Raw genomic sequence first — 115,343 nt, forward strand, 5'->3', positions numbered from 1 at the left:
GCGCTAAAATTTATTTTCCTGAATTAATTTAAAAAGGGGAATTTATTTATCAAAACAGCGAACTTTCTTTACTAGTGTAAGATTATAGGAGCGTGGTTTACAAATTTTCTTTCTTTCACCTTCCTCTCCCCCTGCGGGAGAGGGTCAGGGTGAGGGGTGTCTTTAACTACCACCCCCACCTTTATCCTCCCCCATCAAGGGAGAGGAAACAAAAGATGTTAAGGTGAGGGATGATGTTAACTTTTTTCCTCTATCTCCCTCTGCGGGAGAGGGTCAGGGTGAGGGGTGTTGTTAATCTTTTGATCACCCGAAAGTTTTTGCCATCATTTTTAAAATTAACAACAACCGCCAACCTCTTTTATACCCTCATAAAAACTCGCATCTTCAAGCGCCTCTTTTATCATCTCCTTCGTCGGAGCACCATAAAATTTATCACCTATCCTGTAAACCCTGCACATAAGCCCATAATCACCGTTGTCAATATAGCTTGGATCAACATCAACACCGTTGACTCTAATAGTTGGCGAGCCAGGGAAACGATACCTCAAAGCGTCCTCTTCACTTTTTATCTCTATCTCCTCAATCTCATAATGTTTTATCCTCGCCTCGGATATAGCTTCCATCAAGTTTTTCCTGGCTGTCTCGTGATTTGGACAATCGGAAAAATAAAGAAATTGAATTTTCATGACTTTTCTTTTTTCTTTAATCTCCAAAAATTTTTTAAATTTTTCAAAAAAATCCCATCAAAAACAAATGAAATCCCTTGGCTCAGTTCTGTTTTCTATCCTGATAATTTTCGGTTGCGCAACTCAAATCCCACCCTCTGGAGGACCACCTGACACAACACCACCTCAAATAATAAAAACATTCCCAGCAAATGGAAGCCTCAACTTCAAAGAAAACTTCGTTGAAGTGGAATTTAGCGAGTATGTTGATAAACGCTCCGTTCAAGATGCGATATTTATCTCGCCATATATTGAAGGTGAGATCAAATACAAATGGTCCGGAAGAAAGCTTAAAATCATTTTCCCTCAAAAACTGAAAGAAAACACAACTTATGTCATAACATTTGGAGCAGAGATAAGAGATATAAACGCTGGGAATAAAATGAAAGAATCATTCACCATCGCATTTTCAACCGGTCAAAAAATTGACACTGGCTCAATTGATGGGAAAATTTTCACGGAAAAAGAAAACTTCATGGTCTTTGCTTATTTAATTGATGGAATGAACCCCGATACACTTTCACCGATTCATACAAAACCAGATTATGTGACGCAAGCAGGAAAGGATGGAAGCTTTAAATTTCAATTTATAAAGTTTGGCAAATACAGATTGTTCGCCATAAACGATAAGACAAAGAATTTCCTCTATGATCCAACCATTGACGATTATGGGGTTTATTGGAACGATATCGTCATTGATTCGCTTAATCCATCGGTTTCAAATATAATTTTTAAAACGACGCTTGAAGACACAAGTAAACCATTCGTTTCCTCTATAACCCCAATTGACAACTCACACATAATTGTCAGATTTTCAGAAAAAGTAACTTTAAAAGATAAATCCATAAAAATTGAAAGTTCAAAAGGGGAGACGCCTTTTATCATTCAACAATTTCAAGACAGCACAAGGTTTATGCTCATAACAGAAAAGCTTGAACAAGGTGAGAAATACATTTTAAAAATTTCAAAATTAACAGACATATCGGGAAACGAAATCAATCCCGTCGCCCTTGAAATTTCCGGGAATTTTTCCCCTGACACAACAGCTCCTTCTCTTATCCTTTCAATGCCATCTGAAAACGAAGAAGATGTAAGTTTAACACCGACGATAAAACTTTACTTTGACGATATTTTAAAAGGCGATTTCATTGTAAATCTCCTTGACTCAACCGGTAAGGAGATAAAATCAAAAATCATGCAAAGTCAGAACATAATCACAGTCCAACCTGAAAGTGAACTTAAACCAGGTGAAATTTACACAATCAAAGTTTTCAATTTAAGCGACATCAACTCAAACAAACTCAAAGATACGCTGAAGTTAACCTTCAAAACAATTGATCCTTCAAATTTCGGGGCGATTGAAGGTAGGATAGCTTGCGAAGACACAACAAGTGATGTCATAATTTCTGCCTTTGACCCGGAGAAAAAGAAGGTCTTTCACACAACTTCAAAATGTAATTCAAAATTTGCATTTGAGCAGATACCACAGGGCAAATATATAATCTCCGCTTTCATTGACTCAAACAGGAATGGTAAGTACGATTATGGCAAGGTTTTTCCATTTGTTCCGTCCGAGAGATTCACATTTTATCCCGATACTGTTAAGGTCAGGGCGAGGTGGACAACGGAAAATGTTGATATAAAATTTTAATCAAATGTAATCACGCATTTAAGCGAATCGCCTGCTTTCGCAGTTATATCAAAAGCTTTTTTTGTATCTTCAATTTTAAATCTATGTGTGACGAATTTTTCCGCTTTTATAATCCCATTGCTTATCAATTTTAACGCTTCAATTGTGTCATCTGGACCAGCCGAGTAGCTTGGTATGATTGATATTTCGTTGAAGTAAATTTCGTATGGTTTGATTTCCAATCTTGCGTCTTCAGGTGTCGGCGTAAAAAGGATAAGTTTTCCACCTTTTGCGACAAGTTCCAAACCAGAGTTTATCGCTTCAATTGTCCCTGGACCGACGATGACGATGTCAGCCATGTATTTATTTGTCAATTCACTTACTTTCTCCTTCACATTTTCTTTTGAGAAATCAATTACAAAATCGGCGCCGTTTTCAATTGCTTTATCAAGTCGGTATTTAACTTTATCAACTCCGATGACGATTTCAGCACCATAAAATTTCGCAAGTTTAACATTTACCTGTCCCATAAAACCGAGTCCCAAGACGACCACATAATCCCCTTGCTTTATCCCCGCCTTTTTAAACGCCTTTACAGAACACGCCACTGGTTCAATCAAAGCCCCGTCCTCAAAAGAGACATCATCTGGAAGTTTAAACATATCATTTTGTAAATTCACATTTGGGACTTTAACGAATTCAGCTATTCCACCTGGTATTATCTTTGAATTTTTCCAGGTTTCGCACATTGTGAAATTCCCGCGTTCACAATATCTACACTTCATGCAAGGTGCGTGATGATGTATGAAGACCCTATCACCGACTTTAAATTTACCCACATTTTCACCAACTTTAACGACGACGCCCGAAAGCTCGTGTCCGATGACAAGTGGAACTTTCTTCTTAACATACCATTTCATCGTGTCGCTTGAACAAACCCCGCAAGCTTTAACTTTAACGAGAACCTCATCTGAATTTATATCCGGGATTTCCATTTCCTCTATCTTTATATCGCCGAAGTCATATAATTTTGCAACTTTCACAGGTATGAAATTTTTAGTTTAAAAAAAATCCCACCCATTGTAGGGAAATTTTCCAACCCTGACAAGATATTTACAACCCCGGGTTAGTCCTCAAAGTTCTTTGAAAATCTTTTTTCTTCAAATTCACCGCCGAAAACATACGGTACCGCGTAGCCGTACCAATCAAGTTTTGACTTTTTAATCAACGAGAGGACATGTCTTTTTGTTTTCTTGCGGAAGTCAAGTATCCCTTCAGCTTTCTCAAAAGCTGTGGGTAGAGGTTCACCCGGGAAAAGGAACTTCAACATTGCGACGAGCATTTTTTCATCTTGACCTAACATAAGCGCTCACATCTTTTAATTTTCTCTGATGTAATTTACTAACAAGCCGAGAATTAGTCAAGTTTAATAATTTGTTTTTTTGAGCCGTTTTTTTTATCATTACTTTGACAAAAAATTTTAACAAGAAAATATGACAAGGAAAAACAAGGTTCAGATCTTCACCCCTGAACTTGTATTTGAGGGAAACAACAAAAAGTTTTACACCTCGGAGGAAGAAAATTGTCTAATAATGAAGTTTAAAGACACGATCACCCTAAGAGATGGAACGGTTTTCAAGATGAAGGGACACGGTGAACTTAGGAATAAAATTTCAACAATTTTATTTGAGTATCTTCACAACTTCAACATACTTACGCACTATATAAAGCCAGTTGATGAAAGTTCAATGCTCGTTCGCAAACTCAATATGATTCCAATCAAAGTTGTCGTGAGAAATATAGCAGCTGGAAATTTTTGCGATAGGTTCGGGATTGAGAAAGGCAGAGTCCTTGATCAGCCAGTCATTGAACTTTATTACAAGAACAACACATCGCATTATCCGTTTGTTAATGAATATCATGTATATGCTTTGCACATCTCCACTCCGGAGGAAATTGCAATGATTACGAGGATGGCTTCAAAGATAAACGCCATATTGAGGTCATTTTTTGAGCGGAGGGATTTGAAATTTGTTGATGCGAGGTTTGAATTTGGAGTGCTTGGGGATGATATAGTGCTTGGGGATGAGATATCTCCGAGGACATGCAGAATTTGGGATAAGGAGACGAATGAACCGCTTGATTTTGAAAGGGTTCGCTTCAACATGGGCAATGTAAAGGAAAGCTATAGTGAAATTTTAAGGCGCATATCAATTTAAATGGGGAAAGTCAGATTGATAGCAAAGTATGGAGTTTCCACTGTTGCATGGATAATTGCAATTTCCATCGTCTTAATCTTTATCTCCTTTGCGATAAAATTAACACCGATTAGAATTCTACTCCTCATCTTGGCAATTTCCTTAACTTCGTTTACACTTTTCTTTTTCAGGGACCCGGAACGAAAAATTCCAAATGGAGATGGCATAATAGTTTCGCCAGCGGATGGGAAAGTTTTTTTGATAAGGGAGTTTTTTGAAAACGAATTCATCTTTGACGAGGCAGTTCAGGTAAGTATATTTATGTCGCCTTTAAATGTCCATGTGAATAGAATCCCAATAGGTGGTGAAGTAAAATTTTTGAAATATGTCCCCGGCAAGTATATTGTTGCATTTGATGAAAAATCTTCCGAAAATAATGAGAGAAGGATCATAGGAATTGAAACAGAAGACGGCTTTAAAATTTTGGTCAAGCAAATTGCTGGCTTTATCGCAAGAAGAATTGTCTGCGATGTAAGAAAAGGAGATAAGGTGAATACGGGTCAAAGATTCGGGATGATAAAGTTCGGTTCAAGGGTTGATGTGATAATGCCGAAGGGTAAAGTTGAATTACTTGTTAATTTGGGTCAAAGTGTAAAAGCAGGCGAAACAATAATTGCAAAAGTTAAGAGGTGAGGTTATAATGAAGAGAAACAAGTTTATCTTCGTCCCGAGTTTGTTCACGGTCTTGAACATGTTTTCGGGGTTTCTTGCAATTCTGTATGCGATGAGCGATTTATATATTCAGTCAGCTTGGTTTATAATTCTGGCTGCGATATTTGATTCGCTTGATGGGGCTATGGCTCGGCTGACAAAGAGCGCGACTGAGTTTGGAGTTGAACTTGATTCGCTGGCGGATGTGATTTCGTTTGGGGTTGCGCCATCAGTTCTTGTCTATAAATTTTACTTTCACGAGTTCGGAGAAATAGGTGTATTTTTGAGCTCGCTTTTGATGATATTCGGGGCTATGCGACTTGCGAGGTTCAATGTTGAACTTGTCGGCTTTGATAAGGAATTTTTCAAGGGACTACCTATACCATCTTCAGCGTCAACTGTGGCGTCCTATATAATTTTGTTCTATAACGAAGAAACGGGAATGCCGAACTTTGAAAAATATGCCCTTATCCCAATGGTCGTAGCTCTATCCTTACTTATGGTAAGCTCAATTAAATACGACACGATACCTAAATTTTCGCTTAAAACATTAAAAACATCGCCTGTAAAGTTTCTCTATTTTTACCTTGGCATAGTCCTCGCCATAATAACTCGCGGGAAGATAATTTTCCCTTGGTTTGTTCTCTTTATAATTTTCGGCGCACTGAGATCGCTGTTTAACACATTTAAACCAGTCCTTGGGCTTGCTGGAACGAAATCAACTGAAGAAGAAGATGAATTCAATGATTTTGACATCTAATTGGAATTAAAATCTATGAAAGCGAAAGTCATAATCAAGCTAAAGGACTCAATCCTTGACCCACAGGGTTTGACGATACATCATGCACTTGAGACGCTCGGTTACAAAAACATTGAAAGTTTAAGGTCGGGGAAATTTTTTGAGATTGAGTTAAATGTTGAGGATAAAGAGAAAGCAAGTGAAATCGTTGATGAGATTTGTAAAAAGTTACTTGCAAACCCGGTGACAGAAGAGTATCAGTTTACGATTGAGTAGCCATAAATTCAAATCACTTCAATCTTTCCGCCTGAAATTTTGCGATAGATATAAAGCAAAATCATCACGAATGAACTTAACACGAAAGCGAGCGCCGAGCCAAAGGGTTTATCCCTTGCAACCATAAATTGATTTTGGATGAGATTACCGATAAGCATACTTTTTGCCCCACCAAGGAGGTCAGAGACGATAAAAGAACCAAGCGTTGGGATGAAGACGATAACAACTCCAACGATTATCCCTGGCAATGTCAAAGGTAAAATCACGCGCTTTAAGGTGGAAAATTCATCAGCGCCGAGGTCTTTTGACGCTTCAATTAAAGTTATGTCAATTTTCTCAAGCGATGCATAAATTGGCAAAATCATGAACGGCAACTCGCCATAGACAAGACCAAGCAAAACGGAAAATTCGTTGTATAACAAAGGAAGTGGCTTGTCAATCAAGCCCATCTTCATCAAAAATAAATTCAACAAGCCCTCATCTCTCAAAATTAAAATCCAAGCGTATGTCCTTATCAAAAAGCTTGTCCAGAGCGGAACGATTATGAAAAAAAGATAGAGAATTTTTCTCTCCGGCTTGACGAAAAATGCGATGTAATACGCAACTGGATAACCGATAAGTAGGCAAATTAAAGTTGTCAATGTGGCTATATAAAGCGAGCGAATGTAAATCGGGATGTAAAGTTCATCAAAGGCTCTCGCATAATTTTCAAGCCAGCGGAGTGAGATGATATATTCCTTTAAATTTTCAATTGGTTCAAACCCCCCATAAACTCCGCGTTGCAAGAAACTGTAATAAAACATTATCAAAAGCGGAAAAAGGAAAAAGATCACCAAAACGATCAAAGATGGAACAAGAAGCAGTTGATAAATTTTCCCCTTCACGCCGGTTCAAGGAAAACTATGTTTCTTTTCTCCCAAACTGCGTAAACTCTATCTCCGGGGTAGAACTCATCTTTAAATTTGACATCGCGATTTTGTTCTTCAACAAAGATAGAAAACCCATCTACCTTCAAAATCCAGCTGGTTGAAGCACCATAATATATCTTCGTCTCAACTATAGCTGGGACGCAAACGAAAGATGAATTTTTCAATGGCGTTTTCCTTATGAAAATTTTTTCGGGTCTTACGATGAATTTAAATTCACTTGCGGATATATTGAATCCGTTGTTTATTGAGATTTTAAATTTGAGGTTTTCCAAAAGCTCAACTTCAAATAAGCGTCCGTTCAATTTTCTAACGAAACAAGTGAAAAGATTTCTCGCTCCCATAAAGTTCGCAACGAATTCGGTCCTTGGTCTTTCAAAAATTTCATACCCTGTGCCAACCTGTTCAATTTTCCCGGAGTTCATGACGGCGATCCTGTCGGAAATTGAAAGTGCTTCTTCTTGGTCGTGGGTCACGAAGATAAATGTTATTCCAACTTCGTGTTGGAGCTTTTTCAATTCAACTTGCATTTCTTTTCTCAACTTAGGGTCAAGTGCATTAAGAGGTTCATCAAGGAGTAAAACCTTTGGTTTAAGGACGAGCGCTCTTGCGAGTGCAACTCTTTGTTTTTGCCCACCGCTAAGTTCGGATGGCTTCCTGTTCTCAAGTCCATTTAAGCGAACCATTTCAAGCGCTTCAAAAACTCTTCTTTTGACATCTGACTTACTGATGTTAAGATATTTAAGCCCAAACGCAACATTTTCAAAAACATTTAAATGAGGAAACAAAGCATAATTTTGGAAGACCATATTGATAGGTCGTTTATACGGTGGTATATTAGTATAGTCAACCCCATCAATTATAACTTTTCCAATGTCGGGATTTTCAAAGCCAGCTATTATTCTAAGAAGTGTCGTCTTACCGCAACCGGAGGGTCCAAGCAGCGAGAAAAACTCGCCTTTATTTATGGTGAGATTGATATTGTTAAGAACCCTAACATCCCCGAAAGATTTACTTATGCCCTGGATTTCAACCAGGGCTTGCTCATTGGATGAGGCAACCTTCTCCATTTCTGCTAAGTTCCCTCCAATTTTAGTGGTTTTATTATTCCGACTTTGACAAGCTCAAAGATATTTCTTCTGTCTTTAGTCATGGCGCTCCTTTGAATTTTTTTCGGAATAAAAATATAAAATCTTTTCAGAAAAAATCAAGTTTTTATCCCCTTGATTAACATACGGTCATTATCATAGCATTTTCCTCTCACGCTATTTTTCGTTTAGTTGAGCGTATATCGTCAATTTACATCTTGCCACAATTTTTAATTTCTCAAACTCTTGACTGCTTCCAGAGCGATTTCAGGATTTATCTCGTAGCCAATTCCATTACGCTTTAAATCAACTGCTGCTAAAAGAGTTGTCCCTGAACCAACGAATGGGTCAAGCACTGTTTCCCCGACATAGCTAAATGCTTTGATTAATCTATAAGGTAGTTCATAGGGAAATGGTGCCACGTGGGTTCTTCTGTCTCCGCTTCCTTGTGGTTTCATCAGCCAAACATCGCTTTTTTTAATTGATACCCAAAATTCCCTATCTAATTTTGACATCTCCTTTTGCTCCTTCGTTAAGTGAGCGTATTTATCAAAACCTTTCCTTTCAGGTTTTTCAAATTCTAAAATAAACTCATGCATATTGTTTATTAAAATTCCCCCGGGATAAGGATACGTCCCAAAGTGCGCCCTTACGCCATTGGTCTTGTGCCATATAATATCTCTTTTGAAAATAAACCCAATTTTTTCAAATATATCTATGGTTCTACCAACCAAATTCAAAGTTCTAAAGCCACTTTTCCCCAATCTCACTGGGACATTCATTATGTTTATAAATGCTTTTCTACCAGGTTGTAAAACCCTATAAACCTCCTTCCACACCTCGCTTATTTTCTCAAACCATTCATCAACATCGTGTATATTCCCAAGGTCACCTTCTATTGGCTCTCGTGAATACATCTTCACATTAAAATACGGAGGCGATGTAATGACTAAATGAACGCTTTCATCAGGCAAATCGTCCATCTTCATTGAGTTTTTAACAAAAATCTTTTGAATCGTCCCGGCTATTTCAATGACATTTATTTTATCAATATCCAGCCCATCATTTTGAACCCTGTGTTTAAAATTGTTTTCAACTTTCTTTAATTCGTTCAGCTCAAATCGCATTTGACCGCTTGGAGCAATTTTAGCTCTAATGATTTTATCCTTAACAAGTTTATGAAGTGTTCTAACAGTGATTCCCAAATATTTAGCAGCTTCAATTGCTGAAAGATAAGTTCTGTTTTTGTAATCTTTTAGTTCCATTTTTATTCGTTCCCGTTGTAATTTTGCTATTGAGCAGATTCAACCTTCAGCTGAAAAGTATAAAGACATTTTTGAAAAATCAAGTTTTTACGACAAGGGTAAAAATTGAATTTGACATATTCGGTTAAATTTGATATTTTTCAAAACAAAAATTGAAGGACAAACTGAAGATGAAAAAGATGTTTTCCCTTGTTTTCTCGTTACTTTTAATTTCAGTTTCATTTGCACAGATAGAGGTCGTTGATGATTTAAATAGAAAAATTCAATTTTCAAATCCACCCAAAAGAATTGTTTCGCTTGCACCAAGTATAACTGAGACATTATTTTTCCTTGGTCTTGGAGATAGAATCGTCGGTGTGACAAGATATTGCAACTATCCGCCAGAGGCAAGGGAAAAACAAATCATCGGCGGAGTTATTGATCCAAATTATGAATTGATAGTTTCACTTAAACCCGACTTGATAATAATGACGGTTGAGGGAAACACAAAGGAAAGCTTTGAACGACTCTCGGGGCTTGGGTTTAAAATTTTTGTGACAAATCCAAGAAATTTTGACGGGATTTTCAAAACGGTGCTTGACATAGGTAAAATTTGTGCAGTTGAAGAAAGAGCTAAATTTTTAGTTGATAGCTTAAAAAGTGATCTTGAAAGGATTGAGAAACCTAAGAATAAACCCAAAATTTTCGTTTTGCTCTCTTTGAATCCACTAATGACAGCTGGGAAAAACACATTTATAAACGAGATAATTGAAAGGGCTGGCGGAGTTAATATCGGAAGGCGTTCAAATCAAAATTATCCGATTTTCAACAGGGAGGAAATTCTGAGAGAAAATCCCGACATTTTGATTCTGACCGACCCAAATATTGATAGAGAAGAACTTTTGAGAAATTTTCCCGAGTGGAAACATTTGAAAGCGATAAATGAAAATAGAATTTTTAAAGTTGACCCTGATATACTCTTACGACCCTCGCCAAGGGTTGTGCTTGCAGTTAAGATAATTTCTCAACTCATAAAAAAATTTTAAAAACAAAACCAAATCACGGATGAAAAAGGAAAAGGTATTTGTCGCTGTAGCTGGAAATATCGGCTCTGGGAAATCCTCCTTGACCAAACTTTTAAGCGAACACTTCGGATGGAAAGCATATTATGAATCGGTTGATGATAACCCTTACCTTGATGATTTTTATAAAGATATGAAGCGCTGGTCCTTCAATTTGCAGATTTATTTCCTCTCAAAAAGGTTTAAAGACCACATGGAGATTGTGAATTCGCCTTATTCAATAATTCAGGACAGGTCAATTTATGAAGATGCTGAAATTTTCGCGCGCAATCTTTATGAAATGGGAAACATGGATGAAAGGGATTATAAAAACTATGTTGAGCTTTTTAACATAATGACGAGTTTTTTAAAACCACCCGATCTGATAATTTACCTTCGGGCAAATGTTGATACACTATTGCACCAGATAAAACTCCGTGGGAGAAGTTTTGAACAAAACATCCCGAGGGAATATCTTGAACGATTAAATAAGCACTATGAAGATTGGGTTGCAAGATATAATCTTGGGAAAATTTTGATTCTTGAAACCGATGATTTAGATTTTGTAAATGACAGGGATGATTTCAAAAAGGTTATTGAAATTGTAAGCGAAGAGCTTGAGAAGATCGGGTATGAAGTAAAAACAAAAAGGACACAAGTTTAAATGAAATATCTTGTGATTGATGTTGAATCAACTGGGCTTGAGCCCGGTTATCACGAGATAATTCAACTTGGTGCTTGTTTATTTGATGAGAATTGGAATCAACTTGGGACATTTCTCACAAATGTTTATCCGATCCACGAGGATAGGTTTTCGCTTCCAGCGATGGGAATTCATCAACTTTCACTTCACGATTTGAAGGATGCGCCTATGATTTACGATGTCATCCCAAAGTTTGAGTCGTGGATTCTAAGGACGCTTAAAAAACCTGAAACAGCAAGAGGCGTTCTCAAAGAGTTAACGCTTTGCGGTCAAAGCGTCACATTTGATATAAACTTTCTACACTTTGCTTATCGTGAAGCAAAATATGATTGGCCGTTTTCAAGCAAGGTGATTGACTTACATATACTTGCGTTTTATTACTTCACAATTTTAAAGAACAACAATCTCCCAATCCCGAAGTCGTTGAGTTTGGATTCAATTGCTGAATACTTCGGCTTAAAACGCACTGGTGAAGCCCACAACGCACTTGAAGATGCCCTGATAACAGCAAAATGTATCGCCTTGATAATGAACGAGTCAAAAAAATTTAAGATACAACCTTGATAAGGGTTCACGATATAAAATTAAAAGGCGAGAAAACTTTGCTTCGCCCTTTCACCCCTGATGACCTTGAAATGGCTTTCAAATGGAACAATGATCCCCTTGTCCTTGAAGCTGAGGGCGAAGCAGAACACAGCTGGGAAGAGGTTCTTGAGGCTTACGAGTATCTCTCAAACAATGGACTTTTATTTATAATTGAAGCGATTGATATACCAAAACCAGAACCGATTGGTGAGATTTGTCTATTGCATGATAACGATTATGAACGACTAGGGGTTGAGGATAAAAATGAGTTAATTTATTGCATCCCGATACTTATAGGAAAGCCAAATTATTGGGGCAAGGGTTATGGGAAAGATGCGGTAAAGGCGATTTTAAAATTTGCTTTTGAAGAGATGGGTGCTGACAGAATTTTCGCAACGGATGTTTTCTCGTTCAGTGAAAGGTCAATAAATCTTTTCAAGTCCCTTGGCTTTGATGAGATGAGAAGGGACAGGAACAGGATTTATTACAGGGGCAGACACTACGACATAATTGACTTTTGTATCACACGAGGGAAATATTTTGCCTTACATTCAAAATTTTCCACGCGGGAAAATAAATGAAGATCGCCTTCTTAATTGATCCCCAGCCAACGGTTGAACAAGTTTTAGCTTTCAAATGGGCGAGGGCGAGATTTGGCTGTGTCTTCAAAGTTGAGATTGAAAAATTGTATCTTGAAAAGCTTGAAGAGTTCAACATAATTTGGTGGCATTACGATAAGGACTTGAAACTGCCTGATGTCGTCAGGGATGAAAAGTTCAAAACATGGATGAAAAACTTTTTAAAGAGGGGGAATGGCTTACTTTTAACTTTATCGGCGCTGAAACTTTTAAACGAACTTGAAATTGAACCGATTGAGCCAGATCTTGAAGAAATGGGGGTTTGGGATTTTGAAGGTTATGTCTCTTATGGGTTTGCTTCTTTTTTCGGACATCCCATCTTTAAAAAACTTAACAATGCTGTCTGGTTGGACTACCTCTCGCCCGGTGAAAAATTTTTGAGGGTTGCTTATCATAAGCGAACGCCAGAAAAATTGAAGGTTGTTGCAGTTGAACGAACAAAAGCCGGGATTGAAACGGACAAAAAAATTTTACTTGAATATGAAGGCGAGGGGAAAGCTATATGCATCGGTGGGGGTGTTTTCTTTTCAAGAAAGGAAAATAAGTTCTATCCCGAGCTTGACCGTTTGATTTTAAACTCAATTCTATATCTTAACAATCCATCAAAGCTAAGCGGAACGAAAACATACTGGGATCTATCAAAGGGGATTCAACAGGTCAATCTTAACATTGAAAATAAATCGTTAAGAGGGGGACAGAAGAAGATCGGAAGAAAAGGTTTTGAGTTTTCAACTGAAACTGAATCTTGCTATATCCAAGGGGAAAGCATTTTCGCAGAGGTTTCAAAAGAAAAAATAAGCAACGTAAAAATTTTGCCTTTCAAGCTTATTGACGAGATAAAATTTTTTATTGAGGGTGGCGATAAAATTTTAAAACCAGAGAGAGTTTCAATGTGCTTTAAGGTAGAGGGCGTAAATAGACATTTTGGATTTGAAGACGCACAACTTAACGAGGTGACCTTTGCTCATCCTCAAAAGCCAATTTTGATCCTTCATTATCTGTCAACATCCAACGAGGATATAAAAATTTGCTTCAAGATCAAGGTATCACCTGAAATTTTAAGTCAAACGCCGATCAAGATAGAAAAATTTTCTTTTGGGTTTGAAGAAAAGTTGAAGGCGTTTTTCGTTCATAACGATGAACTTTTTTCAATTTTCATCGGCAGCGTCAAAAGACCGGATGAATTTAACTTTGAGATTGAAAACGGTTTGGTTATAAATGTAAAGTATAAAATTCCGGCGGGGTTTGAAAAGGCATTTAACATCGCGATAACTGGTGAAGTGAGACCGCAACATTCAAGCGAACAGACAATTTTTATAGCGAAAGAGCTATACAAGCTTGCATTAAAATCAACACACAAGGTTTTTAAAGAAAATTTTAAAGCCATAAGAAACACATTGCGAAGGCAACTTCAAATTTCAACATCGGATGATAAACTTGGAAGAAATTTTAACTTTTGTGTCGCTTTGCTCAACAAGTTTGAAAAGAGGATCAAAAATCTCGGTTACTGCTTCATCCCACACCCTGGAGATAGTCTCGTCAAGGTTGATGAAATTTTAAAATCCCTTTCAGCGCTTTTGAAGGTTGGCGCATATGAAATAGTTAGGGATACGCTTGAATTTATCGGAAGATTTTTAAGTGTAAGAGGGGAATTGCCATCAATGTTTTATTTCGCTGGAATTTTTGATTACAACGATGATGTCAAGAGCAGATATGTTGAAATCGCAGGGGATTATGTTAGAGCATCAAAAGATAAAATTTTTGCAAAATTCACCTGGCGCAGGATAAAGAAATTTTTTGACTTTGAAAGGGACATTGAAAAGATGAGCAACAGAGCAGTGAATTCGTTGCTGCTGTTGGCTATTGTAAACTCGGATGAGGTGGTAATTGAGAAATTAAAGGGGTTGAAACAAATTCAAGAAAATAAGTTAAAGGCAGGGATTTCACCTGATTTAAATGTTAACTCTGGTTTAGAAATTGCTGGATTCGTTGAGCATGTTATATCCGAGTATTTTGACTTTGAAGTTGATGCTTTTAATAAAGAATTGTTTTTCTCACCGAAGATTGACGCTTGGGATTTCTTTAAGGTGAAAAACTTACGGCTTAAGAATATGAGGATTAACATTTCAATGAGCAGAGATGACGGCATACTTTCATTTTGCTTTGAAAAAATTGACATGCCGGAGGTCAAAGTTATCTTTGAGCCGAGGTTTGATAGCGGGGTTAAAATTGACAAAGTTTTGATAAACGGAAAAACTCTGAATGATTTCGTCTTTGAAGATGGAAGATTGAAAATTGAATTTGCTTTTAGATTTAAATCTGAAATTGAAATTCACTTTGAGAAGTTATGATTCAAAAATCGGGATGGTAGAACGAACGGATTTTTATGAAGCGCAAGACCAAATATTTGACCACATCTATTCGCAAGTATATCTCTTTCATCTTTGACCAAGTTTAAACCAAGCTTTTCTCCTTCTTCAATCAGAAGCCCTATTTTATCGGCTGTTTTTGACCCGCCGTTCAAATAAGAAAGATATGCGGAGAAGAAAAAATGTTGGAGTTTATCCTTATCGTTCAATGTATCGCTGAATAGATAAGCTGGCAGATTTTCAACTCTTTTCCTAAAAATTTTCTCGTTTTCCGAAGTTAGGAAAATCGGTATTTTTAAACCTAAAAGTGGAATTTTAAAATTTATTTTCCTGTGGTCAAGCGTTGCAAGCCCTGAGATGAGTAGAGCGTCTGCTATGTTGTAATTGGACAGGACAAGCGCTTTTTTATATATCAAATCAACGGATGCCTTGTCGCCGAATTTCTCTCTAAATTTCTTGAATTCATCGCTTCTTATGAATTCCCTCAACTTGTGCGTTTGAAAAAACTTATTGTCAAGGAAAATGTCGCTTATCGTTTGGGAGTTAAGCATAGGGACGAAGAAAAGAAGAATAACTTTAAGTTTGAATAACGCCGACATTAAACTTTGGCAAATACGGGTTATTGTTTGCGATTTCAATTCCGCGAGAAATCATTTTTCTTGTTTCAACTGGGTCAATTATACCGTCAACCCAAAGTCGCGCAGCTGCGAAGATAGGTTCCATTTCCTTTTCATATCTTTCTTGGATCTCTTTTAAAAGTTTTTCCTGCTCCTCTGGCGTAATCACTTTGCCTTCTCTTTCCATTTGCGAAAGTTTTATGCTCAGCAGTGTTTCGCTTGCTTGTTTTCCACCCATGACAGCAATTTGAGCTGTTGGCCAGGCAAAAATCAACCTTGGGTCATACGCCTTTCCACACATTGCGTAATTTCCAGCGCCGAAGCTATTACCAATTATAAATGTAAACTTTGGGACAACGCTATTTGCAACGGCATTCACCATCTTTGCACCATCTTTTATTATTCCACCCCATTCAGCTCTTCTTCCGACCATAAATCCAGTCACATCTTGAAAGAAAACAATCGGTATCTTCTTTTGGTTGCAATTCATTATGAATCTTGCTGCTTTATCTGCGCTATCAGAGTATATGACACCGCCGACTTGCATCTCTCCAAGTTTTGTCTTCACAATTGACCTTTGATTTGCCACTATGCCGACAGCCCAGCCATCAATTCTTGCGTAAGCACAAATCAATGTCTTCCCATATCCAGCTTTGTATTCGTCAATTTCACTGTCATCAACTATTCTTGCGAGGACCTCATACATATCATAAGGTCTTGATAAATCCTTTGGGATTATCCCATAGATTTCGTATGGGTCATACTTTGGGGGGCGTGGTTCAGTTCTATTAAACCCAGCTTTTGGGGCATCGCCAAGTTTTGAGATTATGCTTCTTATCGTTTCAATCGCTTCTTCATCATTTTTACACTTGTAATCGGTCACGCCACTTATTTCACTATGGACTGAAGCACCACCAAGTGTTTCAATATCAATTTCCTCACCTATAGCTGCCTTAACAAGGTGAGGTCCTGCTAAAAAGACGCTCCCTGTTCCTTCAACTATCAAAGCTTCATCGCTCATAATTGGAAGATATGCACCACCTGCAACGCAAGGTCCCATTATAGCAGCGATCTGTGGTATGCCCATTGCAGACATGACAGCATTGTTCCTGAAAATCCTCCCGAAGTGCTCTTTATCGGGGAAAATTTCACTTTGAAGCGGTAGGAAAACGCCAGCGGAATCAACAAGGTAAACAATTGGGATTCTATTTTCCATTGCTATTTCTTGCGCGCGGAGGTTCTTTTTACAGGTTATAGGAAACCAAGCCCCTGCTTTAACAGTTGCATCATTTGCAACTATCACAACATCACGACCGTGTATCTTTCCTATTCCGACGACAACTCCAGCCGACGGGGCTCCACCGTATTCTTCATACATTCCATATCCAGCATAAAGCCCAATTTCAAGAAATTCACTTCCCGGGTCTATAAGCTTTTCAATCCTTTCCCTTGCTGTCAATTTTCCCCTTTTGTGATGTTTTTCTATCGCTTCCCTTCCACCGCCGAGTTTGATTTGCTCAGCTTTTGCGCTTAAAATCCGCAGAAGATTTTTCATATTGTCCTCGTTCTCATAAAAAGTCCGATCCTTTTTGATCGGACTCCCTATCTGTTTTGGCATATCACTTTGGCTTTGAAAATTTTAGTTCTATTTCAAAAATTTTGTTCAATCTTTGTAAGTGTCTTCCTCCACCAAAATTTGTCTCAAGGAAAATTTTGACAATTTCCTTTGCAAGTTCATTGCCTATGACTCGTGCACCAAGCGTTAATACATTTGCGTCGTTATGTTCCCTGCTGATACGTGCAGTAAATTCATTGTGGCAACAAGCTGCTCTTATCCCGGGGACTTTATTTGCGACAATTGAAGATGCGATGCCCGTTCCGTCAATCATCACACCACGCCAAGCTTTACCAGAAACAACTGCATAAGCAACAGCATAAGCAAAATCGGGATAATCAACCTGTGATTCTGAATTTGTCCCGAGGTCAAGGGTTGAATATCCAAGCTCAGCGATAAATTTTTTAATCTCTTCTTTCAATTTAAATCCGGCATGGTCGCTTGCAATTGCGACGATTTTCTTACCACCAACCTTTGGCTCTGGTGTAAGAGGATAATTAAATTTTTGTTGGGATTCCCGCCGTTCAACGAATTTAACCTTCAACTGTAAAGCTTTATCCCGAGCCGATGGAGTGACTATGGTATTTTTATCAATCTCAATCTCGGTTTTACCTTGATTGAAAAGATCAACGATTGTTTTTTCAGTGATAAGTTTTTTTGGCATTAGCGGAATTTATTTTTTTGAAAAGGGGAGGAAAATCAACCTCCCCAAATTTTTCAACTTATTCCAAGCTCATTTAGAACACCAACAACTTTTTCAGCTGCGTCTTTAAAACCGTTTGCGACTATGAAATTAAGCCCGGATTCTTTCAGTATCCTTGCTCCTTCTTCTGCGTTTGTTCCCTCAAGCCGAACCACAACTGGGACATTGACGCCAACTTTTTTAGCAGCTTCAACAACACCCATGGCGACGCGATCGCACCTGACGATGCCACCGAAAATGTTTATAAGAATTGCTTTGACATTCGGATCAGATAAGATAATTCTAAATCCTTGTTCAACAGTTTCAGTTTTTGCTCCCTCCCCCGACATCAAGGAAATTCGCCGGCTCACCACCAGCAAGTTTAATTAAATCCATCGTCGCCATAGCAAGACCTGCACCATTGACCATACAACCGACATTACCATTCAAACGGATATAATTCAGGTTATACTTTGATGCCTCAACTTCAAGTGGGTCTTCCTCGTCAATATCCCTCATTTCAACTATTTCAGGATGCCTGAAAAGAGCGTTATCATCAAAATTCATCTTTGCATCAAGCGCTAAAACTTGTCCATCTGTTGTCAAGACGAGCGGATTAATTTCGGCAAGGGATGCATCTGTTTCGTCATATGCCTTGTAAAGTGCCAGTAAAAATTTCACAGCGTTTTTAAATGCTTCCCCTTCAAGTGCAAGCCCAAATGCAAGTCGCCTCGCTTGATAAGGCATAAAACCAACCTTTGGATCAACATACTCCTTCAAAATTTTTTCCGGGCTTTCCATAGCAATCTGTTCAATCTCAACCCCACCCTCGCTTGAGACCATAACGACATTTCTTGAAGTTGAACGATCAAGCGTGATGCCAACATAAAGTTCTTTTTGAATATCAAGTGCTTCCTCAACGAGAACCTTTTTCACGATTTTTCCCTCAGGTCCAGTTTGGTAAGTGACAAGTTTTGAACCAAGCATATTTTTTGCGTGTTCGTAGACCTCATCATAACTTTTAGCGAGCTTAATTCCACCGGCTTTACCTCTTCCACCTGCGTGAATTTGTGCTTTCACAACCCATGCGAATCCACCTATTTGCTTTGCAACCTCAACTGCTTCCTCAGGCGTGAAAGCAACACGCCCCTTTGGAACAGCAACCCCAAACTTTTTCAAAATCTCCTTTGCTTGATATTCGTGAATCTTCATTTATTATGTGCATTTTGTTTTTATTATATACCAAACCATTTCTTCAGCAACTCCGCAACAACGGGATTCATAACAGTCAAAACTATCACAACGAGAAGTATCAAAAGATTCAATTTCAAATCCAAACGATCTATTCTGCTTTCAAGTTTAATTCTTACATTTTCAATCCTTGCCTCAAGCTCAGTTCTCACATTTTCAATTCTCGCTTCAAGTTCACCCCTTACATTTTCAATCCTTGCCTCAAGCTCAGTTCTCACATTTTCAATTCTCGCTTCAAGATTAGCTCTGACATTTTTAATCTCGCCTTCGAGTTCTAACCTTGCAGTGATAAGGTCGGCTTTTGTAGCAAGTTCCTTCGTAAGCTCATCCTTCAATTCAAGTTTTTTCTGTAATGCTATCTCCCCCGCCTTCTTATTCATCTCATCAAAAAAATCCTCTATCATCCTCGCTATCTCTAACGCCTCGTCCCTACCAAACTTGCGCTCTAACTTCTCGTATAAACTAACTGGTATACTCATCACAAAACCAATTTTATTTAACTTTTTCAGATATCGCCTTGCCCTGCAGGAAAAGCAAAAGATAATCCGGTCCGCCAGCTTTTGAATCAGTTCCGCTCATATTAAATCCACCGAAGGGATGAACTCCAACTATCGCACCAGTGCATTTTCTATTGATATAAAGATTGCCGACATGGAAAAGCTTCTTTGCCTTTTCAATTTTCTTTCTGTTCTTCGTATAAACAGAGCCAGTCAATCCATATTCAGTATCATTTGCAATTTCAATTGCATGGTCAAAATCTTTTGCTTTTATAACAGCAAGGACAGGACCGAAAATTTCCTCTTGTGCAATTCTTGCCTTCGGGTCAACATCGGCAAAAATCGTTGGCTTTATATAGTAACCCTCATCTTGTCTGACTGCTTCACCACCTGTTAAAAGTCGCCCTTCGGATTTACCAATTTCAATGTAGGACAAAATCTTTTGTTGTGCCCCTGCATTTATCACTGGACCAACAGGATAATTATCCCTTGCTGGACCAATTTCAAGTTTTTCCGTTTCAGCGACGAGCTTTTCAATAAACTTTTCATAAACGCTTTCAACCACGATCGCCCTTGAACAAGCCGAGCATTTTTGACCTTGATAGCCGAAAGCAGAAACAACAACTCCCTTCACCGCTGAATCAATATCAGCTTCATCATCAACTATGATCGCGTCTTTCCCACCCATCTCAGCTATAACACGCTTTAACCATATCTGCCCAGGTTGAACTTTTGAAGCAAGTTCATAGATATGAATTCCAACTTCTTTTGAACCGGTGAAAGCGACAAATCTTGTCTTTGGATGAGAAACAAGCGTATCCCCAACTGTTGACCCAGGACCTGTCACAAAGTTCAAGACGCCATCGGGAAGTCCTGCCTCTTTCATCAGCTCATAAAACTTTGCACCTATCACTGGGGAATCGCTTGAGGGTTTCAAAACGACTGTATTACCGGTTACGAGAGCACCGACTGTCATACCAAGCAAAATCGCAAGCGGGAAATTCCACGGTGGTATCACAGCCCCAGCCCCAAGCGGGATATAAACCATTTCATTTTTTTCTCCTGGATATTTCACCACTGGAGCGCCTTCTGCATAATGAAGCATCCATCTGCTGTAATATTCAAGATAATCAATCGCCTCAGCAACATCTGCATCAGCTTCAGCCCAATTTTTACCAACTTCAAAAACCTGCCAAGCAGCAAATTCAAATTTCCTCTTCCTTAAAATTTGCGCAGCTTTTAACATTATCTTTACCCTATATTCTGGCTTGGTCATTCCCCAATCCTTGAAAGCTTCATTTGCGACTTCAATCGCCTTCTTTGCAAGTTCAGCATCCCCTTTCTGCAAAACCCCAACAACTTGATCTTTCTTTGATGGATTATAAGAGTAAAATTTCTCCTGCGTTTTGATCCTCTCACCTCCAATCACAATGTCATATTCACGACCAAGCTCGCTCTCAACTTTTAAGAGCGCCTTTTCCATCTTTTTCCGATTCTCAGGTTTTGAGAAATCGGTGAACGGTTCATTTTTAAATCTCGGAAGTTTCATTTCAATCCTCCATTTGTTTTACACTTTTTAAAATTTAAAAATTTTCCTCAGCAAAATTCAACTAAATCTGTTTTTCAATACCCAAAACAAATTCCCAACGACGATCGTAGTGGAAGCACCGATAAAAGTGTGCCAAGTCCAGGCTATCTTCGTATTCAAAATAACATAAATCATCACAACAACCCCAGAAACAAAACCGACTAAGGCGCTTCCCTCATCAATCTTTTTAAACAAAACTCCCAAAAGAAAAGACCCAAGCAAACCACCATAAGTAAAAGAAGCGATGCTTAAAGCGAGTTCAACGACAGTTCTTTCCGTGCGCATAAAAAACACAGCAGACCCAACTAAAAGAACCGCCCAAATCGCAGTTATAACCCTTGAAACAAAAAGCTCTTTTCTCTCATCGTTATCCTTGCCAAAATACGGCTTATAAATATCAACCATAGCGGAAGAAGCAAGCGAGCTCATTGAGCCAGCAAGCGTTGACATAGCAGCTGCGAATAATCCCGCTATTATTAAACCAGAAACACCGCTTGGCATATACTTGACGATAAAGTCGGCGAAAACTTCATTTGGATTCATCTCTATCCCATTATGAAAAGTGTAAAGCATCAAACCTATGAAAAGGAAAACGAAGAATTGAATGGAAACGATAAATCCAGTTGTTATCAATGCTCTTTGACTGTTTTTAAGGGAATCCGTTGTCAAAAGGCGTTGAACGATGAGCTGATCTGCGCCATGTGAAGCCATAGAAAGAAAAGCACCACCAATTAAACTTGCAAATAAAGTATACGGCTGTTTGAAATAATCCTTCAAAGGGACATCAAAACCAAGGTTTATTATTTTAAATTTATCCGCCGTAAACTCAAGCACGCGCGAAATCCCACCATCAATTTTCATCCCAAGGATAATTATCCCAGCTATAGCCCCACCGATATAGATAAACATCTGTACTACATCCATCCAAATAACAGCTCTTACACCGCCAACGAATGTGTAAAGGAAAGTAACGAAAGAGATAATAGCAATAGAAATCACATAAATTTGTGTTTCCGACCAGTTTGAAAATTCAGCGGAACTTTTCAAAATTATCGCAAGCGGTATAGCTGTTGTGAAAAGCCGAACACCATCAGCTGCGAGTCGCGTCAGCATAAAAACAATTGATGCAAAGTTTCTCATTTTTCTACCGAACCTAACCCCAAGAAATTGATAAGCCGTGACAAGCTCTCCTTTATAATAAGCAGGCAAAAGCAAAAAACTTACAACTATTCTGCCGAGGATGTAACCAAATGTCAATTGAAGAAAATTTAAATTTGTCGCATACGCAACGCCAGGGATACTAAGGAAAGTTAATGCGCTTGTTTCGGTTGCAACAACCGCAAAACAAACCGCAAGCCAAGGAACTTGTCTTGCCCCAAGGAAATAATCGGAGGTGTTCCTTTGTTTCCCCCCTGAAATTATGCCAAAGATGGCAACCCCGATAAGATAAAGAACAACTATCAACCAATCAATCAAGCCAAATTTCATCAGCGATTAACCCTTTATTTTTGATAACGCCTCCTCAACCGAACCAGAAAAATTAAAAATGGAGTCAATCCTTGCAATTCTCATCAAATTTAAAATTTTATCCCTCACTCCAACAAGCATAACCTCACCTTTATTTTCATTCATCCTTCTTCTGCAAAACAGAAGAGCGCTTAAACCAGAACTATCACAATACTCAACTTGTGACAAATCAACGATTAAAAACTTAACCCCTGACTGACACAAAGCGAGGAATTCTGCCTTCAACTCCGGTGAGTTCAAAGCGTCAATTTTCTTCTCACCGATCTTAAAAACGATAACGCTCTTTTTGGGTCTTGAAACTTCAAAATTCATCAAAAAATCAATATTTGTTAAAAAATGCTCAATGAACCGATCATTCCAATGTAAGCGGATTTCATATCGGTCTCCTCTCCTATGGCGAGTTGGAAGTTATAAAACAAATCAGCGTTTTCCTTTTTGAAACCAATTTTTATCCCAGAGTTGATCTTCTGGCAAAGCCAAGCATTGAAAATGTCAAAGTCAAAACTCATATCAATTGCAATATCATATCTGAAAAGGGCAATTTTTTTAATGAAATTTTTCTTTGGCAACCCGAAAATTGAAATATCATCCTCGCCTACTTCCACATACCGATATTTTTTCACTGTGAAATAGTCCCTGTACTCAGCCATCGCAATCACTGTGATATTAAACTTGCCGGGTATATTTTTAAGCATCTCGTAAGCGATGAGAAACTGTTCTTTCTTTCTCGGCATAATCACCACGATATATCTCGCCCTCTGAAACGCCTGCGTGAAATTGACTATTTTACCTCCCCTTATCCCGTATCTGAATTTCGCATAGGTTAAAAGGATTAACTTAATTGCTTTCATCAACATTTTCCCGAAAGTTATTTTGATCTTCTACCCCTTATAAATGCTTCCCTGATGTACTCCTTGTCGTAGAAATAGTAGGAAAGCCCAAGTTTAAGTGTGAAAAATCCATCTTTATCTTTTGTATTTAGATTTCCGTCAAGGTCACCACGAGTTGTCAAATTATACGATGATGAAAAATCAACCGAGAGGAAATGTCTAACAAACATGTTTAAGCCAAGCCCAAAACCAACCGTCGGTGTGTTCTTCCCCATATAGTTGGAAACATTTGGCTGATAATGAATCAAACCGCTGGAGATGAAAAAATACGCATCGGATTTGCTCAGCGGGATTATGTGAAACTCACCTTGTAGTTCGCCAGATATGATAGTCGTCCAATTTCTTAAATTTGTATTCTTATCCTTGAATCCAACCCATCCACCGGAAAATTTACCAGCGATTGAGAAAAAGTTTAACACGCCTAATCTAACATAAGCGCTTCCTATTGGTTGAACATCTGGTTTTGATTGACCGACAAAAATTGATGTACCAAGGTCAGCTCCAAAACCAAACTTCCCTGGCAAAGTTTGAGAGAACAAAAAAGAAGCCGAAACAAAAAACAAGAACAAAAAGAAAGGTATTCTCATCTTCCCCTCCAAATTTTTATTTAATGAGTTCAAGAAACTCCTCCTCTGTTATTATTCTGACCCCGAGTTGTCTAGCTTTATCATACTTTGAACCTGGGTTTTCCCCAACAACGACATAATCCGTCTTCCGGCTGACGCTATTACTTACCTTTCCACCGAGTTCCTCAACTTTTTCTTTTGCTTCCTCACGCGTAAAATTTTTCAAAGTTCCCGTGAACACAAATGTCTTCCCCGCTAATTTCTTTTTTGCCTTTTCCTCCGGCTTGACCTCAAAATTAAGCCCCGCCTCTTTTAATCTTCTTATCAGCTCAAGATTTCTTTCATCGTGGAAAAACTTATAAACGCTTTCAGCAATTCTTGGACCAATCCCGTAAACCGAAGAAATCTGCTCAACACTTGCGTTCATCAAATTGTCAATTGAACCGAACGCATCAGCAAGAAGTTTTGCAATTTCAGAGCCGACATATCTTATTCCGATGGCATAAAGGACACGATGAAATGGTTGTTTCTTACTGTTTTCAATTGAGTTTAAAAGATTTTGAACGCTTTTCTCACCGAACCCCTCAATCCTTACAAGTTTCGCTTTGTGCCTGTGAAGTTCGTATATATCAGCATAATTTTTCAAGAAACCAAGCGTCACAAGTTTATCAACGATTGCCTCCCCAAGCCCTTCAATATCCATAGCACCTCTTGATGCGAAATGTTCAATTCTAGCTCTAACTTGAGCTGGACATTCTGGATTTTCACAATAATAGTTTGCCTCACCAGCTGGTCTTTCAATTGGACCACCGCAAGCTGGGCAATTCTTCGGGAATACAAACGGCACCGCATCAGGCGGTCTTTTCTCAAGGACAACACCAACTATCTTCGGTATGACTTCACCGCTTCTCTCAACGATGACTGTATCACCAACCCTTATATCTTTTTCTTTTATATAGTCCTCATTGTGAAGTGTTGCCCTTGTTATTATCACACCACCAAGTGGAACCGGTTGAAGTTCAGCTACAGGAGTTATCGTTCCAACTCTACCGACTTGTAGCGTTATCCCGAGAAGTTTCGTTTGCGCTTGTCTTGGCGTGAACTTAAAGGCAATAGCCCACCTTGGGCTTTTCGCAATTGCACCCAAAACTTCCTGCTGACGAATTGAATCAACTTTGACAACGACACCATCAATCTCATAAGGCAAATCATCCCTTCGCTCCTCCCAGTATCTCCAAAACTCAATCACCTCATCTATATTATTACACAACTTCACATGCTCACAAACTGGGAAGCCAAGCCGTTTCAAAATTTGAAGGTTCTCGTAATGACTTTCAAGCTCAACCCCTTCAGCCATCAAGTAATAAGCGAAAAATCTCAAAGGTCGCTGAGCCACGAGTTTCGGGTCTTGCAGTTTCAATGTCCCAGCAGTTGCATTTCTTGGGTTGGCAAAAAGCTTTTCCCCAAGTCGTTCCCGCTCCTCATTCAATCTTTCAAAATCAACCTTGTTCATATAAACCTCGCCACGCACCTCAATGTTCAAAAATTTCTCGTCTGGATTCATCAACCTAAGCGGGATTGAACGAATCGTTTTTATATTGTTGGTTATGTCATCCCCTTGAACACCATCACCACGAGTTGCCCCAAGAACGAGAATCCCATTTTCATATTTCAACCTCACTGCTACACCATCAAACTTCAGTTCGGCAACATATCTATACTTTTCCCCTTCAAGAAGCTCTGCAACTCTCCTATCAAACTCCCTTATCTCTTCAATTGTAAAAGCATTGTTTAAACTTAACATCGGAACTGGGTGTGTCACAGTTGGAAACTCCTTCGTAGGAGCTCCACCAACCCTCTGCGTCGGAGAGTCAGGCGTCACAAGCTCTGGATATTGACGCTCAAGCTCAATAAGCTCCCTCATCAACATATCATATTCAAAGTCAGAAATTATCGGCTCAGCAAGGACATAATATCTATAATCGTGTTCCCTTATCTGTTTTCTTAACTCCTCAACCCTCTCAATTATTTTCGGGTCAATCTGCCTCATGGCGCAGGGGTGGAATTTATTTTTTCTAATTTCTCTCGGCTGATGATGTAATTTCGCAAAACAACACCTTTCCTACCAGGTGACCCGAGATCACGACCATTCAAAATGAACTTAACACCACCGGCATTCCCAAGAATGAAATTAAAATTATCCCTCGCTTTCAAAGTCAAACTTATATTCGGTGGCATCAAAAATTCCTTAACAGTAGAACTATCAATCATAACGCTTATCCAAACAGAATCAGTTGATATAACTTTCAATTCAAGGCTATCTTTAACGCTTTTCTCTTCGGCTTTAATTTCAGTTTTAACCTCTTTTTTCACACCTTTTGAAACTTCCTCAACCGCTGATTCAAAACTCTTCTTTTGAACCACTTTTTTCTCCCCCTCACCTAAACCGACAAAAGCGATTATCACAATGAAAAGAACAACAACTGCCCCAATGATCCAAATTACATTTTCAGAAACGAAAGTGCCGATGTCAAACTCTATCTTTTTAACCGCTGGTTTTTCCTCTTTTTTAACTTTAAGAGCGGAAACCTCCGCGTCATATTGTTTTATGACCTCATCGGGGTTCAAGCCCACCACCCTCGCATAACTTCTAATAAAAGCCCTAACATACGGCTCGGGAGCGAAATCAAAAACCCCACTTTCTATATTCTCAAGAAACTTCTCACTTATCCTCGTCTTGTTTGAAATGTCCCTCAAGGTTAAATTTCGTTCCATACGTGCGTCCCTTAATCTCTCTCCAACGCCCATGTCATGCCTTTTTAATTGTCCTTTTCAAAACATAATCTAACAAAATTAATTTTTTTATTCAAACTTGCCTTTGGGGATTTTTCAAGTGAATTTGATTTTAAAACACCCGAATTTTATATTTTTCAAAAAAAGGAAAAATGAAAACCCTTGGAAAAGACAAAAACTTCCTCTCAATCCCAGAGGAATTCTCAAACCTTGAAAAATCAAAAATAGTCATAATTCCTGCACCATACGAACATACAACAAGCTACATAAAAGGGACAATTCTCGGACCTGAAAAACTGATTGAAGCATCCCATCAAGTTGAACTCTACGACGAAGAATTTGACATTGAACTTTATAAAACAATTGGAATTGCAACACTTGAACCGCTTGACTTTACTGAACTCAGGGATGAAAAGGCAGTTGAACTTGCTTATAAAATCGCACTTGAACTATTAAAACAAGATAAATTCCTTGTAACGATTGGAGGTGAACACACAATTGCTATCGGTCCGATAAAAGCATATTCAGAGGTTTATAAAAATCTCACAATTCTTCACTTTGACGCTCACTCGGATTTAAGGGATGAATACGAGGGGAATAAATACAGTCACGCATCAGCTATCGCCCGTGCGTTTGAGTTCAATAAAAATATCGTCCAGGTTGGAATAAGAGCCCAAGATATATCTGAAGCAAGGTTCATAAAAGAAAACGGGATAAAAACTTTTTATGCCTGGGAGATAAAGTCCGGAAAATACAACAAAGATGGAAAAACTTGGCAGGATGCGGTCGTTGACGAATTAAGCGAAAATGTCTATATAACATTTGATCTTGACTATTTTGACCCATCGGTCATGCCAGCCGTTGGAACACCCGTCCCAAATGGTCTCTATTGGGACGAAACAATTGAACTTTTGAAAAAAGTCGCCGACTCAAAAAACATCGTCGGTTTTGACATCGTTGAACTTTGCCCTTTGCCAGGGCTTGAATATCCAAATTTCATATCAGCATTTTTCACGAACAAACTTCTCAACATAATTTTCGCCAATAAAATTAAAAACTCAAATTGAGCAACAAAACATACATAATTGACGGTTATAATCTAATTCATAAATCCAAAAAGTTGAGCAAGGTTTTCGCCTCAAACATAGAGCGTGCCCGTGAAGAGCTCGTTTCAATGTTATCTGATTTCTTCTCAAAGAGAAAAGAAGAATGTATCCTTGTTTTTGACGGGAAATTGAACATCACAAACGATCTCTCAACTCCCTCCGTGCGAGTTATATTCTCGCACCCGCCAGATAAAGCTGATGACCTGATAAAGAAAATCATAATGAACCAAGACCCGAAAAGAAGAAAAAATTTTATCGTCGTTTCCTCCGACAACGAAATAATAAACTGTGCGAAAGCGTGCGGAGCTGAGAGAATTTCATCGGAAGAATTTCTAAAAAATTTATCTTCAAGGGAAAGGACAAATGAAGAGGAAGAGAAGCCGTTCGTGAAACTCACTGAGGAAGAAATAAAAAGAATGCTTCAAAGATGAAGGCACTTATAGTTGAGGACAACGATGAAGCGAGGAAATTGTTAGCAGAACTCCTAAGAGGATCGGGATTTGAAATAGTTGAAGCTGAAAACGGAAAAATAGCGCTTGAAATTTTAAAACAGAAAAAAGATTTTGACATCATAATCTCCGATATTTTGATGCCTGTAATGGATGGATTTAAATTCTGTTACGAGGTTAAATCAAACCCGGAATTGAACTTCATCCCTTTTGTCTTCTACACCGGGAGTTATATATCAGCCGAAGATAAAATGTTCGGTTTAAAACTTGGCGCGGATGACTACATAACAAAGCCGATAAAATTTGAATCCCTTCTTGATAGGATAAATAAAGTGATTGAGAGAAAAGCAATCAGAAAGCCAGTTGCGGAATTTGAGGAAGCAACCTATCTGAAAGAATACAACGAACGCTTAATACATAAGCTTGAGGAGAAACTAATTGAACTAAACCAAGCATATGAACAGATAAAAGAGAAGAACAAGGAACTTGAAACGATCAACTTAATCCTCACAGCAATAAATTCCACAAAGAATATCAAACATCTTTTAAAGCAAATTTCAAAACCGTTCTCGGAAATTTTTGATGCAGATGCCGTAAACTTTTTCGTTTTTGATAGAACGAAAATTTCTCTCAAACTCGTTTTTTCATTCACAAAGTTACCCGATGAGAACATCTTTGAGAAACACCCGGAGCTTCCAATTGGCGATGACTTCGCCACTGAAATAATGAACCAAAAACTGATAATCTACCATAACATCGGCAAGGGGAGCACAAAGGTGAGAGGGGAAATTTTTAAGAGCGATTTTAACTCCTTCGTTGAGGTCGCTTTAAGGGTAAGGGATAAATTCATCGGTTCAATTGAACTTGCATTCAAAAGGGATGATGCCTCACTTGATGAGTCAAAAATTTCAATCCTTGAAATGTTGGCGCAACAGATCGCAATTGGAATTGATAATTTGACGCTGTTTTCTGAGTTAAAGGAATCGGAGGAAAAATACAGAACTTTTATCCATCTTACCCCCGCTGGTTTGATAGTAATTGACGACAAAATGAACATATTATTTTCAAGTCAAAAAGCGAACGAAATTTTCAAATGTGAGCTTGAAGGTAAAAATTTGAAGGAGTTTTTAAGATCTTCAACAATTGAAGAGTTTTGTAAATATGATTTTGAGCAAGTTGAAAAGACCTTTGAAGCAACATACAACGGAAAGTTTTTACTAATCTCAGCCACGAAAAAACTTGACGACCCAAAACTTGGAAAGTGCATACTCGTTGTAAATGATATAAGCGATTTCAAAAGATTGCAAGAGGAGAAAAGAAAAGTTGAAGCAAAGCTTTGGCAGGAATATCGCCTTGCTTCAATTGGACGTCTTGCGGGAGGAATCGCCCACAATCTTAAAAACCCGCTTGCGGTTTTAAACCTCGGTCTTCAATCTTTAAAAAGAAAGGGAATTGAAACGGAACAAGTTGAAAGATTGCTGAAACAAGTTGATAGGATAAACCAGATAATTGAGAACCTATCGTTAAAAACAAAGGAAGAAATTGAAAAGAACAAAAAAAGATTTGATTTAAATCAGCTTTTACAAAGGGAACTTGAAACGCTTGAATTTGACCCGTTTTATAAACATCATGTTGAAAAAGTTTTCCAATTCTCTGAAAAACCAATCATAATTGAAGCTGTATATTCAGACTTTTCAAGCGCATTTTCCCATATTTTAAGAAATGCCATTGACGCTATGCTTGAAACAGAACGGAAAGTTCTAACTGTTAAAACTTGGGAGGATGAGCAAAATATCTATGTTGAAATAATTGACACAGGAATTGGAATGACGGATGAAATTAAAGAAAAAATTTTTGAGCCATTTTTCACTACGAAAACATCTGACAATTTCACTGAAATTAAAGGAGTTGGACTCGGTCTGACGATAACATATCAAAATTTGAAAAGATACGGCGCTGATTTTGAGATAGAGTCAGAGATAGGCAAAGGGACGAACTTCAAAGTTATAATCCCAAAAAGAAATGTCGGTGCATTTTGAAATGATTTTATACAGATACATACTTCGCTTGCATATTGGTCCATTTTTATTTTCATTTTTCACATTGATTCTCATCTTCCTTCTGCAATTCCTTATGAAATACATTGATCAACTCATCGGGAAAGGGCTTGACGTTTGGGTTATAATTGAGCTAATCGTTTTAAATCTTGCTTGGATAGTCGTCCTTGCTGTTCCGATGTCGGTTTTGATTGCTGTTTTGATGGCTTTCGGTGGGCTTTCCGCAAATAACGAAGTAACCGTAATGAAATCAAGCGGTGTGAGCCTTTATAAAATGATGTTGCCCGTTTTAATTGTATCATTTTTGATAACTTGGCTACTTATAATCTTCAATAACGAGGTTCTCCCGGATGCAAATCACAGGTTAAAGGTTCTTATGATAGATATACACCGAAAGAAACCAACGCTTACGCTTAACCCTGGGATATTTTCAACCGATGTGACTGGTTATGCGATACTTGTAAGAAAAACACATGAACATACGAACGAATTTGAAGATGCGACGATTTACAATTATTCCGACCCGATGAAGCAGATCGTGATTACAGCCAAGAAGGGAAGAATTTCGTTTACGCCCGATTACAAGAAATTGATAATGGACCTTGAAAATGGCGAAATACACGAACAAGATGCGGAGAATAAAAACATCTACAGAATTGTGAAATATGAAAAATATAGAGTTGTCATGGAAGTTCAGGGTTTTGGGTTTGAGCGTTCCTCGGGTAATGCATTTCAGCGTGGCGACAGAGAATTGAGCGCAAAAGATATGTTAAGGATAGTTGACAGCTTGAGGAACATACAGAGAAAAATTTACGAGAGTTTGAATTCAATAGCATTGACAAATTTCAAAAACCCGTTTGAAGGTAAAACGATTCTTCCTACTTCATTTTATCAACGACCGAGGGTTGATTCTGTAAGTGATTACGAGGCAATGGTATCAGCGTCGCAAAAGCTAATAAGTTTGAACGCCATCTTAAAAAACTATATCACTCAAATTGAATACTATGATCGTTCAATTGACGCTTATATGGTTGAGGTTCACAAGAAATATGCTATACCATTTGCTTGTGTTGTCTTTGTTTTAGTTGGTGCACCTCTTGGGATGATGGCAAGACGAGGGAATTTTGGAGTTGCTGCAAGCTTAAGCCTTGCTTTCTTTCTTTTCTACTGGGCTTGCTTGATCGGTGGCGAAAAACTTGCCGACAGAGATATATTATCGCCTTTCTTGAGCATGTGGATAGCAAATTTCGTCGTAGGGACTTTGGGAATCTATCTGACGATACGCATGGGAAAAGAATCCATGATCATTGATTGGTATAGCATAAAGGAAATAATACCACCAAGGATAAAGACATGGCTTGGAATCCCAGAAGAAGAAATTTTAACCGACAGATATGCAAGATAAAATCAAAATAATTGACATATACACGACAAAGCAATTCTTACAGATGATAATTTTCGGGCTCATCGCCTTCATATTAATTTTCATCTTAGTTGACCTTATGGAAAACCTTGATGATTTCATAGACCAAATGGTGCCCACCTCAATAATTTTGAAATATTATCTCTACTTCACGCCTGAGATAATAAAGCTTACACTTCCTGTTGCAGTTTTACTTTCTTGTCTTTTCACGACTGGAAGAATGTCAAATTTGAATGAACTCACAGCGATAAAGGTTGCGGGTGTAAGTTTATATAGGTTTATGCTTCCATTTCTTGTGATCTCTTTTATTTTAAGTGTGATTTCAGTTTATTTCAACGCTTGGGTCGTGCCAAAAACGAACAAGAAAAAGTTGAACCTTGAAAGGGTCTATATGCGAAAACATCTTGAATCGTGGGGGAAATATAACATCTACATTCAAGACACATACACGCGGTTACTTTCCATCGGATACTTTGACGATGAATCAAACACAGCTCATAGGGTTGACATTCAGGACTTTGACTCTCTTGATGTCACTAAGATAGTAGCAAGATATACTGCCCCTGCTATGAAATGGGACAGCACACGGGATAACTGGTTGCTTATAAATTGCACATATCGTAAATTTGTAGACGGAAGGGAATTCTTAAATAAACTTGACACTTTAAATATCGGCAAATTAAATTTTAAACCGGTGGACATCAAACGCAAACAGATGAAACCGGATGAGATGAACGCAGATGAAATGTCGGAGTTTATCAAGGATCAAATAAGAAGCGGAAATGACCCATCAAGATGGTTAACTGATTATCACTCAAAGTTTGCTTTCCCGTTCTCAAACTTTATCGTTGTTCTCTTTGGCGTAGCGCTTGCCTCACAGAAGAAAAGAGCTGGTCTGGCGATGGAATTCGGACTGAGTTTATTAATAGCGTTCATCTATTTCATCTTTATGAAAATAAGCACATCCTTTGGTTATGCTGGACTTTTGAATCCATTCGCATCGGCATGGCTTGCAAACTTTGTCTTCCTTATTTGTGGAATAATCGTCATTCTAAAGGTTAGAAAATAAAAAAGAGAGATAAAAATGGGACAACAACAACTTCTTCTTCTGGTTTTGGGAGCAATTGTCGTAACCATATCTATAGCAGTGGCGATAAATGTTTTCATTTCAAGGTCCGGAGCAATAGCTGAACAATATCTCAACGATACGATAAACGACTGCTTAAGAATTGGTCAGCTTGCACAGGCTTGGGCGAGAAAACCAGTTGAACTTGGAGGCGGTGGATGGTCGTTTGAAAACTTCCAGCTCTCATATGTAAGCTTTCCTGAATCTACTAACTATGCAAAATATGAAATTAACCTTGCTACAAGAGATAGTATGATTATAGTTGGTCTTGTTACAACTGGTCAAAAAGTAGCTGTCACAGTTACGCACCACGAAATAAGCAAACCGAGAATATCAAGGTAAATTAAAACGATTCGCTCTGATAGATTATTTTCCCACCGAGAACGGTCATTAAAACACTTACATCTTTTATCCTTTCGGGTGAGATTTTGAATATATCCTCTGATAAAACTACAAAATCAGCAAGCTTTCCAACCGAGATTGAACCTTTTTCATTCTCAGCAAATTCAGCATAAGCATTGTTTATAGTATAGCACTCAACAGCTTCTTCAACCGTGATTTTTTGTTCAGGAAACCAACCCTCTGGATGTTTTCCATCAAGCGTTTGCCTTGTAACAGCTGCATAGATCCCAAGAATTGGGCTCAACGGTGCGACATTCCAGTCACTCCCAAAACAAAGCTTAACCCCACTGTCAAGAAATGTTCTGAATGCATAACTTGTTCTGCATCTTTCCTTACCAATTCTTTTCTCAGCCCATCTTCCATCATCAATTGCATGATATGGTTGCATTGATGCTATGACATTTAACTTCTTAAATCTTTGAAAGTCCTTCGGATGAATATGCTGAGCGTGTTCAATTCTAAATCTCCTATCCCATGTTGGATTTTTCTCAACGATTTTTTCAAAAATTGATAAAACCAAGCTATTTGCGCTATCACCGATCGCGTGGATTGAAAGTTGAAGTTTTGCCTTATCAGCTTCGGTAGCCCATTTTTCAAGACGACCATCCTGAACTATATCCGTTGCAAGACCTCGCGTATTTGGGTCTTCATTATACGGGTCAAAGAAAAGCGCTGTCATTGAACCCAATGAACCATCAGCGAATGCTTTTAAAGAGCCAATCCTTATAAACTCATTTCCAAACGGAACCTGAATTCCTAACTTTGCAAGGTCTTCCCATTGTGAAATAGGTAACCGTAAATAAACCCTTATTGTAAGCTCTCCCCTTTTGTAAAGCTCTTGATAAGCCCTTAAATCATCGCTCGTCCCGATGTCATGGATCCCTGTAAGTCCAAGTTTTTTTGCCTCCTCAAGTGCAAGCTTTATCGCATTGATTCTCTCCTCAAGTGTCGGCTCAGGTATGACCCTATAAACAAGCGACATTGCCTCATCCTTAAGAATTCCTGTTGGTTCACCATTTTCATCCCTTACGATCAAGCCCCCAGGTGGGTCTGGGGTTTCACGCGTTATCCCAGCAAGTTTCAAAGCAGCCGAATTTGCAAGCCCCATATGCCCATCATATCTTGTCACAAAGACAGGATTTTGCTGAGTAAACTGATCAATCCATTCCTTTCTTGGAAGTTCCCCTCCCCAAAGTTCATGGTCCCAGTCGCCACCTGTAATCCAGCGCCCGGGGTTTTTCTCAGCGTATTCCTTTATTCTTTTGGCAAATTCATCAGGCGTTTTAGCATCTCTTAAATCAACACTCATCAATTGAAATCCACCACTGACAAAATGAGTATGGTCATCAATGAAACCAGGCAACATAAGACGACCCTTCAAATCAACAACTTTAGTATTTTTACCTGCGTATTTTTTAATCTCCGTGTTTGTCCCAACACCGATAATTTTATCACCGAGGACTGCAACCGCCTGTGCGATCGGCTTTGATTTGTCAACTGTCCAAATTTTCCCGTTGATGAAAATTATGTCTGCTTTTGGCATTTGAGAGATGAGAATTTGTTGTGAAATGAAAAAGGCAAGGATAAAAATTTTAAATCTCATAAAGCCATTTTCCTTAATTTTTACAAATAATTTATCAACCTTTTGCTTCTTATTTTCTCCAGAATTACCCTCGCAATATCAAAACTAGCGGTGTGCGATAATTTAATTTTGCTTCGTATCTCTTCTATGTCCAACGTAAGGGCATCTCCTCTCTTCTCATTTGTTTTGAAATCGCTAAACCATCTTCTATGTTCTTCAAATTCCTTGCTCATTCAAGGCTCTTTTGAGTTAAGGAGGTTCATCTCCATGTTTTTTAACCTTTCACAGATAAAATCACAATATTCTGGAACAATTTCAAACCCCAAGAAATGCCTTTTCAAAGCTTTTGCAACTACGACAACCTGTCCCGAACCCAAAAAAGGGTCAAAAACGATATCACCTTCGTCAGACGCATAAAGAATTATCTTACGAACAAGGGCGGTAGGTAACTTCGTCGGCGTCTTTATCTTTCCCGTCCAATACTCCCTATTTATTATCCAGACATCCTCAGGATAGTGTTCTATCTTGTTGAACTTATATCTTTCCTCATCCTTGGCAACGAAAAGTATGTGGTAATGACTTGTGACGAACTTTCGCTTCGTGAAAACACCGAATTGATACTTCCAGATGATATGATTTATCGTTATAAAGCCGACCTCATCAAGCGCATTTAAAATGTCTTTTAAATTCGTCCAACCAGAGAAAACAAACATTGATCCAGTGTTCTTTAATACTCTATAAGCTTGTGAAATCCAATTAATTGAAAATTCATAGTATCTCTCCTTTGGAATTTCATTGTAACCTTCAAGAACCCTTGTTTTATCCCTATTATAGTTTGATCGCTTGGCTTTGAAATCAATTGCAAAAGGTGGATCAGTTATAATAAGATCAATGCACCCATCGGGCAATTTTTTCATAAGTTCAAGCGCATCACCGCAATAAATGTTGTCTATTTCAAATTCACCAAGTTTCACATCAAATCATCTATTTATTTCAAGTATCTTATATCTGACAATCCCAGCTGGGACCTTTACTTCAACTATTTCACCGACGCTTCTGCCAAGCAAACTTTTACCTATCGGGGATTGAATAGAGATTTTTCTCTCCGCTGAATTCGCCTCTTGAGAGGAGACAATAGTATATTCTATCTCTTGATTAGTGTTGAGATTCAGAACCTTAACTTTGGAATAAAGATAAACTTTATCCGTTGGCAAATCTTTTGTGTCTATTATCCTTGCTCTGGCAAGTGTTTCCTCCATCTTTTGAATTTTCATCTCAAGCAATTCCTGCTCATACTTTGCTGTTTCATATTCTGAATTCTCGGATATATCGCCATGAGCCCTTGCCTCAGCTATTTTTCTTGCTACCTCAGCTCTTCCCTTCGTTTTAAGCTCCCGAAGTTCACGCTGTAATTCTTCATATTTTTCACGCGTCAGATAAATTATATCTTTTTTTTCTTTCGCCATTTTTATCCGCTCTTTTATTTTTATTTAAACTCTAACTTTTAACCAGTGTTTCTTTATCACTTCAATTGATGGTTTACCATATGGAGAAAAATCCTTTTTAAGCGAATCACTTTCCAAATTCGCATTCCAGTTCCAAATGAAAACACCATCAACAAAATTCAGCTTGGAAATCATTTCAAGCGCTACATCATAACATAAGCTTTGTTCATCAAGGTCAAGGGCTTCTCCGATCTTCCATGGTTTCATACTCGCGCCATCCGTCGCAGGATAGCCGATCTCCGTGAAAATCAATTTTTTATCAATGTTTGACTCAACAAACCAACTCTTTAAATCATTCAAATAAGGTTGCCAACCCAGAACAATTTCATCATAAACTGGATCAGGTTTATTTGAAACTGGAGCAAAAAAATCTATCCCAACGAAATCTACCTTATCCCAAAATGAAACATTCCTATATTCATCAAAATTTGAAGCATAGATAATTTTACCGCTGTACACATTTCTTACGCTTTCAATCAAATCGGACCAATGCTTTTTCTCACCGCTTAATCCTGAAAGTTCCGTGCCTATGCAAAGCAACTCAACGCCAAGCATTTCGCTAACCCTAGCATAGTTTAAAACATACTTTGAATAATTCCTAAACCAAGCGGAAACATCAAATGGTTTTATCTTTGTCCTTGAAACATCATCGTTAGAATCAACATGAATTTTAAGCATCACACCAAAACCTTTCGTATGGGCATACTGAACGATTTGAGAAATAGAATAAATGCTCGGGCTCTTATTAATATCTTCAAACACTGCTGTATCAGAGAAATTTTTCTGATAAAGCGTAACGACAATTGAAACCCAGTTTGCACCGGATGTGCTCATTGTGTCAAACGAGGCCCTTGCGTAATCACTTCCATATTCAGTCCTTTTCCAAGAGACGAAGTTAAAACCTCTTTTGTAAATTTGAATTTTTTCAGTTTTCTCGCCTTTGACCGTTACGATAAAATCACATCCATTTAAAATGAACAGGATGAAAATTAAAGCTTTTCTCAATCTGTAGTTGATCAAACCTGTGTCCCACCAACTGTCATTTCACTTACAAGAATTGTTGGTTGTCCAACCCCAACTGGCACATATTGACCATCTTTGCCACAAGTTCCGGTCCCCTTCTCTATTTCAAGGTCATTTCCAACGCCGATAACTTTTCTCATAACCTCTGGACCATTTCCAATTAAATTAGCACCGCGAATTTGATGTGTTATCTCTCCATTTTCAATTAAATATCCCTCGTTTATCTCAAAGACAAAATTTCCACTGACTATATCAACCTGTCCACCGCCAAGCGACTTGGCATATATTCCGAACTTAATACTTTTAATGAGGTCGGATGGGTCATCTTTTCCAGCGTCAATAAATGTATTTCTCATCCTTGGAAGAGGATAATGTCTATATGATTCCCTGCGACCGTTTCCTGTGGATTCAAGATTCAAAAGTTTCGCGTTCAATTTATCAAGCATGTAATTTTTGAGAACTCCGTTTTCAATTAAAACCGTTCTCTGCGTTGGCGTTCCTTCGTCATCAATTGCAACCGAACCTCTTGAATTCGGCACAGTCCCATCATCAATTATTGTTACAAGCTCTGAACAAACCTTTTGTCCCAATTTACCGGAATAAACCGAGATACCTTTCCTATTGAAATCGCCCTCAAGACCATGTCCAACAGCTTCGTGAACGAGAACACCACCCCAACCCGATTTGATTAAAACCGGGAAATTTCCCGCAGGCGCTGGTTTAGCATAAAGCTTTGAAACAGCTTGTTTTGCTGAGTCAACGCCAAATTTCTCTGGCGGGTTTTCAAGCAAGAAATCGTATCCATATCTTCCACCAAGATAACTCACCCCCATTTCCCTCAAGCCATCGGAGATAGCAACCGAGGTTATAAAAATTCTAAACAAAGAATCATCGCTTTCAACACACACCCCTTCGGAATTTGCAATCCAGAAATATCTCGCACTTTCAAAATAATTTATATCAACTTGTTTTATTCTACCGTCATAACTTCGCGCTGAGTCGTTCGCACGCCAAAGCCATTCAATTTTTTTATCAATGTCAAGAAGATAAATCGGTCTTTCAACTTGAAAATTTTGCTCAACTCTCTTTCTCGCCTCAAGATTTACTGCTTTGTTTCCAATCCCTGAATCAGCCACATAAGATGCGACATCTGCAACTTCAAGAATCTTTTCAAACCTAAAGTCATCGGTGTAAGCATATCCCGTCTTAGACCCTGAAATCACCCTGATACCAAGTCCAGGGGATATACCGTAGTTTAGGGATTTAATTTTGTTTTCCGATAAATTTATCGCGAGTTCAATTCTATACTCAAAATATATCTCTGCAAAATCACCACCCTTTGAAAGCGCCCTTTCTATCACTTTTTTCATTTGGGATGGCTCAAGTATTTCGGGATAGGAAAACATCATTTCTTCTCGTTATCGTTTTTTTCGTTCATCAGGATCAAGTGACCGAGTTTATCTCGCTTTGTCCTCAGATAATTTATGTTTACCTGATTGGGTTCAATCTCAATCGGAACTCTCTCAACGACTTCAAGACCATAACCAGCCAGTCCGACAATTTTTTTGGGATTGTTCGTCAAAAGGCGCATTTTTCTCACTCCAAGATCAACGAGTATTTGCGCGCCAATTCCATAGTCTCTCAGGTCGGGCTTAAAACCAAGCATTTCGTTTGCTTCAACAGTGTCTTTCCCTTCATCTTGCAATCTATAAGCTTTAATTTTATTGACAAGCCCAATTCCCCTTCCTTCTTGTCGCATATAAAGCAACACTCCTCTTCCTTCCCGTTCAATCATCTTCATAGCTGAATGGAGCTGTTCTCCACAGTCACATCTAAAAGAGCCAAAGACATCACCAGTGAGGCACTCCGAGTGAACACGGACAAGGACTGGATCGCCATCGTCAATTTTCCCTTTAACAAGAGCGACATGGACTTTCCCATCGGTTAAACTTTCATAAAGGTGGAGATCAAAGAATCCATATCTTGTTGGAAGTTTTGTTGTTGTTATTTTTCTTACGAGTTTTTCTCTTTTAAGCCGATAGCTTATGAGGTCTTTTATGGTTATAATTTTCAAGCCGAATTTTTTTGCGATTTTAAATAGGTCTGGGACGCGAGCCATCGTTCCGTCGTCATTCATAATCTCACAAAGCACGCCCGCTGGATAAAGCCCAGCAAGGCGCGCAAGGTCAACTGCTGCTTCAGTATGCCCAGCTCTTCTCAAAACCCCACCTTCAACAGCTTGAAGTGGGAAAATATGCCCAGGTTTGGCAAAATCGCTTGGCTTTGAATTTGGATCAACAATCGCTTTTATTGTCGCTGCTCTATCAAAAGCGGAAATGCCAGTTGTAGTTCCTTTCAGATAATCAACGCTCACAAGAAAAGCCGTCCCGTGCCTTGCCGTGTTAAACTCAACCATCGGTTCAAACTCAAGCTCGCGAGCCCTATTTTCAGTTATCGCAACACAAATTAAACCGCGACCATACTTAGCCATAAAATTAACGCTTTCTGGCGTCACCTTTTCAGCTGCCATTATAAAGTCACCCTCATTCTCCCTGTCCTCATCGTCAACAACTATCACAATTTTCCCAGCGCGTATGTCTTCAATCGCTTCATCTATCGTGTTGAATTTCTCCATTGGCATCATGTCTTCACCTCCATTATCGTTGATTAAAAAATTTTAGGGACAGATAAATCTGTCCCTTAAAGAAAAAGCAACAAAAAAGAAATTTTAATTTTAACCCTCACGAGTCACAACAGCGATTGCTGTCTTCTCAAATTTTATCTTAACCCCATCATCAACCTCAAGCAAAACCGTCCTATCATCAAGCCCGACAACTTTCCCATGGATACCGCTTGAGGTTATTACCTTGTCTCCCTTTTTGAGGGATTCAATTAGTTTCTGATGTTCCCGTGCTCTCTTTTGCTGGGGTCTAATTATGAGAAAGTAGAAAATCAAAAATATCGCAAGAAACATTATAATCGTACTGATCAAACTGCTCGTCGCATCTGGCTGAGCTTGAATTAAAAAAAGCATAACGCTTATCCTCCGACATTAATTTGCACACCAATTTGGTTTTAAGATAAAAAAACGAAACGAGATTTCAAAATTTTTTTCTTGCAAAATGCATATCAAATTTGTATATTTTAATAAACTCATTGGCAAAGAAAGGTTTCGGAAATGGACGATCTTGGCAAGCAAATAAGTTTGATTCAACCATCGTTCGTTTCTTACTTTGTTTCCTTCCAAGTTTACTTTTACGCTTACTACTTCGCCCAGTGGTGGCGCAACCACTGGGCATAAACACCCCTCACAACAATATCGCCTACTTTTAAATTCATATCAAATCAAAAACAAAATTAAAGGAGGTAAAAACAAATGATCGTTGTTATGGAACCTGATGCAACCGAAGAGCAAATCCATAATGTGATAAAAGTTCTAAATGACTACGGCTTTGATGTCCACAGGTCAACTGGCGTTTCAAGGACAGTGCTTGGGGCCATAGGTGTAAAACCAGAATTTGATCACAGAAACATTCAGCTTTTACCAGGGGTTGCAGAGGTTTACAGAGTAACCGAACCTTATAAACTTGCGAATCGTGCTTTTAAACACGAAGGCACACTCATTGAATTAAAAGGCGTCAGGATAGGAAGTAATATTGAAGAGGTCGTTGTAATGGCTGGACCTTGTGCGGTTGAAAGCGAAGAGCAAATTTTCACAATCGCTAAATTCGTTGCCGAACAAGGAGTTAAAATTTTAAGAGGTGGTGCATTTAAGCCCAGAACTTCACCTTACTCATTTCAAGGGCTTGGCGAACAAGGGCTTAAACTTCTAAGAAGTGCCGCTGATGAATACGGACTTCTCGTCATAACCGAGGTGCTTGATACAAAAGATATCCAACTTGTGGCAAAATATGCCGATATACTCCAAGTAGGTGCGCGAAATATGCAAAACTTCGCCCTTTTAAAAGAACTTGGAAAAATTGATAAACCAGTTATGTTAAAACGTGGGATGTCCGCAACAATTGAAGAGTGGTTGATGGCTGCTGAATACATTCTCTCAGGTGGTAATCACAAAGTTATCTTATGTGAAAGAGGAATAAGAACATTTGAAACATCAACAAGGAATACGCTTGACATAAACGCCATACCTGTGGTCCACAAAAAAAGTCACCTCCCAATAGTTGTTGATCCATCTCATGCAACAGGGCTAAGGGATAAAGTTATACCAGTTGCAAGAGCAGCTGTTGCTGCTGGAGCGGATGGTTTAATAATTGAAGTTCATCATCAACCAGAAAAAGCAAAATCGGACGGACCTCAATCACTTTACTTTGAACAATTCGTCCAACTGATGAAAGAGGTCAGGAAAATAGCCGAAGCAATAGGAAGAAAAATAGCATAAATTTACTATGTTTAGAAAAATTTCAATTATCGGAACAGGCTTAATTGGCGGTTCGCTCGGTTTGGCATTTAAACAAATGAGAAATTTAAAAGTAGTCGGTTTTGACACTAATACGCAAGCGCTTGAAAAGGCAATTGAAATAGGCGCAATTGATGAAGGGATAAGTTCAATAGAAAACGCTGTGAATGATTCTGATGTGATTTTCTTGTGTACCCCACTTAACGAAATTATAAAGTTGCTTCCGTTGGTTTCAAAATTTGCCAAACTTGGGACAATAATAACAGATGTTGGTAGCGTAAAAAAAGCAGTGCTTGACGCGGCAAAAAATATAAAAAACGATGTCTATTTCATCGGCGGACACCCAATGGCTGGCTCAGAAAAAAAAGGCATTTCATACGCTGATCCTTTTCTCTTTCAAAATGCCGTCTACGCACTTTGCCCAGGTCCAGATGTGCCGATAAAAGTCATAAACGATTTAACAATTTTGATAAAATTAACCGGAGCCAATGTCGTATTAATTGACCCAGAAATTCACGATAAAATAGCTGGATACATAAGCCACTTGCCACAATTGCTCGCTGTCTTGCTAGTTAACACCGCTGGCGATTTGGGAACTGAATACCTAACACTCGCTGGCGGTGGCTTTAGAGACCTTACAAGAATAGCATCAAGCCAATTTGAAATATGGAACGATATAATTTCACTAAACAGAGAAAAACTCCTTGAGGCAATTGATGCCTTTATAGTTGGACTTAACAAATACAAGTCATATCTTTTGAACAACGAAATTGAAAAATTTAGAGATGAATTTGACAGGGCTTTCAAACTTAGAAACGAGATACCTTTAACCGCGAAAGGTTTTATACACAAACTATATGATGTTTTTATCGTGGTTGAGGATAGACCCGGGGTTTTGAGCAAAATTTCCACTGCACTTTATGAGGGCGGGCTAAATATAAGAGACATTGAACTCCTGCGCGTCAGAGAAGGCATTGGTGGAACTTTCAGAATTTCATTTGAAAGCGAAAGGGACGCAAACAAGGCGATTGAAATAATAAAATCACTCGGTTACAAGGTCTTCACGAGATGATTGAAAAATTTTTGAACATATTCAAGAAAAGAAAAGAAGAGGAAACGCTTGAAATAAAATTAACACCACGAACACTCATTGTCCTATGTGGCGTTGCCGGTAGCGGTAAATCAACCTTTGCCAAAAAATTCTTCAAAAAAACACAAATCGTCTCGTCCGACCATTGCAGAGCAATGATATCAGATAACCCAGCAAACCAGGCGGTTTCAAAACATGCCTTTGATTTGTTTTATTTCATCATTGAAAAAAGATTGCTCGTGGGTCGGCTCACCGTAGCGGATGCAACATCTCTCTCCAAAGAAACAAGGCAAAAACTGATTGAAATCGCAAGAAAATACGGCTTTAAAGTCGCAATAATCGTCTTTGACATACCCATAGAAATCTGCATAGAAAGAGACCAAAAAAGAAAACGGAAAGTAGGTGAGGAAGTGATCAAATATCAATATGCAAACTTCATTGAAGCAAAGAAATCAATACCGACGGAAGGATTTGACGAAATTTTCATCCTTAACGAAAAAACGCTTGACACTGCAATAATTAAAATCATCCCTACTCAAGCAAGTCCAAATAACTCAGCAAGTTTTTGATTACGTTTTAAAACCGTCATCAAGAAATTTTGCATTGAATAAACCTCAACAGCAAAGGCAAGGAAACCAAGGTATCCGAGAAGTGGCATTTCAAAAATTTTCGGTCCCGCAAATGGGATCGGCACAGTATAAATCCACCTTCCTATAGCCCAATAATTCCAAAACTCCCAAAGGATTCCACAAATTAGACCAGCTAAAAAAAGTGATAAAAGCGTTGTCATCTTCCCAGATTCAAACTCTCGGAATAAGCTCTCACCACCAAGTTTATAACTTATCGGCTCAAGCAGAAACGCAAACCCAACCCAAACAAGCGCAAAAAGATAAGAAGCAACTTCAGATGGTAAAACCAATGGAATTACAAGGCATAAAACTCCAACGATAAAGTAAATGGTTAGCTTTGTGTCCGTTGTTTTAGAGGGTTTCTTGTTCAAATTTTTAAACAAAGGATTTACAAGTTGGTTCGTCTCAAGTATCGCTGGGAAAATAGTCGCAAAAGACCAAACATAACCAAATGTCCTCGCAAGAGCGCTATCAGGTAAACCGACATAAAACCAATTTTTAAGGTGAAAATTATATGCCTCAAAAATCAACCAACAAAGCACAGACCAAGGCAACATCAAGATGAATTCATTTCTACGATTTTTTATGAGTGAGTTTCCGTAAAGCTTGAAATTCAACGCATCAACAAAGAGAATGTAACCAGTCCAAACTATCGGCGTGAAATAAATTCCAACAATTTTAACCCCCATAAAAAGCAAAATTTCAGCAAGTATGATTATAAAAATGCCGATGTATCCATAAAATGGCATATCCTGCTTTCAAATTTTTTTTAACTTATTTCAATATCATTGGGAAGTTCGTTAATATCGTCTGGTTTTATCGGAAAATGCGCGGAAAGAATTTTACCAATCTCATCCAAACCGAAAAGAAGTCCATCAAGATATTTACCTTCTTTAAATTTCTCAACCATCTTGTCGGCGATTTTCTGCCATGTTTCATTCTCAACCTTTGAGTTTATACCTTCATCTGCAATTATTTGTAGTTTCCTTTCAGATAATAAAAGAAAAATTAAGACGCCTGTCTTGTCCCTTGTTTTATCCATTCCGAGCCGATAAAACTCCCTCAATGCGATGTCAAAGATAGAAAGTTTTCTTTCAATCAAACTTCTTTTTTCACGGATTGAGACGCGAACCTCACCGCTTGTACTTTTCTCTATCTGTGCGATTTTTTCCGAAATTTTTTTCAAATCATCATTTGTGAAAATTTCTCTAACCTTAAGCATACGGGATTTGTGTTAATTTTATTTACCAGCTACTACTTGCTCCTCCGCCTCCGAAGCTTCCGCCACCGCCTGACCATCCACCACCTCCGAAACCGCCGGATGAAAACCCACCCCATCCTCCTCCTCTTCTTCTTTCACTCATTGAACCAAGCAACCACATCCAAAATAAAGCTGAGTCATACCCAGACGAATGAACGCTATAATGCCTAACGCCACGGATAAGCGACAAAATAAAGGTCAAAAAAATGAAAGCAATAATGATCAAGACGAGAATCGCTCCGAAACTTGTCTCAGGGCGTTTGCGAGGATCAGCTTTAAACTCACCTTTTGTAGCGGAAATTACCGCATCAATTCCTTCATTTATGCCGTTGAAATAATCACCCCGCCTAAATTTAGGGCGAACTATATTTCTCAAGATTTGATCGCAAAGCGCATCTGGCAATGCACCTTCAAGACCATAACCAACTTCAAGACGCATCTTCCTATCTTGAATCGCTATCAAAAAAAGAACGCCGTTGTCTCTTCCCTTTTGACCGAGTTTATTCTCTTCAACAACTTTCATTGAGAAGTCCTCAAGATCTTCCCCTTCAAGAGAAGGTATAATCAAGACAGCAATTTGATTCGTAGTCTCCTCTTCAAATTTTCGTAACTTTTCTTCAAGGAAATTAACCTGTTCCGGTGTTAAGACACCGACAAGGTCGGTCACGCGCTGTCTTAACTTTGGGATTTCAATCGCAAAGGAAAACGATACAAGCAATAAAAGAACCAAAAAAGCGGAATTTAATCTTCTCACATCGCAAATGTTTTTGTTGTAGAGCAAAATTTTATCCTCGTCCGTCAACTCTTTCCTTTTCAATCGCCTCCACAACAGCAATAGCTGCCATGTTGACTATCTCACTGACCTCGGCACCCGTTTGAAGCACATGAACTGGTTTCTTCATCCCCATAAGTATAGGACCAATTACATCAGCGCCACCAATTCTATAGACAAGTTTATAAGCGATGTTAGCTGAGTTCAGGTCTGGGAATATCAGAACATTGGCTGGACCTTTGCCTTTAAGAGTTGAGAACGGATACATTTCATCAATTATCTCTGGAACGACAGCGGTATCTGCCTGCATTTCCCCATCAACGATTAAGTCAGGGGCTTTTTGCCGTATGATTTCAACCGCCTTTTTAACCTTAAGCGAATACGGGTTCTCGGTGCTTCCGAAGTTACTAAACGAAAGCAAAGCCACAACCGGCTCAATATTAAATCTCCTTGCCGTCTCAGCCGAAGCTATCGCAATTTCGGCGAGTTCCTCCGGTGTTGGATCAATATTTACGGTCGTATCAGCAAAGAAAAATGTCCCCTTCTTTGTAATCATTATGTAAAGACCCGAAACCCGTGTAAATCTCTCATCCATTCGTATTATTTGAAGCGCTGGGCGAATTGTGTCCGGATAGTGAGATGTCAAACCAGATATCAAACCATCCGCATCACCCATTCTAACCATCATTGAGCCGAAATAATTTGGCAAAGTCATAATTTTATACGCTTCTTTCAATGTTACACCCTTGCGCTGACGCAAACGATAATACTCTTGAACATATTCTTCAAATCTCGGATACTTCATCGGTTCAACGATTTGAATCTCTTTCAAACTTAATTTATTTTCCTCTATCCTTTGCCTTATCACATTTTCAGAACCAATCAAAATTGGCTTCGCTATTCCCTCATCAATGAGGATTTGACTTGCTTTCAAGATTTTCACCTCTTCTCCTTCAGGGAAAACGATTCTCTTTGGATTTCTCTTAGCTATAGCAAATATCGGTCTCATTATTTCCCTTGAGATACCAAGACGAACCTCAAGTTGATGTTTATATTCCTCCCAATCTTTTATTTCAACTCTTGCGACACCGCTTTCAATTGCTGCCTTAGCCACGGCTGGCGCAACCCAAGTTAAAACTCTTGGATCAAACGGCTTAGGGATTATGTAATTTCTTCCAAATTCAATTTTCTCTCCACCATAAGCCCTTATCACGGAATCCGGAACATCTTGCTTCGCAAGTTGTGCCAGTGCACGAGCAGCAGCAAGTTTCATCTCCTCGTTTATAGACCTTGCCCTAACATCAAGCGCCCCTCTAAATATAAATGGAAAACCAAGGACATTGTTAACTTGATTCGGATAATCTGACCTTCCAGTTGCCATTATGATATCGTCTCTTGCCTCAATTGCATCTTCATAGGAAATTTCTGGATCCGGGTTCGCCATTGCGAAAACAATCGGATTGTCAGCCATCGTTTTAAGCATTTCCTTCGTAACGACATTTCCAACTGAAAGTCCAACGAAAACATCCGCCCCAACAAGCGCATCTTTAAGCGTTGCTCCATCGGAAAATTTATCTGTCGCAAATTCTTCCTTGTAAGGATTCATATCCTCTTTTCTTCCCTTGTAAATAACACCCTTCCTATCGCACATAACTATATTTTCCTTTTTAACCCCGAGCAATACATAAAACCTGGCACAAGCAATCGCAGATGCGCCCGCGCCGTTAAAGACGACCTTAACTTCATCAATTTTTTTACCAGCAAGCTCAAGTGCATTCAAAAGCGCAGCTCCACTTATTATCGCAGTCCCATGCTGGTCATCGTGAAAAACGGGGATATTCATCCTTTTTTTCAACTCTTCCTCAATGTAAAAGCATTCCGGCGCCTTGATATCTTCAAGGTTTATCCCCCCAAATGTCGGTTCAAGCGAAGCAATTATCTCAATCAACTTATCAGGGTCTTTCTCGTTTATTTCAATATCAATCGCATCAATATCAGCAAATCTCTTGAAAAGGACCGCTTTCCCCTCCATCACTGGCTTTCCAGCAAGAGCCCCGATGTCCCCAAGCCCCAAAACCGCTGTCCCGTTTGAAATAACCGCAACAAAATTCCCCTTCATTGTATACTCATACGCAAGGTCAGGATTCTTATAAATCTCCCTGCACGGCTCCGCAACCCCAGGTGTATAAGCAAGCGAAAGGTCCCTTTGCGTCAAACACGGTTTTGAAGGAATAACTTCAAGTTTACCTTTCCTCCCTTTACTGTGATACTCAAGAGCTTCCTCACGACGAACTTTGACTCCCATAGTAAGGTCCTCCCCTTTAAAATTTGTTTTTAAGATGTGCGAGGTGCTTCTTTAAATTTTTCAAATCTTTTTCCATTTCCTGCGAAATTATATTTTTCATAGATAATTTATCAAATCAATTCATCTCTTCAAAACTATCTTTGCCCTTGTAAAAGTCGTGTCAATAGAAACAACTTTATCAGCATCAGCAATGTAAATCATACCATATTTTAAATCAATGCTCCTCGGAAATTTCAACCCGCCAAATTCATCTGCCTCAAAAGTTTTTTCAACTTTTTCACCCCTGACCTTAACGACAGCTTTAAGCCCAACATCGGCAACATAAATTGAATTTGAAACGGAATCATATTTCAAATCCACGGGAGCGACAAATTGACCTTTGATGCTTCTTAAAAATTTATTTGAACTTTTTGAATAAACAGCTATATGACCAAGCGTCGGATCAGCACAATAAATGTTGTATTTATCAGAAGCTATAGCAGTTGGAAATTTCAAATTTTCTGGATCTGTAAATGATGACATCAATCTGAAATCGCGATTGAAAATTTTAATTGCCGATCCATCAATTACATAAATCCTTTCCGCATCAGCATAGATATAATTGGGCATCTTGACCATAAACTGAGCCACTTGTAAAGTTCTCTTTGGGTAAACCACAATTATCTTGTCAATATCACCGATGTATAAACCATCGTCATGATACATCAACCCACCGCACCATCTCAAATAAGTGAATTTGTTCAATAGATTTCCCCCGGTATCAATTACTTGAACATGGGAATAAACATCGCTTGAAAGAGCAAATCTTGCACTATCAATTATGGCGATTGAGCTTATGTGATCTATTATCGGCTCCTTGAGCTTTTTCAAATCGTCAATGCTTTTATACCTCTCATTTGAAGAAATTATGAAATAATCAAATTCGGTTTTCCCCTCACTAACGCCGATCACGATATAACCCGACCCAAAATACAGCTTCTCCTCAAGATACTTCTTTTTGTTGAAGTAAATAGAATATCTACCGTTGGAGACAACCACCTCAATCGTGTTAAAATTTCTTCGCGAATCCGGGAGCGAGACGAACTTATTTATTTTCTCATCACCGTTAAGCCCAATTAAACCGGTGTAAAGTGCATTTTTATAAAACTTCACGAAATTCCCCGTCATCCATGTGAAGATATCATACAGGTTAAACATCAAAATCATGTTTTCCCCTGAGAAACTCAAATTTATCCTATAATTTGACCTTGGCGGAATTATAAAGTTCAAGCCGATATAGTTTGTCTTGCCTATGGCTGAAGACACCAAACGTCCCTTTTCAACTCGCCACTTCCCTGAAATCTCAATCCACTCGCTTTTCAAACTCCCGGAGAAATCATCCGAGAACCATATGTTTTGTGAGATCAATTCGGTACACAGGATTAAAAGCGGGAGAAAAAATTTTGACATCTTCACTTGTTTCCGAAGTTATTTTTTGCCATCTATCGTTAAAATGCTGAAAAAATGTGATAAATTCAAGCCAAAGATGGGTCAATTAGTCCAAGTTTTATCAAAGCGTTATAAGCAGCTGACTTTTCTGCTTCCTTCTTACTTTTGCCAGTTCCAATTCCCACAACTTCTCCCCCGAGTAAAACTTCAACAGTGAAAGTTCGCTCGTGCTCTGGACCCTCAATCTTTACAACTCTATAACTTACATCAAGATTAACCTTGTGGGAGTACTCAATCAGTATGCTTTTGTAATGCTCCCTTGTCGTCTCATAAAATTTTGCGTCAAATTCGCCGATTTGTTCCTTAAAAACCCGTGTTAGAAAAGTTTTCACCGCTTCAAATCCAGAGTCAAGATAGATAGCAGCAACTACAGCCTCAAAAGTATCAGCAAGTAGGGAATTATACCCTTGCATAAGTGCCCTTCGTGCGGAATGGCTTAAAAGTATGAACTCGTCAAGTTTGAGCAAGTATGCATACTTTATCAAAATTCCCTTATTTATTACACGAGACCGCAGGCGCGTCAACCTCCCCTCCGACGCCTGCGGATACGCTTTATAAAGCAATTCCCCAGCAACAAGATTTAAAATTGAATCACCCAGAAATTCAAGCCGTTCATTTGATTCAAGCCGTAGCTTGAACTTATTTTTCGCTATCGGCACAAAAGAACGATGAGTCAACGCCTGAACAAAAATATCCCTATTTTTTATCTTCAACCCGAGAATTTTTTCAAGCTCCTTGAACTTCTCATCGCTTATTATATCAACCTTCGGCTTAAAAAGCGATTTTAACTTTCGTATTAAACCTAACAAAATCACTCTTCAAACTTTTTGAAAACTATTGAAACATTGTGACCACCAAAACCAAAAGAATTTGAAATCGCTGCTTTTACTTCTCTATCTATCGCCTTGTTCGGAACATAAAACAGATCGCATTCTGGATCAGGATACTCATAATTTATCGTCGGATGAATCTTTCCGGTGGTGATTGAAAGTATTGTAGCTATTGCCTCAACAGCACCTGCTGCGCCGAGTAGATGCCCTATCATTGACTTTGTTGAATTAACAGCAAGTTTATAAGCGTGTTCCCCGAAGACGGTTTTTATCGCCTGTGTCTCGTTCTTATCATTCTCTTTCGTTGAAGTTCCATGAGCGTTTATGTAATCAATATCCCCGGGCAAAAGCCCAGCATCTTTTAAAGCCATAGACATTGACCTTACCGCACCTTCGCCGTTTGGAGCTGGCGCTGTTATATGATATGCATCCGCTGTAAGACCAAAACCAGCAACCTCTGCATAAATTTTCGCTCCACGATTTAAAGCATGTTCAAGCGATTCAAGTATTAAAGTTCCAGCTCCCTCACCCATAACAAAACCATCACGCTCCGCATCAAAAGGTCTACTTGCTTTCTCAGGGGCATCATTTCTTGTTGAAAGAGCTCTCATAGCGTTGAAAGAACCAACCCCCATAGGGCAAATCGCAGATTCTGCCCCACCAGTTATTACGACATCAGCAAGACCGCGCTCAATCAACATAACCGCATCGGTAATAGAATTTGCGGAACTTGCACAAGCTGAAACAGTTGCATAGTTTGGCCCTTTATATCCATATCGGATTGAAATATAACCTGCTACTATATCAATTATCATCATCGTAACGGTAAAAGGACTTATATGTCTCGGTGACCCAGTTTTAAAAAGAAGCTCATGTTGAGTGTGATATGTCCACATTCCACCGATACCTGAGGAATAAACTACAGCGACTCTTTCTTTATCTATTTTTGAATCTGAGTTAAGACCTGCATCTTGAATAGCCATTTCAGTCGCTGCCATCGCAAATTGAGTGAATATGTCCATTCGTTGCGCAAGCTTTCTGTCCATGTAATTCAACGGGTCAAAATTCTTTACCTCAGCTGCAAACTTCGTTGCAAAATTTGTCGTATCAAACTTTGTTATATATCCAACTCCACTTTTCCCATCAAGCAGGTTTTTCCAAAATTCTTCAATTGTTAATCCAACTGGCGATATTACGCCCATTCCAGTTACGACGACCCTTTTACGGTTTCGCATAATTTGTTACTTAACTTTTGTTTTAACAAAAAACAAGGGGCGATTTAAATCGCCCCCGCAGTAATTACGCTTGCCCAAGCTTTTGCTTCAAATAATTGATAGCATCGCCAACTGTTCTTATCTTCTCAGCATCTTCATCTGGAACCTGAATCCCAAATTCCTTCTCAAATTCCATCACAAGCTCAACCGTGTCAAGCGAATCAGCACCAAGATCATTGATAAAAGACGCCTCCGGCACTACCTTATCCTCACTCACATTAAGCTTATTCACGATTATCTGCTTGACCTTTGCTTCAATGTCCATTTCTGTCCTCCTTTTTGTTTTTTTATTTTCTTGTTATGCGGTCAAACCACCATCAACGACAATTACTTGCCCGGTTATATAATCTGCTTCATGGGAAGCGAGAAATTTAACGACATAAGCTATTTCCTCCGGCTTTGCAATCCTCTTGGCAGGAATAAGCTCAAATAGACGCTTTTTTTGCTCTTCACTTAATTTTTCGGTCATCTCGGTCTCTACATAACCTGGTGCAACAACATTGACCTGTATGTTTCTTGAAGCTACTTCCTTTGCAAGTGCCTTCGTAAAACCGATTATCCCAGCCTTTGAAGCAGCGTAATTTGCCTGCCCAGGATTACCAATTAAACCCACAACTGAAGCGATGTTTATTATCTTGCCCGACCTCTGACTTATCATATGCTTTATAGCTGCCTTAGTAAAGTTAAAAACACCTTTTAAATTTGTCTCAATAACCTCATCCCAATCCTCTTCGCTCATCCTAAGTAAAAGATTATCACGAGTTATTCCTGCGTTATTAATAAGTATATCAATTTTGCCAAAATTTTTCAAGACCTCATCAACAACCCTTTGAGCATCTTCAAACTTTGCCGAATCGGCTTGAATCGCCAACGCTTTTGAATTCATATTTAAAATTTCATTGACAAGTTCCTGTGCTTGTGCGGAGGAGCTTTTATAAGTTATCGCGATTGAGCATCCTTCCAAAGCAAGTGCCTTAGCGATCGCCCTTCCGATTCCCCTTGAACCGCCAGTGATTATAGCTACCTTATCCTTTAAAGACGCCATAAAAATCCCTTATTTATTTTTTAGTTTCTTCCATTCATCGTAAATCCTCAACAACTCAGCATATCCATCCTCACCAAGGACATAGATAAATTCATCCTTGCATATCTCAATTACTGGTCCAGCGTGGTTATGTGTTGCTCTTAATCCACAATATGGTAGATCTTCAGCGTGATCATCATCATAAGTTAAAGCGCCCTCCCAGAAAGTTAAAGGATAAATACAGCAATAAAACGGCTTCAAAGCCCATTGATGCATACCGCTATTCACAGCGCTAACTTGCAGAACACAATATCCTTCTTTTGTTAAAAAAACGCATTTATCATTGTAAACATTCGTGCCGACACATTTGCCTGAGGGAAAATCCGGGTCTTCCCATTCCTCTTTCTCAAACCAGAGCTCAACATCTTTTGGTTGTGTTTCATCCATAAACTTTAAAATCAAGTCCTTATGCGCCAAAATTTTCTCCCGTTCCTTTAAATCCACATAAACTCCCCAGTAACAACAATTAGCGCGACAAACTGGAACATTGCAAAACGGGACAAATCCAGCACTGAAAACGATCGTATCTATTTTAAAATTCTTGACATAGACAAATTTACCTTGAAATGCGCCCCTTTCGGGTTCAACACCGACATTTAGCTCGCTCATACAAGCCCATCTTTTAAATTTTGTATATCGCTGAGTTTGTCAAAGCCGGCAACTTCAACATCTTCAAGCGTTCTTTTTATCAAACCTTGAAGGACCTTCCCCGGTCCAATTTCATAAAACTTCACAGCCCCGTCAGAGCGCATGTTTAGGATTGTCTGCGTCCAGAGAACTGGTTTCGTGATTTGAAGGTAAAGAAGGTCTTTTATTTCTTCGGCTTCAAATGTCGGTTTAGCAGTTACATTGAAATAGACGGGGATTTTTGGTTTTCTAAATTTTACCTCATCAAGGATTTTTTTGAGTTCATCTTTCGCACTTTCCATAAGTGGGGAATGGAAAGCGCCACTTACAACAAGTTCCTTCACCATTTTCGCACCCTCACGCTTTGCAATTTCCATCGCCATCTTTACCGCCCCAACCTCCCCAGAGATAACCACTTGACCTATAGCATTAAAATTAGCCGGCTGAACTATTCCATCTTTAACCTCCTCGCATATTTTTTTAACTTTTTCATCATCAAGCCCAACAATTGCTGCCATCGTCCCTGGGTTCTGCTCCCCGGCTTTTTGCATCAATTCACCACGAACTTTTACAATCATAAGAGCTGTTTCAAAATCTAAAGCATCTGCATAGACAAGAGCTGAATATTCCCCAAGCGAATGCCCCGCTGCCATATCCGCTTTTAACTTACCCTCAAGAAGTTTTGAAACAACATAACTATGGACAAAAATCGCTGGTTGCGTTATCCTCGTCTGCTTAAGCAATTCCTCTGGTCCTTCAAAACAAATTTTCTTCAACTCAAAACCAAGAATTTCCTCCGCTCTGTCATAAATTTCTTTAACTAAACTATTCCCCTCATATAAATCTTTTCCCATGCCGACATATTGAGATGCTTGACCCGGAAAAACAAAAGCGATTTTCATTTAGCGACATTGTTCTTTATTTTCAATTCCTCCGGTATCTCAAACCTTCTTGAATCCATCTCCTCGCAATATCTTGCGACATCTGGTCTTGGTTGCGGAGGATTTGGAAGCGACCATCTCATCAAAACAGCTCCCCAAGTGTAACCAGCACCAAAGGCAGACATAACTATTCTCTGCCCAGGTTTAAGTTTTCCACATTCCCAATACTCTGACAGACAAAGTGGAATTGTTGCAGCTGTGGTATTTCCGTATCTATCTATGTTTATCATCACCTTTGAAAGATCAAGCCCCATTCTTTCAGCTGTAGCCGTAATAATTCTCAAATTCGCCTGATGTGGAACAAGCCAATCTATATCATCTCCCCTTAACCCATTTCTTTCAACTATCTCGGCAGAAACATCCGCCATTCCGACAACAGCAACTTTAAAAACAGCTCTTCCATCTTGATAAATGTAATGCATTTTTTTATCAACTGTTTCGTAGGTTGGCGGATTTAAACTCCCACCCCCTGGCATGTAAAGATATTTTCCACCGGTTCCATCCATATAAAAAATATGGTCAAGTATTCCATACTCAGGGTCGTCGCTTGGTTCAAGCAAAACTGCCCCGGCACCATCTCCAAAAAGAACACAGGTGTTTCTATCCGTATAATCAACAATTGCGCTCATCTTGTCAGCGCCAACCACAAGAACTTTATTATAATTTCCTGATTCAATAAACTGCGCCCCTGTGATCAAAGCATAAATAAAGCCAGAACAAGCAGCTGATAGATCAAATCCCCAAGCCCTCTTCAAACCAAGCTTCTCTTGAATAACCGCAGCAGTTGACGGAAAGAACATATCAGGTGTAACCGTCGCAACTACTATAACTTCAATATCTTCCGGTCCAACACCGCTATTTTCAAACAATCTCTTTATCGCCTCAACCGCAAGGTCAGATGTTGCTCCCTTCTCAAGAATTCTCCTCTCTCTTATCCCAGTTCTCGTCCTTATCCATTCATCGCTTGTATCAACCATCTTTTCAAGATCAAAATTTGAAAGAACTTTCTCAGGAACATAATGACCAACAGCAGTTATAGTTGCTCTCCGTTGCCCCAATTTTACACCTCCGCTTTAATTTTGTAAGTTTTCAATGCTTCCTTAATTTTTTGATTGATTTTTTTGTAAACCGTTTCTTCAGCTCTGTAAATCATATTCTTAATCGCAACCGCAGTTGAACTCCCATGACCAATTATAGCAACACCATTCACACCCAAAAAAGGAACCCCACCATATTCTTGATAATCAAACTCTTTCAATGCTTTCCTCAAACCACGGGCAAGCAAACCAAAAGTCAACCTGCGGAATATATTCCTCATCGCATAATTTCTTAACTTCCTTTTCAAAACACCAAGAACGCTTTCGGCAAACTTCAAAACTATGTTCCCAACAAAACCATCACAAACGATGACATCCGCCTTCCCCAAAAGGATATCTCTGCCTTCAACATTACCAGCAAAATTTAATTTACTCTCCGATAAAAGCTGATACGCCTGTAAGACGACATCCCCACCTTTTGTGCTTTCCTCTCCGATGTTTAAAAGCGCAACCTTGGGATTCTTCTGTCCAAGTATTTCACTTGAATAAATACTCCCCATAATCGCAAATTCAAATAAATGATTCGGCTTACAATCAACATTTGCACCAACATCAAGCATTATACTTTTTCTTCCCGACTCGGTCGGGAAAACACTCCCAATCGTCGGTCTTGAAATCCCCTCTATTCGTCCAAGTATAAAAGTCGCTGCTGTCAAAACCGCCCCAGTATTGCCAGCGCTTGCAAAAGCGTCAACTTCACCATCGCTGTGAAGCTTCATCCCAACAACTATTGACGAGTTCTTCTTCCTCCTCAAAGCCACAGTAGGAATATCATCCATCCCTATCACCTGAGGCGCATCAACTATTGAGTAACTCAACCCAATGGTATCATACTTTCTCAGTTCATTTTTTATCTTCTCCTCATCGCCAACGAATACAATCTCAAAACGATTGTTAGATTCCCTTAAAGCCATAATTGCACCCTCAATCACATTCTCGGGTGCATAGTCCCCACCCATCGCATCAACAGCGATTTTAATCTTCTTTGAATTTTCCATCTCACAAAATAAATTCAATTGGAATTTCAAGGAATGTTGAAAGGGATATCAATTCAATGCCGTTCACGGGTTCCTCACGAAGCAAAAGCACACTAAAATCAGCGTCTTCGGAGATCAGCTCAGGCAAAACATTTTTCAGTTCCTCTTTATTTATCGCTCGCCCTGTCTTCATAAAATTGAAATTATTCTTTTGGAGTTATCACGGTTCTACCGTGATAATAACCGCATTTTGGACAAGCACGGTGAGGTAGCTTCGGCTCATGACATTGTGGACATTCGCTTAATGTTGGTGCTGTTGGTTTGTAATTGGCTCTTCTCTTGTCCCTACGCGACCTTGAATGTCTACGTTTTGGATTTGGCATATCAAATCACCTCAATTTTAGTTTTCACTTTTAAAGTTTTCATCTTCCATAAGTTTTAAAAGAGGAGCCCAACGCGGGTCTATCTCCTCAACTTTACAAGTACAAACCTCAAAATTTAAATTTTTACCGCATCTCGGACAAAGCCCAAGACACTCCTCATAGCATAGCAACTTCATCGGAACCGAAAGCAACACCATTTGCCTTACATCATCGGATATATCAATCTCATTCGTTTCAGGAGTTATAACCATAACCTCGTCCGGCTCATACTTCTTTGACTCTTCCTCGCTGTAAACATAATACATTCTATAACTGTTCTCAAGCACTAAATCAAAGTCCTCTACACACCTATCACATTGGAATCTGCCAACGGTGTAGATATTCGCTTTTAAAAAGATCTGTCGCCTTGACTTTTCAAGCGTAACCTCAACATAAACTGGTTTATTAAATCTCCGCTCGTCAATTTCAAGTTCCAATGGTTTCGTTACAAATGTATAATTGTGTTCCCCATCGGACAACTTTGAGATGTTGATCTTCATTAAAACCTCTGTCAGCTTTTTAAAAAATTTTTAAAAATATAAAGAAAAAATAAAACATAAGCAAGACAAATCTCATCCGATATACTTCCTAAATCTGAAAACGCTAAAGCCGAAGATTAAAACCCCGAAACAGAGGAGAACAATTATATTTGGGTAAAGTAGTTCAAACCCTGCCCCCTTGAGAAAAATCCCACGAAGGATCAAAAGGAAGTACTTCAACGGGATAAAATTAGTGATGAACCTTATCAGAGAAGGCATGCTTTCAACTGGGAATACAAAGCCAGAAAGGATTATATTTGGCATCGCAAAAAAATACGCTGTCATCAGCGCCTGTTGTTGTGTCCTTGAAACAACTGACGAAAAAATTCCTAAACCAAGCGTCGTCATAAGAAAAATAAATGTTGAAACGAAAAGCAAAAACAAACTCCCATGCATCGGAACCTTAAACCAAAACCTCCCTACAAGTATAATTGCTACCGCATCAAATAAACCAATTAAAATAAATGGCAAAATTTTACCTATCAACAACTCGTGACTTTTAATCGGTGTGACAAGCAACTGCTCAATCGTCCCTTGTTCCTTTTCCCTAACCATTGACATTGAAGTCATTATCAAGGTCACAGTTATAAGTATCATTCCAATCAAACCCGGCACAATAAAAACTGCTGACCTCATTTCAGGATTGAACCACACCCTCACTTCCGGTTCGCACATTGGAAGGGTTTTAAAACCCATTGATAATAATTTTTTCTCAACCAATGAGATAAATTTATCCCAAATCATGCTCACAAAAAACCCAAGCGCAATCGTAGCCGAGTTAGCATCGCTTCCATCAACAACAACCATAAGTTCAACCTTTTCACCTTTAATAATTTTTTTCTCAAATTCGCTTGGGAAAACTATAACTAAATTCGCCTTCCCCATCTTCAAAACATCATCAATTTCTCTTGAACTCTTAATATAAATCACAACATCAAATGTTTCCGTTGAATTTATCGCATTTACAATCTCGCTTGTCAAACGGCTTTTATCTAAATCAAAGACAGCAACGGGTAAATTCTTCACCTCAAATGTAGCAGCATATCCAAGTATGAAAAGCTGTATCACAGGAGCTATTATCATAATCCCCATAAGAAGCCGATTTCTGCGTATCTGTAAAATTTCCTTTTTGAAAACCGAAATTATTCTAAACATTAAATTTCACGCATCAATTTTCTTAACCTTAATGAAGCAACTACAAAAGTGAAAAAAATAAAAAACAAAAGAACAAAGACATACTCAACCTGCTCAAAAAGTCCATTCCCTTTCAAAATTATACCTCGTATCACATCAAGATAATATCTTGCTGGGACAAGATATGAAAGCATTTGCAAAACCCAAGGCATATTTCTTATCGGAAAAACAAAACCAGAAAGTATGAAAGTAGGAACAACCGTTGAAATAAAAGCTATCGCCATGGTTGATTGCTGAGACCTCGCAACGGTTGAAATTATCAAGCCGATGTTTAACCCACAAAAAATAAAAATAACCGTCACAAGCAAAAGAGAAAATAAATCGCCTTTGACTTTAAGGTTGAAAAGAATATAACCAGCAAGAAGGATGAGAACCGAATCAATGAAAGCAAGAACAGCATAAGGGATTAATTTACCGGCAATGATGAAATTTGGAGAAAGCGGTGTTGATATCAACCTCTCAAATGAACCCAGTTCCCTTTCCCTTGATATTGAAAGCGATGTCATCAAAACAGTCATCACCATCATGATCAATCCCATAAGCCCCGGGATGAAAAAATTTACACTCTTAAGTTCCTGATTAAACCAAATTCTCGGTTTCAGGTCAATTGCTGGGATATTTCTTCCAGTGATTTTAAAAATATAATTTTCAATTTCATCTCTTGAAAAACCTTGAACGATTTGTTGAACATAGCCAAGTACAACATTTGCCGTATTTGCATCGCTACCGTCAACTATTATCTGAACCTTAACAGGTCTTCCTAACTCAATTTCGTTTGCAAAATCATGTGATATAACTATTCCAACTTTTGCTCTGCCCGACACAAGAAAACCATCTATCTTCCTCAAATCATCAACATAGCCAACCAACTTGAAAAAACCAGAAGAAATGAACTCCCTTATGAATTCATCACTTAAACTTGTTTTACTCTGGTCGCATACGATAAGATTGATATTTTTGATGTCCATTGTAACCCCATATCCAAAAACTACAAGGAGAAAAATTGGTATGAAAATAATTATAAAGATGCTTCTTGGGTCACGACTTAGCTGGACGAATTCCTTTTCAGCTATATTAAATAGCGTTTTGATTTTTATTTTTCGTGAGAGCCACAAAAACATCTTCAATTGATGGTTGAATTTTTTCAACTTTCACATAAGCCAGTCCCTTTTTAAGCAAGAAATTGAGTATCTCTGGCATCTTCTCATCCGCATTCTCAACGACGATATGAACTGAATCACCAAATATGCCGACATCTTCAACAAAATCAAGCGACCTGAGCGCGTCATAACATTTCATCAAATCCTCCGGGATTATGCTTACGACTTCACCCCGCAGATATTTTTTCTTTATGTTTGTCGGTGAGTCAAGAGCGATTATCTTCCCGGCAGAAATAAAAGCAACTCTGTTACATCTTTCCGCTTCATCCATATAATGAGTCGTCACAAGAACGGTCTTCCCCTTAGCAGAGAGATTATATACAAGTTCCCAGAATTGCCTTCTTGAAACGGGGTCAACACCTGATGTTGGCTCATCAAGGAAAACAATTTTCGGCTCGTGGACTATCGCTGTGGCAAACGAAAGACGCTGTCTCCACCCACCCGATAAATGCATTGCAAGTGTCCTTCTATACCTTTGAAATGAAAGCTCTTCAATTATCTCTTCCGTTCGTTTCTTCGCTAATTTTTTATCATTGAGATAAATGCCAGCATAAAAACTTATATTTTCCTCCACGGTCAAATCATCATAAAGCCCAAACCTTTGAGACATATAACCAATTATTTTCTTGACCTCTTCCGGTTCTTTAAGTATGGAAAAACCACCGACAAGCGCATCCCCAGATGTCGGTTTCAACAAACCACAAAGCAAGCGCACAAGGGTCGTCTTCCCAGCTCCATTTGGTCCAAGCAAACCGAAAATTTCCCCCTTTTCAATTTTCAAACTAACTGAATCAACAGCTACCACATCACCAAAAACCTTTGTCAATTCAAATGTCTCAACATCAAACATCTTTTCCCCGTCATTTTATTATTTCAACATCAGCAGGCATTCCGGGTTTGAAAATACCCTTCTCATTTCTCACCTTTACTTTTACAGCATAGACAAGTTTTGTCCTTTCCTCCTTCGTTTGAACATTTTTTGGTGTAAATTCAGCCCTAGGCGAAACGAAAACAACCATACCTTTGAAAACTCTTTTCGGATAAGAATCAATCTTCACATCAACACTATCACCAAGCTTTACAAAGCCAAGCTCACTTTCAGGCAGATAAATGCGAATGTAAACCTCATCAAGGTTTGAAATCTTCGCTATTGGAACCCCTGGGGAAACAAACTCACCCAACTCAACAAACTTCGTCGTGACGAAACCGGATATCGGCGACAAAATTTTTGATTTTTTAATCTGTAATTCAACGCTTTTCATCTGAGCAAGTGCTCTTTGATAGTTGGCGAAAGCAATTTTTATCTCTTCTTCTCTAGCGCCACTTTTTAAAATTTCCAACTTTTTAACCGCCTCTTCATACTGTGACTTACTTGACTCATAAAGTGTCCTCGCATTGTCAAACTGTTCCTGAGTCGCGACATTTTCCTCATATAACTTTTTAATTCTCTCAAAATGTTTTTTGGTGTTTTCAAAATTTACCCTGGCACGCTCAACGGCTTGCTCCATTGCTTCTATTTCCTCGCGCCTTGCTCCTTTCAAAAGCAATTGATATTGCAACAAAAGTGCTTCCGCCTGCGACTTCGCTTCAAGATACCTCTGATAAATCATCTCGGTATCAACACGACAAAGGACAAATCCACTATCAACCCTGCTACCCTCGTCAAAATTTAATTCAATAATCCTCCCGCTCACCTCTGAACTGACTATAACTTCCCGAGCTTCAACTACCCCACTTGCATAAATTTTCAAATCCTTGTCCCCTTTTCCCCCAGAACAGGAATTCAACAATAACCAAACCAAGAGGAAAAAAATGTGCTTTTTCATGCGTTTCTCACTGAAATTAATTTTTTCAGTAATCGTTTAAATTTAAAAAAATGGATTAAAATACACACAATAAATTTGAACTTGTCAAATCAAACCCATAATTTTATATTGCAAAAACAAAAAAGCAGGAAAAACGGATGAGCGAACATATCGTCGTTTTAATTACAACCCCAAATGTCATTGAGGCGAGGAAAATATCAAAAACACTCGTTGAGGAAAAACTCGCAGCTTGTTGCAACATCGTTCAAAAAGTTAATTCAATCTACTTCTGGAAAGGCAGCATTGAAGATGATTCCGAATCCCTGATAATAATTAAAACAAAAAAGGATATCTTCCCACAACTTGTAAAACGGGTCAAAGAACTGCATAAATACACAGTCCCTGAAATAATCGCTTTGCCAATAATTGATGGCTCTGAATCTTACCTCCAATGGATAGATGAAACAGTCACAAGGAAAGAGACATAGAATTCTAAAATTTTACACACTTGCGATTTACTTCTTCCTCTACCTTCCGATTCTAATTCTCGTCTTGCTTTCATTCAACAAGTCAAGATGGACAACTATTTGGGAGGGTTTCACTTTCCAATGGTATTTGAAACTTTTCAAAAACGAATTGCTTTTAAATTCTGCAAAAAATAGCTTGATAATAGCGACGATTTCAACATTGATTTCAACAGTTTTCGGAACGCTCGGAGCGATAGCACTCAGAAAAATTAATTTCAAAATAAGGGAGAGCTTTAAACTGCTTGTTTATCTTCCGATAGTGATACCTGAAATAGTTCTCGCAGGAGCTTTGCTCAGCTTCTTTGGTTTCGTAAAGATAACCCTTGGCTTCACAACAGTCATTATAGCACATATCGTCTTCAGCATCTCGTATGTAATTTTAATCGTTCTGGCTAGATTACAAAACATTGAAAAGGAGATTGAAGAATCAGCCCTTGACCTTGGAGCGAATGAATTTGAAGTCATAAAAAGAGTGACAATCCCATTGCTTCTACCAGCCATAACTTCATCAGCGCTTATCGTCTTCACACTTTCAATTGACGATTACGTGATAACCTCTTTCGTCGCTGGCGTTTCATCAACAACGCTACCGCTCCAGATTTATTCAATGTTAAGGACAAGCATAACCCCAGAAGTAAATGCAATATCAACCATAATGCTTATCACGACGACGATCGCTATATTTTTATCACAAAGGTTGCTAAAGGAGAAATGATAAGAAAATTCCTTTTTCTTGCTTTTGTCTTAATTTTCATCTCCTGCGGAAGGAACAAAAACCAAGTGAATGTCTACATCTGGTCAGATTATCTCCCAAGCGATGTGATTGAAAAATTTGAAAAAGAAACCGGGATAAAGGTCAACATTGACACTTATGATTCTAATGAGATTCTCCTTGAAAAACTATTGACAGGGGTGAGCAAATATGATGTCGTGGTCCCATCTGACTATATGGTCCAAATTTTGATAAGGCAGAATCTCCTACAAAAAATTGACAAGTCAAAAATTACAAACCTGAAAAATATCAATAAGAAATTTCTAAACCTTGAATTTGACCCTGGGAACGAATTCACAATACCTTTTTTCTGGGGAACTACGGGATTTGCTTATAGAAGAGATAAACTTGGCGAACTACCCAACACCTGGCAAGTTCTATTTGATGAAAAATACGCTGGAAAAATTTTAATGCTTGACGATATGAGAGAGTGTTTTGCAGTGGCACTTAAACTTATGGGACACTCAATAAATGAAACTGACACAACTATTTTATCAAAAGCAAGGGAAATTTTAATGAGTCAAAAAAAATTGGTAAAGCAATACAACAGTTCCGGTTTTGATCAAGCAATTTTATCTGGCGATGTTTGGATAGCGCACGGATGGAGCGGACAACTTGTGAAAATCGCTGAAACCGATACTAAAATAGTATATGTTTTTCCGAAAGAAGGAGGAACCCTATGGATTGATAATCTTGCAATTCCCAAAACAGCTGAAAACATTGAAAATGCCCACATATTCATCAACTTCCTTTTAAAGCCAGAAATAAGCGCCAGAGTAAGCGAGTTCTCTGGATATGCAACCGTAAATGACTCGGCAAAAAAATTCATAAATCCAAAATTTCTCACAAGGCAAAGATATCCAAATGATGAAGACCTCAAAAATTTTGAACTTATGAAAGACCTCGGACCTGTGACGAAGCTTCTTGATAGATACTGGACGGAGATAAAGTCAAAGTGAATTTGACAAAAGTCAATTTTTATCTTGTTTTATATTTTTAACTTTTTACGAGTCAATTCAAAAACAAAAAGGAGAACCTCAAAATGGCTTACATTATTTGCGAACCCTGCGTAGGCGTTTGCGACACCGCCTGTGTTCAAGTGTGTCCTGTAAACTGCATCTACGGACCAGAGGGATATGATGTGACAAACGAGGAACATCTGAAGGAGATGAGAGAGAAGAAGATGCAGCTTTACATCCACCCGCAAGAGTGCATTGACTGTGGGGCTTGCCAACCAGAATGCCCAGTTGAAGCAATCTTCCCAGAGGCTGAGGTGCCTGAAAAATGGCAAAATTATATCAGGATAAATTATGAGAGATTCGGGCTGTGATGTTTAATAAGCCCGACCCCAAATGGGTCGGGCTTTTTGTTAAAATAAATACTCTTTGAAAACTATGAAAACTTATAAAGACGCAGGTGTTGATATTGAAACCGCAGATAAACTTGTTGAAAAGATAAAAAAAATCGCCAAAACAACATTTAACCAAAGAGTTCTAACGGATATCGGTTTATTTGGCGCTTTCTATGACATCAAGTTTGATAAATTTAAGCACCCTGTTCTTGTTTCAAGTGTTGACGGTGTGGGGACGAAGTTGAAAATTGCTTTTATGACAAACCGACACGACACCGTCGGTCAAGACCTTGTGAATCATTGTGTCAATGATATACTCGTCTGTGGAGCTGAACCGCTCTTTTTCCTTGATTACTTTGCAACCGGGAAATTGATACCCGAAGTTGCAGAAAAAGTAATCTCAGGGATGGCAAAGGCATGTGAAGAAAATGGATGTTCATTGATAGGTGGAGAAACCGCAGAAATGCCAGGTTTCTATACCGAAGCTGAATATGATATCGCCGGGATGATAGTTGGAATAGTTGAAAAGGAAAAAATCATAAAAGGAGATAATGTTAAACCCGGTGACATCTTAGTCGCATTACCCTCAAACGGCTTGCACACAAACGGCTATTCGCTTGCAAGAGCTGTTTTACTTGAAAAATTTAAAATTGATGAATTCATCCCTGAGTTAAACTCAACACTTGCTGACGAACTTTTGAAAATTCACCGCTCCTATTTAAAGCCCATTTCAAAGCTGATTGAAAAATTTGACCTTCACGCAATGTCTCATGTCACTGGGGGCGGTATCATAGGAAACACGAAAAGGGTCATCCCAGAGAATTTTAAAATAAAAATTGATTGGAACGCCTGGGAAAGACCAGCTATTTTTAAATTAATCCAAGAGATCGGTAAGGTTCCAGAAGAAGATATGCGACGAACATTTAACCTTGGAGTTGGATTTATTTTGATAGTTGATAAAAAAGATGCAGATGGAATTTTAAAGGAATTAAAATCCCTGGGCGAAAATCCATTTATAATCGGTGAAATTTCAAACTGATTCCTGGAACTTTTCTTCCCTTACCCTTTGCAAGAGAATTAAGCCCACAATGAAAAACAAAGCCACTGAAATAACAGCAACCCTTTGACTTCCCGTCAATGATGAAACAGTACCAAAGACAAGCGGACCAAGTATCGCTGACGATTTTCCGAAAAAAGAATAAAACCCAAAAAATTCGGTTTTCTTGCTCGGTGGAATTATTTTTGACATTAAACTTCTACTTGTTGATTGAGACGAACCCATAGCAGCTCCAGCGATAAATCCGATGATATAAAAAGTTGTTTTATCAACGCAAAAATACGCACCAATAGCCGTTATAACCCATAAAAGTAAGGTTAAGCTTAAAGTTTTCTTCTGCCCGATGCTGTCGGCGATTATACCAAAGATAACCGAACCGAGTATCGCTGTTGATTGAACAGTCAAAAAGAATGTTAATATCTCAACCAGTGAAAAATTAAGCGTGTGGCGGGCAAAAATTGAAGCGAAAATTATAACCGTGTTTATCCCATCAGCGTAAATAAAATACGAAAGCAAAAACCTGCCAATGTTACTGTATTTCTTGGCATTTGCGAAAGTTGATTTGACCCTTTCAATCCCAATCTTCAAATAAGAAATCTTGTTGTCAATTTCAATTTTTCTCTCCTTTATCACGATAAAGAAAGGAAGCGAAAAGAAAAGAAAAAAAGATGCAGCCACTATAAAACTCAACTTGACATTAAAAAGATTCCATTCGGCAAACTCACCTTTTAGGAACGGGTAAGCAACAAGCAAAGACATAAATGAACCCACATAACCCATCGCAAAACCATATCCCGAAACTCTTCCATAGCTTCTTTCAGTCGTTATCTCTGGAAGGAAAGCATCATAAAAAACAAGTCCCCCTTCAAATCCTATATTTGCCAATATGAGCAAAACCATCCCAAGCAATATATCCCCTCGTCCAACGAAAAACATCAACCCAGTTGATGTGATGCAAAGGATTGTAAATATGAAAAGGAAAAACTTTTTATTGGAACTGTGATCTGCTATCGCCCCTAGAAACGGTGAGATAAAGGCAACGATAAACATAGAGATGCTAAAAGCAAGCCCCCATAAAAAATCCCCAATTTGAGAATTCCCCGTTACAATTTCCCTGAAATAAACAGAATAGGCGGTTGTCAAAATTAAAACTGAAAATGAAGTGTTTGCGAAGTCAAAAAGCGTCCAGATGAAAATTTTAAATTTTCTATCCACCTTTAATCCTCTTCCTTCCTCAAACTTTTATCAATTAAGCCACGTCCATGCTTTATGAGTTGTCCCGTTTCTTTCAATTCATTATAAACCGCATCAAGAACCCCATTTACAAATTTACCGCTTCTTTCAGTGCTGAATTTCTTCGCAAGTTCAATCGCTTCGTTTATGCTTACCTTCGGTGGTATCTCAGGGAAATACCTCAGCTCACAAATCCCCATCCTCAAAACAATCCTATCAATTAACGCAATCCTATCAAGTTCCCAATTCTTTATCTTTTTTGCTATCATTCCATCAAGCTCATCGGAGTGCTCAATGACATTTAAAAATAAACTCTTCCCAAATTCATAACTTTCCTTATCCGAGCGAAATTCGGAAAACAAATCGTCCAAAATGAACTCCGGCGAACTTCCTGATAATTCATACGCATAGAGCATTTGAAGAACTCGTTCCCGTATTATTCTTCTCTTGTAAGGCACTTCTTCAGTTGTATTTTGTATCTCTCCCCGTGTTATTTTTCCACCGATTTATTTTTTTAAAAAGGTTCGCCCCAAAACGGGGCGAACCGAAAAAGTTAGACGGAAATTTTCTTTATCTTCAAAACACTTGATATCCTTTCTTCAGCAATTCTAGCAGAAGCGACATGTGTTGGGATTTTCTCCTTCTTTGCGACTTCAAAAATTTTAATCAAAGTATCGTAAATTCCCTCGGCTTTTTTCATGGCGTGCTCTTTGCTGTAACCTTCAACTTCCCTCCCAACATTTATTAAACCACCAGCGTTTATAACATAATCGGGCGCATAAAGAATGCCATGTTCCATCAACATCCTATCGTGCTTGTCCTCGTCAAGTAGCTGGTTATTCGCACCGCCAGCGATTATCTTGAACTTAAATCTTGGGATTGTCTCATCGTTTATAATTCCACCCAAAGCACAAGGTGCGAAAATATCCGCATCAACATCGTAAATTTTTTCTGGTTCTACAAATTCAACTTTATATTCATCAACGCACATCTTAACTTTTTCAGGGATTATGTCCGTTATATAAACTTTTGCGCCATCCTTCACAAGATGTTGACATAAGAAACGTCCAACTTGCCCCGCACCTTGAATTGCAACTTTTTTCCCAGCAAGTGACTCATTCCCGTAAACCTCCTTTACACACGCTTTTATCCCAACATAAACTCCATATGCAGTCACAGGGGCAGGATTACCGCTACCGCCAAGTGACTCTGGTATCCCGGTGACATACTTTGTTTCAGCATAAATCCATTCCATAACTTTTTCGTCAGTTCCAACATCTTCCGCTGTTATGTATCTACCACCCAAACTTTGAACAAATCTTCCAAAAGCCCTAAAAAGTGCTTCATTCCTTTGCTTTTGCGGGTCTCCAATTATAACCGCCTTACCACCACCGAGATTAAGCCCAGCAACCGCTGCTTTATAAGTCATCGCCTTTGAAAGGCGAAGCACATCATAAAGTGCGTCCTCTTCCTTTTCATACTTCCACATCCTGACCCCACCAAGTGCTGGTCCAAGAACAGTGCTGTGAATTGCAATTATCGCTTTTAATCCAGTTGACCCCTCATGACAAAAGACAACTTGTTCATGACCCTCTCTGTGGATTAGTTCAAATACGTTCATGATTTCCTCCTTTTTTGATTTTAAGTTTATCGGTGAACTGCCCAATTTTGTTGGGCAGGAGTGTAATCCTCGGCGAACCTGTGATTGGATTGGTATCAACTATGACTTCAGCCCCATAAACATTTTTTATGTTATCACCTGTCAACACAAAATCCGGTTTCCCGATTGCGTATACCTCACCGGAAGATAACAAAATTACTTTATCACTGTAAGATGAAATCAAATTCAAATCATGCGAAACAGCTATGACCGTGACGCCTCTTTCAATTGACAAACTTTTAAGAAGCGAGAAAATCTCAACTTGGTGGGAAATATCAAGGTGAGCATTTGGTTCATCAAGTAAAATTATCTGCGGTTGCTGGGCTAAAGCTCTTGCGATTAAAACTCGCTGTCTTTCTCCAAAAGATAAAGCCGAAATCGGTTTATCAGCTAAATCAACTGTATTCGTCAACTCCATAACTTGAAGAGCGATCTCAAGGTCTTTGCGATTTTCAAAACCGATCCCCTTCAAATACGGTGTTCTCCCCATTAAAACAACTTCAAGCGAAGTGTATGGAAAGGCGAAAGTATTATCCTGTGGGACAAAACCTATGAGGCGTGCGATTTCTCTCCTTGAGTATGATTTTATATCACGATCAAAAATTAACACTTTCCCCTTTTGTGGTGTGAGAACTCGTATTAAAACTTTAAGTAGTGTTGTCTTCCCGGAGCCATTTGGTCCTATCAAACTTACAAACTCACCCCGTGAGACATCAAAGCTTATATTTTTAAGAACGGGCACATCGCCATAGCTGAAGCATATTTCCTGGACTTTTATCGCCATAATTATGTCACAGTTTTATAATCCAATTCAAATTTAACCAAAAAAAGGAAAATATCCCAAATTCACCCCCTAAAATAAAAAGTGGGCAGGCGCGGAATCGAACCGCGGACACACGGCTTTTCAGGCCGTTGCTCTACCAACTGAGCTACCTGCCCAAATTTCGTATAAAAGATAAAAAATTTGGAAAACAAAATCAAATTTTTCATTCACTGATAATCTCCCTAACCAAAACCCCATCACAGTTGTAAACTCTAATCATTAAAGGTATCCCCGATTGAAGCGAATGAGTAGCACAAGCATGACACGGATCATACGCTCTAAATGCCATTTCAATCATATTTAAAATTCCATCATCAACCTGACCGCCCTTTATCTTATTCCTTGCCACCTTATCAACGGATAGGACAATTCTCGCTGAATTATTTTGAGTTGCAACTATTAAGTTAGCACTTTTGATCAATCCTCTTTCATCAGTTTGGTAATGGTGAATAAGAGTTCCACGCGGTGCCTCAACCTGCCCTATACCTTGGCGCCAGTCCTTTCTTTGATCAAGTGAGCAAGCTTGAGCGAATATAAACAACAAACGCGTGAACAATACCAATTATAATTTTATCCCTTGAGCCAACGCAATGAATAATACCGACAGATTTTGGTTTGCGAGCGTCGCGAAGCAAAATTTCACCACCTGTTGGACCGGCAGAATTTGTCATCCTTTCAATTTCAAGAGATGTGAAAACATTGGGATATTTTCCATAACCATACCTCGGTATACGACGCGGATCAAAAGTTTTAAAACCTGTAGCTAAAATAATTGCACCAACAATTACTTCTTCAATTTCATCTTTCATTGAATAATCAATTGCTTTCGCTTCGCAAACGGTTGCACATAAACGGCAATCACAACAAATTGCGCAATTCAAACATCTTTGTGCCTCCTTTTTTCCGCATCATAAAATGATTAAATTTATCAAAAAAATTCCACCGATGACGGAAAAAGCTCCAAAGGTCAGCGTAATCATCCTTAACTGGAACACGAAACATTTCCTTGAAAAATTTTTGCCCCCTTTACTTCAAACCGACTACCCGAATTTTGAAGTGATAGTCGCTGATAACGGTTCAACAGACGGAAGCGCTGACTTAATAAAGGAGAAATTTAAAAATGTTAAGCTGGTTGAATTTGATAAAAATTATGGATTCGCTGGCGGATATAATCGCTCTTTTAAATTTGCGAATGGGGAATACATCGTATTACTTAATTCAGATGTTGAAGTAACACCGAACTGGTTGAATCCTATTGTAAACTTTATGGAGGAAAATCCAGATGTTTTCGCATGTCAACCCAAAATTCTTTCGTTTTATGAACGAAATAAATTTGAATACGCTGGAGCATGCGGGGGCTTCATTGATGTGTTCGGCTACCCCTTCTGTCGCGGCAGAATTTTTGATTTCTGCGAAGAAGATAAAGGTCAATATGACGATACGATCCAAGTTTTTTGGGCGACAGGGGCTTGTCTTGTGATGAGGAAAAAATTTCTCAATGAGATTGGACTTCTTGATGAAGACTTCTTCGCACATATGGAAGAAATTGATCTTTGCTGGCGTGCAAATCTTAACGGTTATAAAATTTTCTGCCTACCACAAAGCGTCGTTTATCATGTTGGTGGCGGAACTTTGCCCAAAACAAACACATGGAAAACATTCCTAAATCACAGAAATAGCTTGATAATGTTGGAGAAGAACCTTGATACCTTAAAACTTTTTACAATCATCCCAATCAGATTAGCTCTTGACTTGGTAACTGCGATCACCTATATTTTGAAAGCCGATTTAAAAAATTTCATCGCTGTTATGAAAGCAATTTCAACCTTTCTACTGCTTCAACCAAAGTGGATTTATAAGAGGATTGAGAACAGAAAAAAACTTAAAAAAAATAAAATTACGGGCAAACTGATCTACAAGAAAAGCATCGTGTTTGACTATTTCATTTTGGGCAAGAAAAAATTTTCCGATTTGAAGTTTTAAAAATAAACTCCGCCTAAAATCGTCCTCTTAACCGCACCGGTTACTGACTTTATATTAGCCGGATTTCCAGAAATTGTTTCATTTGCAAGGACTGCAAAACATATCGCCTCCTTAGCGTCCGAGGATATACCAAACTCATCGGTTAATTTTACTGGGACATTGAAATATCTCTCAAGCGCTTTCAACATAAATTTATTCTTCGCTCCACCACCACTGACAATTACCTCCTCAATTTCAACCGTTGGTTTAAGGAAAAGTTCATAGTTTTTATATATAGCGTAAACCGTAAATTCACTCGCCGTCGCTATTATATCTTTTGGGTCTAATGAAATTTCTTCAGACCATTTTAAAATTTTCTCAACAAAAGCCGAGCCGAACTCTTCCCTCCCAGTTGACTTCGGCGGTTTTTTAGCGATAAAAGGATGTTGGCTCATTTTACTTAACAATTCTTGCGATACCATCCCACTTTGTGCTATTTCCCCATCCTCATCGTAATCTTTCCGAAAGAAAATTTTAACAAGAGCATCAACGACCATATTCCCAGGACCAGTATCAAATGCGATTACCTCTTCAACATCACAACCTCTTTTTAAAACCGTAAAATTAGCTATCCCTCCGATATTTAGAACGAGACGATTAATTTCATCCGAGCCAAAAACTAAATAATCAAAATACGGAACAAGCGGAGCACCTTCTCCACCAAGAGCAACATCACCGATTCTGAAATTTCCAACGGTTGGGATACCTGTAAGTTTGGCTATCACACCAGGGTCGCCAATTTGCAATGTGGACTTTACTTTATAACCGAACATTTCAACGGCATTTGGCAAATGCTGGATCGTTTGTCCATGAGAACCAATAAGATCAACTTCGGATGGTTTCAAATTCAGTTCTTCAAGCGTCTTAAAGATTGAATCCGCATAAATTTGAGCTATCAAAAAATTTAATCTACAAATTTCATCCACTCTGCTTGTCTCAGGTTGCGAATTTTTCAGTATTAACAGTTTCAAATCATTTTCAAAGGGGAAGGTCCTCCATCCAATCGTTCTAATTTTTGTATCCTTTCCATTGCCTTTTACCTCAACTACAGCGACATCAACGCCATCGGCAGATGTCCCCGACATTAAACCAATTATTATCTTCTTCTCCTTCTTCCTTAACTCAAGTAATTTTTCAAGCATAATTCCTCAAGTGCTTAAAAGTTTAATTTCAACTTTTTTAGGGATTAATCCCTTTTCATATCCAATATCAAGAAACAACTGAATTGCTTTTTTCCCCACCTCTCCACAGTCAAGCGTCAGCTCGTTAACATACATTCCCACAAATTTATCAGCCAGTTTTTCATCCATACCTCGGGCAAATTTAAGAGCGTATCTAAGTGCTTCATCTCTATTTTCCATCGCATATCTTACGCTTTCCTTCAAAAGATTTGAAATCTTCCTCGCAAGTTCAATGCCAAGTTCTTTCTTAACGACATTTCCTCCAAGAGGCAAAGGTAAACCTGTTTCCCTCTGCCACCAATTTCCGAAATCAATGATTTTCTTAAGCCCGGAATCTGAATAAGTCAATTGTCCCTCGTGAATTAAAAGACCAGCATCAACTTCATCGTTAAGCACAGCTTCAATTATTTTGTCAAATTGAATGACCTTGTATTTGACCTCTGGCTCAAAAATCTTCAAAATTAAAAATGCGCTTGTCAATGTCCCCGGGACGCCAACTAAAAAATTCTTCAAGTCCCTCGGCTCAAACTCCTTCTTTGACACCAAAATCGGTCCATAACCCAAACCCATACTTGATCCGCTCGGAAGGAGAACATACCTATCAGAAACATAGGCATAAGCATGAAAAGATATCGCTGTGACATCATAAACACCTTCAAATGCCTTACGATTTAGCGTTTCAATATCACTTAAAACATTGACAAATTTCAAACCATCGGACTTTACTTTACCATTTACAAGTGCATAAAACATAAAAGCATCATCTGAATCAGGGCTATGTGCAATTGTTATCTCTCTCATTTTGATCACAATTTGTTTTGGATTAAAGCTTTACGGATGGACATAATTTATTTATCTTACAAATTGAACATTTCGGTTTCCTCGCTTCACAGATATATCTTCCGTGCTCACCTATCAGATGAGAGAAAAGCGTCCATTTATCTTTCGGGACGATTTCCATAAGCTCAAATTCAATTTTATCCGGATTTTTACTTTTAACTAAACCAAGCCTTGCGGTCACTCTTTTTAGATGCGTATCAACTATTATACCTTGTTTTCCGAACGCATTTGCAAGAACAGCATTGGCTGTCTTTCTTCCAACTCCAGGGAGTTTGACGAGTTCTTCAAGCGTGTCAGGAACTTGACCATTGTATTTCTCAACGAGAACTCTACAGCAATTTTTTATCGCCTTTGCTTTATTCCTATAAAATCCCGTTGGCTTAACTTCCTGTTCAAGTGTTTTAAGATCAGCATTTGCGTAATCGTCCGCAGTGCGATACTTCTTGAAAAGATATTCCGTGACTTTGTTAACCCTTTCATCTGTGCATTGCGCAGCAAGGATCGTCGCAACGAGAAGCTCAAGGGGATTTGTAAAATTTAAATGTGTCCTAGCATTTGGATAAAGTTTCCTCAATGTTTGAATTATCTTCCTCACCCTCTTCTTTTTGTCTTGCAATGTTTCCCTCGCAAAAACCTTCTTCGCCATCTTTACATTTGAAATTTTATTTTTGAATCGGTTCAATTTTAGCACTTTGCATTAAATCGGGGTTAAATTTTTCATCTTTTATCATGAGTTCATCAACCACCTCTCCGTTTATAATATGGGAACTTATAATTTTCTCAATATCCTCCTCCTTAACTCCGCCATACCAAATTCCTTCTGGATAAATCACGATGCTTATACCATGTTCACATGCGTCAAGACAACCGGATGAATTCACACGGACTATTTTATTTAAGCCAAGTTCACTTATTCTTTTTTTAAATTTGGCAACGAGTTCCTCCGAACCTTTCTGAGCACATGAACCTCTTGGATGCTCCGGGGGACGACGATTTGTGCAGATGAAGATATGTTTTTTAAAACGCATATATCAAAAAATTTTGTTTTCAAATTTAAAATTTCTTCAGGTTTATCAACAGCAAGACATCACCAGATTTAGTGCCCTTGCTTAAAAGTGTTTCATTATTTTCATACTCAAATTTTTGAGTTAAATTGAAAAGGACGAAATTTAAAGCATCCTCCTGCTCACCATAAATTTCACGAACGAACTTTTTTATCAATTCCCCGATGTTTGACTCATCATCAACTTCATACCTGAAAATTTCTCCACTAAAACCTTTTCCGACAGCAAGCGTTATCTTTGTCATTTACCAGTATGAGGTTGTTATTTTAATGTCCCCATAAACTTTAACAGCGCACGCAAGTCGTTCGTCAATGTCAAACTTATATCTGTGCATAATTTTTTCTTCCTCTTGACTTGGTGCTGACAACGATTCAATACCTTCAATAACTTTCACCCGACAATGCCCACAAATTTTATCTCCACCGCATGACTCAGCTATAGGTATAGAATTTTTCTTTGCGACATCAAAAATAGTTGAACCACTTTCACATTTAACCTCTACTCCAAGTGGAACAAAATAAACAAAAGGCATTTTAATTATCTGTTTTAAATTTTGTTGTAAATATAGGCAAAAGGAACGAATCATCAAAGTTTTCGCTCGGATTTTTGAACTTTTTAACGAATTTCCTTATCTTTGTTCAAAGTAAAGAAAAATTTTCACCACGATGAAGAAGGTCCTATTTCTAACTATGCTGACATTTTCTATTGCGATGGCAGGTGGAAAATCAACATATGAATTTTTACGACTGGATATAAGTCCGAGGGCTTCGGCGCTTGGTGGAAACTTTATAGCCATGCTTGACGACCCGACACTTTTATTCTATAACCCAGCTGGGTTATCTTCACTTTCAAGTGATTACGCAAGCATTGGCTTATTTAAACATCTACTTGACATAAACCTTGGCTACGGGGTTTACACATTTAAATCAAAGTATTTCGGTGACCTCGGAATAGGAGCAATTTACATCAACTATGGCAATTTCACTCAAACAGATAGATACGGAAATCAACTTGGGAACTTCTCAGCGGGCGAATTAGCTATCATCGGCGGATTTGCAGGAGAATATGGCAATTTAAAATATGGGGCTAATTTGAAGCTAATTTATTCATCAATAGCCGGGGTACGATCAACAGCAATTGGATTTGACCTTGGACTGATGTATTTGATTGAAGGGCAAAATTTAAATTTCGCTCTCACACTTAATAATTTTGGAACTCAACTTAATAGATACCTGACGCTGAAGGAAAACCTCCCATTTGAAATTAGATTTGCCGTCTCAAAAAAACTTGAACATTTACCGCTTCGCCTGAACCTCGGTTTAAACAAATTAAATGAGACAACGCTGAAAATCACGGACAAGATAAAAAACTTCACACTCGGTGGAGAATTTAACATATCAGAAAATCTTGATGTCAGAATTGGGTTTAATAACGAGAAAAGACAGGAAATGAAAATTACTCCAACGCTTGACTTAACAGGTTTCTCATTTGGTGTCGGGTTAAAAATTCAAAAATACAAATTTGATTACTCACTTGTATCTCTTGGTAAAATCGGCTCACTTCACCAAATTGGTTTGACGATAAAAATTTAAAGACCTTCAACATCAATAACCTCACCTGGAACGGTGAAAAATTTACCGCCGAGATGGTGTACCGTTCTAGCTTCCTCAAGTTCAACCTTCAAACGCTCATCAAACAAATTTTCCTCAACTATCGCCCTTAAAACCCTGCCTATTATCAAATTGTGATCACCTGCTGGATAAATCTTCTCAACTTTACATTCAAGGTTTGCGATACAATCATCCACTAACGGTGCTGAAATAAACTTTGCCTTTAAACGTTTTAATTTTGTCGCTTTAAATTTGTCAATTTCCTTGCCCGAATTTTTCCCACAGAAATATACTTCCTTTAAAATTTTCAATGTCGGCAAATTGACGCCAAATTCACCGCTTTTCTCAATCAATTCATAAATAAACCTTTCAGGCGCTATCGCAACAGCCACGAGAGGCGGTTCCTTGCTTACGGGAACATTCCAAGCAACGGGTGTTAAGTTATCCCTTTCTTTAAATTTTGCACTGACGAGAACAACACCACCGATGTTTAAAAGTCGGTTTGCTTTCCTAAGTTCAATTTCTTTTTTCATTTTCAATTAGTTTTTTATTTTTCAAGTGCTTATTCAATTTCCTCTGAAGGTAATTTCGGCTCAACCATAATCACTTCCTCACGTTCAACAGCAACAGTTCCCTCAGGAGCTCCTCTTGGCTTTCGGACATATTTTCTTTTCGTGACGACGACCGGAACAAGGCGAGATGTCCTGGCTTGGCTGAAATATGCAGCAATGCTTCCAGCTTGCTCAATGGCTTTTTTGCTCGGTTGTCTTTTCCCCGTCTTCAAAACCACATGAGCACCCGATGTCCCACGGGCATGAAACCAAAGGTCTTCCTTGTCCGAAAATTTAAATGTCAAAAGTTCATTGCTTTTCGCATCCTTCCCAACCCAAACCTCAAAACCACCATCAACAATAAACCTTTTGAACTTTCCGCCAACTTTCGCCACAAGTTTATCTTTAACGATCCCAAACTTTTTCAATTCCTCCAAATTTTTCTCCTTGAATTTTTTAAGCGCATCAAAATTTTCACATAAAGCAAGCTCATCAAGTAAATTTTCAAGTTGTTTAATTTCAAACTTCAACCTTTCAAGTCGCTCTTGAGCGATTTTCAAAGATGCTTTCGTCTTTTTCGCTTTTTCAAAATACATCTGCGCATTTTCAACGGGTGAAAGCGATGGGTCAAGTTTAATTTTTATCTTCTCCCCTTTCTCAGAAAACATATTGACAAGCTCAACCTCTTCTAAACCTTTTTCAATCAAATTTAAATTCGCCATCAAAATTGAACCGTAAACCTCATACTGTTGCGCTCTTTGATTATTTTCTATCTCCTCAATGACCTTTTCAATCGTCCGTTTTCGTTTTTCAACAAGTTCATTCAGCTTTGTTTCAATTGTTTTCTTCTCATCGCGATAACTTTTACTAACCCTTGTTTCAATTACAAACTTTCTTATCGCCTCATTTATGTCGTCAAATTCAATCTTGCGTAGATTGATATGTGTAAGCTCTATAATTGAGAAATATCTTGGGAAAGAACCCTCGTAATAAATTCTCGGCTTTGGATTTTCAAGTTCGGCGCCAACATCAACAAGCGCTTTCCAAATCCTCCCTGCCTCCAACTCACCTGCTCTGTGCAAAATCTCCCTCGCCGTCAGCATATCAATCGTATCAACGCTTTTCACAAATCGCAAAACCGGGTTTTCAATTTTATTTGACTCCCATACATCTTTAAAAGCATTGAAATCGCTCAACATCAAATCATAATTTGAATCCTTTTTCTCACTTTCAAATATTTTCCCAATGTTATCCTTTGGATTCTTGAAACTCGCAATTATCTCATTTTTTTGATTCAACAGGAAGAAATTAACTTTGCCCGTGAAAAATTGAAATATCAATTTCAATCCTGAGGAAAGCAAAATTTCAATTATTCTGTCGGCTTTGTGAATCAAAACATCCCTAATTTCATCGCCAAAAATTTCAGGGAAAATGTCAAGCGAATTTTTCCTCGCTCTTTCAAACTTTGGGCGCAAGAAAATATATCCCTGACCTGTGGCGTTCAGCTCAAGCGCTGAAGCTTCTTCCCCAGCAATTATAATATGCAATGTATCCTTCTCTTGCGTAAACGCCTCAACGATCTGAGAATGGATAAGTTTTGGTTTTATTTGGATGATCAAATTTTTAAGCGTGTGATAGTTCGTCAGCATTGCTTTTATGCCACAATTTTGACTTGAATGGGGAAAATTACGACTTTAAAGACGGGGTTTCATTTTGAAAATTCATTAAAAATTGGTAAATTTTTTTTGGCACGAAATTTGAATTTCTAATACAATGAAAGCGCACCTAAATGAGCACCTTTAGGTGTTTTCCGTTCTTTTAGATTTAGCCCGCCGTAGCACCTCCGTTGGCGATCGGGCGACTCAATTTGCGAGCGCCCGATCGCTTTTTTATTTTAATTTTAATCCTCATCCCGAACTTTTCCCTGTAAAACTTCACCTCATCAGCTACCTCTCTTATAATCAAAAGCCCACGCCCCGACTCCTTAAGAAGATTCTCTTCTTTCCTGGGGTCTGGAACTTGCTCTGGTTCAAAACCTCCACCCTGGTCTTTAACATCTACACGATAACTTCGTTTGAATTCTTTTAAATCTACTAAGACCTTCCTCTCGGGGTCAAGCTTGTTCCCGTGGATCAAAGCGTTTATAAACGCCTCATTTGAAGCAAGATAAATTCTATCAAATTCCTTCGGTGGGATTTTAAAACGCCTCTTCAAATTGAAAAACCACCTCTCAAACTCCCTAACAGAATCAATAACGGAGATGAACTCGCGGTGAGCTTCTCTTATCGGCTTTGCCATAATTTTAATGTCAAATTTAAATTTAAATTCGGAACGAAATTAATTCTGTCACCAAATTTCAAATTTTCCACCCAACCGTCAAATCTAAGGATAAATTTACCGCCCTCAAACTCAATTTCACAAGTTGGACCATAAGCGGTTATCCTTGAATCGGGGACCTTTTCAAGATCAACAAATTTAAATCTTCGCTCATCAAAAATATGATATCCGCATGAAAATCTCAAATTTTCCCGCGCAGCGTGAACCAGCTTAAATCTTAACTCCTTCGTATCAATGAAAATCGTCGGTCTCTCTTTAAACTCCCTCCATCTCATTCTACCGCTTTCGGAGTTTATAACTTGCAACATTCCCTCAAAACTTAATTTATCAAAAATTGGGAAACGAACTGAATCGGAAAAATAAAATTGCCTAAACACATAACTTCTAACGCTATAAACCTTCTCCTCAAAATCGTAAATCGTATAATTTGCCAAAACCGAAAAATTCGCCTTGTTGCGTATCCTTCCAACCTCAAACATAACTGAAGGAGAAAACCGTATCACTCTGCTCCAGTTATTATTTGCACTTCTCGTAGCAAAAATATAAACAAGATGTTGATTATTCAAATCAAACGGAAGCTCAACTGTAATTTCCTTTGATAACTTGACAATGGCAAAAATTCTGAAAAGATGCAAAAGTTCATCTCTGTCGTCGTCATTTAAAAAGCTCGGGGTATCATATCTGAAAAGTGAAACCGAAAAAATGCCACCGATTCTAATTCTGTTTGAGAAATCGTAAGAGATCTCACCACTTAAACCACGCCTTAAAGCATGATTATTTTTTCTTTCCTCGTTTTGTTTGCTCCTTAAAAACCCGCCCTCGGTCATTAATTCATGTTTTTTCGGCGAATGCGTTTCATTTCGCTCGGCGTAGTCAAACGAAAATTTAAATTTCAACTTGCTCAACTCGTAAGATATACCAGCCAACGACTTTAAAATAAACTCATCAATTGAGACATCGTAAAGGGACATCGTTTTGTATCTCACCGCTTTGAATATATTTCTGCTGTTTGCGCTGAAATTCAGATTTATCATAAAATGGCTTGAAATTGGGTAAACAAGGTTAATTTGACCGGAAAATAGTTTTTCATCGCGACCCTCAATGTTATAATTTACGCCATATGTTGCCCTAAGCGTTGGATCAGCGAAAAAATAAAAATCCCTCTTCAACCTTTTTATGAAAAATTCAACTTTGCTTTCAACATCTGATGTAAATTTTCTCCAGAGCGTCAAATTTAAATCCGTGGTGATATTTTTTCTTGGCTTGATGAAGTCCTCCGAATACGTCAAGCTTGTTATCAAGTTGTAGTTTGAAATTTCAAAATTACTCGTATCAACGGAGAGTTTGTAACCCCAGCCGTCGTCTTTTTGCCCCATCTGATAGTCAATTTTATATCCAGCAACCGTTGTGATTGAAAAATTTTTAAAAAAGTCAAACTTCCCGCCTGTCATCAATTCACTTGAAGATGCCCTGTTTAAACCACCCAATTTATCATCTGCAAATGAAATTGAATTCAAAACAACAGCTGAATTAAACCACGATGAAAAACGCCTGAAGAAAATAAATCTAAACTCGTTGTCATCCCTTATGAACTTTCTGTCCGTTTTTATAACCATTTCGGAAAACCTTTCGTAGAGAAAAATTTTGCCAACATTTCTTTCAAAGCGATAGGTTAAAAAACCGTCCCAGTAGAAGTTAAACAACTCACGCCTTACGCCAAATTGTAGGAAATTTTGAGCGTTCAAAATTTGAAAGGAAAGAAAAGCAAATAGTAAAAATTTTTTAAGCCAATACCGACTCAATTATTGTTATCTTTTGTCTTTTTGCGTCAACTCCTATCCTCGCTCCAAGTGGAAGAGTTAATTTCTGGGGGATATGCCCATAGCTCAAATTTGAAATGACGGGGACTTTTAAATTGCCGAGATAATCATTGAAAATTTGTTCAAGCGTTAAGCTTTTCTCTGGCTCCTTCGGGACACAGTCGGTAAACTGTCCAAGAATACAAGCACTTATTTTGCAAAGCACACCGGAATTTTTAAGCTGCGAAAGATAGCGGTCAATCCTGTAGGGTTCTTCGCCGATGTCCTCAATGACAAGAACTGAGCCATTAAAACTTGGTTGATACTTAGTTCCTATAATTGAAGCAATTAAGGATAAATTTCCGCCAAGCAAAGTTCCAGTTGCTTTTCCCGGTTTGAGTGAATTTAATTCAACACCATTTGGATTTTTTATCTCAATTTTTTTCTCCCTTGATGTCAAAATCCTCCAGAAAAATTCTTCTGCGAAGCCATCAAAGTTTGAGTAAATGTCAACCGCAAGCATAGGACCTGAAAATGTAACAAGTCCAGTTCTTTTAAAAATTGCAAGTTGAAGAGCTGTTATGTCGCTATATCCCACAAAAATTTTAGGATTCCTTTTTATCAAACTGTAATTCACTTTATCAAGCAAGCGGGGAGTTCCGTAACCCCCGCGCACACAGATAATTGCTCTGACCTTTTCATCAGCAAACATTTCATTTAAATCGTCGGCTCTATCATCATCCGTAGAGGAAAGATACCCGTATCTTTTAAAGATATGTTTCCCTAACTTAACGTGATAACCAAGTGACTCAAGATATCTAACTCCCTGTTCAATCCGTGTGAAATCATCGGGTGAACTTGCTGGGGAAATTATCCCTATAACATCGCCCTTTTTTAAAGCTGGTGGTTTAAGGATTTTCATTTAACAATTTCATTTTCTTGAGATTCTATGACTTCAATTTTAACGAGCGCCGTTCCATCATTTAAAAAGCCAAGTTGTCTAGCTGCTTCATACGATACATCAATTATTCTGTTCTTCTTGAAAGGCCCACGGTCGTTTATCCTGACGACGACGCTTTTATTGTTAGCAAGGTTTGTCACCCTTACCAATGTTCCAAGTGGTAAAGTCGGATGTGCAGCCGTTAAATCATTCATATTGTAAATTTCACCGCTTGATGTTCGCCTTCCGTGAAATTCCGCTCCATAATAAGACGCAACGCCTATCTGGACTTTTTCAGAATTTTTAAAAGTGTCCTGAGATGAAAAGTGAATTGCGCTTGCGCATGAATCAAATAAAAATGTCAAAACAAGCAGGAAAATTTTAAAGGACTTCATAGATACTTCTCCATATTTTTTCGCTTAAGATAGCTAACGATGTTTTTTACATCCTGAGCTCTATCTCGCTTGCAAATTAAAATCGCATCATCAGTGCTAACGACGATCAAATCCTCAACCCCGATCATCGCTATCAACGATTTATTTGCCTCAACAAGGCAATTTTTTACATCCATAAGTATAACCGATTCATTACTTGAACTGACATAGTTTCCGTTCTCATCTTTCGGGGCGAGGTTATAGACTTCCTCCCAGCTTCCAACATCGCTCCAACCGAAATCGGCTTTTATAACATACGCCTTGTCCGTTTTTTCCATAACCCCATAATCAATTGAAATTGCCCTCATCCTTCCATAAGCACTTTCAAGAACCGCTTTAAATTCATCGGTGCCAATTGCGGAGTCAATTTTCATCAACTCGTCATAAATGTCAGGCAAATGTCGCGCTATCTCATCAAGTATCACATCGGTCCTCCAAATGAACATACCGCTATTCCAGAGGAAGTCACCGCTTTCAAGGAAACGCTTTGCTGTCTCAAGGTTTGGCTTCTCAGCAAATGTTTTGACCTTAAAAACTCCCTTTTGCGAGAGATCGTCGTTGTAACCCTCAATGAACTGTATATACCCATAACCAGTTGATGGATAAGTCGGCTGTATCCCGATCGTTATGAGACCCTTGGTCTGATATGCGGTCTCAATTCCAATTTTTAAAATTTCAATAAACCTTTCCCCATCTTTTATTAAGTGATCCGATGGTAAAACAACCATAACCGCATCGGGCTGAATCCTTTTTATAAACAAGCTCGCAAGCCCAATGCACGGAGCTGTGTTTTTGGACAGTGGCTCAAGGATTACATTTCGAATCGGAAATTTCGGAAGGACTTGAACGAGTTCAGCAGTTTGATTTCTGTTTGAAACAATGAAAATATCCTCTTCTGGGATCAAAGGGTTTATCCTTTCAATTGTTTGCTCAATTAAAGATTTTGAGGAAAGTATGTTGAGAAATTGTTTGGGTTTTTTTGAACGACTTTTAGGCCAAAATCTTGACCCAACCCCGCCCGCCATGATGACAGCAAATGTCTTCATAAGAATTTCCTTTTTGTTTTTTAATCCCTTAAATAAACCCTTGGAACTCTCGCCGAGACATTGCAACAAACTTCATAAGGGATCGTCCCTATCAATTTTGCAACATCCCAAGCGGTGATTTCACAATCTCCAAATAAAATCACATCATCGCCGACTTTTACTTCATCTTCTAAACCAACATCAACCATTATCTGATCCATCGTCACAGTCCCGACAACTGGGAAAATTTTCCCATTGATAAGCACCTTACCACAATTTGTAAGCAAGCGGTTGTAACCATCGGCATAACCAATGGGTATAGTGGCGATCCTTGTCTTCTTTTGAGTTATAAATCTTCGCCCGTAACTTATGCTCGTCCCTGGTTCAACTACTTTCAAAAAAGCAACCCTTGATTTCAAAGTCATCACAGGGCGAAGCTCAACCTTATTTAAAACATCAAGTGACGGATGATAACCATAAAGCATTATGCCAGGTCTAACCATATCAAGATATGTCTGCGGAAGGTCAAGTATCGCTCCAGAATTTGCACAATGTTTAATTGGTATTTTGATACCGCTTGATTCAAGCGCTTGAATAAGTTCAATAAACCTCTTGAATTGAAGATTTGCATATGTTTTGTCTTTTTCATCAGATGTAGCAAAGTGCGTGTAAATTCCCTCAATTATAAGATTTCCGTATCTCTGGTTTAACTTTCTCACAAATTCAAACGCATCTTTAAAATTGATGCCAACCCTTCCCATTCCTGTATCAACTTTGATATGACATTTTATCTTTCGCCCCAATTTTCCAGCGAATGAATTGAACTTTTCAGCGATGTCAATTGTGAAGATCGTCGGCGTTAAATCATACTTAAAGAACAACTCAATTTGATGTTCAAAAGGTGCTGTGAAGACAAGGATTGGTGTTTCAATTTCATTTTTGCGAAGCTCAACCCCCTCCTCTGGGATAGCAACGGCAAGATATTCCGCCCCGAGTGAAATAGCTAGTTTTGAAATTTCAACGGCTCCGTGTCCGTATGCATTCGCCTTTACAACAGCCATAATTTTGGTCTTATCCCCAACGAGCTTTTTAACCTGGTTAAAATTAAACTCAAAAGCAGAAAGATTAATCTGTGCAACAGTGGGTCTCATCACTTGATTTAAATTTTCTTGTGAGAAAAATTTTCAAGTCGTCAAAATTATAAAAAATCTCGTCAACACATCCAATTATCCAGGACGGAATTTCTTCAAAATCAAAATTTGAAACAAGGTAAATCGGCTTGTTAAGAAACTTCGCAATTGTTATCTCACCCTGCGTCCCCGCTCCTTCCCTTGCACTTTCATCCCAGTAACAAATGACATAGTCACATTCAGCTATTGCCTTTAAATCCCTTTCAACGATATTTTTGATTATCCCTTTAAAAATTTCCGGAGTACCTTTTTTAGCCCCCCTCAAATTGATATTCGGATGATGTTCAGAAAGAAATTTTTCAGTTTCAATGACTGGATTAAAAACATCGTGTTTCAAATTTTCCCGAAGCCAGCTTTCAATTTCCCAGCGCCACCTTAAACCACCATCTTTTGAATGTTCCATCCCTCCGGAAAGATAAACTTTCAACTTTCTAACCAGAATTTGTTGAGAAACCAAGGTAAAATATACGCTTATGAACCCTTTTAATCAAGCCTTTACATCGTCGGGAAGCGCTTCAATCTTCGCACTACACCTTGGACATTTATAACCGCTGGATGTTTTTCTATTTGGCTTTACTATAAGCGGATAACCACACTCTGGACAAGGTTTTTCAATTGGCTTATCCCAAAGGATGAAATTACATTTTGGATAATTTGAACAGCCATAAAATGTCCTTTTTCGTTTCGTCTTCCTTTCAACGAGCTCCCCTTCTAAACATTCAGGACACTTTATACCAGTCGTGATTGACTCCGTATATTTACAGCTTGGATAATTTTCACAGCCGTAGAATTTCCCGAATCTCCCCCTCCTTAATATCAACCTTCCTCCACATTCGGGACATATTCTAACTTTTTCAAGTTCTCCATCCGCTGGGAATGCCATCGTATACGAGCACTCCTCATTTGAACAAACAAGATATTTACCATATTTATCTACTTTAACAACCATCCTTGAACCACATTTCTCACAAATTATATTTGTCTCTTCCTGGATCAGCTCCCTTATTTCATCTTTTCGTTCTTGAAGATTTTGCAAATGTTCCTCAAAAGGTCTGAAAAATGAATCAACGACTTTAACATATGTTTTTTTACCAGACGCTATCTCGTCAAGGTCTTCTTCCATCCGAGCGGTGAATTTATAGTCAAATATATCCGGGAAATTCGCAACTAAAATTTTATTCACAGCAAAACCAAGGTCCGTTGGAACAAGCCTTCTTTCTTGAAGTTCAACATATCCACGCTCAAGAATTGTACTTATGATTGTGGCGTATGTGCTAGGTCTACCGATTCCCCTTGATTCAAGCTCCTTGACAAGCGTTGCCTCTGTATATCTTGAGGGTGGTTTCGTGAAATGTTGCTCAGGAACTAAATTAGTCAATTTCAAAATCTCACCGACTTTTATGTTAATCGGGATTTTATACTCCCTCTCATTGCTTTCTTTTTCATCAACGCTCGCTTCTTGATAAATTTGCATGAACCCATTGAACTTAACAACTGAGCCAGTAGCCCTGAAAAGATAATTGTCAGCAACTATGTCAACAACAGTTTGATCAAGAACAGCCGATGTCATCTGACAAGCAACGAAACGATTCCATATCAACTCATAAAGCGCAAATAAATCATCGCTAAGATATTTCTTCACAGCCCTTGGTTCATATTTCATAGATGTCGGTCTAATTGCTTCGTGAGCGTCTTGACTAACCTTTGATTTTTTATAAACTCGTGGCACTTGCGGGAGATATTCCTTTCCATAGTTGTTGAAGATAAATTCCCTAACTGCATTTACCGCCTCATCACTTATCCTTGTTGAGTCAGTTCTCATATAAGTGATCAAACCAACTCTACCCTCTTCCCCGATATCAACGCCTTCGTAAAGTTGCTGTGCAAGAAGCATCGTTTTTTTAGCTGAGAATTTCAACTTGTTATTCGCTTCTTGTTGAAGAGTGCTGGTTATAAACGGAGGAGCGGGATTTTTAAGGACTTCCTTCTTTTGAATATTTGAAATCGTAAATGTCTTTTGTTTCAACTCCTTAAGGATTTTTTCCGCAGTTTCTTTATCCGGGATTTTCGGCTCTTTACCGTCAATTTTAAAAAGTTTCGCTTTTAAAATTTCTCCCGACCCTGTCTTAAACTCAGCTTCAATTGTCCAGTATTCCTCAGGCTTAAAATTCCTTATCTCTTCCTCTCTTTCGCAAATGAGGCGAAGAGCAACTGATTGAACTCTACCTGCAGATAGTGAAATTTTCTCATTTACAACCTTTTTCAGGAAAGGGCTTATTCTGTAACCGACTATCCTATCAAGAACTCTTCTCGCCTGCTGTGCATCAACAAGATTCATATCAATACTGCGAGGTTTTCTCATCCCCTGCTCAATCCCCGTGCGTGTTATCTCAGTGAAGAGAACACGATAAATGTTTGGGTTTATCCTCTCTATCTCGGTTTTGATATGCCAAGCGATCGCCTCACCTTCCCTATCTGGGTCAGTTGCTATGTAAACCTTGCTGACTTTACCTGCGAGACTTTTTAGCTTCTCAATTATCTCTTTCTTTCCACGAATTACAACATAGCGGGGTTTGTAATCATCCTCAAGATCTATCCCAAGCTTTGATTTATCCTTCGGGTTCTTCGGGAGGTCTTTAACATGCCCAACGGAAGCTTCAACAATAAAATCTGGACCAAGGTATTTGCTTATTGTTTTTGCTTTAGATGGAGATTCAACTATGAGAAGATTTTTAGCCATTTTTTAAACTGCCTTTATTTTAACAAAAAAGCGACGGCTAGAAATTTGCCGTCGCCATTTACATTATCGGCGTAAATTTCCCACTTTCATTTTCATCACAATGACGCCGTCTTCTTTTCCCTTTCTTCAACTTCTTCCTTGGTTTCAACCTTTTCAATTTCTTCTTCCTTCGTCCTCACTATAATTCTGCGGTAATCTTTATCTTTGTTTCTAAATCCAGTTCCTGCCGGGATCAATTGACCGACAACGACATTTTCTTTCAAGCCCCTCAAATAATCAACCTTTCCTTCAATAGCAGCGTCAGTCAGAACACGCGTTGTCTCTTGGAAGGACGCTGCAGAAATCCAGCTCTCAGTTGTAAGAGCAGCGCTTGTTATACCAAGCAAAACAGGCTCAAATTCAGCTGGTTGAGCAGGACGATATTCCGCCGGCTTCTTCCTCCTCTTTTTCAGCTCAGCATTTTCCCTATCAACTTCTATCTTCCTCTTCAATTGCCCAACCTTGAATTTTGAATCTCCCTTGCTTGTTATAACTACCATCTCTCTGATCTTCGCATTCTCATCATCAACCACATCTTTATCTACTATGTCCTTCTCAAGGAACTTCGTGTCACCTGGCTTATTTATCTTAACCTTCCTCATCATCTGCCTAACGATGACTTCAATGTGCTTATCGTTTATCTCTACACCTTCATTTCTATAAACATCTTGAATCTCATTAACAAGGTATTGCTGAACGGCGTTAAGTCCTTTTATCTTCAGAATTGCGTGCGGATTAATCGGTCCATCTGTCAATCTATCGCCGGCATACACTCTATCACCATCTTCAACAAGTAAATGTTTCGTTTGAGGTATTTTATATTCTTTCTCAAAACGACCATCATCGCTGACGATTTTAACGATGTAGTAATTTCCTTCAGTTTTTACACTTACAACGCCGTCAATTTCAGCAAGTTCAGCTGGGTTGTTCGGTGTTCTCGCTTCAAACAGATTAACGACCTTCGGCAAACCTCCAGTTATATCTCTTATCTTTGCTTGTTCTCTCGGTATCTTAGCGATTATATCACCGGCATTTATATGTCCACCTTCTTTTAAATCAGGATTAATCAACGCTCTAACTGGGATCGGCTGGAAGTATTCCTCACCTTTTGAATCAACGATTTTAACCCTGGGAACCTTGCTTTTGTCCTTTGACTCAATTATAACTTTTTGCAAATGACCTGTTGTTTCATCCGTTTCCTCACGATAAGTGACATCTGGGATAAGGTCTATGAATTCAACTCTACCGCCTTTTTCAGCAATTATAACGGAGTTATACGGGTCGGTCTCATAAAGTTCATCATTCTTTTTGACGGTTTGACCATCTCTGACTTTCAAGTCGGAACCATAAGGTACAGCATACTTCTTCTCTTGACCATCTTTGCCAGTGATGAGCAGATATCCTTGCCTGGAAATCACACGCAGGACAGTTTGCGCTCCTTCGTCATCCACTTTTTCATAAGGTATGTACCTTATATTCACAAACTTAACAACGCCGTCATTTTTCGCATAGATTTTTGAAGGTCTGTATCCACCCCCGGCAACGCTTCCACCGGTGTGGAAAGTTCTAAGTGTAAGCTGAGTTCCAGGCTCACCGATTGATTGAGCAGCGATTATCCCAATCGCTTCACCGACCTCAACCATTCTTCCTGTTGCAAGGTTTCTACCGTAACACTTCACACATACACCGTATTTTGCTTCGCAAGTCAAGACCGAGCGAACTTCCACCTCTTCAATGTTAGCTTCTTCAATTTTCTGTGCAATTTCCTCATCAATTTCCTGACCAGCTTGAACAATTATTTCTCCTGTTGTTGGGTTATAAATATCGTGCAGTGAAACACGACCTACAATTCTTTCAGCCAATGTGACTCTTATCTCTTCACCACCTTCTTCTTTTAGGGCGCTAAGTGTTATTCCTCTTACAGTTCCGCAGTCCTCTTCGGTCACAACAACATCTTGCGCAACATCAACAAGTCGCCTTGTGAGATAGCCAGCGTCTGATGTTTTTAAAGCAGTATCCGCAAGACCTTTCCTGGCTCCGTGCGTTGATAGGAAGTACTCCCAAATTGAAAGACCCTCACGGAAGTTAGATAAAATTGGATACTCAATCATTTCATACGGCTGACCCGTCATCCCCTTCTGTGGTTTCTGCATCAAACCTCTCATACCACCTAATTGCCTAACCTGATCTTTTGAACCTCTTGCACCGGAATCAAGCATAACAAATAGAGGATTGAAACCTTGATTGACCCTTGAAAGCTCATCAAACAAAACCTTTGCAACTTTTTCAGTCGCAGCTGACCACTCATCTATAACTTTGTTATATCTCTCGGAATCTGAAATCGCCCCCTCAAGATAATCTTGCCAGTGTGCATCAACCCGGCGCTGATATTCCTCTATTATCTTGTCTTTTTCCTTTGGGACAATTACATCTGGAACACCAATTGAGATACCCGATTTAGTTGCGTAATAATAACCCATATCCTTCATCTCATCAAGAAACTCAGCTGTTCGGACATTCCCAAATTTCTTGTAAATTTTCGCTATCAAATCAGCCAACTTCTTTTTCGTCAAAAGCTCGTTGACAAAGCCGATTTCCTTTGGGACTATCTGATTAAATAAAACTCTCCCGGTCGTCGTCTCAATAATCTCATATTTACCTGTCTCGTTGTTGAAAATCCTAACCTTTATCTTAGCGTGCAGTCCAAGCTTCCCACTGTTGTGAGCGATTATAACTTCTTCGGGCGAATAAAAAGTTTTCCCTTCCCCTGGTTCACCGCTTCTTTCTTTTGTCAGATAATACAATCCGAGAACGATGTCCTGCGTTGCAATGGTAATTGGCTTTCCATCCGCTGGTTTTAGAAGATTATGACTTGAAAGCATAAGAATCCTCGCCTCAAGCTGCGCTTCATAAGAGAGCGGAACATGAACTGCCATCTGGTCACCGTCAAAGTCGGCGTTAAATGCAACGCAAACAAGTGGATGCAATTGAATTGCCTTGGCATCTGTAAGGACTGGTTGAAATGCTTGTATGCTAAGACGGTGCAAAGTTGGAGCACGATTCAAAAGAACGGGATGCCCATCAACAACCTTTTCAAGTATCTCCCAAATTATTGGGTCCTTTCTCTCTATTATCCTTTTTGCTGTTCTCGCTGCTTTGGCATAACCGCGCTCCATAAGTTTTCGGATCAGGAACGGCTTGAACAATTCAACTGCCATATCCTTTGGCAAACCACACTGGTGAAGCTTAAGCTCAGGTCCAACAACTATTACCGAACGCCCAGAATAATCAACTCTCTTCCCAAGTAAGTTCTGCCTAAATCTTCCTTGTTTACCTTTGAGTATATCCGAAAGCGATTTCAAAGGTCTATTCGTATCAGCTTTAACTGCACTTACACGCCTTGAATTATCAAGCAAAGCGTCAACTGCTTCTTGAAGCATTCTCTTTTCATTCCTTAAAATTATCTCTGGCGCTTTTATCTCCTTCAAACGTTTCAATCTATTATTCCTAATTATCACCCTGCGATAAAGATCGTTCAAATCGCTTGTCGCAAACCTACCACCTTCAAGAGGAACAAGCGGTCTTAACTCCGGAGGAATTACAGGTATATGCGTCAAAACCATCCACTCGGGTCTATTGACCTCTTGCTCAGTTGTTTTCCCAGTTCTAGTTTGAACTTCTTTCGGTTTAAAAGCTTCAACAACTTTAAGTCGCTTCAAAATCTCTTGCTTCTTCTGCTCAGATGTTTCACTGATAAGTTGTGCTCTTAACTCGGCGGAAAGCTCTTCAATGTTGATGTTTTTCAAAAGGTCAAGTATCGCTTCTCCACCCATCTTTGCGATAAATTTATCGGGATGGTCGTTCGGAAGCTTATCATTGTCAGGAAATCTATCAAGTATCTCTTGATACTGTTCCTCGGTTATCAAATCTTTTTCCTTTAAACCCGTCTTCCCCGGCTTAATCACAACATATGATTCATAATAAACAACTTTCTCAAGGTCTTTTGTAGACATCCCAAGAAGAGCTCCAATTTTGCTCGGGACAGACCTCAAGTACCAGATATGAACAACGGGAACCGCAAGTTCTATGTGACCCATCCTTTCCCTTCGCACGCTCCTTTGTGTAACCTCAACTCCGCATCTGTCACAAATGACACCCCTGTATCTGATCCTTTTATATTTACCGCAATGGCATTCCCAGTCCTTAACTGGTCCAAAAATTTTCTCACAAAAGAGACCATCCTTTTCGGGCTTATACGTCCTGTAATTTATCGTCTCCGGTTTTGTCACCTCACCTCTTGACCACTGGAGTATCGTATCAGGCGAAGCAAGACGAATTGAAACCTTTGAGATCTGTTTTTTCTTTAAAAGACCTTCTTTGACGATTGGGAGTTTTTCCATTTTTAAAACCTCCTAAAGAAAATTTATTTTTGTTTATTCAACTCTCACATCAAGACCAAGTCCCTGAAGTTCACGCACAAGCACATTGAAAGATTCAGGGATACCCGGCTCAGGTAGGTTATCACCCTTGACAATCGCCTCATAAGCTTTTGAGCGACCTTGTATATCATCAGATTTATAAGTTAACATTTCCTGCAATGTATATGCTGCGCCATACGCCTCAAGCGCCCAGACCTCCATCTCCCCAAGACGCTGTCCTCCAAACTGAGCTTTACCTCCGAGAGGTTGCTGAGTGATGAGCGAATACGGACCAATTGACCTTGCATGTATTTTATCCTCAACCATATGGATAAGTTTCATCATATAGATGTAACCGACGGTTACCTCTTGATCAAACGGTTCGCCAGTTCTTCCATCATAGAGAATCGTCTTGCCTGTTTCAGGCAATCCTGCTTTTCTTAATTCCTCTTGGATGTCTTCCCAAGTTGCTCCATCAAATATCGGGCTTGCATACTTAACACCAAGCTTTTTAGCAGCCCATCCAAGCGCCGTCTCAAATAATTGCCCAAGATTCATTCTTGAAGGAACACCAAGCGGATTCAAAACGATGTCAACAGGCGTTCCATCAGGAAGGAAAGGCATATCCTCAACAGGGGCAACTTTCGCAATTACACCTTTGTTTCCATGGCGACCAGCCATCTTATCACCAACCTGAAGCTTTCTCTTTTTCGCAACATAAACACGAGCAAGTTGAACAACCCCCGGTTGAAGTTCATCAACTTGAATCTTATATTTCTCAATTTTCGCCTCTGTCTCTATGTCCTGGAGCTTTTTAAGATAATTTTGATAAAGTTGTTTCTTCAACTGATTTTTCTTTGAATTCTCAACCCAATCAGCATCATAATCAAGCTCGTCAAGCTCCTTGATGTGCGACCTGAAAATTTCCGGTTTAAGGATGACATTCGCCCTAATTACAGTTTCGCCTTTCTTATTCCTAATTCCAAGCGATGTTTCCCCTTCAAGTAAAATTCCGAGCTTTTCGGCGAGTTTTTCCCTTGCTTCTTCAATTGCTTTCTTTCTCCTTCTCTCAATACTATCAAGAAGTTTCTTTTCTTGCCGTTTTGTTTCGGCATCTTTCTTCCTGCGCTGGAAAAGTTTAGTCGCTATAACAACACCCCTCAACCCAGGACTTGCTCTTAAAGACGCATCCTTAACTTCGCCTGCTTTCTCACCGAAAATAGCCCTTAAAAGCTTCTCTTCGGGCGTTGGCTCTGTTTCTCCCTTTGGAGTTATCTTACCAATTAAAATATCTCCTTCCTTAACATATGTCCCCACCTTAACTATACCATCTTCATCAAGGTCTTTGATTGCTTCCTCGCTAACATTTGGAATTTCACGAGTAAACTCCTCCTCCCCACGCCGTGTATCGTGAACCGCAAGCTCAAATTCCTCTATATGAATTGATGTGAAGGCATCCTCAGCGACAAGTTTCTCGCTCACAATTATAGCATCTTCAAAATTATAACCCCTCCATGGCATAAATGCAACAAAGACATTTCTACCAAGCGCAAGCTCCCCATGGTCAATCGCCGGACCATCAGCAAGGACATCTCCCTTTTTAACACGCTGTCCAACCCTTACAACTGGTTTCTGGTTTATGCAGGTATCCTGGTTTGTCCTGGCAAACTTTGTCAGCCTATACTCAACTGTGTATTTGTCATCAAAACTCAAAATCTCTTCAATGCTTCCTTTTTTATGATCATATTCAACGATGATCTTTGTCGAATCAACATACTTAACAACCCCATCCCCTTCGGCGACGATCATCATCCTTGAGTCACGAGCAACTTTATCCTCAAACCCAGTTCCAACAAATGGTGCCTCCGGCCTCAAAAGTGGAACCGCTTGCCTTTGCATATTTGAACCCATAAGTGCTCTATTTGCGTCATCATGCTCAAGGAACGGTATCAAAGAAGCAGAAACGCTGACAATCTGGTTAGGGGAAATGTCCATGTATTGAACTTCCTCTGGTCTCACGACAACGAAATCCCCACCTTTTCTCGCCTTGATTTTATCAGTCAAAAACCTCCCACTTGAATCAATAGGAGCATTTGCTTGAGCAATTATAACTTCTTCTTCACGATCAGCACTCAGATATTCAATTTCGTTTGTAACCCTTCCGTTTTTAACTTTTCTATAAGGCGTCTCAATAAATCCAAACTCATTTACCCTCGCAAACACAGCAAGCGAGGCAATAAGCCCAATGTTTGGACCCTCGGGCGTCTCTATCGGGCAAAGACGACCATATTGAGTATAGTGTACATCTCTAACCTCAACCCCAGCTCTTTCCCTCGTCAAGCCACCTGGACCCAATGCACTGACTCTGCGCTTATGAGTTATCTCAGCAAGTGGATTTGTTTGATCCATAAACTGGGATAGCTGGCTCGTTCCAAAAAACGAATTAAGAGCATTGGCGATTATCCTTGAATTGACAAGCTCTTGTGGCGTGAGCTTCTCTGTCTCCCTTAAATTTAACCTCTCTTTTATCGTCCTCGCCATTCTGGCAAAAGCAGCGTTTAAAACTTGCCCCAATTGCTCAGCAACAGTTCTAACCCTACGATTACCTAAATGATCAACATCATCAATTCTTTCCCTACCGCTTTGCAAACGAACAAGATACTTAATAATCGCAACTATATCTTCTCGTGTTAATGTCGTCTGATTTATAGGTACATTAAGTTTCAAGCGAGAATTAATTTTATACCTTCCAACTTCCCCAAGATCATATCTTTTAGGATTAAAAAACCACTTTTCAATTATGCCCCTTGCCGTTTCAGCTTCCTGAGGTTCACCAAGGCGTAACTGTTTATAGATATGCTCAATCGCATCTCTCTCAGATTTTATAGAGTCCTTGTCCATCGTCTTTAAAATTATCTCTTTAACATCTGAGTCGCCTTCCTTCCAAACAAGCAACTTCTTTATATTCGCTTCCCTAATCCTCTCCAATGCCTCTTGAGTTAACTCAGAGTTTCTCGTTAGGAGAATTTCCCCAGTTTTTAAATCAACGACATCGCTTGCAACAATTTTACCGATCAAATTTGTCATTTTAGAATCGCTGACGGAAACTTCTTCAACGAGTTCAAACAACCTCAAGATATCTTCATCGCTTGAAAACCCAAGAGCTCTCAAAAGCGTCGTCACATAAAACTTCCTCCTCCTGTCAATGTAAACATACATCATATCCGTAACATCCGTCGTAAACTCAAGCCAAGAACCCTTAAGCGGTATAATTTGCGCCTGATATGTCTTCAAACCGTTCGGGAAAACCGTCTCGTCAAAGAAAACGCCCGGAGACCTTTGAAGCTGATTGACAACTACCCTTTCAGCGCCATTTATGATAAATGTTCCTCTCTCTGTCATATACGGCAAATTCCCAAGGAAAACATCCTGTTCAATCGTTTCAACATAATCAACATGGCTTGGGTCTAACTTTGACGATAGGCGAAGTTTCGCTTTCAATGGCACCCCGTATGTCAACCCACGCTCTTTGCATTCCTCAATTGTGTATTTCGGTTTGTCAATGTAGTATTCAATGAAATCAAGAACATAAACTTCTTTTGAATCTGTTATCGGGAAATTCGCCTTAAATACAGCTTGCAAACCCTTATTTTCACGCTTGCTTGGCGGAACATCCTCTTGAAGAAATTCTTTAAACGATTTAAGCTGAATCTCCAGTAAATCCGGATAATCAAGCACATTCTTAATACGCCCGAAAGAAATTCTTCCCGATGCTGTGATTTCTCTCTTTTTACTCAATTTTTATCACTCCTTGAAATTTTAATTTTAAAAAAGCAACAAGCCGATAACCCCAAAAGTTCATCACTTTTAGGAAGTTACCGGCTTGACGAAAATTTAATTTTTTTGTTTTTCAAAATTTAAATCTTCGGAAGAATTATTTAATTTGAACTTGAGCGCCAGCTTCTTCAAGTTCCTTCTTTATCTTCTCCGCCTCTTCTTTAGAAACACCTTCCTTTATCGGTTTAGGTGCACTGTCAACGAGGTCTTTTGCTTCCTTAAGTCCAAGTCCAGTTATTTGCCTGACTATTTTTATAACATTCAACTTTTGAGCCCCTGGATTCACAAGTATAACATCAAACTCCGTCTTTTCCTCAGCTGCTGGTTGTGTCCCCGCTGGAGCTGGACCAGGGACACCCGGTACAACAACTGGAGCCGCAACCGCTGCAGCACTTACGCCAAACTTTTCCTCAAGGATTTTCTTTAACTCAACTGCCTCAAGTAATGTGAGTTTCTCAATTCTTTCTACGATCTCCTCAACTATTTGCGATGGCATTTTTCCTCCTCTATAATTTTTGTTTTTAAAATTCTTTTATGAACCTTTTTCCTCAAGTTTTTTGGCAATTGCATCAATTACAAGAACAAGTTCGGATAAAACAGCATTCAAAGCGAAAACTATGCCACTGGCAGGTGAAGCTATACTTCCAATTATACCTGCGATAATATCCGCTTTTGAAGGCAAATTTGCAAGCTCATCAAGCTTTGAACCATCATATACTTGCCCCTCAATGAAAATCGCCTTAACCGATGGCTTGTCAATTTTACCCTTCACCTTCTTAATCAATCTCACTGGCGTGATTGGGTCATCGTACCCAATTGCAACAGCTGTTGGACCTTCAAGATATCTAAACAAATCATCATAGCCACCGACATTCTGCATCGCTATCCTCAAAAGGGTATTTTTCGCAACTTTATATTCCACACCAGCGCTCTTCAGCTCTTTTCTCAACTCATTCACCTCAGCAACTGTCATCCTTGTAAAGTCAGCCAAGACAACGCCTTTGGCTTTTGAAAATTTTTCAGCCATCTCAGATATGACCTTTGCCTTCTCCTCTCTCTTCATCTTTAACCTCAAAATTTTTTAAGTTAAAAATATCACCTCTCTGAAAAAGAGTGCGCTCTCTTTCACCAGAGATGTTGGCTTAGAAGCAACCCTTTCTATGATAAACTCATAATAGAGTTCTTATCAATCTTTATCCCTGGACCCATCGTACTTGAAATAGTGATGTTCTTTATATACTGACCCTTAACCGATGGGGGTCTCAACTTTATAATCGTTGAAAGCAATGTCTTGATGTTCTCAATCAGCTTCTCATTTTCAAATGAAATTTTCCCAACCGAAGCGTGAATGTTTCCAGCTTTATCAACTCTAAATTCTACTCTACCCGATTTCGCTTCTCTTACTGCTTTTGCTACATCATTGGTTACGGTGCCACTTTTCGGGTTAGGCATCAAACCTCTTGGTCCAAGTATCTTACCAAGTTTTCCAACCTCACCCATCACCTCTGGCGTTGCAATTATAACATCAACATCCGTCCATCCTTCTTTTATCTTGTTTATATACTCATCAAACCCAACATAATCAGCACCAGCTTCAATTGCTTCTTTCTCCTTTTCTGGTTGCTTCGTCAAAACAAGAACGCGAACCTTTTTCCCCGTCCCGTATGGTAAAACAACTGTCCCACGAACCATTTGATCCGCATGTCTTGGGTCAACCCCAAGACGAACAGCTATATCAACCGTTTCATCAAACTTCGCTGTTGCGGTTTCCTTAACCTTTTGGACCGCTTCTTCAAGTGAATACGCCTTTGATTTATCAATTTTCTTCAGCGCTTCAAGATATCTTTTGCTGTGCTTCGCCATTTCCCTTTTCAAAATTAAATTTTTAATCAACCACTTCAATCCCCATGCTCTTAGCCGTCCCCTCTATCATACGCATCGCAGCTTCAATATCATCAGTGTTCAAATCAGACATCTTCATCTGCGCAATTTCCCTTATTTGCTGACGTGTGACCTTGCCAACTTTAACACGCTTTGGTTCGGACGATCCTTTCTCTACCCCCGCTGCTTTTTTCAGCAAAACAGAAGCAGGGGGTGTCTTTACAACAAATGTAAAGGACTTGTCTGAATAAATCGTCACAATAACAGGCAATATCAAACCCATTTTATCCTGGGTTCGCGCATTGAACTGCTTACAGAACTCCATTATGTTTATCCCTCGTTGACCTAAAGCAGGTCCAACTGGTGGCGCTGGGGTTGCTTGCCCACCAGGTATTTGTAACTTAACATATCCTACAACTTTTTTCGCCATCCCAATTAAAAATTATTTTTTAATTTTCACCTTTCAACTTCAACTTGTGTGAAATCAAGCTCAACGGGCGTCTTCCTTCCGAAGATATTGATCATCACCTTCAATTTCATCTTCTCGGAATTAACCTCTTGAATCACTCCTTGAAAGTCAGTAAACGGACCTTCAATAACTCTGACAGAATCTCCCACCCTAAATGGGACATCAACCCTTTCACCTTCCTCAACACGCCCAACAAATCTTTCCACCTCATCTTCTCTTAAAGGCACTGGATTTCCTTTCGGACCCACAAAACTAACAACCGAAGGTATACTTTTGATAAAATTCTTCACCTCATCGTCCATTTCCGCCTCAATCAAAATATAACCAGGAAAAAATGCCTTAATACGCGATTTCTTTTTACCTTCTTTTACTACTGTAACTTTTTCAGTTGGGACAAAGACACTAAAAATTTTATCCTTAAACTTACCCTCAGCTAGTTCATTCTCAATATACTTCTTAACTCTGTTTTCATGCCCCGAATATGTCCTCACAGCATACCATCTTCTTGCCATATCAAACATTCAGAATATAACTTTTAAAATTTCCGTTACGATTATATCAATTATCCAAATCACAATTGTAAACAAAAGACAAGCAACGATGACAACCTTTGTTGATTCAATCAATTCATCTTGCTTTTGCCAGGTGACTTTTTGCATTTCCTTGTAGATATCAGTAAAAAAGTTGATGATTTTTTCTCTCATCAGATGATTTTTTTATGAATTTTCTAAAAAGCACGCCCGGAGGGACTCGAACCCCCAACCTGCGGTTTTGGAGACCGCTGCTCTACCAGTTGAGCTACGGGCGTATCCCATTTAGCGCGTTTCCTTGTGGATTGTATGTTTATTGCAATGTTTGCAATACTTCTTATATTCAACCCTTTCAGGGTGCTTACGCCTATTTTTCGTCGTGGTATAATTCCTTCTCTTGCAAACAGTACATTCAAGCGTGATTATCTCTCTCCCTTCGCTTTTAGCCATTTAATGGAGCTTAATTAATTATAAAAAAATTTTTGAGCTCGCGACCGGGATTGAACCGGTGACCTCGTCCTTACCAAGGACGCGCTCTACCAACTGAGCTACGCGAGCTTCCTGAGAGCGGGCGACGGGACTCGAACCCGCGACCACCAGCTTGGAAGGCTGGCGCTCTACCATCTGAGCTACACCCGCTCAAAACAAGTGGGTGGGGAGGGATTCGAACCCCCTCAGGCTTCACGCCACTGGGTTTACAGCCCAGCCCGGCTCTCCAACTCCGGCGCCCACCCATCACCAGAGCTGGCGCGGGGATTTGAACCCCGGACCTGCTGATTACAAGTCAGCTGCTCTACCAACTGAGCTACGCCAGCTTTAAAAAGAACTCCTTACTTAAAGTGCAATCATAAATATAATCATTCAACTTAAAAAAAGCAAGAATTTCAACCCGAACTAGGCCCATACTTCAACATCCGCAACTTTATCTCCTTAACTATCGCATGATACTCCTCCAAATAATCCTTCGGCGGTGTCACCTTAACCCAATTCCCCAAACCCATACTCACTTGAACCTCAAATTCCAATACGGTATTGTAAATCTGATAACTCCTAAAATAAATGCTCGTCCTACCACGAGGTATTATGTGAACCTTCACCCTATCGCGAAACAATACCCCTATCGTATCAGAACCGATTGCCATCTGCCCATCCCTCAATCGCCAGTATGTCTGCATAACATAATAATCCTTCGTCGGATCAATTATCTCCATCGTATATTCATAAAGCTGTAAAATAAAACTCGTCTCGTTTATAATGTAATTTTTATCCGTGTTAAATGAAATCTCATACGAAACCACACCGCGTTCGCTTGTTAAATTCCAACTACGACAACCAAACATAACCAAAACCAAAACAAATAAAAACCTTAAAATCATCTCTATATCTCCTCCTTTACTTTATTGTGTGGTTGGTGGAACCCCACTATCCGGCTCGGGTGTCCCGCTTAATCCCCATATCAATGTATACGTCCCAATGATAATTAAACCAAGCACAATGATGAAAAACAAACTCGTCATAACAGAAGCCCCTCGCGGTAATATCTTCCTGATGAAATCTCTGTCTATCTTCTTAACACCCTCATCTATATTGTCATACCGCCAAGTTATATCAACAGTGTGAAATCTTGAATTTAATTTATCATAACACTCAAACCTTCCAACAAGAAAAACATCATTCGTGTCCTTACCCTGATTCACAAAACTGCCAAAAAAGAGATAATCAACACCAAGCATGTGCGACAAAATTATAACATCGTTCTCAGCTGGATATGACAAAACACTATTAATCCTATCACTTCCAACAAGCTTAACGGCTTCCTCGGGAGAAACAATTTCAATTGATGGTTTCTTAGCGAGGAGGTACAAAATTCCATTTGTTATCTCGCGCTTTGTTCTTTCAGAAACACCGTCAAATTTAAAACCGATAAAACCAACCCTCGGCCTACCCCGCTGTTGGGCAAATATAAAACTTGGGATAAACTCATAAATCAGCAAAGAAAAAATGGCGAAACCAGCCAAAATCTTATTTCTGAAAAATTTCATATAACCGAAATTTTTTATTTGACCGCTAACTTAACGAAACCTGAAACAACCTCATAAAACTTTTCCACTGCATAATCAACATCATCAATGCTATTTGCTCTACCGAACGAGAACCGCACAGTTGAAAGAGCTGTTTTTTCATCCCGTCCAAGAGCCATTATAACATGTGAAGGTCTTAAACTTCCAGATGTGCAAGCAGAACCATTTGAAACAGCAACACCTTTAATATCAAGCCCGTAAATAATAGCTTCAGCATCTATCTCTATTTTACTTGAATTAATTGAAAAATTCAATATATGAGGTATTGACTTATCAACCGAACCATTCAAAAGAAGCACATCACTAATTTCACTGAAAACATCGTTTATTTTATAAAGCATTCTTTCCTTCAACATCTTTGCATGCTCAAAATCATTTATCATCCGTTCAGCGCAAACTTCAACCGCCTTACCAAATCCAACTATTAATGGAACGCTCTCTGTCCCCGCCCTTCTTCCCGCTTCCTGCGAACCACCGTGATGAAATTTTTCAATCTCAACCCCACTCCTGATGTAAAGGAAACCTATGCCTTTAGGTCCATAAATTTTATGAGCCGATGCCGAAAGCAAATCAACATTCAATTTATCCACATCAACATCAATCTTCCCAAACGATTGAACAGCATCTGTATGAAACAAAATGCCATACTCCTTCGCAATTTGACCTATCGCCTCAATTGGCTGAATAGTTCCGATTTCATTATTTACGTGCATCACACTTATAAGACAAGTCCTCGGGGTTATGGCTTGCTTAACATCGTCAGGGTCAATAATCCCATCCGATCCAACTTTTAGAAAAGTCACATCAAACCCATTTTTCTGAAGAAACATACACGCATCAAGAACTGCGTGATGTTCAATTTGCGTTGTTATTATGTGATTTTTACCTCTTTTTAAATTTGCGATCGCAATTCCAAAAATAGCGAAATTATCCGCCTCAGTTCCACCACTCGTAAACACAATCTCAGAGGGCTTAGCATTTATAAAATTAGCTATCCTTTCCCTCGCTTCTTCAATAGCGACTTTCGCTTCCCTGCCAAATTGATGAACAGAGGATGGGTTACCGAAAATTTCCGTAAAATAAGGCATCATCGCCTTTAGGACATCGGGCTCAATCGGGGTAGTTGCTGCGTGGTCAAGATAAACTCTTCTCATAAAATTTTCAAAATTGATTTAAAACTTAACACTTATTCCAAGCGTTGGCAAAATCGGAAGTGAACTGATCGCGCGCCTTTTTATCTTTCCATCCGAAACACTAAAATCATAACCAACGATATTCTTTCTGTTGTAAACATTCATAACATCAATGTAAATGTCCATATCCGATCCGAAAAATTTCGTATTATAAGTAAACCTGACATCAAGCCGATGATAAGGTGGCTTTCTTGAATTGAAGAAATTGCTCAACCCACCATAGTCAATATCAAGTATAACTTTGTCCTTTACAGTCGCAATCCAAACAGAAGAATCTGTCACCATTATCCTCGGCTTTAACCCAACTGGCTCAGTATAAGGATAATTTGAACCATACATCCAGGTAAAGCTTAAATCAAACTTTCGGCTCAACCTCCAATTCAAAACAACATTAAATGTATGTCTTTGGTCAAATATAAACGGTATATCAACCCCGTAAATCTTCCTCCTAGCAATAGAGTAAGAGTAAGAAACCCAACCGTAAACCTTTGTTTTAACTTTTCTCTTTTCAAGAAAAATTTCAAACCCATACGCCTTCCCATCACCCATATTAACAGGGATTGATGTAACCGAATCAGGCACAACCACAAGATAAGGGTCGCTCCAACCTCGCCTGTCAGTTATCGGATGATCAGGTATTCTATCCGATACCCATTTCGTCCCCTGAACACGCTTTCTTACGATGAGGTTATCAAAGTCCTTGTAATAACTTTCAACTCTGAAAAGAACATCAGAAGTCAGCCATCTTTCAACCCCCAAAACATAATGCTTTGACATCTCAGCATTTAATCCTTCCGCTTTTGTGAAATCAAAAAATGTGTTTTGATCGTAAATTTTCTCATAACCGGGCGATTGATAATACCATCCATAAGCAAACCTTAAACTCGTCAGAACATCAAAATTGTAAAGGATGTTCAAGCGTGGTGAAATGTAACTTTTCCCAATTATCCCATAATAATCAAACCTCAACCCGGGTTGAACGATAAACTTTGAACCAAATTTTATCCTGTCCTGAATGTAAAAGTTGTATTTTGAATACTTTTCGGCATAGTTAAAAATCTCTGGAGCGGAAAAGAAACCAAGCGACTTCAAAAACATTTTAAGCTGTTCATCCATTTTTAAAACATATTTCAATTCCGAATTAATCAGATGACTTCCAAAACCAATCTCTATCAAGTGCCTGCCGAAATAATAGCTCAGATCAAACGAAAGGGCTGTTTTACGAATTGAATAATTTGACCAAGTATCTATCTTAAAAAAGGTTGCGTCATCAGGGACGATTTTCCCCTGTGCATCATACGAGGGGTCAAGGATTTCACCACCAAATTTACTCTCACCGGAATTCTCATACCAAGAAGCCATAAACTTAACAAAGGAATTTTTCCCAAGGGAATAGCTCCAGGAGAAACCGAATGTTTTATTGTAAGATAGGTCATTTACGGCTATGCTATCTGGGCGATCAAAATTCTGACCCGTTATGACATTCATAGCATCACGGCTGAAGATGCCAATAAAGTTAAACTTTTGTTTTTCAAACGGCTCAAAGGTCAATTTCATTTGAAAATCGTAAAAATTCGGGAATGTCACATCACCGTTTACAAGCTTAGTCTTTTCAGCTATCGGTTCAAGGATTAAATCATAATAAGTTCTCCTCGTTGAGAAAATCCAGGAGCCGTTTAAAGGCAGTTTTCCCTCAAAAATCAAATTAGCGTTTGTGAGATTGACATTTACCATGCTTGAAAAAATTTTATCTCTTCTTCCCTCACGAGCGCCCACATCAAGGACCGCAGACAATCTATCCCCATATTTTGCAGGGAAACCACCACTCATAAAGTTAAATTCCCCAACCGCATCCGGATTGAACATGCTCACAAAACCATACAAGCGATAGGGATTATAAACCTCTATACCGTCAATTATTATCAAGTTTTCGTCTGGTGATCCACCACGCACAACAAAATTAGTCCCAAAATCAGTTGGCGCAAAAACCCCTGGCAATGTCCTTAACATCCTAAAAACATCTTCACCAAAACCAGCGCCTACCTTTACAGTCCTTGGCTCAACCTCAACAAAACTTGGTCTGACATCCACAATACGCTTCGTTTTATAATCAGCTAAAACTTCAACTTCACTGAACTCAACATAACTTTGCTTCAATTGGAATTCAACATACGATATCTTCCCCTTCTCAATCACAACTCTTTTTCTTTCAACTTCATAACCTATAACTTTCACCTCAACCTCATAAATCCCTGGCTTGACCTTTATCTCAAACTCACCGTTATCGTCACTTGATGAACCCATCAGAGTCCCAACAACTACAACATTGGCATTTGGGATTGGCTGTCCCGTCTCTAAATCAATAACTTTTCCTTTTATCAGCGATTCTTGAGAAAGCAATGTAATTGAGGAAATTAAAATCAACCCCAAAATCCAGGGATATCTATTCCACACTTATAGCACCTCCCACTTTCAATTTTATTTCTCACCACTCTAAAACCAAATCTCTCAACGAGCAAAGCACCGCAATTATAACAATACGTGTTTTCATATTTATCAACATATCCGGGGATATTCCCAGCATAAACAAATCTCAAACCTTCTTCATAACCTATTTCAGCTGCCCTTATAAGTTGCTCTGGTCTTGTATTGTCTGGATCTGTCATTTTATAATCCTTATGAAACGCGGTCACATGCCAAGGTATGTTCGGTGAAACACTGGCAAGAAACTTTGCGATATCCCTCAACTCAGATTCCGAATCGTTAAACCCGGGGACAACAAGCGTAACAACTTCAACCCAAAATCCTTTTTCAACAAGCATCTTTATCGTGTCAAGGACAACGCTTAACCTCCCGCCAAGTTTTCTATAGTTCAAATCGTTAAATGTCTTCAGGTCAACTTTATAAAAATCAACATAGGGTCGCAAATAATCAAGAACCTCAGGCGTTGCATTTCCATTTGAGACATAAGCCCCGCGAATTCCGTATTTCTTTGCTATTTTGAAAATTCCAACAGCCCATTCAGATGTTATAAGTGGCTCATTATATGTGCTCGTTATAATTTTGCTTTTATATTTCAAAGCAATCTCAACTATTTCTTCAGGCGTAATAAAATCAGGCAGGATGCCAGCAACCGGGTCCCTTAGTGCTTGAGATGTAACCCAATTTTGACAATAATCGCAGTGGAAATCGCAACCTAACATTCCAAAACTCAAGGTATAACTTCCAGGATAAACATGGAAAAACGGTTTCTTTTCAATTGGATCAAGCGCAAGTGATGTCACATATCCCCACGGGACGAGAAGTTTGCCCCCAGAGTTAAATCTAACCTTACAAACACCACTTCTCCCCTCCGGTATTTTACACCTATGACCACAAGCGAAGCATTCAATTCTTTTGTCGTCAATCTTTCTGTAAAGCTCACCTTCTCTTGAGTTTTTAATCAAAACATCTCTTAATGTTTGAACCTCGCTGTACATGAACAACCTCCACTTTATCTTTTGCGCTCAATAACTCCAACACCTTAAACACATTTCAAGTTTCAATCGGAAAGAGCCGAGATTATCGCCTTACAAAAAGCTGGAAGGTCATCCGGATTCCTTGAACTTATCAAATTCCCGTCAACGACAACTTCATCATCAATATATTCGGCGCCTGCGTTAACAAGGTCATCTTTTATTGAGTAGAAACCGGTCACCTTTTTCCCTTTTAAAATCCCAGCGGATATTGGAACCCATCCAGCATGACATATGAAAGCGACAACTTTTCCAAGCTCGTAAAATTTCCTCGTCAGTTCAACCGCAACTTTATTTCTCCTTATTCTGTCCGGCGCATATCCCCCAGGGATTACAACTGCATCAAAATCATCAACATTTACATCTTCAAATTTAATATCCGACTTTATGGGATAACCATTTTTGCCCTTGAAAACCCGAACCTCTGGTCCAGCAATTTTAATCCCAGCCCCTTCTTCAATTAAGCGATATCTCGGATAAAGAAGTTCTATCTCCTCAACCATATCTTCAACGAAGATGACAATTTTCTTTCCCTTTAGTTTCATCTCGCAAAGTAAATTTTATTTTAACAAGACCATTTTATTTACAGCGCTAAATCTACCGGCTTTGACCCTATAGAGATAAACCCCGCTCGGTAAGTCGCCAGCCTTGAATTTAACAACTTTTGTCCCAGCGTCAAATCTCTCATCATCAATTAAAACCTTCACCCTTTTGCCCAAGACATTAAAAATTTCAATTGTTACATCCGCCGGCTCTGGAAGATCAAACTTTATATTCGTCTCATTGTTGAACGGGTTTGGATAATTTTGATATAATGTGAACTTTTTCGGTAAAGTTTGTTCAAATCCAGTGTCCGTAATCAACTGATTCCATCTCATCCTTGCCCTTAAAACCGAATTTCTCAAAACGCTCAAGCTATCTCCACAAACGATGGCAAATCCAATTTTTAAGGTATCACCATTTTTCAAAGTTCCAGTTCCTCCTGATATCACAACTGATACATCTCCTGCTCCCGCTGTATTTCTCCTCACACCTTTATAACTTAACGCTTGCCATTTCTCACTTTTTGTGAAGCCATCATAAATCCCCCAAAGCGAATCGCCAGCATTGTTTATAAACCAAATGCCCTGCCCATTCCCACTAACAAGTGCAATTCCAGCTAATGTTTTTTCACCGTTTGGGTCAACATCATAAACATAAACGAAATCACCTATTGGATCATATTTTATGACATTTTCATAAGCACTCCCAAGGTCAAAATCAAGAAACAACCCGGCTCGGAAATTTAAATAATCACTCCCCGATTTATTTATAACCGAGTATTTCAAAAGCACAAAGTTCATATCATCAAATGTCTGATCAAAAGAGAAACTATTCAAAATGACATCAACACCAACTTTATTTTGCGATGGCGCAAGCGAATCTGTGAAGATGGAGAATCCATCTTGAGCGGAAATATCTCCTGGGGTTATCAACTTGAAGGATGTCTTAGAAGAGAAATCATCCCTTTGATGTTGCCCGGTTTCGTCCCTCGCAACATCAACAATTGAAGAACTGCTGACCCCAACCATAAAAGCGCCCTCAAATAATAGATTATTTCCATCCTTGTAAATCAAACCTTTACCTTGAGTGTTATGCGGGTAATCGTTAAAAGCGAGATTCCCACGACTCGTCACCGTTAAAGTTACAAAATTAGCGTTGTGATCTCTGTAAGTTGGTCGGACCAAAATCTTGAAATAAGCGAAATCGTTATAAGCACCAGAGGAAATTTTAACGACGAACTTGATTGTATAATTTTCCGGGGTCGTCGGTAAAATTTGAAACTTGAATGGCTCTTCGTAGTTGCTCTTTGACTGTAAAGTTCCAAGTGAGCCGATTGTGAATGTCCCGCTTATTATCTGAACATAGGGGTCGCTTGCTTCAAGGCGAGCGATTAAATTTGAAGCTGGGTCAAGATAATTTCTAAAGACACCTTTAATTTGAATAACCTCCCCGGGGTCAATAGCACCATCCTTATTTCCGAGAGAATCATCAACAAAGAAATCCTCAAACCTAACAGCCGGGGAACTTATCGTCAGTGCCCTATAGGCATTCACTCTGCCAAAACCGAGCTGATATCTATAATACGGATTTTTATCGTCAATCGGGTCAGCGCTAACTCTAATTTTTTCGGCGACTTGCAAAGGAGAAAGCCCCGGGAATTTAGCCCTGACAAGCCCAGCAATACCTGCAACAAGTGGGCTTGCCATTGATGTACCCGTTAAACTTTCATAAGTATCGTTATACCAGGTATTGTAAATCCCTCCATCAACAGAAAAAACACCTCCCGGGGCACAAACATCAATCGTCTCACCGAAATTTGAATATCCAGCTTTAACATCATTTGAATCAACAGAGGCAACGCTTAAGACATATTTATATCCCGATGGCGAATGAAATTCATCGCTTCTTCCATTGCCTGCAGCTGCTACAACAAGAGCGCCTTTTGAAGTCGCATAATTTATAATTTCTTGCTCAAATCTGGAACCGCCACCGCCACCCCAACTGCAATTTATAACCTTCGCACCGTTATCAACAGCATAAACTATACCTTCGTAGCCATAATAGATTAAATTTTCGTTATCATTGTCAATTGAAACTTTCACTGCCATAATTTTACATTTAAAACCAGCTCCTGCAACTCCAATTCCATTGTTTGTAACCGCAGAGGCAATTCCAGCGACATGCGTGCCGTGAACCGGCTTTTTTTCGCTTGGATCGTTATCCTGCTTTCCCCTGTCATTGTTGAAATTATCCTTACCGCCAAAGTCCCACCCAATGAAATCATCAACATAACCATTTCCATCGTCATCAATACCGTTGTTTGGAATCTCGCGCCAATTGCGCCATATATTCCCAGCAAGGTCCGGATGATCAAGGTCAACGCCAGTGTCAACAATACCTATGACAACATTTGTATCACCTTGAGTTATATCCCAAGCAGACGGAAGTTGAACCTTCCGCAAATACCACTGATATGTTTGAAAATAAGGATCGCTAGGTATGAAATTTGGTTTGTAAATATAATGCGGTTCGGCATATTCAACACTGCTAAGACGTGAAAGCTTTGAGACAACTAAATCAACATCCATCATCTCAGAAAACCTAACTAGATAAATCAAACCCAAATCAATCTCACCTTTTTTCAAGCTTTTCCCAACCTTCTCAGGGAACATCGGTTCAACCGAAGTTATCCCAAGTTGCCCAGCAACATTATTGAACTCATCTATTTCAACTTTTTTCAAGCCGAGAAAATTTTTATATCCCTCCTTGAACTTAACAATAGCGATCCCCGGTATATATCTTTTTTCGACCTTATGCCCACCATTTCGCAAGTTAAATTCAACGCCATAAATTTCAACCTTTTCGTCAGCAGTCCTAAAAACTGGCGAAATTAAAACTAAAAGAAAAATCATCAAAAGAAAAACTATGTATCTCATCTCAAGCTACATTATATTTTAAAACGAAAAACCAAAACCAGCCGAAAGAACATTGACATTTCCAACCGAATAATCAACATTTAAATCAAAAATCGCAAGACCAAGCTTAAATCCAGCTGTCGCTCTGAAATTATTCTTCCCCTTGAGTGAAAAACTCAAATTTTGCTTTTGAGCTCCTGGGAGAGGTGGCTCGTAGGTGTAGTTTATATCTGCTGAGAAAGATTCATACCCAACACCGCCATAAAGCGTAAAAAATATAAAGCTCTTGCTTGCGTGAACATTCACATTTAAAGCTGTTGCCTTAAGATATGATCCAACTTTCAACTGCTGATAAACGCCTTGGATGGCGACATTTATTGGGAACATCGGTATATATTGACTTATACTGTGTCCCAGACCAATCCCCAAAAGATTTACACTTCCAATGTCATCGTCAATTTTTATAGACGGGACAAATCTTACGAGAAGTTCAGAGTTCATAGTTGAAAAAGCAACTTGTGGAACGGCAAGCGGAACAACTTCCAACCCAACGCCACCTGGCAAGTTAACATCCTGGATGTTTTTATATTTTGTCTTTGCCCCGGCATTTTTATCACCTAAAACTGTAGCGGTATTAACCGTTGAAGGATCATAATCAGAGCCAAGTTCAGCAGTAAATGTCTTCATTGATGATGGGACGAAAACACCCATTGCTTTAACGCCGACATAAAATCCGAAAAGTTTGCTCATTGAAGCGGTATGATAAAGCCCGGAGTTTAAATTAGCCCCCATCACATCAACAAGTGGTTGGATATAACCTTTTGCAGCGGATTGGGGAAAGCTTGTGAGATTTTCGTCAACCTGAGCGAAAACAAAAGAAGAAAAAATTAAAAATATACCTACTAACCGAATTGCTTGCCTCATTTTTCCCTCCGTTTTTTGGTTTTTAAATTAGCTCACTCTTTCAAGAACGAAATCTGCAAGTTTTAAAAGTGATCCCCGTGCTGGGGAATCCGGAAAATCAAATATAAATCCCTTCGCTCTGTCAAGATATTCTTCCGCGACTTTCAGTGTGTAATCAATGCCACCATAACTTTTCACGAAATCAATCACATAAGAAATATCTTTCTTCGTCAGATTATTTTTTATGATTTTAATCACACGCCTTGCTTCTTTACGAGACGAGTTTTTCAAAGCGTAGATTAATGGTAGCGTTATCTTTCCATCTTTTATATCTGCACCAACTGGTTTTCCTGTTATTGAACTGTCACCTGTGTAATCAAGCAAGTCATCTCTTAGCTGAAATGCAACGCCTATATTTTCTCCGTAATTTTTCAATTTTACCCTGACAAATTCATCATCGGTTGCGCTTGCTGCGCCGAGCTCGCAACAAGCGGAAATTAAAGATGCTGTTTTATCCGATATTATCCTGAAATAAACTTCCTCGTCAATTAAATTTGACCTTGAGCTTTGAATCTCAAGCAATTCCCCCTCACTCATCCTTTTAACAGCATTGCTTGTTATATGAAGAAAGTCATATTCCTTATGCCTTAGAGAAATCAACAACCCCTGCGCTAAGAAAAAATCGCCCATCAAGACAGCAACTTTATTTCCCCATATCGCATTTATTGACGGGAAACCACGCCTCATATCTGACTCGTCAACAACATCGTCATGTATAAGTGTCGCGGTGTGAAGAAGCTCGGCAAGCGTAGCAGCATGATAGGTGGCTTCATTTATCTCACCGACAAGCTTTGCAGAAAGCAAAACGAGAGTTGGTCTGATCCTTTTCCCTTTTTGTCTGAGGATGTAATGCGAAATTATATTTAAAAGTTTCACTTGTGAAAACATCGTGCGCCTAAAAATTCTCTCAAATTCAAGTAGTTCCTTTTGTATCGGTTGTATAATTTCCTTTAAATTCACAACTTCACCTTTTTTGTTTTAAACACTTGGCTTTTTACCTGTTAATTTAACGACGAAAATGCTCAGTTCATATAGAAGATAAAGCGGTATTGCAAGTGCCGCTTGGCTTGCGATATCAGGACCTGGGGTCAGGACAGCAGCGATTATCAAAATGAGGACAACCGCATGTTTTCTATAATGTCTCATAAAAGCTGGGGTTAAAATTCCAAGACGTCCGAGGAAAAAAGAAACCATTGGCAATTCAAAAACTATTCCCGATGCAAGGATAAGCCCGATGACGAAACTTATGTATTCATTTATTGCTATGATATTTTTTATCTCACTGCTACCAAACTCGGCAAAAAACTTTAATGAGATAGGCAAAAGGACAAAGTAAGCGAAGATAAGCCCAGCAAAAAAACAAAATGAAGAAAAAGCGACAATCCACAAGACATATTTTCTCTCCTTTGGAAGGAGCCCCGGCTCAACGAATTTCCAAATTTGATAAAGTGTGAAGGGAAAACTCAAAACAATACCTGATATGACGACGACTTGCATATAAAGCATGAACTGTCCATATGGCTTGAGATTTTGGAGTGTAAAGCCAGCTTTTTTAGCTGGGACGATTAAAATCCCGTTGACGATTTCATCGCTGAAGAAAGCACAAATTATAACCCCGATTAAAATTCCAAGAAGTGATTTTATTATCCTTGATCTTAATTCTTCAAGGTGCTCCCAAAATGTCATTTCTTTCTCATACACTTGTGCGGTGTTTTCCGTTTTCGCCTCAGCCATAATAAAATTGGTTTATCTTCGCAAACTTTTTGATTAAGTTAATTATTTAGAAAGTTAAAATCAAAAAATCCCCCATTTTTCGGAATGATTTGTGCCCGGGGCGGGATTCGAACCCGCACGGGCTTAAAGCCCACTACACCCTGAATGTAGCGCGTCTCCCAGTTCCGCCACCCGGGCAAAATTCAACTAAATTTATCGCTTGTGAAAAAAATTTCAAAATTTGCTTTTAAATTCCATTTTTGCAAATTTTTACAGCGTGAAAACAAAAATCAATAAAAAATGAAACCCGAACTTTTAATCTCGTTGCTAATTTTAACTTTGGGTTGCAAAATCGTTGGACAAGAAGATGAATTCATCTACGGAAAAATTTATGTCAACTCAATTGTGGTAGATGACAGCGTAAAATTCGGTGAAACATTCACTGTTAAAATCTATGGATCGTTCCCAACCCCAGGTTGGCAAATCTTCAAACACGAGATAAACGAAACAGAAAGTAAAATTGAGATCACACCGATTGCAAGGATTCGTAAGGATATAATTGTCCCACAAGTTTTGACCCCTTGTTCTACATCCGTTGAGTTACTTTGCAAAACAAAATCCGACTCTTTAAAAATAGTTGCAGTGGGAAGAACATCAAAAATTGAAAAGACAGTAAGAGTTGTAAAGTAAAACCTATGCCGGCGAAAATTGGAATAGAAAAGAAAGACGAATTTTACATCGCAAGATGTTTTCAGCTTGCTTTAAAAGGCAAGGGTTATGTTAGCCCGAACCCAATGGTCGGTTGCGTTATAGTGAAGGACAATAAGATAATCGGAGAGGGCTATCACGAAAAATATGGCGAAGCACATGCGGAGGTAAATGCAATTAAAAACGCAACAGAAAGCGTTGAAGGCGCAACCCTTTATGTTAACCTTGAACCGTGCGTTCACTACGGCAAAACACCACCTTGTGTTGACCTGATAATTGAATCAAAAATAAAAAGAGTTGTCATCTCAACAATTGACCCAAATCCACTTGTCAACGGCAAAGGTATTGAGAAATTGAAAAACGCAGGAATTGAGGTCACCGTTGGAGTCCTTGAAAAAGACGCAAAGAAACTAAACGAATTTTTCTTCAAATATATAACTCAAGGAATTCCATTCGTCGGTTTAAAAATCGCACAGACAATTGACGCAAAAATTGCCGACATTGAAGGAAACTCAAAATGGATAACCAATGAACAATCACTCCACTATGTCCATCAACTTCGCCATGAATACGATGCTGTCTTAATCGGTAGTCGCACCGCAAAACTTGATAACCCGAATTTGACAGTTCGTCTCGTTGAAGGAAGAAACCCGTATAGAATAGTGCTTGATTCAACTTTAAGTTTACCCTTAGAACTTAACATCTTTTCCGACAGCAACAAGGATAAGACAATTGTTTTCACTTCGGCTGAGTCTTTCAGGGAAAAGAAGGAAAAAATTGAAAAACTTGATTCGCTTGGGATAAAAGTTATTCCTGTTAAATCATCAAGGAAAAAACTTGACTTGAAAGAGGTTTTGGAAAAACTTGCGCAACTTGAGATTGCCTCGGTTTTGGTTGAAGGTGGCGGTAAAATTTTCACCGAATTTTTAAAACGAAAACTCGCCGACAAAGTTTATGTATTCATAGCTCCTAAAATTCTCGGCAAAGGGATACAAAGCATAGGTGACATCGGAATAAAATCAATAAAGGAAATCATCACTTTGAAAGATATATCAATACAAAATTTCGGAGATGATGTTCTAATAACTGGCTATCTACGGACTGATTAAAACAGTTCCCTTCTATTTGCGTAAAAATTCAAAAGCAAGCCAACCATCGCCATATTCATCCACATCGCTGAACCGCCATAACTTAAAAATGGTAACCAAATCCCAATCACTGGCGAAAGACCAAGCGTCATACCTATGTTCACAACAACATGGAAAGTCCAAGTTGAGAAAATTCCAATCGCGACTAAACTTGCAAACCTTTGCTTTAAAATTGATGCGAGGTTTAAAATTCGCCATAACAGAATAAAATAAAGGATCAAAATTATAGCCGAACCGATGAATCCGAATTCTTCCGCTGGAACACAAAATATAAAATCCGTCCACTGCGCTGGGACAAACCTCAACTGTGTCTGCGTCCCCTTTAAAAAACCTTTACCAGTTAGCCCACCTGAACCAATAGCTATTTTTGATTGTATGACATTATATCCCGCACCGAGAGGGTCACTTGATGGATTGAGAAAAGTCGCAATGCGTTTTTGTTGATGCGGTTTTAAAACTTTATGATAAATATGTTCGCTTGTCAACCCAACCATAAGATTAAGGGCGATGACCAAAAAAGTCAAAATCAAAGACCTCCTCATCAGAATAAAAACAAGCGTAGTCAAAATCAGAGTGATTATAAAAATCTTCACACTTAAAAAAGATGCCAGAATCACTATCATCGGCGCCACGATTAAAAGAAGCCAAAACACCGGAACACCAGCCCAAAAAAGCATCCCAATGAAAATTCCCCCGAAAACAATAGCAGTTCCAAGGTCAGGTTGTAAAATTACAAGAAAAATAGGAATTAATGTTAAAACAGCTGAAACGATCAAAGTTATAATTCTGTCTGGCTCAACATTTCTTCTTGAAAGAAAATAAGCCAAGATTAAAATAGTTGTAAACTTAGCAAATTCCGACGGTTGAAACTGAAACCTCCCGATCTGTATCCAGGACTCTGAACCAGATGTTTTCTTACCGATAAATAAAACTATGACAAGGAAAATGGTAGACAAAATATAAAGCCAAACCGACAGTCGGATCAACTTTTGAACTGGGAAAAAATAGAAAAACAAAGCAACAAGCAAACCGCTGAAAATCCAAAGCACATGTTTAACAAAAATTGAATACTGCCCCGGTAAATTGGTTGCGCTATAAACCGAAAGCAAACTTATCAATACAAGCCCTAAAAAAGGGATCAAAATTTTAAAGTCAATTTTATCGGCTATTCCTCTTTCCATTTCACAAGTTTAAACTCTGCTCTTTGATTTTTAAGTTCAAAGTACTTTTTAACTATTTCCCTTGCTATTGGTGCAGCAACTGCGCCACCAAACCCAGCGTTTTCAACTATGATAGCAAAAGCAATTTCTGGGTTTTCATACGGGGCGAAACCTATAAACCAAGCGTGGTCATTTCCGTGTGGATTTTGCGCCGTTCCCGTCTTACCCGCAACATTTACGCCTTCAACCCGCGCTGACTTCCCCGTACCGTTAGAGCCATTGACGACAAGATACATCGCCTCACGGACTATGTCAAAAGCTTGTTTTGAAACGGGGATTTGACGAGTATAATATGATACCTCTTCAACTTTGCCAGTTCTTTTATTCACGACTTTTTTGACGAGATGTGGCTGATGATAATTTCCATAATTGGCTAAAGCCATGGCATAGCATGCCATTTGAAGAGGCGTTGCGCTTATCTCTCCTTGACCTATCGCTAAACTTATCAAATAACCCTTGGTCCATTTATTCACTCCATAAACACGATTGAAATAATCCGTTGATGGCAAAATCCCTGAAACCTCTTCTAACAAATCAACACCTGTTTTCTTACCGAATCCAAAAAGCGAGCCATATTTTGACCACTCATCAAAATTCACTCTCAACATCAAATTATAGAAGTAAACATTACAAGACACCTCAATCGCCTCTGTCAAATTAACCCAACCATGACCGCGGCTTGTATGACATTTGAAAACCTTATTCCCATAGACGAAGTAACCGGGACAATAAACTTTCCAATTTAAATCAACCGCCCCTGTTTCAAGAGCAGTGATCGCAAGAATCATTTTAAAAGTTGAACCTGGGGAATACAAACCAGTGATAGCTCTGTTCAAAAGTGGCTTGCGCGGGTCATTGTTAAGTGAATTCCAAAATTCAGGTGGAGTATAACCACTGAGCGAAGAAAGGTCATAATTTGGTTTGCTGACCATAGCGAGAATTTCACCATTTCTCGGATCAATCACAACAGCCGAACCCGACTTTCCTTCAAAGAGACCTTCAATAAAAGATTGCAATTCTAGATCAATTGTCAAAATAAGATCAGAACCCTCCGAAGGCGGTATATCGCTCCTCCCATCGTTATATCTACCAACGAATCTACCAAAAGCATCAACCATAACAAAACTATAACCTTTTTCCCCCTTTATTATCAACTCATAACTTTTTTCAAGTCCAGAATGACCTATTTGATCCCCTGACTTATAGAGACCCTTATATACCGAAAGCATATCTGGAGTGATCTCTTTAACATACCCAAGTATATGTGAAGCAACGGTTGGTTCTCTATAATTTCTCTTATGTTCAATTAAGTAATCAACACCCTTTAATTCATCGCGATGTTCTTCAATATAAGCTATAGCACTAATCGGGGCATCGCGGCGAATTCTAACCTGGGCAAAAGGTGAGGGAGCGCTTTTGATTTTATCAACTATGTAATTTTTATCAACCTTCAAAATCCTGGCAAGAAGCTCAAGATTTTTCATATCAAACTCATAAGGTGTTATGATAA

116 protein-coding genes, 7 tRNA genes and 2 pseudogenes (1 of these 125 only partly in view) are annotated in these 115,343 nt (G+C 38.9%); 29 read left to right on the forward strand and 96 right to left on the reverse strand.

Annotated elements, in window-relative coordinates; translation table 11 throughout:
* Positions 1-335 precede the first annotated feature (335 nt).
* Positions 336-686 carry a DF family (seleno)protein gene (locus FKZ43_RS04145; RefSeq protein ID WP_140944622.1) on the reverse strand — a complete coding sequence of 117 codons (351 nt, stop codon included), beginning with the start codon at positions 684-686 and terminating at the stop codon, positions 336-338.
* Positions 687-753: 67 nt separating this feature from the next.
* Between FKZ43_RS04145 and FKZ43_RS04150 the strand changes: the two genes are divergently transcribed.
* Positions 754-2,376, forward strand: coding sequence for an Ig-like domain-containing domain (locus FKZ43_RS04150; protein ID WP_181180251.1), 1,623 nt, complete (start codon positions 754-756; stop codon positions 2,374-2,376).
* On the opposite strand, the gene FKZ43_RS04155 is transcribed toward FKZ43_RS04150, so the two are convergent.
* Both FKZ43_RS04155 and FKZ43_RS04160 read right to left on the reverse strand, forming a co-directional pair.
* Complete coding sequence (locus tag FKZ43_RS04155) at positions 2,373-3,398, reverse strand: alcohol dehydrogenase catalytic domain-containing protein (RefSeq protein ID WP_140944624.1); 1,026 nt, start codon at positions 3,396-3,398, stop codon at positions 2,373-2,375. The genes FKZ43_RS04150 and FKZ43_RS04155 overlap by 4 nt on opposite strands.
* An 83-nt stretch (positions 3,399-3,481) precedes the next feature.
* Complete coding sequence (locus FKZ43_RS04160; RefSeq protein ID WP_140944625.1) at positions 3,482-3,718, reverse strand: hypothetical protein; 237 nt, start codon at positions 3,716-3,718, stop codon at positions 3,482-3,484.
* A gap of 130 nt (positions 3,719-3,848) precedes the next feature.
* On the opposite strand from FKZ43_RS04160, the gene FKZ43_RS04165 reads away from it, so the two are divergent.
* Genes FKZ43_RS04165 through purS form a run of 4 tightly spaced genes read left to right on the forward strand, consistent with a single transcriptional unit; the run spans position 3,849 to position 6,279 of the window.
* Entirely contained in the window at positions 3,849-4,574 is a 726-nt protein-coding gene (locus FKZ43_RS04165; protein ID WP_140944626.1) for a phosphoribosylaminoimidazolesuccinocarboxamide synthase, read from the forward strand.
* Positions 4,575-5,246, forward strand: coding sequence for a phosphatidylserine decarboxylase family protein (locus tag FKZ43_RS04170; protein ID WP_140944627.1), 672 nt, complete (start codon positions 4,575-4,577; stop codon positions 5,244-5,246). It begins immediately after the preceding gene.
* Between the two features lie 7 nt (positions 5,247-5,253).
* Positions 5,254-6,024 (forward strand): CDP-diacylglycerol--serine O-phosphatidyltransferase, encoded by a 771-nt coding sequence (gene pssA / locus FKZ43_RS04175; RefSeq protein WP_140944628.1) that lies wholly within the window; start codon positions 5,254-5,256, stop codon positions 6,022-6,024.
* A 15-nt stretch (positions 6,025-6,039) separates the two neighbouring features.
* Positions 6,040-6,279 (forward strand): phosphoribosylformylglycinamidine synthase subunit PurS, encoded by a 240-nt coding sequence (purS, locus tag FKZ43_RS04180; protein WP_140944629.1) that lies wholly within the window; start codon positions 6,040-6,042, stop codon positions 6,277-6,279.
* An 8-nt stretch (positions 6,280-6,287) separates the two neighbouring features.
* On the opposite strand, the gene FKZ43_RS04185 is transcribed toward purS, so the two are convergent.
* From FKZ43_RS04185 to FKZ43_RS04195, 3 genes are all read right to left on the reverse strand, one after another.
* Positions 6,288-7,163, reverse strand: a complete 876-nt coding sequence (locus FKZ43_RS04185) for an ABC transporter permease (RefSeq protein ID WP_235894683.1) — start codon at positions 7,161-7,163, stop codon at positions 6,288-6,290.
* The gene (locus tag FKZ43_RS04190; protein WP_140944630.1) at positions 7,160-8,275 is read right to left on the reverse strand and encodes an ABC transporter ATP-binding protein; all 1,116 of its coding nucleotides are present in this window, start codon (positions 8,273-8,275) and stop codon (positions 7,160-7,162) included. Before FKZ43_RS04190 ends, FKZ43_RS04185 begins: the two co-directional genes overlap by 4 nt.
* A 248-nt stretch (positions 8,276-8,523) precedes the next feature.
* Positions 8,524-9,558, reverse strand: a complete 1,035-nt coding sequence (locus FKZ43_RS04195) for a DNA methyltransferase (protein ID WP_140944631.1) — start codon at positions 9,556-9,558, stop codon at positions 8,524-8,526.
* A gap of 170 nt (positions 9,559-9,728) precedes the next feature.
* On the opposite strand from FKZ43_RS04195, the gene FKZ43_RS04200 reads away from it, so the two are divergent.
* The 5 genes from FKZ43_RS04200 to FKZ43_RS04220 are packed head-to-tail and all read left to right on the forward strand — an operon-like array spanning position 9,729 to position 14,875.
* Complete coding sequence (locus tag FKZ43_RS04200; RefSeq protein WP_140944632.1) at positions 9,729-10,583, forward strand: cobalamin-binding protein; 855 nt, start codon at positions 9,729-9,731, stop codon at positions 10,581-10,583.
* 19 nt (positions 10,584-10,602) lie between these two features.
* Positions 10,603-11,262 carry a deoxynucleoside kinase gene (locus tag FKZ43_RS04205; protein ID WP_140944633.1) on the forward strand — a complete coding sequence of 220 codons (660 nt, stop codon included), beginning with the start codon at positions 10,603-10,605 and terminating at the stop codon, positions 11,260-11,262.
* Positions 11,263-11,865 (forward strand): 3'-5' exonuclease, encoded by a 603-nt coding sequence (locus FKZ43_RS04210; RefSeq protein ID WP_140944634.1) that lies wholly within the window; start codon positions 11,263-11,265, stop codon positions 11,863-11,865.
* 38 nt (positions 11,866-11,903) lie between these two features.
* A complete protein-coding gene (locus FKZ43_RS04215) occupies positions 11,904-12,467 on the forward strand; it encodes a GNAT family N-acetyltransferase (RefSeq protein ID WP_140944635.1) in 564 nt (187 codons plus the stop codon).
* Complete coding sequence (locus tag FKZ43_RS04220; RefSeq protein WP_140944636.1) at positions 12,464-14,875, forward strand: glucosidase family protein; 2,412 nt, start codon at positions 12,464-12,466, stop codon at positions 14,873-14,875. Before FKZ43_RS04215 ends, FKZ43_RS04220 begins: the two co-directional genes overlap by 4 nt.
* Here FKZ43_RS04220 and FKZ43_RS04225 read toward each other — a convergent pair.
* The 12 genes and pseudogenes from FKZ43_RS04225 to FKZ43_RS04280 form a co-directional block, all read right to left on the reverse strand.
* Positions 14,857-15,492: a hypothetical protein gene (locus FKZ43_RS04225; protein ID WP_140944637.1), complete on the reverse strand. Its 636-nt coding sequence runs from the start codon at positions 15,490-15,492 to the stop codon at positions 14,857-14,859. The genes FKZ43_RS04220 and FKZ43_RS04225 overlap by 19 nt on opposite strands.
* Positions 15,470-17,128, reverse strand: a complete 1,659-nt coding sequence (locus tag FKZ43_RS04230) for an acyl-CoA carboxylase subunit beta (protein WP_140944638.1) — start codon at positions 17,126-17,128, stop codon at positions 15,470-15,472. Before FKZ43_RS04230 ends, FKZ43_RS04225 begins: the two co-directional genes overlap by 23 nt.
* A 1-nt stretch (position 17,129) precedes the next feature.
* The gene (rpiB, locus tag FKZ43_RS04235; protein ID WP_140944639.1) at positions 17,130-17,789 is read right to left on the reverse strand and encodes a ribose 5-phosphate isomerase B; all 660 of its coding nucleotides are present in this window, start codon (positions 17,787-17,789) and stop codon (positions 17,130-17,132) included.
* A 53-nt stretch (positions 17,790-17,842) separates the two neighbouring features.
* Positions 17,843-19,019, reverse strand: a pseudogene (gene sucC / locus FKZ43_RS04240) (ADP-forming succinate--CoA ligase subunit beta).
* Between the two features lie 23 nt (positions 19,020-19,042).
* On the reverse strand, positions 19,043-19,537 hold the full coding sequence (locus FKZ43_RS04245; protein WP_140944640.1) for a hypothetical protein: 495 nt from the start codon (positions 19,535-19,537) through the stop codon (positions 19,043-19,045).
* A gap of 13 nt (positions 19,538-19,550) precedes the next feature.
* Positions 19,551-21,104, reverse strand: coding sequence for an L-glutamate gamma-semialdehyde dehydrogenase (gene pruA / locus FKZ43_RS04250; protein WP_140944641.1), 1,554 nt, complete (start codon positions 21,102-21,104; stop codon positions 19,551-19,553).
* A gap of 57 nt (positions 21,105-21,161) precedes the next feature.
* A complete protein-coding gene (locus tag FKZ43_RS04255; RefSeq protein ID WP_140944642.1) occupies positions 21,162-22,631 on the reverse strand; it encodes a sodium:solute symporter in 1,470 nt (489 codons plus the stop codon).
* Between the two features lie 6 nt (positions 22,632-22,637).
* Entirely contained in the window at positions 22,638-22,982 is a 345-nt protein-coding gene (locus tag FKZ43_RS04260; RefSeq protein ID WP_140944643.1) for an STAS domain-containing protein, read from the reverse strand.
* Between the two features lie 17 nt (positions 22,983-22,999).
* Positions 23,000-23,521, reverse strand: coding sequence for a DUF6913 domain-containing protein (locus FKZ43_RS04265; protein WP_140944644.1), 522 nt, complete (start codon positions 23,519-23,521; stop codon positions 23,000-23,002).
* 17 nt (positions 23,522-23,538) lie between these two features.
* Positions 23,539-24,147, reverse strand: coding sequence for a hypothetical protein (locus tag FKZ43_RS04270; RefSeq protein ID WP_140944645.1), 609 nt, complete (start codon positions 24,145-24,147; stop codon positions 23,539-23,541).
* Between the two features lie 16 nt (positions 24,148-24,163).
* A complete protein-coding gene (gene ligA, locus FKZ43_RS04275; RefSeq protein ID WP_140944749.1) occupies positions 24,164-26,167 on the reverse strand; it encodes an NAD-dependent DNA ligase LigA in 2,004 nt (667 codons plus the stop codon).
* Between the two features lie 5 nt (positions 26,168-26,172).
* Complete coding sequence (locus tag FKZ43_RS04280) at positions 26,173-26,934, reverse strand: helix-turn-helix domain-containing protein (protein ID WP_140944646.1); 762 nt, start codon at positions 26,932-26,934, stop codon at positions 26,173-26,175.
* Between the two features lie 137 nt (positions 26,935-27,071).
* Here FKZ43_RS04280 and speB point away from each other — a divergent pair, with 137 nt between their 5' ends.
* From speB to FKZ43_RS04310, 6 genes are read left to right on the forward strand one after another with little or no spacing between them, the layout of a single operon-like run.
* A complete protein-coding gene (gene speB, locus FKZ43_RS04285) occupies positions 27,072-27,986 on the forward strand; it encodes an agmatinase (protein WP_140944647.1) in 915 nt (304 codons plus the stop codon).
* Positions 27,983-28,456, forward strand: a complete 474-nt coding sequence (locus FKZ43_RS04290; protein WP_140944648.1) for an NYN domain-containing protein — start codon at positions 27,983-27,985, stop codon at positions 28,454-28,456. Before speB ends, FKZ43_RS04290 begins: the two co-directional genes overlap by 4 nt.
* Complete coding sequence (locus FKZ43_RS04295) at positions 28,453-30,513, forward strand: response regulator (protein WP_140944649.1); 2,061 nt, start codon at positions 28,453-28,455, stop codon at positions 30,511-30,513. The genes FKZ43_RS04290 and FKZ43_RS04295 overlap by 4 nt, the downstream gene beginning before the upstream one ends.
* 1 nt (position 30,514) lies before the next feature.
* Complete coding sequence (locus tag FKZ43_RS04300) at positions 30,515-31,936, forward strand: LptF/LptG family permease (protein ID WP_140944650.1); 1,422 nt, start codon at positions 30,515-30,517, stop codon at positions 31,934-31,936.
* Positions 31,926-33,023, forward strand: a complete 1,098-nt coding sequence (locus tag FKZ43_RS04305) for an LptF/LptG family permease (protein ID WP_140944651.1) — start codon at positions 31,926-31,928, stop codon at positions 33,021-33,023. The genes FKZ43_RS04300 and FKZ43_RS04305 overlap by 11 nt, the downstream gene beginning before the upstream one ends.
* A 15-nt stretch (positions 33,024-33,038) precedes the next feature.
* The gene (locus FKZ43_RS04310; RefSeq protein ID WP_140944652.1) at positions 33,039-33,422 is read left to right on the forward strand and encodes a hypothetical protein; all 384 of its coding nucleotides are present in this window, start codon (positions 33,039-33,041) and stop codon (positions 33,420-33,422) included.
* Position 33,423: 1 nt separating this feature from the next.
* Here FKZ43_RS04310 and FKZ43_RS04315 read toward each other — a convergent pair whose 3' ends face one another.
* The 8 genes from FKZ43_RS04315 to yajC all read right to left on the reverse strand — a co-directional run bounded on the left by FKZ43_RS04315 (position 33,424) and on the right by yajC (position 40,626).
* Positions 33,424-35,085 (reverse strand): amidohydrolase, encoded by a 1,662-nt coding sequence (locus FKZ43_RS04315; protein ID WP_235894684.1) that lies wholly within the window; start codon positions 35,083-35,085, stop codon positions 33,424-33,426.
* Positions 35,086-35,105: 20 nt separating this feature from the next.
* Entirely contained in the window at positions 35,106-35,297 is a 192-nt protein-coding gene (locus tag FKZ43_RS04320) for a hypothetical protein (protein ID WP_140944653.1), read from the reverse strand.
* Positions 35,298-35,981, reverse strand: coding sequence for a DNA-methyltransferase (locus FKZ43_RS04325; RefSeq protein ID WP_140944751.1), 684 nt, complete (start codon positions 35,979-35,981; stop codon positions 35,298-35,300).
* Positions 35,982-36,044: 63 nt separating this feature from the next.
* Complete coding sequence (gene greA / locus FKZ43_RS04330) at positions 36,045-36,530, reverse strand: transcription elongation factor GreA (protein ID WP_140944654.1); 486 nt, start codon at positions 36,528-36,530, stop codon at positions 36,045-36,047.
* Positions 36,531-36,554: 24 nt separating this feature from the next.
* The gene (locus tag FKZ43_RS04335; protein ID WP_140944655.1) at positions 36,555-37,589 is read right to left on the reverse strand and encodes a glycoside hydrolase family 113; all 1,035 of its coding nucleotides are present in this window, start codon (positions 37,587-37,589) and stop codon (positions 36,555-36,557) included.
* Positions 37,586-38,962, reverse strand: a complete 1,377-nt coding sequence (locus FKZ43_RS04340; RefSeq protein WP_181180252.1) for a TldD/PmbA family protein — start codon at positions 38,960-38,962, stop codon at positions 37,586-37,588. The genes FKZ43_RS04335 and FKZ43_RS04340 overlap by 4 nt, the downstream gene beginning before the upstream one ends.
* 35 nt (positions 38,963-38,997) lie before the next feature.
* A complete protein-coding gene (locus tag FKZ43_RS04345) occupies positions 38,998-40,236 on the reverse strand; it encodes a bifunctional 3,4-dihydroxy-2-butanone-4-phosphate synthase/GTP cyclohydrolase II (RefSeq protein ID WP_140944657.1) in 1,239 nt (412 codons plus the stop codon).
* A 90-nt stretch (positions 40,237-40,326) separates the two neighbouring features.
* On the reverse strand, positions 40,327-40,626 hold the full coding sequence (gene yajC / locus FKZ43_RS04350; RefSeq protein WP_140944658.1) for a preprotein translocase subunit YajC: 300 nt from the start codon (positions 40,624-40,626) through the stop codon (positions 40,327-40,329).
* Between the two features lie 144 nt (positions 40,627-40,770).
* On the opposite strand from yajC, the gene FKZ43_RS11650 reads away from it, so the two are divergent.
* From FKZ43_RS11650 to FKZ43_RS04365, 4 genes are all read left to right on the forward strand, one after another.
* Positions 40,771-40,893 carry a hypothetical protein gene (locus FKZ43_RS11650; protein ID WP_268904359.1) on the forward strand — a complete coding sequence of 41 codons (123 nt, stop codon included), beginning with the start codon at positions 40,771-40,773 and terminating at the stop codon, positions 40,891-40,893.
* A 75-nt stretch (positions 40,894-40,968) separates the two neighbouring features.
* Positions 40,969-41,991 (forward strand): 3-deoxy-7-phosphoheptulonate synthase, encoded by a 1,023-nt coding sequence (gene aroF / locus FKZ43_RS04355; protein WP_140944659.1) that lies wholly within the window; start codon positions 40,969-40,971, stop codon positions 41,989-41,991.
* A gap of 7 nt (positions 41,992-41,998) precedes the next feature.
* The gene (locus tag FKZ43_RS04360; protein ID WP_140944660.1) at positions 41,999-43,081 is read left to right on the forward strand and encodes a prephenate dehydrogenase; all 1,083 of its coding nucleotides are present in this window, start codon (positions 41,999-42,001) and stop codon (positions 43,079-43,081) included.
* A complete protein-coding gene (locus FKZ43_RS04365; RefSeq protein ID WP_140944661.1) occupies positions 43,078-43,668 on the forward strand; it encodes an AAA family ATPase in 591 nt (196 codons plus the stop codon). Before FKZ43_RS04360 ends, FKZ43_RS04365 begins: the two co-directional genes overlap by 4 nt.
* On the opposite strand, the gene FKZ43_RS04370 is transcribed toward FKZ43_RS04365, so the two are convergent.
* The 20 genes from FKZ43_RS04370 to FKZ43_RS04460 form a co-directional block, all read right to left on the reverse strand.
* The gene (locus tag FKZ43_RS04370) at positions 43,635-44,477 is read right to left on the reverse strand and encodes a hypothetical protein (protein ID WP_140944662.1); all 843 of its coding nucleotides are present in this window, start codon (positions 44,475-44,477) and stop codon (positions 43,635-43,637) included. The genes FKZ43_RS04365 and FKZ43_RS04370 overlap by 34 nt on opposite strands.
* Positions 44,478-44,497: 20 nt before the next feature.
* Positions 44,498-44,950 (reverse strand): TPM domain-containing protein, encoded by a 453-nt coding sequence (locus FKZ43_RS04375; RefSeq protein WP_140944663.1) that lies wholly within the window; start codon positions 44,948-44,950, stop codon positions 44,498-44,500.
* A gap of 22 nt (positions 44,951-44,972) precedes the next feature.
* Positions 44,973-45,806: a TPM domain-containing protein gene (locus FKZ43_RS11405; protein WP_181180253.1), complete on the reverse strand. Its 834-nt coding sequence runs from the start codon at positions 45,804-45,806 to the stop codon at positions 44,973-44,975.
* Complete coding sequence (gene pta / locus FKZ43_RS04385) at positions 45,775-48,066, reverse strand: phosphate acetyltransferase (RefSeq protein WP_140944664.1); 2,292 nt, start codon at positions 48,064-48,066, stop codon at positions 45,775-45,777. Before pta ends, FKZ43_RS11405 begins: the two co-directional genes overlap by 32 nt.
* A 120-nt stretch (positions 48,067-48,186) precedes the next feature.
* Positions 48,187-49,515, reverse strand: a complete 1,329-nt coding sequence (locus FKZ43_RS04390; protein ID WP_140944665.1) for an NHL repeat-containing protein — start codon at positions 49,513-49,515, stop codon at positions 48,187-48,189.
* A 65-nt stretch (positions 49,516-49,580) separates the two neighbouring features.
* A complete protein-coding gene (gene rnc, locus FKZ43_RS04395) occupies positions 49,581-50,363 on the reverse strand; it encodes a ribonuclease III (RefSeq protein WP_181180254.1) in 783 nt (260 codons plus the stop codon).
* 2 nt (positions 50,364-50,365) lie between these two features.
* The gene (gene fabF, locus FKZ43_RS04400) at positions 50,366-51,619 is read right to left on the reverse strand and encodes a beta-ketoacyl-ACP synthase II (protein WP_140944667.1); all 1,254 of its coding nucleotides are present in this window, start codon (positions 51,617-51,619) and stop codon (positions 50,366-50,368) included.
* A gap of 64 nt (positions 51,620-51,683) precedes the next feature.
* Positions 51,684-51,923: an acyl carrier protein gene (locus FKZ43_RS04405; RefSeq protein ID WP_047134489.1), complete on the reverse strand. Its 240-nt coding sequence runs from the start codon at positions 51,921-51,923 to the stop codon at positions 51,684-51,686.
* 33 nt (positions 51,924-51,956) lie between these two features.
* Positions 51,957-52,703: a 3-oxoacyl-[acyl-carrier-protein] reductase gene (fabG, locus tag FKZ43_RS04410; protein ID WP_140944668.1), complete on the reverse strand. Its 747-nt coding sequence runs from the start codon at positions 52,701-52,703 to the stop codon at positions 51,957-51,959.
* Between the two features lie 9 nt (positions 52,704-52,712).
* On the reverse strand, positions 52,713-53,351 hold the full coding sequence (locus FKZ43_RS04415) for a DUF3109 family protein (RefSeq protein ID WP_140944669.1): 639 nt from the start codon (positions 53,349-53,351) through the stop codon (positions 52,713-52,715).
* Positions 53,348-54,271, reverse strand: a complete 924-nt coding sequence (gene fabD / locus FKZ43_RS04420; protein WP_140944670.1) for an ACP S-malonyltransferase — start codon at positions 54,269-54,271, stop codon at positions 53,348-53,350. Before fabD ends, FKZ43_RS04415 begins: the two co-directional genes overlap by 4 nt.
* Positions 54,268-55,368, reverse strand: coding sequence for a beta-ketoacyl-ACP synthase III (locus FKZ43_RS04425; protein WP_140944671.1), 1,101 nt, complete (start codon positions 55,366-55,368; stop codon positions 54,268-54,270). Before FKZ43_RS04425 ends, fabD begins: the two co-directional genes overlap by 4 nt.
* A gap of 2 nt (positions 55,369-55,370) precedes the next feature.
* Entirely contained in the window at positions 55,371-56,405 is a 1,035-nt protein-coding gene (gene plsX, locus FKZ43_RS04430) for a phosphate acyltransferase PlsX (RefSeq protein ID WP_181180255.1), read from the reverse strand.
* A 1-nt stretch (position 56,406) separates the two neighbouring features.
* Entirely contained in the window at positions 56,407-56,577 is a 171-nt protein-coding gene (locus tag FKZ43_RS11410; protein ID WP_181180256.1) for a hypothetical protein, read from the reverse strand.
* A 10-nt stretch (positions 56,578-56,587) separates the two neighbouring features.
* Complete coding sequence (gene rpmF, locus FKZ43_RS04435) at positions 56,588-56,767, reverse strand: 50S ribosomal protein L32 (protein WP_140944672.1); 180 nt, start codon at positions 56,765-56,767, stop codon at positions 56,588-56,590.
* A 17-nt stretch (positions 56,768-56,784) separates the two neighbouring features.
* Positions 56,785-57,306: a YceD family protein gene (locus tag FKZ43_RS04440; protein ID WP_140944673.1), complete on the reverse strand. Its 522-nt coding sequence runs from the start codon at positions 57,304-57,306 to the stop codon at positions 56,785-56,787.
* Positions 57,307-57,378: 72 nt separating this feature from the next.
* The gene (locus FKZ43_RS04445) at positions 57,379-58,500 is read right to left on the reverse strand and encodes an ABC transporter permease (protein WP_140944674.1); all 1,122 of its coding nucleotides are present in this window, start codon (positions 58,498-58,500) and stop codon (positions 57,379-57,381) included.
* Entirely contained in the window at positions 58,500-59,654 is a 1,155-nt protein-coding gene (locus tag FKZ43_RS04450; protein ID WP_181180257.1) for an ABC transporter permease, read from the reverse strand. Before FKZ43_RS04450 ends, FKZ43_RS04445 begins: the two co-directional genes overlap by 1 nt.
* Positions 59,614-60,549: an ABC transporter ATP-binding protein gene (locus FKZ43_RS04455; RefSeq protein WP_140944676.1), complete on the reverse strand. Its 936-nt coding sequence runs from the start codon at positions 60,547-60,549 to the stop codon at positions 59,614-59,616. Before FKZ43_RS04455 ends, FKZ43_RS04450 begins: the two co-directional genes overlap by 41 nt.
* A 10-nt stretch (positions 60,550-60,559) precedes the next feature.
* Positions 60,560-61,525 (reverse strand): HlyD family secretion protein, encoded by a 966-nt coding sequence (locus tag FKZ43_RS04460; protein ID WP_140944677.1) that lies wholly within the window; start codon positions 61,523-61,525, stop codon positions 60,560-60,562.
* A 137-nt stretch (positions 61,526-61,662) separates the two neighbouring features.
* On the opposite strand from FKZ43_RS04460, the gene cutA reads away from it, so the two are divergent.
* From cutA to purM, 5 genes are all read left to right on the forward strand, one after another.
* Positions 61,663-61,992 (forward strand): divalent-cation tolerance protein CutA, encoded by a 330-nt coding sequence (gene cutA / locus FKZ43_RS04465; RefSeq protein WP_140944678.1) that lies wholly within the window; start codon positions 61,663-61,665, stop codon positions 61,990-61,992.
* Complete coding sequence (locus tag FKZ43_RS04470; protein ID WP_140944679.1) at positions 61,964-62,746, forward strand: ABC transporter permease; 783 nt, start codon at positions 61,964-61,966, stop codon at positions 62,744-62,746. The genes cutA and FKZ43_RS04470 overlap by 29 nt, the downstream gene beginning before the upstream one ends.
* Positions 62,743-63,762, forward strand: coding sequence for an ABC transporter substrate-binding protein (locus FKZ43_RS04475; RefSeq protein WP_140944680.1), 1,020 nt, complete (start codon positions 62,743-62,745; stop codon positions 63,760-63,762). Before FKZ43_RS04470 ends, FKZ43_RS04475 begins: the two co-directional genes overlap by 4 nt.
* Before the next feature lie 83 nt (positions 63,763-63,845).
* A complete protein-coding gene (locus tag FKZ43_RS04480) occupies positions 63,846-64,133 on the forward strand; it encodes a 4Fe-4S dicluster domain-containing protein (protein ID WP_140944681.1) in 288 nt (95 codons plus the stop codon).
* A 64-nt stretch (positions 64,134-64,197) separates the two neighbouring features.
* A complete protein-coding gene (purM, locus tag FKZ43_RS04485; RefSeq protein ID WP_140944682.1) occupies positions 64,198-65,193 on the forward strand; it encodes a phosphoribosylformylglycinamidine cyclo-ligase in 996 nt (331 codons plus the stop codon).
* Here purM and FKZ43_RS04490 read toward each other — a convergent pair.
* The 7 genes from FKZ43_RS04490 to FKZ43_RS04520 all read right to left on the reverse strand — a co-directional run bounded on the left by FKZ43_RS04490 (position 65,185) and on the right by FKZ43_RS04520 (position 69,736).
* Positions 65,185-66,426 (reverse strand): MFS transporter, encoded by a 1,242-nt coding sequence (locus FKZ43_RS04490; RefSeq protein WP_140944683.1) that lies wholly within the window; start codon positions 66,424-66,426, stop codon positions 65,185-65,187. The genes purM and FKZ43_RS04490 overlap by 9 nt on opposite strands.
* A gap of 2 nt (positions 66,427-66,428) precedes the next feature.
* Positions 66,429-66,902 carry a transcription antitermination factor NusB gene (gene nusB, locus FKZ43_RS04495; protein ID WP_140944684.1) on the reverse strand — a complete coding sequence of 158 codons (474 nt, stop codon included), beginning with the start codon at positions 66,900-66,902 and terminating at the stop codon, positions 66,429-66,431.
* Positions 66,903-66,997: 95 nt separating this feature from the next.
* Positions 66,998-68,065, reverse strand: a complete 1,068-nt coding sequence (locus FKZ43_RS04500) for a Glu/Leu/Phe/Val dehydrogenase dimerization domain-containing protein (protein WP_140944685.1) — start codon at positions 68,063-68,065, stop codon at positions 66,998-67,000.
* Positions 68,052-68,888, reverse strand: coding sequence for an ABC transporter ATP-binding protein (locus FKZ43_RS04505; protein ID WP_140944686.1), 837 nt, complete (start codon positions 68,886-68,888; stop codon positions 68,052-68,054). The genes FKZ43_RS04500 and FKZ43_RS04505 overlap by 14 nt, the downstream gene beginning before the upstream one ends.
* 82 nt (positions 68,889-68,970) lie before the next feature.
* A tRNA-Phe gene (locus FKZ43_RS04510) sits at positions 68,971-69,043 on the reverse strand.
* 47 nt (positions 69,044-69,090) lie between these two features.
* Positions 69,091-69,471 (reverse strand): nickel-dependent hydrogenase large subunit, encoded by a 381-nt coding sequence (locus FKZ43_RS04515; protein WP_235894686.1) that lies wholly within the window; start codon positions 69,469-69,471, stop codon positions 69,091-69,093.
* On the reverse strand, positions 69,437-69,736 hold the full coding sequence (locus tag FKZ43_RS04520; protein WP_181180258.1) for a hypothetical protein: 300 nt from the start codon (positions 69,734-69,736) through the stop codon (positions 69,437-69,439). Before FKZ43_RS04520 ends, FKZ43_RS04515 begins: the two co-directional genes overlap by 35 nt.
* A 106-nt stretch (positions 69,737-69,842) precedes the next feature.
* Here FKZ43_RS04520 and FKZ43_RS04525 point away from each other — a divergent pair, with 106 nt between their 5' ends.
* Entirely contained in the window at positions 69,843-70,910 is a 1,068-nt protein-coding gene (locus FKZ43_RS04525) for a glycosyltransferase family 2 protein (protein WP_235894687.1), read from the forward strand.
* On the opposite strand, the gene FKZ43_RS04530 is transcribed toward FKZ43_RS04525, so the two are convergent.
* Genes FKZ43_RS04530 through FKZ43_RS04555 form a run of 6 tightly spaced genes read right to left on the reverse strand, consistent with a single transcriptional unit; the run spans position 70,907 to position 74,566 of the window.
* Positions 70,907-72,091 carry an anhydro-N-acetylmuramic acid kinase gene (locus FKZ43_RS04530; protein WP_140944688.1) on the reverse strand — a complete coding sequence of 395 codons (1,185 nt, stop codon included), beginning with the start codon at positions 72,089-72,091 and terminating at the stop codon, positions 70,907-70,909. The two genes, FKZ43_RS04525 and FKZ43_RS04530, sit on opposite strands and share 4 nt — an antisense overlap.
* A gap of 6 nt (positions 72,092-72,097) precedes the next feature.
* Entirely contained in the window at positions 72,098-72,931 is an 834-nt protein-coding gene (locus FKZ43_RS04535; protein ID WP_140944689.1) for a menaquinone biosynthesis family protein, read from the reverse strand.
* A 22-nt stretch (positions 72,932-72,953) separates the two neighbouring features.
* Positions 72,954-73,616 carry an endonuclease III gene (gene nth, locus FKZ43_RS04540; protein ID WP_181180259.1) on the reverse strand — a complete coding sequence of 221 codons (663 nt, stop codon included), beginning with the start codon at positions 73,614-73,616 and terminating at the stop codon, positions 72,954-72,956.
* Between the two features lie 16 nt (positions 73,617-73,632).
* The gene (locus FKZ43_RS04545) at positions 73,633-73,998 is read right to left on the reverse strand and encodes a (2Fe-2S) ferredoxin domain-containing protein (RefSeq protein ID WP_140944690.1); all 366 of its coding nucleotides are present in this window, start codon (positions 73,996-73,998) and stop codon (positions 73,633-73,635) included.
* A gap of 25 nt (positions 73,999-74,023) precedes the next feature.
* Positions 74,024-74,278, reverse strand: a complete 255-nt coding sequence (locus FKZ43_RS04550; RefSeq protein ID WP_140944691.1) for a hypothetical protein — start codon at positions 74,276-74,278, stop codon at positions 74,024-74,026.
* Positions 74,279-74,566 carry a 2Fe-2S iron-sulfur cluster-binding protein gene (locus FKZ43_RS04555; protein WP_181180260.1) on the reverse strand — a complete coding sequence of 96 codons (288 nt, stop codon included), beginning with the start codon at positions 74,564-74,566 and terminating at the stop codon, positions 74,279-74,281.
* Positions 74,567-74,699: 133 nt separating this feature from the next.
* Between FKZ43_RS04555 and porQ the strand changes: the two genes are divergently transcribed.
* Positions 74,700-75,626 carry a type IX secretion system protein PorQ gene (porQ, locus tag FKZ43_RS04560; RefSeq protein ID WP_140944693.1) on the forward strand — a complete coding sequence of 309 codons (927 nt, stop codon included), beginning with the start codon at positions 74,700-74,702 and terminating at the stop codon, positions 75,624-75,626.
* Here porQ and FKZ43_RS04565 read toward each other — a convergent pair.
* The 35 genes and pseudogenes from FKZ43_RS04565 to FKZ43_RS04735 all read right to left on the reverse strand — a co-directional run bounded on the left by FKZ43_RS04565 (position 75,623) and on the right by FKZ43_RS04735 (position 110,955).
* Entirely contained in the window at positions 75,623-76,177 is a 555-nt protein-coding gene (locus tag FKZ43_RS04565) for a flavin reductase family protein (RefSeq protein WP_140944694.1), read from the reverse strand. The genes porQ and FKZ43_RS04565 overlap by 4 nt on opposite strands.
* A 29-nt stretch (positions 76,178-76,206) precedes the next feature.
* Positions 76,207-77,844, reverse strand: coding sequence for an Rqc2 family fibronectin-binding protein (locus FKZ43_RS04570; protein ID WP_140944695.1), 1,638 nt, complete (start codon positions 77,842-77,844; stop codon positions 76,207-76,209).
* A gap of 175 nt (positions 77,845-78,019) precedes the next feature.
* The gene (locus tag FKZ43_RS04575) at positions 78,020-78,493 is read right to left on the reverse strand and encodes an ATP-binding protein (RefSeq protein ID WP_140944696.1); all 474 of its coding nucleotides are present in this window, start codon (positions 78,491-78,493) and stop codon (positions 78,020-78,022) included.
* A complete protein-coding gene (locus FKZ43_RS04580; RefSeq protein WP_140944697.1) occupies positions 78,478-80,277 on the reverse strand; it encodes a hypothetical protein in 1,800 nt (599 codons plus the stop codon). The genes FKZ43_RS04575 and FKZ43_RS04580 overlap by 16 nt, the downstream gene beginning before the upstream one ends.
* A 37-nt stretch (positions 80,278-80,314) precedes the next feature.
* A complete protein-coding gene (locus tag FKZ43_RS04585; protein ID WP_140944698.1) occupies positions 80,315-81,253 on the reverse strand; it encodes a S66 peptidase family protein in 939 nt (312 codons plus the stop codon).
* A gap of 14 nt (positions 81,254-81,267) precedes the next feature.
* Positions 81,268-81,666, reverse strand: a pseudogene (locus tag FKZ43_RS04590) (septal ring lytic transglycosylase RlpA family protein); the annotation flags it as partial.
* Positions 81,663-82,751, reverse strand: coding sequence for a mannose-1-phosphate guanylyltransferase (locus FKZ43_RS04595; protein WP_140944700.1), 1,089 nt, complete (start codon positions 82,749-82,751; stop codon positions 81,663-81,665). The gene FKZ43_RS04595 and the pseudogene FKZ43_RS04590, both read right to left, overlap by 4 nt.
* A gap of 20 nt (positions 82,752-82,771) precedes the next feature.
* Positions 82,772-83,881, reverse strand: coding sequence for an alanine racemase (gene alr, locus FKZ43_RS04600; protein ID WP_140944701.1), 1,110 nt, complete (start codon positions 83,879-83,881; stop codon positions 82,772-82,774).
* The gene (locus FKZ43_RS04605; RefSeq protein WP_140944702.1) at positions 83,856-84,323 is read right to left on the reverse strand and encodes a TIR domain-containing protein; all 468 of its coding nucleotides are present in this window, start codon (positions 84,321-84,323) and stop codon (positions 83,856-83,858) included. The genes alr and FKZ43_RS04605 overlap by 26 nt, the downstream gene beginning before the upstream one ends.
* A gap of 84 nt (positions 84,324-84,407) precedes the next feature.
* Positions 84,408-86,660 (reverse strand): type I DNA topoisomerase, encoded by a 2,253-nt coding sequence (gene topA, locus FKZ43_RS04610; RefSeq protein WP_140944703.1) that lies wholly within the window; start codon positions 86,658-86,660, stop codon positions 84,408-84,410.
* Between the two features lie 95 nt (positions 86,661-86,755).
* Complete coding sequence (rpoC, locus tag FKZ43_RS04615) at positions 86,756-91,099, reverse strand: DNA-directed RNA polymerase subunit beta' (protein ID WP_140944704.1); 4,344 nt, start codon at positions 91,097-91,099, stop codon at positions 86,756-86,758.
* A gap of 33 nt (positions 91,100-91,132) precedes the next feature.
* A complete protein-coding gene (gene rpoB / locus FKZ43_RS04620) occupies positions 91,133-94,915 on the reverse strand; it encodes a DNA-directed RNA polymerase subunit beta (protein WP_140944705.1) in 3,783 nt (1,260 codons plus the stop codon).
* Between the two features lie 136 nt (positions 94,916-95,051).
* A complete protein-coding gene (gene rplL, locus FKZ43_RS04625) occupies positions 95,052-95,450 on the reverse strand; it encodes a 50S ribosomal protein L7/L12 (RefSeq protein WP_140944706.1) in 399 nt (132 codons plus the stop codon).
* A 36-nt stretch (positions 95,451-95,486) separates the two neighbouring features.
* Entirely contained in the window at positions 95,487-96,017 is a 531-nt protein-coding gene (rplJ, locus tag FKZ43_RS04630) for a 50S ribosomal protein L10 (RefSeq protein WP_140944707.1), read from the reverse strand.
* 95 nt (positions 96,018-96,112) lie between these two features.
* Entirely contained in the window at positions 96,113-96,817 is a 705-nt protein-coding gene (rplA, locus tag FKZ43_RS04635; protein ID WP_140944708.1) for a 50S ribosomal protein L1, read from the reverse strand.
* 22 nt (positions 96,818-96,839) lie between these two features.
* Complete coding sequence (gene rplK / locus FKZ43_RS04640) at positions 96,840-97,265, reverse strand: 50S ribosomal protein L11 (RefSeq protein ID WP_140944709.1); 426 nt, start codon at positions 97,263-97,265, stop codon at positions 96,840-96,842.
* A 26-nt stretch (positions 97,266-97,291) separates the two neighbouring features.
* On the reverse strand, positions 97,292-97,816 hold the full coding sequence (nusG, locus tag FKZ43_RS04645) for a transcription termination/antitermination protein NusG (RefSeq protein WP_419951031.1): 525 nt from the start codon (positions 97,814-97,816) through the stop codon (positions 97,292-97,294).
* 9 nt (positions 97,817-97,825) lie between these two features.
* Positions 97,826-98,008, reverse strand: a complete 183-nt coding sequence (secE, locus tag FKZ43_RS04650; protein ID WP_140944711.1) for a preprotein translocase subunit SecE — start codon at positions 98,006-98,008, stop codon at positions 97,826-97,828.
* A 31-nt stretch (positions 98,009-98,039) separates the two neighbouring features.
* A tRNA-Trp gene (locus FKZ43_RS04655) sits at positions 98,040-98,112 on the reverse strand.
* A 7-nt stretch (positions 98,113-98,119) separates the two neighbouring features.
* Positions 98,120-98,284, reverse strand: a complete 165-nt coding sequence (rpmG, locus tag FKZ43_RS04660; protein ID WP_140944712.1) for a 50S ribosomal protein L33 — start codon at positions 98,282-98,284, stop codon at positions 98,120-98,122.
* 35 nt (positions 98,285-98,319) lie between these two features.
* Positions 98,320-98,392 (reverse strand) — tRNA-Thr (locus FKZ43_RS04665).
* An 8-nt stretch (positions 98,393-98,400) separates the two neighbouring features.
* Positions 98,401-98,473: transfer RNA gene (locus FKZ43_RS04670), tRNA-Gly, on the reverse strand.
* A 10-nt stretch (positions 98,474-98,483) separates the two neighbouring features.
* Positions 98,484-98,568 (reverse strand) — tRNA-Tyr (locus tag FKZ43_RS04675).
* 8 nt (positions 98,569-98,576) lie between these two features.
* A tRNA-Thr gene (locus tag FKZ43_RS04680) sits at positions 98,577-98,649 on the reverse strand.
* A gap of 69 nt (positions 98,650-98,718) precedes the next feature.
* The gene (locus tag FKZ43_RS04685; RefSeq protein ID WP_140944713.1) at positions 98,719-99,210 is read right to left on the reverse strand and encodes a hypothetical protein; all 492 of its coding nucleotides are present in this window, start codon (positions 99,208-99,210) and stop codon (positions 98,719-98,721) included.
* A 21-nt stretch (positions 99,211-99,231) separates the two neighbouring features.
* Positions 99,232-99,876 carry a hypothetical protein gene (locus FKZ43_RS04690; RefSeq protein WP_140944714.1) on the reverse strand — a complete coding sequence of 215 codons (645 nt, stop codon included), beginning with the start codon at positions 99,874-99,876 and terminating at the stop codon, positions 99,232-99,234.
* Between the two features lie 14 nt (positions 99,877-99,890).
* Positions 99,891-101,069 carry a cysteine desulfurase family protein gene (locus FKZ43_RS04695; RefSeq protein WP_140944715.1) on the reverse strand — a complete coding sequence of 393 codons (1,179 nt, stop codon included), beginning with the start codon at positions 101,067-101,069 and terminating at the stop codon, positions 99,891-99,893.
* A gap of 18 nt (positions 101,070-101,087) precedes the next feature.
* The gene (locus tag FKZ43_RS04700; RefSeq protein WP_140944716.1) at positions 101,088-103,562 is read right to left on the reverse strand and encodes a TonB-dependent receptor; all 2,475 of its coding nucleotides are present in this window, start codon (positions 103,560-103,562) and stop codon (positions 101,088-101,090) included.
* Positions 103,529-104,587 (reverse strand): AmmeMemoRadiSam system radical SAM enzyme, encoded by a 1,059-nt coding sequence (amrS, locus tag FKZ43_RS04705; protein ID WP_140944717.1) that lies wholly within the window; start codon positions 104,585-104,587, stop codon positions 103,529-103,531. The genes FKZ43_RS04700 and amrS overlap by 34 nt, the downstream gene beginning before the upstream one ends.
* Before the next feature lie 62 nt (positions 104,588-104,649).
* The gene (locus FKZ43_RS04710; protein ID WP_140944718.1) at positions 104,650-105,168 is read right to left on the reverse strand and encodes a type 1 glutamine amidotransferase domain-containing protein; all 519 of its coding nucleotides are present in this window, start codon (positions 105,166-105,168) and stop codon (positions 104,650-104,652) included.
* 15 nt (positions 105,169-105,183) lie between these two features.
* On the reverse strand, positions 105,184-108,102 hold the full coding sequence (locus FKZ43_RS04715; RefSeq protein ID WP_140944719.1) for a S8 family serine peptidase: 2,919 nt from the start codon (positions 108,100-108,102) through the stop codon (positions 105,184-105,186).
* 18 nt (positions 108,103-108,120) lie between these two features.
* A complete protein-coding gene (locus FKZ43_RS04720; protein WP_140944720.1) occupies positions 108,121-109,005 on the reverse strand; it encodes a DUF6588 family protein in 885 nt (294 codons plus the stop codon).
* Between the two features lie 27 nt (positions 109,006-109,032).
* Positions 109,033-110,004, reverse strand: coding sequence for a polyprenyl synthetase family protein (locus FKZ43_RS04725; protein ID WP_140944721.1), 972 nt, complete (start codon positions 110,002-110,004; stop codon positions 109,033-109,035).
* A gap of 18 nt (positions 110,005-110,022) precedes the next feature.
* Positions 110,023-110,778 carry a twin-arginine translocase subunit TatC gene (tatC, locus tag FKZ43_RS04730; protein ID WP_235894688.1) on the reverse strand — a complete coding sequence of 252 codons (756 nt, stop codon included), beginning with the start codon at positions 110,776-110,778 and terminating at the stop codon, positions 110,023-110,025.
* A 92-nt stretch (positions 110,779-110,870) separates the two neighbouring features.
* Positions 110,871-110,955: transfer RNA gene (locus tag FKZ43_RS04735), tRNA-Leu, on the reverse strand.
* A 102-nt stretch (positions 110,956-111,057) separates the two neighbouring features.
* Here FKZ43_RS04735 and FKZ43_RS04740 point away from each other — a divergent pair.
* Both FKZ43_RS04740 and ribD read left to right on the forward strand, forming a co-directional pair.
* Positions 111,058-111,447 (forward strand): hypothetical protein, encoded by a 390-nt coding sequence (locus FKZ43_RS04740; protein ID WP_140944722.1) that lies wholly within the window; start codon positions 111,058-111,060, stop codon positions 111,445-111,447.
* Positions 111,448-111,452: 5 nt separating this feature from the next.
* The gene (gene ribD / locus FKZ43_RS04745; RefSeq protein WP_140944723.1) at positions 111,453-112,574 is read left to right on the forward strand and encodes a bifunctional diaminohydroxyphosphoribosylaminopyrimidine deaminase/5-amino-6-(5-phosphoribosylamino)uracil reductase RibD; all 1,122 of its coding nucleotides are present in this window, start codon (positions 111,453-111,455) and stop codon (positions 112,572-112,574) included.
* Here ribD and rodA read toward each other — a convergent pair.
* Positions 112,571-113,794, reverse strand: a complete 1,224-nt coding sequence (gene rodA / locus FKZ43_RS04750; protein WP_140944724.1) for a rod shape-determining protein RodA — start codon at positions 113,792-113,794, stop codon at positions 112,571-112,573. The two genes, ribD and rodA, sit on opposite strands and share 4 nt — an antisense overlap.
* Positions 113,779-115,343: the 3' portion of a penicillin-binding protein 2 gene (gene mrdA / locus FKZ43_RS04755; protein WP_140944725.1), read on the reverse strand. The gene runs 220 nt beyond the window's last position; only the last 1,565 of its 1,785 coding nucleotides appear in the window; the start codon falls outside the window, past its right edge; the stop codon is at positions 113,779-113,781. Before mrdA ends, rodA begins: the two co-directional genes overlap by 16 nt.

Origin of the sequence: Candidatus Thermokryptus mobilis (genome assembly GCF_900070205.1) — a bacterium.
GTDB lineage: Bacteria > Bacteroidota > Ignavibacteria > Kryptoniales > Kryptoniaceae > Kryptonium > Kryptonium mobile.

Bases quoted from the DNA above. Each gene is read 5' to 3' on its own strand.
- FKZ43_RS04145 (WP_140944622.1), bottom strand. From the start codon at position 686: ATGAAAATTCAATTTCTTTATTTTTCCGATTGTCCAAATCACGAGACA.
- FKZ43_RS04150 (WP_181180251.1), top strand. From the start codon at position 754: ATGAAATCCCTTGGCTCAGTTCTGTTTTCTATCCTGATAATTTTCGGT.
- FKZ43_RS04160 (WP_140944625.1), bottom strand. From the start codon at position 3,718: ATGTTAGGTCAAGATGAAAAAATGCTCGTCGCAATGTTGAAGTTCCTT.
- FKZ43_RS04165 (WP_140944626.1), top strand. From the start codon at position 3,849: ATGACAAGGAAAAACAAGGTTCAGATCTTCACCCCTGAACTTGTATTT.
- FKZ43_RS04170 (WP_140944627.1), top strand. From the start codon at position 4,575: ATGGGGAAAGTCAGATTGATAGCAAAGTATGGAGTTTCCACTGTTGCA.
- pssA (WP_140944628.1), top strand. From the start codon at position 5,254: ATGAAGAGAAACAAGTTTATCTTCGTCCCGAGTTTGTTCACGGTCTTG.
- purS (WP_140944629.1), top strand. From the start codon at position 6,040: ATGAAAGCGAAAGTCATAATCAAGCTAAAGGACTCAATCCTTGACCCA.
- FKZ43_RS04190 (WP_140944630.1), bottom strand. From the start codon at position 8,275: ATGGAGAAGGTTGCCTCATCCAATGAGCAAGCCCTGGTTGAAATCCAG.
- FKZ43_RS04195 (WP_140944631.1), bottom strand. From the start codon at position 9,558: ATGGAACTAAAAGATTACAAAAACAGAACTTATCTTTCAGCAATTGAA.
- FKZ43_RS04200 (WP_140944632.1), top strand. From the start codon at position 9,729: ATGAAAAAGATGTTTTCCCTTGTTTTCTCGTTACTTTTAATTTCAGTT.
- FKZ43_RS04205 (WP_140944633.1), top strand. From the start codon at position 10,603: ATGAAAAAGGAAAAGGTATTTGTCGCTGTAGCTGGAAATATCGGCTCT.
- FKZ43_RS04210 (WP_140944634.1), top strand. From the start codon at position 11,263: ATGAAATATCTTGTGATTGATGTTGAATCAACTGGGCTTGAGCCCGGT.
- FKZ43_RS04220 (WP_140944636.1), top strand. From the start codon at position 12,464: ATGAAGATCGCCTTCTTAATTGATCCCCAGCCAACGGTTGAACAAGTT.
- FKZ43_RS04225 (WP_140944637.1), bottom strand. From the start codon at position 15,492: ATGTCGGCGTTATTCAAACTTAAAGTTATTCTTCTTTTCTTCGTCCCT.
- FKZ43_RS04230 (WP_140944638.1), bottom strand. From the start codon at position 17,128: ATGCCAAAACAGATAGGGAGTCCGATCAAAAAGGATCGGACTTTTTAT.
- rpiB (WP_140944639.1), bottom strand. From the start codon at position 17,789: ATGCCAAAAAAACTTATCACTGAAAAAACAATCGTTGATCTTTTCAAT.
- FKZ43_RS04245 (WP_140944640.1), bottom strand. From the start codon at position 19,537: ATGAGTATACCAGTTAGTTTATACGAGAAGTTAGAGCGCAAGTTTGGT.
- pruA (WP_140944641.1), bottom strand. From the start codon at position 21,104: ATGAAACTTCCGAGATTTAAAAATGAACCGTTCACCGATTTCTCAAAA.
- FKZ43_RS04255 (WP_140944642.1), bottom strand. From the start codon at position 22,631: ATGAAATTTGGCTTGATTGATTGGTTGATAGTTGTTCTTTATCTTATC.
- FKZ43_RS04260 (WP_140944643.1), bottom strand. From the start codon at position 22,982: ATGAATTTTGAAGTTTCAAGACCCAAAAAGAGCGTTATCGTTTTTAAG.
- FKZ43_RS04265 (WP_140944644.1), bottom strand. From the start codon at position 23,521: ATGAAAGCAATTAAGTTAATCCTTTTAACCTATGCGAAATTCAGATAC.
- FKZ43_RS04270 (WP_140944645.1), bottom strand. From the start codon at position 24,147: ATGAGAATACCTTTCTTTTTGTTCTTGTTTTTTGTTTCGGCTTCTTTT.
- FKZ43_RS04280 (WP_140944646.1), bottom strand. From the start codon at position 26,934: ATGGGCGTTGGAGAGAGATTAAGGGACGCACGTATGGAACGAAATTTA.
- speB (WP_140944647.1), top strand. From the start codon at position 27,072: ATGAAAACCCTTGGAAAAGACAAAAACTTCCTCTCAATCCCAGAGGAA.
- FKZ43_RS04295 (WP_140944649.1), top strand. From the start codon at position 28,453: ATGAAGGCACTTATAGTTGAGGACAACGATGAAGCGAGGAAATTGTTA.
- FKZ43_RS04300 (WP_140944650.1), top strand. From the start codon at position 30,515: ATGATTTTATACAGATACATACTTCGCTTGCATATTGGTCCATTTTTA.
- FKZ43_RS04305 (WP_140944651.1), top strand. From the start codon at position 31,926: ATGCAAGATAAAATCAAAATAATTGACATATACACGACAAAGCAATTC.
- FKZ43_RS04310 (WP_140944652.1), top strand. From the start codon at position 33,039: ATGGGACAACAACAACTTCTTCTTCTGGTTTTGGGAGCAATTGTCGTA.
- FKZ43_RS04315 (WP_235894684.1), bottom strand. From the start codon at position 35,085: ATGAGATTTAAAATTTTTATCCTTGCCTTTTTCATTTCACAACAAATT.
- FKZ43_RS04320 (WP_140944653.1), bottom strand. From the start codon at position 35,297: ATGAGCAAGGAATTTGAAGAACATAGAAGATGGTTTAGCGATTTCAAA.
- FKZ43_RS04325 (WP_140944751.1), bottom strand. From the start codon at position 35,981: ATGAAAAAATTGCCCGATGGGTGCATTGATCTTATTATAACTGATCCA.
- greA (WP_140944654.1), bottom strand. From the start codon at position 36,530: ATGGCGAAAGAAAAAAAAGATATAATTTATCTGACGCGTGAAAAATAT.
- FKZ43_RS04340 (WP_181180252.1), bottom strand. From the start codon at position 38,962: ATGAAAAAAGTGATAGAAAGGGCGCTTTCAAAGGGTGGTGATTTTGCA.
- FKZ43_RS04345 (WP_140944657.1), bottom strand. From the start codon at position 40,236: ATGATGCCAATGGAGAAATTCAACACGATAGATGAAGCGATTGAAGAC.
- yajC (WP_140944658.1), bottom strand. From the start codon at position 40,626: ATGCTTTTTTTAATTCAAGCTCAGCCAGATGCGACGAGCAGTTTGATC.
- FKZ43_RS11650 (WP_268904359.1), top strand. From the start codon at position 40,771: ATGGACGATCTTGGCAAGCAAATAAGTTTGATTCAACCATCGTTCGTT.
- aroF (WP_140944659.1), top strand. From the start codon at position 40,969: ATGATCGTTGTTATGGAACCTGATGCAACCGAAGAGCAAATCCATAAT.
- FKZ43_RS04360 (WP_140944660.1), top strand. From the start codon at position 41,999: ATGTTTAGAAAAATTTCAATTATCGGAACAGGCTTAATTGGCGGTTCG.
- FKZ43_RS04365 (WP_140944661.1), top strand. From the start codon at position 43,078: ATGATTGAAAAATTTTTGAACATATTCAAGAAAAGAAAAGAAGAGGAA.
- FKZ43_RS04370 (WP_140944662.1), bottom strand. From the start codon at position 44,477: ATGCCATTTTATGGATACATCGGCATTTTTATAATCATACTTGCTGAA.
- FKZ43_RS04375 (WP_140944663.1), bottom strand. From the start codon at position 44,950: ATGCTTAAGGTTAGAGAAATTTTCACAAATGATGATTTGAAAAAAATT.
- pta (WP_140944664.1), bottom strand. From the start codon at position 48,066: ATGGGAGTCAAAGTTCGTCGTGAGGAAGCTCTTGAGTATCACAGTAAA.
- FKZ43_RS04390 (WP_140944665.1), bottom strand. From the start codon at position 49,515: ATGTCAAAATTTTTTCTCCCGCTTTTAATCCTGTGTACCGAATTGATC.
- fabF (WP_140944667.1), bottom strand. From the start codon at position 51,619: ATGCGAAACCGTAAAAGGGTCGTCGTAACTGGAATGGGCGTAATATCG.
- FKZ43_RS04405 (WP_047134489.1), bottom strand. From the start codon at position 51,923: ATGGACATTGAAGCAAAGGTCAAGCAGATAATCGTGAATAAGCTTAAT.
- fabG (WP_140944668.1), bottom strand. From the start codon at position 52,703: ATGGCGTCTTTAAAGGATAAGGTAGCTATAATCACTGGCGGTTCAAGG.
- FKZ43_RS04415 (WP_140944669.1), bottom strand. From the start codon at position 53,351: ATGAGCGAGCTAAATGTCGGTGTTGAACCCGAAAGGGGCGCATTTCAA.
- fabD (WP_140944670.1), bottom strand. From the start codon at position 54,271: ATGAAAATCGCTTTTGTTTTTCCGGGTCAAGCATCTCAATATGTCGGC.
- plsX (WP_181180255.1), bottom strand. From the start codon at position 56,405: ATGGAAAATTCAAAGAAGATTAAAATCGCTGTTGATGCGATGGGTGGG.
- FKZ43_RS11410 (WP_181180256.1), bottom strand. From the start codon at position 56,577: ATGAAGACAGGGCGAGCGATAAATAAAGAGGAACTGAAAAATGTTTTG.
- rpmF (WP_140944672.1), bottom strand. From the start codon at position 56,767: ATGCCAAATCCAAAACGTAGACATTCAAGGTCGCGTAGGGACAAGAGA.
- FKZ43_RS04440 (WP_140944673.1), bottom strand. From the start codon at position 57,306: ATGAAGATCAACATCTCAAAGTTGTCCGATGGGGAACACAATTATACA.
- FKZ43_RS04445 (WP_140944674.1), bottom strand. From the start codon at position 58,500: ATGTTTAGAATAATTTCGGTTTTCAAAAAGGAAATTTTACAGATACGC.
- FKZ43_RS04455 (WP_140944676.1), bottom strand. From the start codon at position 60,549: ATGTTTGATGTTGAGACATTTGAATTGACAAAGGTTTTTGGTGATGTG.
- FKZ43_RS04460 (WP_140944677.1), bottom strand. From the start codon at position 61,525: ATGAAAAAGCACATTTTTTTCCTCTTGGTTTGGTTATTGTTGAATTCC.
- cutA (WP_140944678.1), top strand. From the start codon at position 61,663: ATGAGCGAACATATCGTCGTTTTAATTACAACCCCAAATGTCATTGAG.
- FKZ43_RS04470 (WP_140944679.1), top strand. From the start codon at position 61,964: ATGAAACAGTCACAAGGAAAGAGACATAGAATTCTAAAATTTTACACA.
- FKZ43_RS04475 (WP_140944680.1), top strand. From the start codon at position 62,743: ATGATAAGAAAATTCCTTTTTCTTGCTTTTGTCTTAATTTTCATCTCC.
- FKZ43_RS04480 (WP_140944681.1), top strand. From the start codon at position 63,846: ATGGCTTACATTATTTGCGAACCCTGCGTAGGCGTTTGCGACACCGCC.
- purM (WP_140944682.1), top strand. From the start codon at position 64,198: ATGAAAACTTATAAAGACGCAGGTGTTGATATTGAAACCGCAGATAAA.
- FKZ43_RS04500 (WP_140944685.1), bottom strand. From the start codon at position 68,065: ATGAACGTATTTGAACTAATCCACAGAGAGGGTCATGAACAAGTTGTC.
- FKZ43_RS04505 (WP_140944686.1), bottom strand. From the start codon at position 68,888: ATGGCGATAAAAGTCCAGGAAATATGCTTCAGCTATGGCGATGTGCCC.
- FKZ43_RS04520 (WP_181180258.1), bottom strand. From the start codon at position 69,736: ATGAAAGATGAAATTGAAGAAGTAATTGTTGGTGCAATTATTTTAGCT.
- FKZ43_RS04525 (WP_235894687.1), top strand. From the start codon at position 69,843: ATGATTAAATTTATCAAAAAAATTCCACCGATGACGGAAAAAGCTCCA.
- FKZ43_RS04530 (WP_140944688.1), bottom strand. From the start codon at position 72,091: ATGCTTGAAAAATTACTTGAGTTAAGGAAGAAGGAGAAGAAGATAATA.
- FKZ43_RS04535 (WP_140944689.1), bottom strand. From the start codon at position 72,931: ATGAGAGAGATAACAATTGCACATAGCCCTGATTCAGATGATGCTTTT.
- nth (WP_181180259.1), bottom strand. From the start codon at position 73,616: ATGGCGAAGAAGGTTTTTGCGAGGGAAACATTGCAAGACAAAAAGAAG.
- FKZ43_RS04545 (WP_140944690.1), bottom strand. From the start codon at position 73,998: ATGCGTTTTAAAAAACATATCTTCATCTGCACAAATCGTCGTCCCCCG.
- FKZ43_RS04550 (WP_140944691.1), bottom strand. From the start codon at position 74,278: ATGACAAAGATAACGCTTGCTGTCGGAAAAGGTTTTAGTGGAGAAATT.
- FKZ43_RS04555 (WP_181180260.1), bottom strand. From the start codon at position 74,566: ATGCCTTTTGTTTATTTTGTTCCACTTGGAGTAGAGGTTAAATGTGAA.
- porQ (WP_140944693.1), top strand. From the start codon at position 74,700: ATGAAGAAGGTCCTATTTCTAACTATGCTGACATTTTCTATTGCGATG.
- FKZ43_RS04565 (WP_140944694.1), bottom strand. From the start codon at position 76,177: ATGAAAAAAGAAATTGAACTTAGGAAAGCAAACCGACTTTTAAACATC.
- FKZ43_RS04570 (WP_140944695.1), bottom strand. From the start codon at position 77,844: ATGCTGACGAACTATCACACGCTTAAAAATTTGATCATCCAAATAAAA.
- FKZ43_RS04575 (WP_140944696.1), bottom strand. From the start codon at position 78,493: ATGGCAAAGCCGATAAGAGAAGCTCACCGCGAGTTCATCTCCGTTATT.
- FKZ43_RS04585 (WP_140944698.1), bottom strand. From the start codon at position 81,253: ATGAAAATCCTTAAACCACCAGCTTTAAAAAAGGGCGATGTTATAGGG.
- FKZ43_RS04595 (WP_140944700.1), bottom strand. From the start codon at position 82,751: ATGAAGACATTTGCTGTCATCATGGCGGGCGGGGTTGGGTCAAGATTT.
- alr (WP_140944701.1), bottom strand. From the start codon at position 83,881: ATGAGACCCACTGTTGCACAGATTAATCTTTCTGCTTTTGAGTTTAAT.
- FKZ43_RS04605 (WP_140944702.1), bottom strand. From the start codon at position 84,323: ATGGAACATTCAAAAGATGGTGGTTTAAGGTGGCGCTGGGAAATTGAA.
- topA (WP_140944703.1), bottom strand. From the start codon at position 86,660: ATGGCTAAAAATCTTCTCATAGTTGAATCTCCATCTAAAGCAAAAACA.
- rpoC (WP_140944704.1), bottom strand. From the start codon at position 91,099: ATGGAAAAACTCCCAATCGTCAAAGAAGGTCTTTTAAAGAAAAAACAG.
- rplL (WP_140944706.1), bottom strand. From the start codon at position 95,450: ATGCCATCGCAAATAGTTGAGGAGATCGTAGAAAGAATTGAGAAACTC.
- rplJ (WP_140944707.1), bottom strand. From the start codon at position 96,017: ATGAAGAGAGAGGAGAAGGCAAAGGTCATATCTGAGATGGCTGAAAAA.
- rplA (WP_140944708.1), bottom strand. From the start codon at position 96,817: ATGGCGAAGCACAGCAAAAGATATCTTGAAGCGCTGAAGAAAATTGAT.
- rplK (WP_140944709.1), bottom strand. From the start codon at position 97,265: ATGGCGAAAAAAGTTGTAGGATATGTTAAGTTACAAATACCTGGTGGG.
- nusG (WP_419951031.1), bottom strand. From the start codon at position 97,816: ATGGCAAGAAGATGGTATGCTGTGAGGACATATTCGGGGCATGAAAAC.
- secE (WP_140944711.1), bottom strand. From the start codon at position 98,008: ATGAGAGAAAAAATCATCAACTTTTTTACTGATATCTACAAGGAAATG.
- rpmG (WP_140944712.1), bottom strand. From the start codon at position 98,284: ATGGCTAAAAGCGAAGGGAGAGAGATAATCACGCTTGAATGTACTGTT.
- FKZ43_RS04685 (WP_140944713.1), bottom strand. From the start codon at position 99,210: ATGATTTTAAGGTTTTTATTTGTTTTGGTTTTGGTTATGTTTGGTTGT.
- FKZ43_RS04690 (WP_140944714.1), bottom strand. From the start codon at position 99,876: ATGAAATTTTTCAGAAATAAGATTTTGGCTGGTTTCGCCATTTTTTCT.
- FKZ43_RS04695 (WP_140944715.1), bottom strand. From the start codon at position 101,069: ATGAGAAGAGTTTATCTTGACCACGCAGCAACTACCCCGATTGAGCCC.
- amrS (WP_140944717.1), bottom strand. From the start codon at position 104,587: ATGTACAGCGAGGTTCAAACATTAAGAGATGTTTTGATTAAAAACTCA.
- FKZ43_RS04710 (WP_140944718.1), bottom strand. From the start codon at position 105,168: ATGAAACTAAAGGGAAAGAAAATTGTCATCTTCGTTGAAGATATGGTT.
- FKZ43_RS04715 (WP_140944719.1), bottom strand. From the start codon at position 108,102: ATGAGATACATAGTTTTTCTTTTGATGATTTTTCTTTTAGTTTTAATT.
- FKZ43_RS04720 (WP_140944720.1), bottom strand. From the start codon at position 109,005: ATGAGGCAAGCAATTCGGTTAGTAGGTATATTTTTAATTTTTTCTTCT.
- tatC (WP_235894688.1), bottom strand. From the start codon at position 110,778: ATGGCTGAGGCGAAAACGGAAAACACCGCACAAGTGTATGAGAAAGAA.
- FKZ43_RS04740 (WP_140944722.1), top strand. From the start codon at position 111,058: ATGAAACCCGAACTTTTAATCTCGTTGCTAATTTTAACTTTGGGTTGC.
- ribD (WP_140944723.1), top strand. From the start codon at position 111,453: ATGCCGGCGAAAATTGGAATAGAAAAGAAAGACGAATTTTACATCGCA.
- rodA (WP_140944724.1), bottom strand. From the start codon at position 113,794: ATGGAAAGAGGAATAGCCGATAAAATTGACTTTAAAATTTTGATCCCT.